We start from the raw sequence: 115,343 nt of genomic DNA on the forward strand, positions 1-115,343 counted from the left end.
TTAATCGAACAACCCCCAGAACACAGGCTGCATTATTAGAGGCAATGTCTGAAAGCGCAGTGACGATAGATGGGAAGACGTATCCATTATCTGCTAATTTTTTTGTTATGGCTACACAAAATCCTATAGACTACGAGGGAACGTATCCTTTACCAGAGGCACAGTTAGACCGCTTCTTGTTTAAACTGAACATTGGCTATCCTTCTGCTGCTGATGAGCTAAAACTCATGCAAAGTGAGCCACAAACCACACAAATGATTCATCAGGTGATTGATTCTCGTGAATTAGAAGTATTAAAGCGTCAAGTAGAGGAGGTCTATATTGATGAGGCAGTTGCAAAATATGCATTGGATTTGGTTCGTACAAGTCGTATGCATGAAAGTGTTGCATTAGGAGTCAGTCCTAGGGGTAGCATTGCTTTTATAAGAGGTGCAAAAGCATTTGCTATGACCGAAGGGCGCTTATTTGTAACTCCTAGGGATTTACAAATAATTTTTCCTGCCGTATTTTCTCATCGCATACAAATGAAAGCCGCTAGAGCAACCACTGCCCAAGTGACGACTATCCTAAACGAAATTTTAGATGAAGTCCCTGTTCCTGTGAGGAGGTAGCGAGGATGAAAAGAACAACGATGATTGGGCGTTTTTTTCTGCTTGTATTTACTTATCTTGGTGTATTTTTTTATGCACTCGCTTTTACCAATAAAACAGGATGGGCAGTTCTTCTTTTTGTTTCACTCATTCTTCTAATGGAAATTCTTTCTTTAATCAGTCCGCTTCGAGGAGTACAGATAAGCACATCCGAAACGCTTATTGCCCATTTAGGTGAGCCAATTACACCACTTGTCACCATAAAAAGGGCAGTCAGACTTCCTCTTTTTTTCTCCAGATTGTCTATTCATCTTCCATTTGAAAAAAAGAAGCAAACGATTCGCCATTACCATGGGCAAACAATAGCTCTCTCTCTTAGCTGGTCTCCTAAAAAAAGAGGTTGGATAACCAAACAGCCGATAGAACGAATCGGCAGTGACCTATTTGGTTGGTTCGAGAAGACACGGGTAGAAACACTTTCTGTTAATTGGGTGGTATTACCAGCAATACACCCTTATGCAGCTGCAGGTCTTTCTTTCATAGAGTACGTCACGAAGAGAGATTACTTTGGGGACAGCTCCTATACCATTAAAACCTATCGGGACTATCAAAAAGGGGATCCGTTAAAGCAGATTGACTGGAAGACCTCGAGCAGGAAACAGAGCCTTATTCTTCGTGAGTATGAAAAATATGAACCTGTTAAATGGACCTTCATTTTTTATGGATTAGAAAGTGAGTACTTTGAAGAGTTGTTAAGCCTGTTTTACTCTATTTCAAAAATGTATCCACAGCAGGCGGAGTTTTTATTAATAGGAGAAAATATCTCAAGTAATGAACAAAATGAGCTGGAAAACTATGCGCTGATTCAGCCGTTAAAGACTCTGGTGGAGATACCAGAAAGAAATCACCGCAACATTTGTTTATTTTTACCTGAATGGACCGAAGAGGTGGAGAAAATTCTACCTGAGCAAAAAAAGAAGCAGTTTTCTACTGTCGTCTATAGTCAATTTGCTCGTGAATGGGAGGGAGCCTATGAAAAAGAGAATACAAACTAAGCTTGTATTAACCTGTACCGCTTACCTTGCATTTCTGCTCGCTTTTACTCAATTTTTATCTGTCTATTCTGTAGATAATCAATTGGGTAAATATTTCAGCATCGGCTTTATTAGTTTGACGGTTTTGATTATTCCCTCAAAAATTTTTCGTTTCTTTTTTTATCTGCTTAGTTTTTTTCTAAGTCTTCTTTTCTTTTATCCATTTACTGATGGAGAGTTTACGGTATGGGTTCAACGTCTAATGAGTCAAGTGGGTCAAATTCCACAGCTCTTTATAAATCGAGGCGTGGGTGGACAATACACAATGACAGTAATCTTTATCTTACTAATTGTGACTATCTTGCTGATGGAGCTGTTGGTTGAGTATGAGCGCATTGGGCTAAGTATGGGAATGCTGGTTCTCTATCTGCTAATGCTTGCGGTGTATAATAATCAGGATTTTTTTGTTCCAGTTATATGTATTATTGGTATTGGGATTTTTCAAAACTATTATGTAAATAGGTGGCAAGAAGCAGCGAAGCTTAAAACTAAAGGCGCTTTGCAAATTATCTTTCTTATTTCAGCGACAACCTTACTTTCGATTTATCTGCCTACGAGCTTTTTGAGCGGTCTCTTTACGGAACAAAGTACCTCGTTTAGAAATTTTTTAAATGAAAAGGGCTTGTACAGCTACATTCAGCAAAGTGGGCTTCAGCTAGCCAGGACAGGATTTAGCGAGAACGATGAAACTTTGGGCGGTCCTATCTTGGAAGATACTAAAATTGTTTTTGAAGCATTTCAGGAAACGGCGCATTATTGGCGAATTGACAGCAAAGATTTTTATACAGGTGTAGGCTGGAGAGAAAGTCCAGAAAAACAAAATACTCCGTTAGTAGATGTCCCTTCTGCTACGGAGATGCTTGTTACTTTTCCAGGGTTTAGGGGCGCATTTGACTCTGAGGAGAAAATATCGCTTGCGTTTGAACAAGTCGACGCTTATATTCCTCTGCCATACGGAGAAACGAAGATAAGTATTCAAAGTGGAGGGAATGGCTTTGAATATAATCCGGAATCTGGACGATTGAATATAAAAAATTACTCTAACGCGTCTGACTACCAAATGATTTGGAAAAATCCAACATATACGGTAGAAGAGCTTCGTGCTGTTGGGGATGATTTACCAGATGATGCTTCCGCCTATTTACAAGTGCCATCAGATTTACCGCAAAGAGTGGTTAGTTTGGCAAGTAAGCTTGCAGAAGGAAAAACAAGTCGTGTAGATAAGGTGACCGCCATTGAAACTTACTTGAAGGAGTCTGGAAAGTATCGCTATTCTAAAATTGATGCAGTATTTACAAAAGAAGGACAGGATTATGTGGATCAATTCTTATTTGATTCTAAAGTAGGCTATTGTGATAATTTTTCTACAGCGATGGCTGTCATGCTTCGCTCACTGGGTGTTCCTGCAAGGTGGGTGAAAGGCTATGCGCCAGGAGAACAATCCCTAGTGAATGAGCAACGAAAGTATACGATTCGAAATAATGATGCGCATTCTTGGGTAGAGGTTTACTTTGAAGGGTATGGCTGGCTGCCGTTTGAACCGACCCCTTCTTTTACACAGCCCCTTCGAGTAATGCCAGAGAAGGTAAATTCAGACACAAGTTCCTCACATCCACAAGAATCAACGGTACAAGAATCGGAACGTGAGACCAAAACGACAAGTACCACTTCATCCGTGGCCAAAACGCCAACTGAACCTAGTAAAGAAACACCAACAACAGATAGTGACGCTATATCGGTTAACTGGCTGTTTTTAGGCTTGTTTTTACTGGTTGTCACCGGTGGATTTTTGCTCTACAGATGGTCTATTTATCTAACTGTATTATTGATGTGCTTCTTTACCTCAGACCCAATAAAACATGTTTATCCTTATCTGTTGAAAAAGGTAAACGTCGTGCTGAACCGTTCTGACAGCCGTCCATTGCAGGAATATGCAGCGGAGGTTGAGAAAAAAATTCCTGCATTTCATCAGACGTTTAGTCAGCTCACACAGGAATATGAATCTTATTTGTATAGTAATCAAAAAGAAAAAACTGGTCATCAGATACTGTTGATGAAAAACGCAGCAAAAAACATCTGTCGCTGGCGGTTTAAGCAGTTATTTTCTATAAGTAAAAAGTAAAGCTTACAGAGTAAGACTTCATTGTAGCATCCCATAAAACAGGCTAATTTTTAACAGAAACAAGCCCAAGGCAAATGAGAGCTGTCTTGGGCTTGTTTCTGTTTAATAAAAGTCGAAAACAAAAGCAGTTTCGTTTTCAAAATATTTCTAAGGTACTTATTTTTTTATCTCTGAAGAAAACCCCATGGGCTTTCTCCCAAGATTATGTCGCTTTTTAAAGGAACGTGGTAATAAGAGCAGCAGAAAATCATAGGGCAGACTGAATAGGAACAAGGCGACAGAACGACTAAGGGCTTGTTCTTTGTAAAGCCACTTCAAAAGAAAATGAAGTACAGTCAAACCAATGAGTAATGTGGCGAGTAGAAACCATTGAAGATCGTTAAATACGAACTGGTGAAGAAGCATGGTAGTTAATGGATAAAGGTAGAAAAATCCACCGACTAAAAATACCCGCCATGTTTTTGCCAAGTCTCCTATCTGCAACAGGAAGAACAGTAGCGAAAGAGCAAGTGCGAATGGTGGAAACAGACTCACCAGAAAACTATAGAGCACCCCCCAGAGAATCATCAGAGGTCCCTTGATAATGGCACTAAAGCCAACAAAAACAAGAAGAATTAAAAGCTGTTGTATAGGAGAGGCGACGGTTAAACATGCAAACAAAAATAAAGCGCCCCAATGCCAGATAGTATTTTGTTGATCAGGTTTTGATTGACGGCGATAGTTGCTTAACAGACTGGCGGTGTTTGGGTATTCCTTTTGCAGCCTCTTCATCAAATCACTCCTTTCATTATAAGTGAAGTATACTGGGAAATGGATGATTTTCCCTCAGCCTCAAGGATGATTTCTTTAGAAATGAGAAGGAAACGTTTTCTTTGTAATTTAAATGGAAAACAGGTAAATCAACAGGTATACTAGCATGTATAAACAGAGGAAGGTTGGAGGTTATGGAAAATAAATTAAAAAAAGAAATTAATTTATTTGGCGCATTGTCAACAGTTATGGGGACAGTGATTGGTGCAGGAGTATTTTTTAAAACAGCCTCCGTTGTTTCGCATACGCAATCGCCAAGTTTAACACTATTTGCTTGGTTATTAGGTGGGATTTTGACAATTTGTGCAGGATTAACCGTGGCAGAACTTGCGACTGCTATACCAGAAACAGGTGGCGCAGTAAAATATATTGAAGTAGCTTATGGAAAATTGCCAAGTTTTTTATTAGGCTGGGCACAAAGCCTCATTTATTTTCCTGCAAATATTGCAGCGTTATCGATTATTTTTGGTACACAGTTTGTGAACTTATTTCATCTATCAACGACTTATTTACTGCCTGTAGCGATTATCGCAGCTATATCAGTAACAGGATTAAACCTATTGGGGACAAAAGTCGCTTCCACCGTTCAATCCGCCACACTTGTAATTAAATTAATTCCTATTGCAGTGATTGTATTAATGGGTCTTTTTACTACAGGAGAGGTCAGTTTTTCTCTCTTTCCAATTGAAGCTGGAAAAGAGGTTTCTTTTTTTGAAGGCTTGAGTGGTGCACTACTAGCTACTTTATTTGCCTATGATGGCTGGCTCGGTGTGGGCGCAATGGCTGGAGAAATGAAACGACCCGAAAAGGATTTACCTAAAGCAATTATTTTAGGGTTGAGCTTTGTGACACTGATTTACACGCTGGTTAATTTTGTTTTTCTTAAGAGCTTGCCTGTCGAAGTTATTTCTGGGAATTTAAATGCAGCTTCGGAAGCCTCAACGGTGATTTTTGGCTCAGGTGGCGGGAAAATTGTTACATTAGGGATTTTGATATCAGTCTACGGTGCCTTGAATGGCTATACATTGACGGGCATCCGTGTGCCTTACGCAATGGCACTTGAAAATGAGTTGCCGTTTAGCAAACAGTTTAGAAAAGTTTCAAAAAAATATGTGGCGCCTTACGTTGCAGCGATTGTTCAGTTAGTTATTGCGCTGGTTATGATGCAGTTAGGGACGTTTGATTTACTGACAGATATGCTTGTTTTTGTGATGTGGCTATTTAGTGTATTGATTTTTGTAGCAGTCTTTATTTTGAGAAAACGAGAACCGGATATGATTCGTCCATACAAAGTTCCTCTCTATCCTTTTGTTCCTCTAGTAGGCATTGCGGGGGCACTCTTTATCTTAATTGCGACCATTTTGACGCAGACTCTTCTGGCGCTTATTGGTATCGGCGTTACGCTGCTAGGGATTCCTGTTTACTACTATCAACAAAAAACAAAGAGTTAAATTTTTATAAATAGGACTTTCTAAAATGAGGGGACTCAAGTATAGTTAGAGTATTGTTGTAATAGGGAAAGATACAATTGAGTGGAAACAAACTATTTTGCCTTGAGAACAAAAGCTGTTATCAAAAGCTCTCATTTCTAGCGAGTGATGAGAAAAAATATAGTTGGAGAAATCCATTTCTTACTAGCCTTTATTAAGATTTAAAGAGTCCAAAAGATAACTTTTTGAGTTATGCCCTAGACTCTACTGATCTTCACAAAAACAAATGTTTAAGGAGACCATTATGGAGAAACAAAAAACTGAGAGTGTTTTATCACGATTTATTAAAGGAGTTATCATTGCATTAGGCTTTATTTTGCCAGGAGTATCTGGTGGGGTGCTTGCAGCAATTCTAGGAATCTATGAGCGGATGTTGAGCTTTATGGCTCATTTAACAAAGAACTTTAAACAGAACTTTCTTTTCTTTTTACCAGTTGGAATTGGTGGAATTGTCGGGATTGGCGTTTTATCCAAGCCACTGGAATGGCTGTTAGCAAATTATCAAATTATTGTGCTTTGGGGATTTGCCGGAGCGATTATTGGGACGCTTCCTGCTTTATTAAAGGAATCCACCAGCAAGCGAGAAAGACGGCCCATTGACGCTATTTGGTTTGTTGCGACATTGGTTATCGGCTTCTTCTTCTTGTACTTCATGGATGATTTTTTAGGAACGCTTCCAGCAAATTTCTTTGGTTTTGTAATCGCTGGCGGGTTAATTGCTTTGGGTGTATTGGTTCCAGGTCTTAGCCCATCCAATTTATTACTGGTTTTAGGACTGTATGATCCTATGCTGAAGGGCTTTAAATCATTTGATATTGTCGGTGTATTTGTCCCAATCGCTATAGGTGGAATCGTTGTTATGTTATTATTCTCAAAACTTATGGAGTGGTTGTTAGCGAAGTTTCACTCTCAGGTGTACCACTTTATTATTGGGATTGTTTCTGCATCTACACTTTTAATCGTGATTCCTCCTGTTGCAGATTATTCAGGAGCAAACGGTGTAACGCTCATCATGAGTATTATCTTATTTGCGCTAGGTGCATGGCTAGGGCTGTGGATGAGTAAGTTAGAAGATAAATATAAATAAAATGAGCGGTCAGGACAGAAGTGTTCGGCTTGTTAGCGAAGTTTTCAACTCAAGCACGTTTCACGCGTAGAAGTTGTTGAGAGGAAAACGAAGTGGAGACCTTCAATTCTCAATCTTTATTAAGATTTTACGAGAGAAGGTGGGACATAACTAATTAAGTTATTCCACACCTTTGTAAACTCTTAATAAACGGCGGGAACAGAAGCAACTCCTTCGAAAATAAGCTGAAATTCCCAAAGATTTGAGGAACAATCTTCGTGAATTCCTTCTTATTTCTCGGAGCTGAACACTTCTGTCCCGACCTCTCTCTTTTTGTCATAATTCTACACAAAATTAATCACTTCATATTTATTTCAGGTTCATTTTCAATACAAATAGCTTTGATGAGATTGGATGTAAAAGAATAGGCAGAAGTAGGGGGACATGAGATAGTGGATTTTTTCAGTGTATAGAGTGAAAGAGGGGGTTATCCGTATCCGAAAATAATGTATTGAGTAATCTCCTGTGTTATTCCAGTTCTAATACTCGGATTCATATCTGTGCAAAAAATAACCACTTAGCGATGTTTAATCAGTACACACTCCTTTCAAAAGAAGAATTGAGCGCATGGTGGAACTATTTTATCGACTAGCTTATATGAAAAACAGAAGAAAGAGGGCGAAACTGGATTAAGACTGTCTATTGTGAATCAGCGAGTACATCGAAATGAGTAATCCTATACCTTTGAAGAGAGCCTAAACAAGGATGAGAAGGTGTTCATATTCTATTTTGTGAGCTATTTCTCTGGAAAATTCAATGAATAGAATAACGAAAAAATAAAAAAATGAAGCAAGACTATTGACAAATGAATCAATTCCCTATATTCTTCATTGTAAGCTTTAAAACTTTTTAGCGCAGTAGGAAATAGATTCTATGTTCAGAAAGTCGATGGTTGCTGAGAATCGATCAGATCTATTTAACGAAGTACACTAAAATTTTATGAACAACTAAATAATATGTGAAAGAAAAACAAGAAATTGTTTTTAAATTAAGGTGGTACCGTGGAGAAATTCGCCCTTAGCTTATAAAAGCTAGGGCGAATTTTTTTCGTTAACCAAGAGAGGACGAGCAGCATGAACTGTGGGGGAATTATCCGATATCGTTCCAACAATCAACGAAGGAAGTTACGAAATATGAATTGATTGTGAGGAATTGAAAAATGAAAAAAGTAAAACAGCCTAGCCTATTGGAAGCTAGTATTATGTTAATTATCGTGGTAGCAACGATTGCCATTGGAGTTATTGGATTTAAAATATCACCGAATATCTCTATCTTGCTTGCTATAGGAATCGTGATGAGCTACATGGCAATTAGACGTATGCCCTTTGACATGATTCATGAGGGAATTATTGAAGGGATTAAACCGGGAATCATTCCAATCTTTATTTTTATCTTAGTTGGTTCATTAATTGCTGTCTGGATTCAAGCAGGAATCATCCCTACACTAATGGTTGTCGGATTTAAAATTATCAGTGTGAAATGGTTTGTCCCCTCTGTATTTGTTGTTTGTGCGATTGTCGGAAGTGCGGTTGGAAGTGCCTTTACTGTAATGTCTACAATTGGTATTGCGTTTTTTGGGATTGGAACAACGCTAGGGTTAAATCCCGCACTAGTCGTGGGAGCCATTGTATCTGGTGCGGTGTTTGGAGATAAAATGTCTCCATTGTCTGAATCAACCAATTTATCTGCGGCCATTGTTGAAGCTGATTTATTCAGACATATCAAGAATTTGATGTGGTCTACTATTCCAGCATTTGTTGTATCACTGGGCTTGTTTGCTTTATTAGGAGTGAATAATCAGGTAGTTAGCTTATCGAAAATTGATGAAGTCATCCAAGTGCTTGAAGCTAATTTTTCTATCTCAATTTGGTCGTTTATCCCGATTGCTTTAATGTTCATCTGTGCATGGAGAAAAATTCCTGCCATTTTGACAATCTTATTGAATATTGGGGTTGCCGTTGTGATGATTTTTATCCAGAATCCGGGAACGAAAATTACAAGCTTAGGTGCGGTGATTGAATCTGGATTTGTTTCTACTACGGGAAATCAAGAAATAGATTTACTTCTTTCACGTGGAGGAATTGAAAGTATGATGCCAACGGTTTCCTTAATTATCTTAACCTTATCACTTGGCGGGTTATTAATGGAAACAGGCTTGGTCTCTACGGTGATGGAGGTTGTGGCAAAAAAATTAACTTCTCCAGCACGGTTAATTTCAACCACTTTATTCACTAGTATCGGTGTAAATATATTTATTGGCGAACAATTTTTATCCGTGATTCTTCCAGGAAATGCGTTTAAAGAGGTGTACAAAAAAGCCAATCTTGATCCAGTGGTATTAGGAAGAACGCTGGAAGATGGGGGAACAGTTATCAACTACCTAATTCCATGGGGAATTGCTGGAAGTTTTGTTGCCAGCACCTTTGGCATCCCTACGTTAACGTACCTGCCATTTGTATTCTTCAGCCTCTTATCTCCTGTATTTTCACTAGTAAGTGCCTTTACTGGCATTGGGGTAAAGAAACTCGATCCAGACCCTATCCAACCTGAACCAAAAATAGAAATGTAAAGTAGTTTATAGGAAGAGGACGGGACAGAAGTGTTCAGATCCAAGAAATAAGAAGGAATTCACGAAGATTGTTCCTCAAATCTTTGGGAATTTCAGCTTATTTTCGAAGGAGTTACTTCTGTTCCCGCCGTTTATTAAGATTTTACGAGAGTGAGATATAACTTAAATAGTTATGTCTCACTCTCTTTTTTTATTAAAACCCGAACGTTTTTCTTTTTTTGAAATAACGTTCGGGTTTTATCCGTTTTCATTTATTTGATAGAAAAATGAGAAAAAACTTATTTTCTCATTCTAAATATAACATTATGAAAGAAATGGATAAGAATTACTTGATTTCAATGGATAATCAGATAAACACGAACATTAAAACTTATTTTTACCTATATTGTTTTCTTTTTGATTAAAGGTTATAATTCGAATTGTTAGAAATTAATTTTGATAATAGATAAAAAAGGAATGATTTTGTTCGGTTTTAAGAAAATGTTCCTTATTTTCTGTTCATTGCGTTTATTAGGAGGAGTTTATTTGTTGGAAGAAGAACGAGCTATGGGGAAAACGGGTGTATTTGAAAAAATATTTCACTTAAAAGAATCAGGAACGACGATTCGTACAGAGTTTCTTGCGGGATTAACGACATTTATTTCTATGTCATATATTTTATTTGTCAATCCAGATATTTTAGGTGCTGCAGGGATGGACAAAGGTGCGGTATTCACTGCGACCGCTCTTTCTGCCATTATTGGTTGTCTTCTGATGGCCTTTCTGGCGAACTACCCAATTGCAATCGCACCGGGACTTGGTGATAATGCCTTCTTTACATATTCCGTGGTCATTGCTATGGGAGTACCTTGGGAAACAGCGATGGCAGGTGTAATGGTTGCATCGATTCTTTTTATCATTATTTCATTTATGAAAATACGTGAGATTGTTATTGACGCTATTCCACATGATTTAAAGCTTGCGATGTCAGCTGGGATTGGGATTTTTATTGCTTTTGTAGGATTACAAGGCGGAGGACTCATCGTAAAAGACGATTCTACATTGGTTACGATTGGCTCATTTGCTAGCGGAGAAACTTGGTTAACTATTTTTGGCTTTTTTGTGATTATTCTACTAATTGCAAAAAAAGTACCAGGTGCTATTTTTATCGGATTGGTGGCAAGCACAATTCTTGGGTTGGTCACTCAAATTATTCCATTGCCAACACAAATCGTGTCTTCTGTTCCAAGTTTAAAGCCGACGTTTGGTATGGGCTTAAAACATTTGGGAGAAATCAATAATTTTCAAATGTGGGCAGTGGTGTTGCTTTTCTTATTAGTTGCATTTTTCAATACAGCAGGAACCCTAATTGGCTTAGCAGAGCAGGCAGGTTTTATGAAAGATAATAAAATGCCTCGAGTGGGTCGAGCACTTGCCGCAGATTCAGGTTCAATGCTTGCAGGTTCAGTGATGGGGACAACACCAACAGCCGCTTATGTAGAATCTTCAGCAGGAATTGCGTTAGGCGGACGAACAGGATTAACAGCGTTGGTTGTGGCAGGATTTTTCTTCTTAAGCATGTTTTTCTCACCACTACTTGCAGTGGTAACTTCACACGTAACCGCCCCTGTCTTGATTGTTGTGGGCATTTTAATGGCTGAGCCGTTAAAAGGGATTAATTGGCAAAAATTTGAAATTGCCGTTCCAGCCTTTTTAATCGTTGTCGGTATGCCGTTGACTTATAACATTTCTTATGGGATTGCATTTGGCTTTTTGACTTATCCACTCTTAATGGTCGCTTCAGGAAAAGCTAAAAAAGTTCATCCCGTGATGTACGCACTATTCTTTGTATTTGTTCTACTACTTTATATCTTAAATACAGTAAATTAACGAAAAGGAGCACATAAAATGAAAATGACAGCAGAGTTATTAAAAGAGTATATTAAAGCCGGAGGTGCAAAAATTCCTTCTGATACAATTATCAAAAATGGACAGCTGGTAAATGTGATGACAAATGAAGTTTATCCAGCAGATGTTGCTATTTATAAAGGGAAAATTGTAACGGTTGGCAATGTAGAAGGTTATGGCGGAGAAGAAACAACCATTGTTGATGCCCAAGGGAAATATCTAGTTCCTGGTTTAATTGACGGACATATCCATGTTGAATGCAGCAAAATGAGTATGACAAGTTTTTCAAAAGCAGTGACACCTTACGGAACAACCAGTGTCATCTCAGGATTAGATGAGTATATCTCAGTCGTTGGTATGGATGGATTAAAAGAAGTCTTTAAAGAAATCGAAAATCTGCCATTAAGAGTGTATTGGGGCGCACCGTATAAAACTCCTTATACGATTCCTCAATCAACTATTGCATACAACATTACACCAGAAGTTCAAAAAGAAGTACAATCTTGGCCAGAGTGTTTTGGTGTGTGGGAAACAGTTCGTGAAGCTGTTCAAACACTTGATGAAGATACAATGGAGACATTAGCTATTGCTCACAATAACCATTTACCAATTTTTGGCTGTGCTCCTATGGCTCGTGGAAAACACTTGAATGAGTATTTATCAGCAGGTATCCGCTTGGATCACGAGAGCTATGACCATGAAGAAATTGTTGAAAAAGCACGTAATGGGATGCATATTTTGATTCGTGAATCTTCTGTTACGCATTTCTTAAAAGAAAATATCCGTGCGGTTACCGAAGTAAATTCGGCAATTGCACGCCGCACAAGTTTTTGTACGGACGATGTTCATGCGACAGATATTTTAACACATGGTCATGTGGACAACGTGGTTCGTTTGGCAATTGAAGCTGGTGTTGCGCCAATGACAGCTATCCAAATGGCAACAATCAATAGTGCAGAAGCCTACCGTATTGATGACCAAGTTGGGTCAATTGCACCTGGTAGATTTGCAGACATTTTATTTGTTGATTCATTAGAAGAATTCAACATTGATACAGTTATTAGTAAAGGCGAAGTAGTAGCCAAGAATAACAAAATGGTCGTGGACTTACCAGCCGTTGAACGCACACCTCTTCTTGCTTCAAAACTAAAATGCGAGATGACTACTCCTGAAACTTTTGAATATAAAGTTGGAATTCAAAACGGAACAGCAAAAATTCGTGCGATTGAAAGTCACGGGGCCTTTGTCCGTAAAGAAAAATTTGTAACGCTTGATGTGAAGGATGGAAAAGTTGTTTTAGATGTTGAAAAAGATGTGGCAATGGTTTCTGTATTAGAACGTTTTGGAAAAAATGGCAACAAGGCGCTTGGGTTTGTTGCTGGCTGGGGAATGAAACGCGGAGCGATGGCGTCTTCTTCTGCACCAGATGATAATAATCTGATTGTAATGGGTACAAACTCAGAAGATATGTCACTAGCCATCAACACATTAATTGAATGTGGCGGCGGACAAGTGATTGTGGCGGACGGTAAAGTGACAAGCTTATTGAAATTACCAATTGGCGGGATTGTAACAGACGAAGATCCTGAAGTGTTGGTTGCAGCCGAAGCTCAGATGCATAAAGAAATTGCTGTGTTAGGTAGCAGTGTTCCTGATCCAATGTTTTATATGAGCTTCCTGCCAATCACCGCAATTCCAGATTTAGCGATTACAGATGTTGGAAATGTAGACTGTGTTACTTTAGAAATTTTTGATCCAATTACTGAATTAATTGAAGACTAAATTTATAGAGGAGCTGTGACAAAGAAAATGAATAAACAAGACTTAACGAAGCTTATTGATGTAGCTGCTGGAAGAAAACCTGCAGACCTTGTGCTGAAAAACGGCGTCATTATTGATGTGTATCAAGGAACGACTATGCAGGGCGATGTGGCCATTGTAGATGGAAAAATTGCTGGTATCGGTGATGAATATGAAGGAAAAGAAATTCGTGATTTAAAAGGCAAATATATTGCTCCTGGATTCATTGATCCACATATTCATGTGGAGTCGTCATATGTCACACCTGAAGAATTTGGTCGTCTCCTAGTTCCTCATGGGACAACGACTGTAATGGCTGATCCGCATGAAATCGTAAATGTTGCGGGATTAAAAGGATTGGATTATATGATTGAAGCAGCCAAGCATACTGCATTGGATATTCAATATATGCTCCCTTCTTGTGTACCTGCAACGAATATGGAAAACGCAGGAGCTATTTTAACTGCAGCAGATATGGAAGCTCCTTTAAAAGAGGGAAAAGCAGAGGGTCTTGCTGAATTCATGGATTTCCCCGGGGTGATTCATGCACAAGAATCAGTAATTGATAAGCTGTTAGTAGCAAAAAACTTGAATAAACGAATTGATGGTCACAGCCCGATGGTTTATGGGAAAGAATTGAATGCCTATGTTGCAGCTGGCGTGGAAAATGACCATGAATGTTCAACTGTGGAAGAATTACAGGATCGCCTCTCTCGCGGGATGTATGTCTTTTTACGAGAAGGCTCTGTGACTCAAAATTTACGTGCACTTTTAAAAGGAGTGACAACGCAAAACGCACGACGTTGTGTGTTATGTGGCGATGATGTTCAAGCAAAAACCATTTTAGAAAAAGGGCACTTGGATAATAGTGTGCGAATTTGTATTGAAGAAGGCGTTGATCCGATTCAAGCTATCCAGATGGGGACAATCTTTACCGCAGAATGTTGTCAGCTATTTGACCGTGGCGCAGTTGCCCCAGGATTAAAAGCGGATTTAATCATCTTCTCTGATTTATCAAATTTTGTCGTAGAGGATACCTACATCGATGGAAATCTCGTTGCAGAAAATGGAAAGTATACGGTACCGTTTACGAGAGCTGCAATGGATTCAGTTCAATCAAGTGTGCACATTGGTGATTTTTCTGTAGACAAGTTAGTTTTACCACTTACATCTGATAAAGCACGCGCTATTGGGGTTATTCAAACAGAAGCCTTAACAAATGAAGCCATTGTCGATGTCACAAGAGATGAAAAAGGAAACTATCTCTATGATGAAACACAACCAGTTGCAAAAGTGGCGGTCGTGGAACGTCATCACAATACGGGAAATGTCTTTGTAGGACTGTTAAAAGATTATGGCATCAAAAAAGGAGCAATTGGTATTTCTATTGCCCATGATTCTCACAATCTCATTGTTACAGGAACAAACGATGCTGATATGGCATTTGCCATTGAACAGCTTAAAGAGCAAGATGGTGGGGTAGTTCTAGTAGCAGATGGAAAAGTGTTGGGCAGTATGGCGCTACCTGTTGGCGGACTGATGAGCGATTTAACAGGAGAAGAAGTGGTGGCACAACAAGAAGCAGTCAATGACATTGCCCATAATGTATTAGGCATCGCCCTTGATGTTGATCCAATCATGACGCTTGGCTTTATGTCTTTAGCGGTTATTCCTAATTTGAAAATAACAGATTTAGGCTTAGTCGATGTAACAAAATTTGAATTTGTCCCTGTATCAGTGGAAGGGTAAAAGAATACCAATAAACCTTTTGCAAATGTTAGTGCAAAAGGTTTTTTTCATTATTCGAAACATAAAAGAAGTTTCTATTTTACTTGTTTTACTGCGTGGGGAAACAAACATTTCTATACACAAAATCGTAATATACCGATAACCCAGATAAAAGGTTCAGACCGTTGTCTAGGTTATTTGGTCTGCACTTAAAACCTACGAGAAGGATACCTGACACAACAGACTAAACAATAGCAGAAAAATGAGTTCACAAGAGGGGGATAGATAACAAATAGTGGCTGATTAAATTATTTTTTGTAAGCGATTTTACAAAAGTTGCTATCAAATGGATTTGAATTGTAGTAAGTTCAACTTTACTATTTACTTAGGAGTTGAGGACATGATTGATGAAAGAAGTATTACGATTCTTCATGATTTAGTTTTCAGAAAAGAAAGAGATATTTGTAGAATTAGAGAAAAATACAATCTTAGCTATCGACAGTTTTCCTATTCAATACAGAAGATAAATAATTATGTATTAAATCAGGCACAAACGGAGATTGTCTTAGATGATAAGGAGGTCTTAATTAATAAAAAAGATGAACGCTTTCTTCAAGAGTATCTAATCAGTTTAGAAAAAAGACGAGATAGTTACTTAGATAAATCTGGTAGAAAATTATTCATCTTGTTGAAACTTGTTTGTTCATTTGATTACTTGTCCTTAGATGAATTTGTATACATGGTTCGTGCGAGTAAATCAACGGTTTTAAATGATGTCAAAGAGCTTAGAAAAGAATGTGGCACAAAAAAATTTCAAATCCGTTACTCTCGGGAAAAAGGGTATTACGTTACAGGAAATGAGTTAGCTATCCGATCACAACTTATGCAGAGCGTCATCCACTGTCTGTATGAGGATAATGGAGAAATGCTTATTCAAGAGTATATTCAGTGGGAAACGAAGCAGACATTGGCTGAATCAGAGAAAATAATTGCAGATGGAATCAGTAATTTTGCGATTCAGTTTGTTGAAAATAAACGAAAAGAGTTTATCTATTGTTTTCACTTGCTATCTGAACGATTCTTAAAAATGTCAATTAATAATGGAAAACAGATGGAAACGATTGATTATGAGTCAAAGGAATATCTATTTAGTTGCTATTTGTCCGAGCAGAAAGGCATCAAAAATAAAAAGAATATAACGTATATTTACACATGGATGTTGGGATTATCTACAGGAAATGCGGATGAAAATACTCGTGATCAGCCAATGATTAACCAATTGGTTCATCGATTAATTCACCGTTTTGAATCTTTAGCGGGCGTTAAATTTATGGAACGGCAAACAATTGCAAAAAGACTGTATGAGCATTTACGACCTGCTTATTATCGTTTGCTATACCAGCTCCCTATCATTAATCCGCTAAAAGACAAGATTAAGGAAGAATATGCCAAAATGTATTCTTTGGTAGAAGAGGCATTACAGCCACTACATTCAGTTTTTACCCATGAGATACCAGAAGATGAGATTGCCTATCTAACCGTCCATTTTGCAGCATCAATGTATAAACAAAAAGAGCAGCGAGTGTGCAGAAAAAAAGGATTAATTATTTGTCCAAGTGGGGTTGGAACATCAATTATCGTAAAAAGGGAACTAGAAGAATTATTTCCAGATATGGAGTTTTTATTGCAGGATTACCAAAAAAATATTTGTACGAAAGATATTCAGATTGTTTTTTCAACCTCTGTCTCATCAAGATTGCTGACACTGAACAAACCATTTTTGATTTTAAGTCCAATTATGAATGCAAAGGAAAAGTATCAAGTTATTTCAAAAGTATATGATTTGTTAAATGAGGAGGAGTTAGCTGATCCAACACTAAAAAAAGTAATGCTAACCGTAAAAAAACATGTTACTTCAAATCAATATAGATTGATAAAAAATGAATTGTATCAAAAAGAAAAACATCTTTCTAAAATTGTCGGAGAGGAAGGAATGAGCTATCCATTGTTAAGTGAAATAACTTCTGAATCATTAATTAAACTAAATATTGAAGCGGTGAACTGGGAGGACGCCGTAAGAAAGGCTACTCAGCCGTTAGTAGATCATGATAAAGTTAGTCCTCACTATATTGATGACATGATTAAAACTGCAAAAGAAAGTGGGCCTTACATTGTGATAACAAGGCATGTTGCTTTGCCTCATGCAAGACCTGAAGCAGGTGCAAAAGAAATAGCAATAAGTATTTCCACGTTGAAGACACCCATTACATTTGGAAATAAAGAAAACGATCCTGTTATGTATATATTTGGTTTGAGCGCACTTGACAATCAAACACATATTACTGCGATGGCAGAACTAGCGGAGTTATTGGATCAGCCAACATTTTATAAAACATTGAAACAAGCTAGGCATCCAAGAGAAATTATTGACTATATAAAAAAATATGAAAGGGAGTGTTATAAAGGATGAAGCAAGCATTAATTGCGTGTAGAACAGGAATGGGTTCAAGTATGATGTTAAAAATCAAAGTAAATCAGGTTGTGCGAGCCAATAAATTTCCCTTGGATATACAGCACAGCACCTTGGATGATGTAAAGAGTTTCAAGGGCGATTTAGTCATTACAATGGCGGATGTAGCAGATGAAATTCGTGGTCAGGTTCCCTATGTTATTGGTATAAAAAATTTGATGGACAAACAGGAGATTGAGGAGAAATTAAAACAGTTTTTTGCTGAGTACAACGAGGAGTAAGGAGTGAAACAATGGAAATTTTAAAAATTATCGTGTTTGACTTATTAGCATCTGCGCCTATATTAGTGGGCGTCATTGCATTAACAGGGCTCATATTGCAAAAAGAATCAGTGGATAAAATTATATCGGGCACCTTGAAGACGATTGTTGGATTTTTAGTTTTTGGTGTAGGATCAGCTGCTGCGGTAACCGCACTGGATAGCTTTCAAAAATTATTTGCAGATGGTTTTGGTTTAAAGGGCGTTCTCCCGCTGGCAGAGGCAGTAACTGCGTTGGCGCAACAACAATTTGGGACAACCGTTTCTTTAGTTATGCTAATTGGATTTGTTTGTAATTTATTAGTAGCTAAGTTTACACCTTTAAAGTATATCTTTTTAACAGGACAGCATAACTTGTATTTAGCTGCACTTTTGACAATTATGTTTAAAGCATTAGGACTAAGTAATACAATAATAATTATTTTTGGCGGTATTATTCTAGGCTTTTGTGCCGCACTATTTCCTGCTATTGCACAGCCGTATATGAGAAAAGTAACGGGTGATGATGAACTTGCGATGGGTCATTATGTAACGATTGGCTATGCGTTGTCAGGTTGGATTGGTTCAAAAGTTGGCACTCCGGAAAATAGTACGGAAAATTTGAAATTACCTAAATGGCTAACGATGTTTAAGGACTATGTAGTAGGCGTATCAATCACAATGATCATCTTTTTTTACATCGCTGCCATTGCTGCTGGAAAAACATCAGTAGAAACTTTATCTGGAGGTGTGAACTGGCTAGTCTATCCATTATTTCAAGGGTTAAGTTTTGCTGCCGCATTATATGTAATTATTACAGGAGTTCGACTTTTCCTTGGAGAAATTGTGAACGCTTTCGTTGGAATATCAGAAAAATTAATTCCTAATGCAAAACCAGCGTTAGATTGTCCAGTGGTGTTTCCTTTTGCACCGACTGCTACTGTTATTGGATTTTTATCTGCCTATATAGGTGGATTAGTTTGCATGGTAATTATGGGAATGCTTGGTAGTATAGTCATTATTCCTGTCGCCGTTCCTTACTTTTTCATTGGCGCGACAGCCGGTGTATTTGGAAATGCTACAGGTGGATGGAAAGGGTGTATCGCAGGTTCATTTGTTGTTGGGATTTTAATTGCGGTAGGTCCGGCTCTTATTTACCCAATCATGGAGAATATTGGTTTGACAGGGACCTCATTTCCTGAAACAGATTTTAATGTTGTGGGCTTACTTATTTACTATGTTGGAGAATTTATAAAAGGACTATTTTAATTACAAAAAATGGAGGAATTTAAATGAAGGAAACAAGCAGCTCAGTAGCAGCTATTCGTAGTTTAGTTGTTGATAGTGTAGAAAATGCAAATCATGGGCATATGGGGATGCCTTTAGGTGCAGCACCTATGGGGTATGAATTATTTAGAAATCAGATGAAACATAACCCAAAAAATCCTAAATGGTTTAATCGAGATAGATTTGTATTAACCTCAGGTCACGGGTCAATCTTGTTATATATATTACTCCATTTAAGTGGATACGACGTAACAATGGAAGATTTAAAAGCGTTTAGAAAACACGATAGTCGCACACCTGGACATCCTGAGGTTTTTCATACCCCAGGAGTAGAAGCGACTACGGGTCCTTTAGGGCAAGGGTTTTCTATGACTGTAGGACTAGCAATAGCTGAAGCCCATTTGCGTGCTCGTTTTAATAAACAGGACTATCCAGTAGTGGATCATTATACGTATACAATTTGTGGTGATGGGGATTTAGAAGAAGGAGTGGCTTTAGAATCAGCCGCAATTGCCGGAAATTTAGGGTTAGGAAAACTGATTGTTCTTTATGATTCAAATGATGTTACATCAGACGGGCCATTAACCCTTTCGTCAAGAGAAAATATACAAGAAAAATTTCAAGCAATGGGCTGGCAGACACTTTATGTAAAAGATGGCAATGATTTACAAGAAATTGCTCAGGCAATTGAGCAAGCAAAGCAAGAGAAAACGCAACCTACGTTAATTGAAGTGAAAAATATTATTGGATTTGGTTCTCATTTACAAGGAACAGAAAAAATTCACAGCAATCCTGTCGGTAAGACTGAAGCGGCGTATATTAAAGAAACAATAGGCTGGTCTCATGATGAATTTTTTGTTCCAGAAGAGGTCGTAGAGGATTTTTCAGAAGTGCTTCGTAAAGGTGAAGTAGACGAAGAAAATTGGCAGTTACTTATTGAACGCTATGCAAAAGAATATCCTGCCTTGTATGAAGAATTTAAAAAGATGATTGATGAAAAGTGTATTCTTTCTGAGACAGCATTAACTCCTTTCACAGAAGAAACGATGGCTACAAGAACAGCCTCTGGGAAAATGCTTAATCGAATCTATGAAGAATTACCTATTTTAGTAGGCGGATCAGCGGACTTGGCATCATCAAATAAAACAACGATAAACGGGCAGCCTTTTATGGAGAATGGGAATTACAAGGGACCAAATATCCACTTTGGTGTACGTGAATTTGCGATGGCTTCAATTGAAAATGGACTGACCTTACACGGCGGATTAAAAGGGTATTGCGGAACATTTCTAGTATTTTCTGACTATATGCGTTCAGCAATCCGCCATGCGGCTTTAATGGGCGTTCCTGTTACATTTGTCATGACTCACGATAGTATACAAGTGGGTCAAGATGGACCAACACATCAACCTATTGAGCATTTAATTTCTTTACGAGCGATGCCTAATTTAGTTGTATATCGTCCAGCAGATGCGAATGAAACAATCATTGGCTGGAAGTTAGCAATGGAGTCAAAAAACCAACCCTATCTTTTGGCGTTAGGAAGACACGAGGTTCCTGTTTTAAAAGAGGTGGATAAAGAAGGTGCTCAAAGAGGAGGATACATTCTTTCAGAAGACAGTCCAATTCCAGATATTCTGTTAATTGCGACAGGTTCGGAAGTTTCTATGGCAGTAGAAGCAAAAAAAGAATTATCTAAACAATTTAAAGTGAATGTCGTTTCTTTGCCAAGTTGGGAATTGTTCGACCAGCAGAATGAAGAATATAAAGAAAAGGTTCTACCTAGTGAGTGTCCAAATAGATTGTCAATAGAATTGGGCTCTACAATTGGTTGGAGCAAATATGTCGGAAATTTTGGAGAATCTCTAGGGATAGATAGCTATGGAAAATCTTCTCCAGCAAGTGAATTACTTGAAGAGTTTCAGTTTACCGTCAACCATATCGTGAAAGCCGCAAAATCTATGTATGAGAAAAATAAATAAAACGTAAATTTCCTCCGTATGCATCAATGAGGGAGGAAAAAGAAGAGTTCCTTTTCTTCCCAACCTTTATCAAAATTTCATGAAGGCGAGGTATAACATAATTAATTATGTATTACTCACCTCAAAAAAACAGTTAGTACAGGTTACTAGCTGTTTTTTTGCATGGACAAACCGCTATATGGATCAGCAAAAATAAAAAAGGAGCATATGCAAGGCTAAGAATTAAATGAAGACAAAGCAAGATAGAAAGCCGAGTTTCTTGATTTTTAGTAGTAAGAAGTAATCCTAGAGAAATGACAGAATGTGTAAAAAAAGTGACAGGATATGAAGAAAGCGCTAAAGAAAAATTAACGGGTGCTATAATACGAATATGCAAAAAGGGCGCTTTCATAAAGATGAGCTATGAAAGAAAAACCTTAGAAGCATCGTTTATTCTGCAGATAAACAACAGTCTATTGGTAGTTTTTGAAAGCGTTATTTCTTTTTTCTGATAAATAGAAGAAAGGAAGAAAACACAAAAAATAATCTTCCGTAGTGTTAGTAAAACGGGTAAAATTATTTTGGAAGGAATGTGGATATGAAAAAGTATAGAGGTTTATTGATTGGAGCAATTATTGTTCTTATTATCGCAGGTGGAGGATATTTTGGTTTAAATAAATTAAGTCAAGATGGCGTCTTAAACATGGATGACGTGTATGCAACCATTCAAAAAGTGTTGCCTTACTTTATTCCGTTTGCAATTTTATTGGTAATCGTTATTGGTATATTAGTGTTTGTACGTAAAAAAGACAAAAAAATTCGATTTTTAGCAAAGTTTGAGTCAATCATTGCATTGCTGGTTGCTCTTACATTGACGATAAATGTTATTTTATTTGGGCCAATGGCAAATATTTTTAACTTAAAATATGCAGATGCAACTTCTGTAAGTAAGAAAACTTTAGATAAATCAACCGAATTAGTTGAAAAAATTGCAGATGAAGGAACAGTCCTATTAAAAAATACGGATGGAATTTTACCTTTAGCAGCAAAAGAAAACAAACTAAATGTCTTTGGTTGGGCATCAACGAATCCTTTATATGGCGGAACAGGGTCAGGAAATGTTGATACGTCAAGCAGTGTTGATTTATTAACTGGACTAGAAAATGCTGGTTTTGAAGTGAACGCAGACCTAGTTGATTTCTACAAAGAATATAGTACCGTACGTCCAGAGGTTGGTATGTGGGCACAAGATTGGACATTACCAGAACCAACTGTAGATAAATATGATAGTAAATTAATGGATGGCGCAAAGGATTTTTCTGATGTAGCAATGGTAGTTATTTCTCGTCTTGGTGGTGAGGGAGCTGATTTACCAACAGACATGTCAAAAGTTACCTATGATGGAAATAAAGGTGATTTTGATGAGGGAGACCATTATTTATCTTTATCAAAAACAGAAAAAGATATGGTTAAAATGGTGACAGAAAACTTTGATAACGTAATTGTTGTTGTAAACACAGCAAACCCAATGGAATTAGGCTGGCTTGATGAAAATGACTCAATTAAAGCGGCAATCTGGATGGCTGGACCTGGACAAACTGGATTTAACTCTTTAGGAAAAATTTTAAATGGTTCCGTGAATCCATCAGGAAAAACAGTAGACACGTATGTGTACGATTTGAAAACAACACCAACCTGGAACAACTTTGGTGATTTCAAATACAAGAATGAAAAAGATTATACTTTCGTAAATTACAGTGAAAGTATTTATGTAGGCTATCGCTTCTATGAAACCTACTATTTAGAAGACGAAAAAGGGTACCAAGAAGCAGTTCAATATCCATTTGGTCATGGGTTAAGTTATACCACCTTTGAACAAAAGATGGGTGCAATTAAAAAAGGTGACGATGGCGGCATTAGTTTTGATGTAACTGTTAAGAACACTGGAGATGTAGCCGGAAAAGATGTCGTGGAAGTTTACTATTCTGCCCCTTATACAAATGGCGGGATTGAAAAATCAGCAGTTGATTTAGTTTCATTTGATAAGACTGACATCATTGAGCCTGGCGAATCTGAAACAGTGACAATCGCCTTTAATGAAGAAGACATGGCGTCTTATGATACAGCAGTTTCTGGTTCATATATCTTAGAAAAAGGCGATTATGAAATCAAAATTATGGCTGATTCACATACGACATTAGATAAAAAGACATATACAGTAGATGATACAGTAGTTTATGATGAAGGCAATAAGCGAGCAACAGATAAGGTAACAGCAACAAACCAATTTGCTGACTTTACTGAAGGAGACGTCACTTACCTAAGCCGTAAAGACAAGTTTGCAAACTATGAAGAAGCAACAGCAAAACCAACGAATTTCGATATCAGTGAAGAATATGCAAGTCAAATATCAAACGATAAGACGTATAAAATTTCTGAAGACAAAGACGCAAAAATGCCAACAACTGGTGCAAATAATGGCGTGAAACTAAATGAATTAGCAGGAAAAGAATATGATGATCCTATGTGGGATAAACTGTTAGATCAATTAACTCCAAAAGAAATGAATAAATTGATTGCTTATGGCGGTTACCAAACGGTTCCTTTACGTTCAATCGATAAATTGATTACCTATGATTCAGATGGACCAGCAGGATTCAGCAGTTTCTTTACACCAGAACGACATGGTGCAGCGTTCCCTGGTGCAGTAATGATTGCTGCTACTTGGAATGATGAACTAGCGTTGGAACGTGGTCAAGCAATTGGTGATGAAGCTTCTGAGTTAGGAATTGCTGGGTGGTACGGACCAGCAATGAATATTCATCGAAATGCTTTTGCTGGACGAAACTTTGAATACTATTCTGAAGATGGCGTATTATCAGGTGTGATGGCAGCTAACGAAATTAGCGGAGCTGCTGAAAAGGGTGTATACAGCTACATGAAACACTTTGCGTTAAATGATCAAGAAGTAAACCGAACAGAGTTGCTTTTAACTTGGTCAACAGAACAAGCGATGCGTCAAATCTACTTGAAACCATTTGAAATGGCAGTAAAAGATGGTGGAGCAACTGCAGTGATGTCTTCATTTAACTATATTGGCACGAAATGGTCTGGTGGTTCTGAAGAGTTATTAAACAATGTGTTACGTGATGAATGGGGATTTCGTGGAATGGTCTTAACAGACTACTTCGGCGGATATGGCTATATGGATGCTGATAAAGCCATTCGTTCTGGAAATGACATCATGCTTTCAACAACTGGTGAAAGTGGTGCTTCATTAGATGACATGACGAGTGCTACAGCAGTTTCAAGTATGCGTACTGCATCACACAATATTTTATATACGGTTGCAAACAGCAATGCGTATTATGATTATGAACCAGGATGGCATTTACTTGGCTGGATGAAGCTTGTACTTTCAGTTGACGTAGCTGTGGCTATTGTCTTAATTGGCTTACAAGTAGTAGCGATTGTTTTATACAGAAGAAAAGCAAAAGTATGACATCTAAACAAATAAGTTGTGAATAGAAAACAACTGTTTTACTATGGGGCTGTGGGTGCAAGGAAATTGCACCTGCAGTCTTTTTAGTCAAAAAATGAAAAAATTCTTTTTTTAGACAAACTTTCTTTGAAATGCTGTAGACTAGCAAAATAGATACAAAAAATTGAGGGAGGCAGTATACAATGAAAATTGCTCTTGTAGAGGATAGTCATCAAGATCGCTCTAAACTTAGACGAATGATTGAAACCCAAGCGAAAAAAGATCATCTATTAATTGAGATTGACGAATTTTCAGATGGTATTGAATTAATTGAACACTACAATAAAGGATATGACATTGTATACTTGGATATTGAAATGGCAATTATGGATGGCATGACTGCTGCTGAAAAACTACGTAAGCAAGATCAAGATGTACTGATTGTCTTTATTACCAACTTTGTGCAGCATGCGATTCGAGGCTATTCTGTGAGTGCTTCTGATTTTTTGTTGAAACCGTTAACGGTCTTTAACTTTCAAGAACATTTTAAACGGATACTAAAAAAGCTGGAGGGAAAAGAAGAAATCTTCCTTTCTGTAAAAAGCAGCAATGAGATGCGTCGAGTAAACATTGATAACATCTACTATATTGAAAGTCAGGGACATTATCTGTACTTGAATTTGAAGGATGAGGTTGTCATTACAATTGATACCATGAAAAATATGGAACAAAAACTAGAAAATCAAGGGTTTTTCCGTAGTAATAATGGCTACATTGTTAATTTAAAGTATGTTCGCGGGGTAGAAAAAAATGTGGTAGATGTAGGAGGACACAAGCTGCAAATCAGTCGCCCAAGAAGAAAAGCGTTTATGGAAGCATTAACGGATTACATAGGAGATGAATTAACATGATTGGCGAGTTTCCAAATATTCCTCGAATCTATACAGCACTGGCTGAATGGCTTGCATGCTTAGTAATTATTTTTCCAAGTTTAACCAAACCAATCCCTGTTAAAAAATATGGGTTGATGCTTTTTGCAGGAGTGGGACAGATTGCACTGCAATATATCGCAGGTATGCTCCCGCTTTTTTTCTGGGTGTTCGGTATGGGAATCAATATTCTCTGGATGTATGGGACTGTCTGGTTTCTTATGGAGAAACACCCAAAGGATTCTCTGTTTTTGACTTGTAAAGCAGTAATTATTGCTGAATTTTCCGCTGCGATTGGGTGGCAAATCTATTGTCAATTTTTCTGGGTGGCTCAAAAACGAAGCGGTGTGATTGAAGCAATCTGTATGGGGATTACCTTCTTACTAATCTATGCCTTTTTCTTTGTCTTAGAAAAGAAAACGAGCAATCAAGGAGCTGATTTTCGGTTTCGAAATAAAGAAATTTGGCTGGCGATATTCACTGCGCTGATTATTTTTACCATTAGCAATATTGGATTTTTACTTTCTAATACCTCTATAAATATTGGCGATTCGATTGCTATTTTTTCTATTCGAACTTTTGTTAACCTATCAGGTATCTGTATTTTATATCTGCAGCAAATTCAGACAAATGAAGAATACTTAAAGCGTGAGCTGTTAGCCATCAATAACATGTTTAATAGTCAGTATGAACAGTATGTTGCCTATAAAGAGAATAGTGATATTATCAATCGGAAATGTCACGATTTAAAGCATCAAATTGATGTGATTCGATCGGAAAGTGATGAGGAGAAGCGAGAGATGTATCTTGCGGAGATGGAGCTTGCGGTGAATAATTTTAATTCCACCGTTGAAACAGGTCACCCAGTGCTGGATACTATTTTAACAAGAAAAAATCTCTACTGCCTGGACCATGGAATAACCCTCTCCTGTTTGGTGGATGGTCGATTGTTGTCTTATATGAATGTAATGGATATTTGTAGTTTATTTGGCAATGCGCTAGATAATGCGATTGAATCAGTTGAGGAAATTGTGGATAAGGAAAAAAGACTAGTCAATCTGCGGGTCAATGAAAAAGGACGCTTTATTTTAATTCGATTAGATAACTACTCTCAAGGAGAAAGAAATTTTGTTGACGGTATTCCAGAAACGACAAAAGTTGATAAGGATTCTCACGGTTATGGGATTAAAAGTATTTCTCAAGTAGCCACACAATATGAGGGAACAATGACGCTCTCTCATGATGCTCATTGGTTTACGCTAAAGGTTTTATTACCAAAAAAATAAGTGCAGTTTGAGAATTGACTAGTTTTAGGGAAATAGCTGGTAGGGAGCAGTTCTTCGCTTAAGTTGATTTATTGATGGTCCGTAAAATAAAAAAGAAGAAAGCGAGGATAGACGCAGCGTCTATCCTTTCGTAAGATTTGAGGAGTCCAAGACGTAGCTAAAATAGCGTTATGTCTCAGACTCTTCATTTTTTATTTAAAGGTTTTTTTTATAAATCAGGAGTGGAGCATTCAGCTTTCAAGGAAAATATGCTAAAGTAGGAGAGAACTCATGAAAGAGGAGACGAAATCAATGATTTTTGATACACATACACATTTAAACGCAGAACAATTTAATGATGATATTCCAGAAACCATTCAACGAGCAGCTGAATTAGGTGTAACCGAGATGGCGGTAGTCGGTTTTGATACACCAACCATTGATAAAGCATTGTTGCTGAGCCAAGACTATGAACACATCTACAGTATTATCGGCTGGCATCCAACTGAGGCTGGAAGTTATACGAAAGAAATTGAAACACGGCTACAGCAACAGTTAACCTTACCAAAAGTAGTAGCTCTAGGAGAAATTGGGTTGGATTATCATTGGATGGAAGACCCTAAAGAGGTTCAAGATCGCGTGTTTCGCAGACAGATGGCGATTGCCAGAGAAATGAAGCTTCCTATCAGTATTCACACACGAGAGGCGTTAGAAGATACGTATAAAATTTTAAAAGAAGAAAATGTCCATGAAATCGGTGGGATTATGCATAGCTTTAGCGGAGATGGAGAATGGGCAAAGCGCTTTTTAGATTTAGGGATGCATGTTTCCTTTAGCGGAGTGGTTACATTTAAAAAGGCGTTAGATGTTCAAGAAGCTGCAGCACAAGTACCTTTGGATAAGCTTTTGGTAGAGACGGATGCGCCATATCTTGCACCTGTTCCTTATCGAGGAAAACGAAATGAGCCTGGCTATACACGCTATACAGTAGAAAAAATTGCAGAGCTAAGAAATATGCCCTTTGAAGAATTGGCAAAAATCACCACGGAAAATGCTCACAGACTTTTCCGATTGGAGCAGCTATGAGTAAGATGACCATTGAAGAAGTGATTGTAGTTGAAGGAAAAGATGATACGAGACGCTTGCAAGAGGTGGTTAATGCCGATACGATTGAAACGATTGGTTCAGCAATCAATGAGGAAATATTAATGCAAATTGAGCATGCACAAGAAACACGCGGAGTGATTATTTTCACGGACCCTGATTTTTCTGGAGAGAAGATTCGTAAAACTATTATGGAAGTGATCCCTGATGCCAAGCATGCGTTTCTTCCAAGAAAAGAAGCGGCACCAAAAAAAAGAGGAAATAGCTTGGGTGTGGAGCATGCAAGTGATGCAGCAATCATCGAGGCATTGCAAAAGGTAGTTACTCCGGTCATACATCAGGAGACAGCCCCCCTCATCACACGTGAAGATTTAATCGATTATGGATTAATTGCAGGCGAGAAAGCTAAAGAGCGCAGAGAGCGATTAGGTGATGAGCTGAGAATAGGGTATACCAATGGCAAGCAGCTGGAGAAACGATTGAAAATGTTTCGGATTACGCCTGCTGAACTTTCAGCAGCAATGAAAAAAGTGGAGGAATCAATTTGACAGACTATAAAGAAATCGCAACCCCTTCAAGAACAAAAGAAATATTGAAAACACATGGTTTTCAATTTAAAAAAAGTTTAGGTCAAAATTTCCTAACTGAGCCCAATATTTTGCGTAAAATTGTTGAAACAGCACAAATTGACAAGCAGACAAATGTAATTGAAGTAGGCCCTGGGATTGGGGCATTGACAGAACAGCTTGCGTTACACGCCAATAAAGTGCTGGCATATGAGATTGATGATCGATTGATTCCCGTTTTGGAAGATACGCTACAACGTTATCCAAATGTAAACGTGATTCATCAAGATGTGTTAAAAGCAAATTTAATAGAAACAACGCAAGAAAACTTCCCGGAAGAGTTTCCGATAAAAGTAGTTGCGAATCTGCCTTACTATATTACTACCCCAATTATGATGCACTTTCTTGAATCTGAGTTAAATGTATCTGAAATGGTAGTTATGATGCAAAAAGAAGTAGCTGACCGTATCTCTGCTAAACCGGGAACAAAAGCGTATGGCTCATTAACAATAGCTGTTCAGTATTTTATGGAAGCATCTATCGCATTTATCGTACCGAAAACAGTTTTTATCCCACAGCCAAATGTGGATTCAGCGATTTTGAAGTTGACGAAAAGAGATAAACCCGCTGTTGAAGTAACGGATGAAAAAGAATTCTTTAAACTAACAAAGGCTTCATTCCAGTCCCGAAGAAAAACTTTATGGAATAATCTTCAACAAACATATGGAAAAACAGAGGAAGTAAAAGCTTGGTTAGCAAAAAGCTTGGAAATCGCTGGAATAGACCCCGGTCGTAGAGGAGAAACACTGTCGTTAGCTGAGTTTGCTGCATTAAGTAATGCGATGGAAGAAAATAAATAAGTCAGTGAGGGAGAGGTCGGAACAGAAGTGTTCAGCTCCGAGAACAGGTACTGCGCATCATCGGAAATGAAACTTCGTGGATTTGCAGCCCCAAGTAGGTACTGTGAATCATCGAAAGTGAAACTTCCGTGAGTTCCAGCAATAAGAAGGCATTCACGAAGATTGCTCCTCAAATCTTTGGGACTAGGTACGTTTTCTACATCTATTTCAGCTTATTTTGAAGCCTTCAACTCTCGCATGTCCCATCTTTGCTCTTCTGATAAACTTAAAAATGTCTTGGATGACTGTGAAAGCCTATTTCATTTATCCAAGGCATTTTTTTATTTCTATGTTATAATGGAAGCAGTTACTAGGGGAGTCTTTTTTTGACTGAGATGTTCATACGAACGGACCCTTTGAACCTGTAAGTTGAGACTTGCGTAGGGAAGTAGTCTAAAAATCATTCATGAATTCGTAGACACTTCATGCAGGGATGCCCTGTTTGTGGTGTTTTTTTGATTAGAAGCTTCTTTCCAAAAAAATTGAGGAGGAGACTATGTTTACAGAAAGAATTAGAAAAAAGGCAGAACCAATTTGGCAAAAGAGTATGGCGCATCCGTTCATAGAAGGATTGCAAAAGGGGACGTTATCAAAAGAAAGCTTTCGTTTTTATTTAATTCAAGATTATTTTTATTTAAAAGCATTTGGTGAGATTCACCAAATTGCGAGTCAAAATACCAATGATCCAGAAATAAAAGAATTATTTATGAAAAACATTGCAGGGATAGAAAGCTCTGAGATTTCTGTAAGAGAGACATTTTTTAAAGAACTAGCAATTACAGAAGAAGAAATTCGTCAAACGGAAATCGCACCTAATACGTACCATTACATTACTCATATGTATAAAGAAGCCTATTCAAAAAGTGTGGGACGAACGGTTGCCGCGTTGCTGCCCTGTTACTGGCTCTATCAAGAAATAGGAGAGGCATTAATTTTAAAAGGCTCACCAGATTCTTTGTATCAGCGATGGATTGAAACCTATGACAGTTCAGGATATAAGGCAACTGTAGATAGGCAAAAGAAGGTGACAAACAAGTTAGCAAGTGTAGCATCAGAAACTGAACGTAAGCAAATGGAACAGGCGTTTCTCATCAGTAGTTATGAAGAGCTGTATTTCTGGGAAATGGGCTATCAAAAAGAAGAATGGAGCGATAAGTATGTATCCCTATAAATTAGTTGATGAAGTAAGAGAAAAAAATCCATTAGTGCACAATATCACCAATATCGTGGTGGCTAATGATTCTGCAAATGGTCTTTTGGCTATTGGTGCCTCTCCATTTATGTCAAGTGCGGTTGAAGAAATGGAGGAAGTGGCATCTATTGCTAACGTAGTCGTTTTAAATATGGGTACGCTAAGCAAAGAACAGATAGAAGCTATGGAAATCGCTGGGAAAACAGCAAAAAAATTAGGTAAGCCTGTGGTATTTGATCCAGTAGGAATTGGCGCAACTACCTTTAGAAAACAAGAAGGCATTCGATTAATTCAGGAAATTAAGCCGACACTGATTCGAGGCAATGCTGGGGAAATTGCAACACTTGCTGAAGTTGAGTGGGCAGCTAAAGGAGTCGATGCAGGTTCTGGTGAAGCAGATGTCGTTGAAATGGCAAAAAAAGTAGCAAAAAATTATCAAACTTTTGTTGCGGTAAGTGGTGTAGAAGATGTGATTACAGATGGCGAAAAAACTTATTTAGTAAAGAACGGTACGGAATATTTTCCTTATATGACAGGTGCAGGCTGTCTTCATTCGTGTGTATGTGGGGCGTACCTTACACTAACAGAGCATCCTGAGATTGAACAAGTGGTGATTGCTAGTACGATGTATGCATTAGCTGGCGAATTGGTTGCTGACTTGTTGCCGATTTTGGCGGTAGGTACCTTTAGAACGAATTTACTAGATCAGTTGAGCCAGATTAGTAGTATAACAGTAGAAGAAAATGCACGAATTGAAAGGATTGAATAAGATGAATGGAACAACACAAGCATTAACGATTGCAGGATTTGATGGCGGTGGCGGGGCAGGGATGCAGGCGGATCTGAAAACATTTCAAGAGCGCTTTGTTTTTGGCACCTCTGTACTAACCGCTTTACCGATTCAAAATACTAAAGGGGTCACGAATGTCTTTGACTTGCCGATGGATGCAATTGAAGAGCAGCTGGTGAGCATTAAAGATGACTTTCGCATATCGGCGGTAAAAACAGGCATGCTGTTTACTGCCGAAATTACCGCACTAGTTGCTGAGTTTTTAAGAACAGCTGATTTCGGTCCGTTAGTCGTTGATCCAGTAATGATTGCAAAAAGCGGACATGCTTTATTAAAGGATTCCGCTGTTCAGGCGGTCAAAGAAGAATTGCTGCCGTTAGCATATGTGGTAACACCTAACGTTCCAGAAGCGGAAGTGTTAACTGGGCGAACAATTACAACTAAAGAAGAAATGATCAAAGCAGGAAGAGAAATTCAGCAAATGGGTGCAAAAAATGTCGTTGTTAAGGGTGGGCACCATCTTGAGGGCATAAATTCAGAGGATATGCTTTTATTGGAAAACGGACAAGTTGAATGGCTTTTCGGAAAGCGGATTGATACGAAAAATACACATGGAACAGGCTGTACATTTTCAGCTTGTATCACAGCAGAATTAGCAAAGGGGTATAGTGTCTTTGAGGCTGTTACTACCGCTAAAGCCTATATTCAAGCGGCTATTGAAGATGGGCTTTCTGTAGGGAACGGGAATGGACCAACTAATCACTGGGCGTATCGAAAGGTTGAAAACAATGAGTAAAGTAGAAGAGATGCTGGCAGTTTATTTTATTTCCGGGACACAAGATATTGTTAAAGGGAGTTTATTTTCTGTTTTAGAAGAAGCATTGAAGGCGGGGATTACATGCTTTCAATATCGTGAGAAAGGAAAAGGGAGTCTAAGTAATCCCGTTGAAATTGAGGAAACAGCAAGAACCTGCCAATTGCTTTGTCAAAAATATAAAGTTCCTTTTTTAATCAATGATGATGTGGAGCTAGCACTAAAAATTGGTGCGGATGGTGTTCATGTTGGACAAGGAGATCAAGCAATTGAAGAAGTACTTGAACTGTTTCATGGGAAAATTGTTGGTTTATCTTGCGAAACACAAGAACATGTAGAAATTGCGAACCAGCTTTCTGAAATCAGTTATTATGGGATTGGACCTGTTTTTGGCACGATTTCTAAAGCGGATGCTGTTCAGCCAATTGGACTTGATAAATTGGATAGATATGCGAAGCTTGCTGAAAAACCAGTGGTAGCCATTGGTGGAATTAGTATGAAAAATGGGCAAGAAGTGCTAAATACTGCGGTGGCGGGAGTCTCTGTCATCTCTGCGATTACACGAGCAGAGTCAATTAGTGAAGCTGTTCATGCATTCAAACGAAATAAATAAACTATTTTTCACAGCTAGTGTTGATGAGGAGCGGCTTAGAAAAAGGAGCTGTTTTCTACTTCTGATATTTATTCAGAGCCTATGAGAGTTGGCGTAACTATTGTAGTTATGTTCAGCTCTTTTTGTTTCCATTGCCTTATGAATGTTTTACACACCATTTCTTAGACAATTAGCAAATCGCGTTCCTTGCTTGGAGAGAAAATTTTTTTTACTCATAGTATGTGTCTTGACACATTTTCGATGGTGGCGTAGAATGGATTTTAATTAGGTGTCTTGACACCTATAAGATAAAGGTAGGGAGTTTTATAGATGAAAAAGAATTCAGTTCGACAGCTTACGATTACAGCATTACTAATCGCAATGGGAATTATCATTCCTATGGTGATGCCTAAAATTATGATTCCACCCGCTTCATTTACATTAGCAAGTCACGTGCCATTATTTATTGCGATGTTTTTTGCTCCTGGAGTTGCGATAGCCGTTGCTTTAGGCACCGCATTTGGTTTCTTTTTATCCTCGCCTGTGATTATTGCATTACGCGCGCTATCACATATTGTTTTTGCATTGATTGGTGCATGGTATCTGAAAAAAAGACCAGAGATTGTTTTGGTCAATGGAAAATTTTCATTTGCGAATCTTCGGTTTCAAAGTTTCAATCTGATAATTGGTCTGATTCATTCAGCGGTGGAAATGTTGGTTGTTAGTATATTTTTCTTTATGGGGAATATGCCGGATACTTATTATGCAGATGGATACTTTTATACAGTATTTGTATTAATGGGTATTGGCGGTTTGATTCACAGCTTTGTTGATTATAATATTGCTTATTTTGTTGCCGGAACTTTAAGTAAACATTTTGATATTCCAATCTTTACGATGGCAAAAAAGAAAAGAAACGATTCAGTGATTCCTTTCCCAAATAAAGTGAACCCTTCCCGCTGATAGGATAAACGAATGAAAGAAGTTTCCTAAAAAAATAGAGGAGTAAAAAACCGATCAAATTTCTTTGATCGGTTTTTTAGGTGTACATTCGTGATAGAGAAATTGCTATTTAGTCATTCCGCTTCTCTTTTTCCAAGTCAAGTAAGTAACGTTTTCGTTCAATTCCGCCCCCATAGCCACCTAGCTCTCCATTTGTATTGATGACGCGATGGCAAGGGATGAGTAGGGCAATTTTATTGGCTCCATTAGCATTTCCAACTGCACGGACTGCATTTGGATTATTTAGCTGTTGAGCAATTTTTTGATAGGTAGAGGTTTTTCCAATTGGAATCGAATTAAGTGCCTGCCAGACCCTTTTTTGAAAAGGAGAGCCATCAAGAAACAAGGGAATCGAAAAATGAGTTCTCCGCTTGGTAAAATATTCCTCTAGCTGGGTAGAGAGCTGCTGATTGATGTCTGTTTTACCGGGAAGAATCCGTGCGTTTCGTTTTTTTCTCAACTGTTCAATTTCACGTTCTAATCCTCGTCTATCCATGAATTCTAGTAAGTAGAGAAAATGCTCGTCTGACAAGCTGAACATCCGCCCCAAGGGTGTAGGAATAATGGAGGCGTATAGAATCGTTATTTCTGCTTTCTTTGGTGGATTTCCCATAATTTTTGTAAAGGCATCGTTAAACCCGCTTGCAGAATCGTAGCCTGTAGACAGCTGTTGGTCAATTACTTTTGCCCCTGATGAAAGCTCTTTAAACGCAATACCCATCCGACGTGAGCGTGCGTATTGAACAAAAGTCATACCATATATTTCTTTGAATTTTCTTCGTGCAGTGGCTGAATGTATTCCTAACTTTTGAAAGTCGCACTCTTGCCATCTTTTTTCAGGATTCTTTTCTACTTCTAAAACTAACTGTTTGATTTCATCTGGAATTTCCTTTGGATAAGATAAGGGATGACAAATTTTACAGGGACGAAAGCCTGCTAACAAAGCTTCTTCTGCAGTGTCGAAAAACGAGCAGTTTTCAATTTTTGGTTTTCTAGCAGTGCAGGTAGCGTGACAAAAGATACCGGTCGTTTTGATTCCTGCAAAAAAAATACCATCATAGTTTGGATTTTTTTCAACTAAGGCATGATAATATTCATTTATTTTTTCTGTTGAGGTAATCATGGTTGATGTCTCCCTTCATTTATAAAACTAGTATAAAGGAAGATACCGAAAAAAACTTCCGAAAAATGAACAACTATTTTTCTTAACAGTAGTATAGCTAAAATAAAGAGAAAAGGAGGATCTCAAGAGAAAAGACCGAACCATAAAAAATAGACCCCGCTGTTGTGAAACAGCAAGGCCTAGAAAAGGGGGACCGTGGGTTAAGGTAACTTGATCACATCTTCAGAATCTTTATCGAAGAAGTGAGCTTTACTAATGTTGAATGCTAAGTCAACAACTTCGCCTGGACGGTGGAAGTCACGTGCATCAACTTTTGAAATGAATTCAGTGTCGCCTAATTTTGTATAAAGCATAGTTTCTGCTCCAAGTAATTCAGAAACGACAACTTCTGAGCGAACAACGGCTTCAGGAGTAGCATCTAAGACAACCTGTTCACTATGAATATCTTCAGGACGAATACCAAAGATTACTTCTTTGCCATCGTAGCCTTTTTCAACTAAAATTTTATTTTTTCCTTCTGGAATGCGTAATTCTAAACCATGTCCATCAGAAATCACACCATTTTTCAATGTAACATTAAAGAAGTTCATTGCAGGTGAACCAATAAAGCCGGCAACGAAAACGTTAACAGGTGTATCATATACTTCTTTTGGAGAACCAATTTGTTGGATGAATCCGTCTTTCATGATAACGATACGGTCAGCCATGGTCATCGCTTCAGTTTGGTCATGGGTAACGTAGATAGTTGTTGTTTCTAAACGTTGATGTAGTTTTGCAATTTCAGCACGCATTGCTACACGCAATTTAGCATCCAAGTTTGATAAAGGTTCATCCATCAAGAACACTTTTGCATCACGAACGATTGCACGTCCTAAGGCTACACGCTGACGTTGTCCACCAGATAATGCAGCTGGTTTACGTTTTAAATATTCTGTTAAGCCTAAGATTTCCGCCGCGTTATCTACACGTTTTTGAATATCTGCTTTGTCATATTTGCGTAGTTTTAGCCCGAATGCCATATTGTCAAATACAGTCATATGTGGATATAAAGCGTAGTTCTGGAAAACCATTGCGATGTCACGATCTTTAGGTGCTACATCGTTCATCACTTTTCCACCAATTTCTAATTCGCCTTCTGTAATATCTTCAAGTCCTGCAATCATACGTAAAGTTGTTGATTTCCCACAACCTGAAGGGCCTACGAATACGATAAATTCGCGATCTGCGATATCTAAATTAAAGTCAGTTACAGAATAGTTTTCTGCGTTGTCGTATTTTTTATAAACGTGTTTCAATGCCATTTCTACCATATTGAATTCACTCTTTCTGTTTATTGATTTTTTATTATATTGAAAGTATAGCTGAAAGCGTTATCTATATTCAATGGTAACGTGCACAAGAAAATAGATTATTTTTCGTCAGATTGACAAAGAAAAAAAAGTTTTTGGGCAAAGTGCCTACCGCTTTGGTAAAATAGATAAAGAAGAGATGAAGGAGGAGTACTTATGAAAATTGCATTAATTGCTCATGATAGAAAAAAAGACTTAATGGTAAAAATGACAACTGCCTACAAGCATATTTTAGAAAATCACGAATTATTTGCAACGGGGACAACTGGACTGCGTATTGAAGAAGCGACAGGTCTACCTGTTCATCGATTTAAATCAGGACCACTTGGCGGAGATCAGCAAATTGGAGCGATGATTTCTGAGGATAATCTGGATATGGTCATCTTTTTACGTGATCCATTAGCTGCACAGCCTCATGAACCAGATGTAACGGCATTAATTCGCTTGAGTGATGTTTATGAAATTCCATTAGCGACAAATATTGGCTCAGCAGAGATTTTAATTCGCGGATTAGACGCAGGCTTCGCAGACTTTAGAGAAATTATCCACGAAAATGACAATCGGCCTATTTCTATATAAATGTTTACTATATAAGTAGAAATACATTCAATAAACGGATTACCGAACAATCTAGCAGTAAAGTGATTCTTTAGAGCCTATTTTATTGCGTGTGAGAGAAGGACTATGCTATATTCTTTGTAGGCTTAGGCCTAAATAAAATTCAGAGTAGAAAACGAAGCGTTAAGTGCTAAAAGGATGGGATGTTGCCTTTTGGACGAAGAATGGATTCATTCGCGGTTTTGTTTTCGCATTCGCTGCATGTTTATTGTGTAGCAACTCTTAGAGGAGATGCTAGAAATGAAAAAGAAGATTGATGGTCGTATGATCTCAGTTATGGGACTACTGATTGCAATGATGGTTGTCCTTTCACAAATTTTAGGATTTGAAGTCCAATTTCTAAAAATCACGTTTACCTTTGTTCCAGAACTGATTATGGGTTTATTATTTGGCCCATTGTGGACAGGAATTGGGGCTGCGATTGCAGATGTGATTGGAATGATGCTGTTTCCTAAAGCTGCATTTTTTATTGGCTTCACAATCAATGCCTTTATCGGTGGATTGGTGTACGGGTTCTTTTTTTACAAGAAGGAAGTTACCTTACTTAGAGCTTTTTTATGTACGTTGACCAACACCATTATTATCTCACTGATACTGACCCCCCTATGGTTATCCATTATGTACAATGTTCCACTTAACAGTTGGGCTATTTGGGCACCGCGTCTTATGAAGATTTCGGTTATGCTTCCACTAGAAACTGTTATGTTGTATCTTGTAGGAATTGCGTTGCCGTACAGAAGTTGGATTAAGCGATTCGCATAAAATAGATGATTCGTCAAACATCCCAAGACGAAGAGACACCGGCAACATTCAGTAAGCGCTGAATGTTGCCGGTGTTCTTTTTATTAAACCCTATTTATTCGATAGACTGTGCCGTAAATTGGGCTTCGTATAGGCGCTTATAGTAGCCGTCTTGACGCAATAATTCTTCATGACTGCCAATTTCAACGATTTGACCATTATCAATGACAAGAATTTTATCTGCACTACGAATAGTTGATAGACGGTGAGCAATCACAAAGCTTGTTCTTCCTTGCATCATTTGTAAAAAAGCATCTTGAATCTTTACTTCCGTTAAAGTATCTACTGAACTAGTCGCTTCATCTAAAATAAGCATAGGCGGGTTACTAATCATCGTTCGGGCAATGGTCAGCAGTTGACGTTGACCTTCTGAAATTTTTAATCCTTGTCCTCCAATGACAGTGTCCAGTTTGTCTGGTAGTCTCATTACAAAATCATACATGTAGGCTTTCTTTAATGCCTGATAGATTTCTTCATCTGTTGCTGTATCGTTTCCATACTGTAAATTTTTACGAATGGTGCTTTCAAACAGCCAAGTGTCTTGAAGAACCATACCAAAGTTTCTCCTCAGATCCTCACGTATAAGTTTTCGAATATCTGTTCCATCAATTTTAATCACTCCTTGATCGACGTCGTAAAAACGCATCAGTAAGTTAACTAAAGTTGATTTTCCTGCCCCCGTTTTACCTACGATGGCAATTGTTTGACCAGGAAAGGCAGTAAACGTAAAGTCTTCAATTAAAGGTCTTTTCGCATCATAAGAAAAGTAAACATGCTCGAATTGTATTTCGCCTTTTACTTCTGTTAATGAAGAGGCATCAGAGCAGTCGGGCGTTTCAATTGGCTGATTTAAAATGTCAAACGTCCGTTCAATACCGGCAAAAGCTGTCTGAATTTGTGTGGTAATTCCAGATAACTCAATAAAGGGTTTTGAAAATTGGGTAGAATAGATAGTAAAGCTGGAAATAACACCTACCGTGACAAAATCGTTTCCTGAAAGAACAATCAGTCCACCTACAAATCCAATCGCAACATAGGCAAGATGATCTACAAATCGAGACATCGGATTCGTCAGAGAAGAGGAGAATTGCGCTTTTTGTCCTCGAATATAGAGTTCTTGATTTAATGACTCAAATGTTTCCTGAGTATGACTTTCCTGTTGAAATGCTTTTACAATTTTTTGATTGCCAATCATTTCATTAATGTAACCCGAAATCGTTCCGACCACTTGTTGCTGTGCAGAAAAATTTGCTTGTGAGGCCTTTGCAATCAGCCAGTTTACAAGAAAAATAATCGGTGTTGAAATCAGCACAACAAAGGTTAGCAGCGGACTTAATCGTATCATAAAGAAAAACGCAACAAGAACAGTGGCAAAGCCTGAAAATATTTGGTTAAAGACAGCCGAGCAAGCAATAGAGATATTGTCCATATCATTGGTAAAACGGCTGACAATATTTCCATGAGAAGTTTGATCGTAATATTTTAAAGGTAATTGATTTAAATGGGCAAATGCGTCTTTTCTTAAATCAGCTACTGCAAGATAGGACACGCGATTTCCTAGACGTTGTATCAGCCACTGACTAACAACAGTGAGAAGAACAATTCCGGAAAAAAGAAGAAGAATCTTTGAGAGTAACTGAAAATTGACTTGTCCGATACCAATCATTTGATCAACAGATTTTCCAATTTCATAGGTCATAAGAACAGAGGTGATTCCGCTGATTATCCCTAATAAGGCAGCCACAATGATTTCTTTCGGATATGCCCAAAGATAAGGAACAAACTGAGAAAAAGCTTCGAAATTCAATTTTTTAGGATTCATGCTGTTTGTCCTCCTCTTGTGACTGAACGATTTCTTGGTAGGCGACTGATGTTTGTAAAAGCTCTTCATGAGTTCCTTTACCGACAAGCTTTCCACTGTCCATCACAAGTATTTGGTGTGCCTGCTGAATAGAACGTATCCTCTGAGAAATAATAATCACGGTCGTGTGTAAATCTTTTTGAAGGGCATTTCGCAAATCTAAGTCTGTTTGATAATCTAATGCGCTAAGAGAATCGTCTAAAATAAGTAATTCAGGTTTTGCGATAAGCGCACGAGCAATTGTTAGTCGCTGCTTTTGTCCACCAGAAAAATTCTTTCCGTTTTCTAAAATCATTGTATCTAACTGATCGGGAAGTGATGTGACAAATTCCTTACACTGGGCGGTTTCAAGTGCAGTCCAACATTCTTCATCTGTTGCATCCTGTTTGCCCCATTGAAGGTTTTCTCGAATAGTACCGCTAAACAAGACAGCTGTTTGTGGGACCATTGAAATTTTGCTACGCAGCTCTTTAATAGACCAATCTCGAACGTCTAAATGATTAAAAGAAACAATTCCGTCAGATACATCATAAAAACGAGGAATTAATTGAGCAATTGTTGTTTTTCCGCTACCTGTAGGTCCGGTGATTCCTAAAATTGTTTTCTTTCGTAACTGAAAAGTAATATCCTCAAGGGATAGTCCAGACTCCTCTGTATAGCGAAAGTCTACATGAGAAAAATCAACGAGAACAGGTACCTGTGATGAGGTCTGTCTAGGGCTTTTAGGCTCATTGAGAAGGGTCTGGGTATCAAATACTTCGTTTACCCGACTAGCCGAAGCTGCTGCACGAGTGAAGATAACTACTAGATTTGAAACAATAATTAAAGCAAGGAGCATTTGATTCATATAATTAATTAAAGCGAGCACTTCTCCTTGCTGTAATCCGCCTACATTAATTTTGATTCCTCCAATATACAGTAAAAGAATAATTCCGGCATTCATAATCAAAGTAGTTAAAGGACTTAGTAAAGCAGAGATATTTGTCACGCGGACATAGACATCTGACAGCTCATCTGTTGTCGCATCAAACTGTTTTGTTTCTGTCTTTGTTCGAGCAAAGGCGCGGATTACACGAACCCCGCTCAAGTTTTGATTAACAAGTTCATTTAAGCTATCAAGTTTTTTCTGAACCGTTTTATATAAGGGAACCGTTTTTTTGATGATGAAGTATAAAATAATACAGAAAAGCGGGAGCAGTATCAAAAAGAGTAGACCGATTTGCCAGTTAATATAAAAGGCCATAATCACTGATCCTATACTAAGAAAAGGTGCGCGAATGACCAGACGTATCAGCATAGCTAAGGCTAGCTGAAGTTGATTAATATCATTTGTCATTCGTGTAATTAAAGTGTCCGTTCCAAACTGATTCAACTCAGAATGAGAAAAGGTATTGATTTTTTTCATTAGTTGATTTCTTAGCTCAGTTCCAAAGCCCTGAGAAGCAACAGAAGCATAATATTGGCAGATAATCGCAAAAATTAGTCCCAAGACGGACATGACAACCATCCATAAACTAATTTTAATCACTGTTGCTCGATCTCCTAACTGAATTCCATTATCCACTAATCGTGCCATTAAGAGAGGCAAGACAAGCTCAAAAACAGCTTCTAAAAATTTGAATACCGGACCCAAAATAATCTGTTTTCGGTAATTTTTGGCAAAACGAAGTAACTTAATCATCTAATTCCTCCATAACAGTTTTCTCGTATTTCTCATAAGTCATCTAGTAATACGAGCTGTAATTCTATTAAAAAAGTGTTTTATCACAATAAAAAGAAATGTATCCAGCTAACAATCACTGAAAAGAACAATTCTCTCTTTTTCAAGAATCATTTCTTTTATTGTATCCCAATCGATTCTTCAGATAAAGTAAAGGAGTATTTTTTTTATTATTAGTAGGGATTTTTTTTGTTCTTTGATACAATGAATTTTAGGAAAGGAGCATTTTATGCAAGAATTTATTAAAGTAGTACTATTATTTTTTCTTTATTCCTTTGTGGGGTGGCTATGGGAAACCGTTTATTGTTCTCTAAAAGCGAAACATTTTGTTTATCGTGGCTTTTTAGTGGGACCAATTACCCCTATTTATGGTTTTGGAATTTTGGGGGTCCTCTATTTTATTGAGCCATTTCAAAAAAATTTGATATTGTTATATGTCTTATCTATCATCTTAGTGACTGTTCTGGAATATCTGACGAGTTATGTTCTAGAAAAACTATTTCATGCTACATGGTGGGACTATCATGATGTTCCTCTCAATTTGAATGGGCGGGTGGCCTTACCAGTTTCTTTGTTTTGGGGTGTGGGCTGTGTATTGATTGTACGAGTGATCCATCCTAAAATGTTAGGCTTAGAACAATTTTTATCTGATAAATTTAGTTTTTACTTGCCTGTACTGCTGCTTGTTATAACAGCGATTGACTTCACCTATACAGTAATGAATATGACTGCTTTTAAGAAGGCAACCCAACAGTTAGGAGAAGCCATTGAACTACGCAAATCTGAGCTTCAGGAAAGCTTTGATGAAACAAAAGGGGAATTTACGCAAAAACTTGAAGCTGCAAAAGAAAACGCAGCAACACACTTTGATAATTTAGCAAGTGAAGTGACAAGCCGAACAGAAAAACCAACCACTTGGCTACGTTCTTTCCAAGAAAATCCTAAATTAAAAGCAAATTTACCTAAATTAAACTTTACACAACGTCGATTACTAAAAAGCTTCCCAAAATTAAAATTAACGGATGTAAAAAGTACAGAAGAAATTCGTCAGTTAGTAGAGCTGTTGAAGAAAAGAAAATGAATCTTGCCCCTTCTTTTTGAAAGACCTTCACTGATTCCTTCCAATTCTTCCTATATGCGTATACACGGACGCGAAGTCCTTGAGGTCTTGTTCAACCTAACTATACTTTCTAATTATACTTTGTAAAAAAACGAGGGTGGGGTGTAACTAATTAGTTATACCCCATCATTAATAAAGGTTGGGAAGAAAAGCGCCTCATCTCCCCTGCGTTTGTCTCTCAACAACTTTTACGCATGAGATATGCTAGAGTTGAAGGCTTACAAAATAAGCTGAAATTCCCAAAGATTTGAGGAACAATCTTCGTGAATTCCCTCTTATTACTGTGCATCATGGAATTTTCACTCCCGATGATGCACAGTACCTGTTTTTGGAGCTGAATACTTCTATCCCGCCTTCTAATCTTAGTATATTTTTTTGCAAGAAAAAGAACGTTCTTTTTAGTTGTACTAGAAAAATGTAGTGTCGGATGAGAATTTTTTATTTAAGTGAAGGAAAAGATGGGTTACAAGAAAATTACGCCAAAAAATTCTCAAAATAAGTAAAAGACCTCTTTTTTTGCTCTCATTTTTCCGTAATATATAAAACAAAAATTAAAATATTGTTACATAAATTGTGTATAAAATAGAAACTGTAACAAAATGTAATCTTTATGAAACATTTCTAAGAGGATTCATTTGTATAATAGGGAAGGTGGAAATCATAGGAAAGGTGTTGGATTCAGTGAAAGCAAAAAAAATTAAGGCAATAGTCACCTTGTTGGTTACAACAAATTTGCTATTCCCTATGTTTGCTAGTGCAGAATCGCTCGATACTTTAAATGAAAAAGAGAGCGCAGCAATGCGCCAAGGGGAAGAAATCAGCCTACAGGTCCAAGCGACATTAGATGATGTCAATGCGAAGTATGCTGAGGTAGAGCAGCTGAAACAAAAGATTTCTGAAAACGAGAACTCTTTAAAAGAAGCGCAGAGCGAAATTAAAGTAACGGAAGAAAATATTGAGAGACGTAAAGATGCGATGGCAGAACGTTTGCAAGATATTCAGTTAAACGGCGGGGCAGAAAGAAATTTCCAAGCTCTGTTGGAAGCTGAGAACTTCAGCGATTTTTTCAATCGTGCATATGGCATGTCTGTTATGCAAAATGCTGAAAAAGAAAAAGTATCTAGCTTAAATGACGAGAAAACAAAGTTGGAAGATTTGCAGGAAGAAGTAAAAGAGACGCAAGCAACACTTGAAGAAAATCAGGCGAGTCTTGAATCGGAGATGGATGTGTTGGGCGATAAAGTAAGTAGCCTAAAACAACAGCTAGCGGATAATCAAGAAGTTCTTTCACAAATTGCCGAAAGTAAAGTAGTCGAAGAAGCTAGAATCCAAGCAGAAGCAGAACGCAAAGCTCGTGAAGCGGAGGAAGCGAAATTAGCTCAAGAAAAAGCGGATAAAGAAGCAAAAGAAGCAAGTAAACAAACAAATCCAACAAATAATTCGGAAAAGGCACCTGAAAGTAGCTCTTCAAATTCTGAGAATACCACACCTCCAGCAGAATCTAACGAAAATGCAGGAAGCAATGAGAATTCTGGAAATAACGAAGGAACAGGTAACACAGGTGGAAAAACGATGATGATGGAATCAACTGCTTACTCTTATTCAGAAGCAGGTTCAAGTTTCTTTACTGCAACAGGTTTAGACCTTCGTCAAAATCCAATGGCCATAGCAGTTGATCCAAGTGTTATACCATTAGGATCAATTGTTGAAGTACAAGGATACGGAGTGGCGATTGCAGCCGATACAGGAGGCGCAATCAAAGGGAATATCATTGATGTCCACTTTAAAACAGTAGATGAATGTCGCTTGTGGGGACGTCGACAAGTACAAGTAACAGTGATGTAAATTAAAATAGTAAGAGGTAGTGATGGAAAGCTCTGAGGAACAATAGGGAGTTGCGTCTTTCATAACTTTCATTAAGATTTTAGGAGATCTGGAAATGGCGATTATCGTTATGTTTCAGATCTTTTTTTCTTGAAAAGTGCAGTAGGAAAAGTGTATAGATAGTGTAATAGCAAATTCCTTTCAATAAAAGATAGGGGTATCATCCCAGTCTTTCATTGAAAGGAATTTTTTGTTTAGCAATGACTATATATATGCTCCTTGACTGCAGTACTATCGGTTTAAATCAGAATATACTTGTGAATAGGAGGTAGATGACAGTCGCAAGCTAGTATAGAGAAATGAATATGCAGGGGTTAATTTGGGAAGTAAATCAATGGAAAGAGAGGAAGAATAGTCAGTATATTAAAAGCCTATTTAGCAGTATTGGAGTGCTTCTTATCGGAGGAAATCAAGCTAAAAAAGATCTACTTCTACCTTTTATATATCATAATGTGTCACTTTAAACGAGTAAATTAAGAATCGCTTTGAGGAACCATTGTATGAAACAAGCTGTAACAACAATGAAAATGAAAGTATGTTAGTGGATGAGTTTCTGAAAATCTATTTTTTATAAAAAAATGGTACATTTAGATTTACTTTATCTCAAGTAAATAATGTAGAATAAAAATTTATAGGTATTACTATACAGTATAGTATAACAAGTCATAGAGATCTTATACTGAATAAGAATCCTCAGTAATTAATAGAAGAAAGAAGATTATCGTAGAACTTTTATAATTATATAAGCAATTCAATGAATCCAATATTTTTTTTGTTGGATAAATATGATAAACTATCTAAAGGGTTCTAAATTCAAGAAGCATAACTATGAAAAAAATCAATAATTCATGTGAAAAAATACATTTGTAGAGATAGCAATAGCTATTTTTGAGCACTAGGTGAAAAGCAGATGTACGTTTTGTTGTGGAAAAATTGGAAACAGATGTTATTCAAAGATTGTTGGACTATCTACGTAGTGTGGATAACTTATTCATATGAGAGTAAACCAAAGATAGCCCGAACTTAAATAGTTACTAGCTTAATTAGAAATTAAAAGATGCTAGAAAAAGGTTGTTTTCAAGTGAAAGGGAGAGTAGTTTGAAGGATAGTCATGTGAAGTCTAATGAAATAAGCTCTGAAGTATCCAATCCAATGGTTAAATGTACTAAAAAAAATATTGTAGTGGATAAATCTTTAGTTGCAACTAGAAAAACCTATTATTTTTTCAAACGATTGATGGATATATTAGGAAGTATAGTTGGACTAATTGTATTAAGTCCTATTTTCTTAATTGTATCTGTATTAATGAAACTAGAAGAACCAAGAGGTCCAATCTTTTTTAGTCAAGAAAGAATTGGACAACATGAAAAAAAGTTTAAGATGTATAAAATACGTTCTATGTGTGTTGATGCGGAGGAAAAACTAGATGCATTATTACAGCATAATGAGGTCGAAGGTGCGATGTTTAAAATGAAAGAAGATCCTCGTGTGACACGTGTAGGAAAGGTAATAAGAAAAACAAGCATTGATGAGTTACCACAATTGATAAATGTTTTGAAAGGTGATATGAGTTTAGTTGGTCCAAGACCACCATTGAAAAGAGAAGTTGATGAGTATAGTGCATACGATAAGCAGCGACTACTTGTTAAACCAGGATGTACAGGATTGTGGCAAGTTAGTGGTCGGAATTCTGTAGGGTTTGATGATATGGTAAGCTTGGATATTCAATACATTCAAAAACAAAGCTTAGGCTATGATATTAAAATCATGATTAAAACAGTTGTAGTAATGGCAAGACCAAATAGTGCGTATTAGATGGTAGGGAGATTTAATAAATTGAGTAAAACACACGTTTATATTATCGGTAGCAAAGGGATACCTGCAAAGTATGGTGGATTTGAAACCTTTGTTGAAAAATTAACAGAGTACCAAAAAGATAAAAACATCCAGTATCATGTTGCTTGTATGGAAGAAAATTCTCAGAAATCAGAAATTATAGAGGATGAGTTTATTTATAATGGTGCAGAATGCTTTAATGTTTCCGTTCCAAAAATTGGTCCTGCCCGTGCAATCTACTATGATGTAAAGGCATTAAAATATGCAATCAATAAAGCAAAAAAGAATAAAGATAGTAAACCAGTGTTTTATGTTTTAGCATGTCGTATTGGCCCTTTCATTGGAAGTCTAAAAAAAGAAATTGATGCTGTTGGGGGCAAATTATATGTTAATCCTGATGGCCATGAATGGCTTAGAGAAAAATGGAGTAAACCGGTGCGTAGGTATTGGAAAGTTTCAGAGAAGATGATGGTAAAATATGCGGATTTATTGATATGTGATAGCAAAAACATAGAGCATTATATTAAAGAAGAGTATAAAGAGTATTCACCTGAAACAACATACATTGCTTATGGAACAGATTTAGAAAACTCCAAGTATACAAGAGATACATCTGAGGTCAAAAAATGGTTTGCTGCTAAAGAAATTAGTGAACAAAATTACTATCTAGTTGTTGGACGATTTGTACCAGAGAATAACTATGAAACAATGATTAGGGAGTTTATGAAATCTAGTTCAACTAAAGATTTCGTTCTTATAACAAACGTTGAGCATAATAAATTTTATGAGAAATTGAAAAAAGAAACAAACTTTGACAAGGACTCTAGAATTAAATTTGTAGGAACGGTATACAATCAAGAACTATTAAAATATATTCGAGAACAAGCTTTTGCATATATACACGGTCATGAAGTTGGAGGCACTAATCCATCGCTATTAGAGGCACTAGCAACAACCCCAATGAATCTGTTACTGGATGTTGGCTTTAATAGGGAAGTAGCAGAGCAGAATGCATTATATTGGAATAAAAATAATTTAACTGATGTGATTGAATTATTGGAAAAAAATGATAAGCAAATCTTTATAGATTTTTATCAAATAGCGAAAGAACATGTTAGATTAAGATTTTCTTGGGAACTAATTGTTAAACAATATGAATGTTTGTTTGATGAGTATAAAGTAGGCAATGATTATATAAAAAAAAATCTTTAGGGAGGATTTAAAATGGAGAAACTATTATTTATTCCATATCATGATAATGCTGACTATAGAAGCACGGGAATCATGACTAGAGAGTATGCTATATTAAATTTATTAATGGATATTTATCCTTTTGAGTTATATACAGTGGGAAAGCCACGAACTATATTGGATGATAAAAAAAAAGTAGTAACGATTAAATTGCCGGAAAAATCCATTGAATATCAGATAATGAAATATCTTGATAATAGTATAGAATTTCATAAAAAGAGTTTCTTTGATATACAGTTAATTACACAAAAAAGAGGTTGGTGGGTTAAGGGGTATAAAATGATATATAAAAATATAGGTGATATTATAGATGATAAGACTATAGTATATTCTAATAATCCTTTTGCAGTAGAGTTATTAAAAAAAAGTAAAGAAAAGAAAGCTACTATTATTTTTGATATGATGGATAACTTTGCTATTCACCCTTCTTTGATGGAAATTGAAAAAAAAATAGCATTACAATCGTATAAAGAAATTGCAAAAATTGCAGACTTTTACTCATGTAATGCAATTGAAACTCAACAATTTTGCCAGCAAAAAATTGGAAAAACACCAGTCTTAATAAAAAATGGTGTTTTTCCAATAATTGATTTAAAAAATGAAGATAAAAAATTTGAACATGAAAAAAAAATAATAGAAAAATATAAAAAAAAAGTTGGATATATTGGAAAGCTAGGGCAACGTATAGATGCTGAATTAGTAGAGTTTATCGCTAAAAAAAATTCAGATGTACTATTCACCTATATAGGACCATACTTAAAAGATCAAAAAAACAAAAGATTATCTGAAACATTTAGAAATCATAATAATATAAGACATGTTGAAGCTGTTTCGTCAGCAATGATATATATGTATCTAGATTTATTTGATATTCTAATAATTCCACATGCGGTTGGCGAAAATGAAAATGGTGGGGATCCACTGAAATTGTATCAATATTTGAATACGGGTAAAAAAATAATAACAACTTCTATTCATGGTGTAGAAGAATTCAAAGATGAAATCACTATTACAGATGATTATAATACTTGGGTGTCGGAGATAAAAAAAATGACCAATAGTAATCAGAAATTAGATGTTCCTAAAAAAATATTATGGGAAAACAGAGCTAAAACAATGTTGGATTTTGTAAAACAAAAAATTAATTGAAAAATATTTGTAGCTAGTGAAGGGATGCAAAACAGTGAAATTTAGCTTTGTAATTTTAAATTATAATACAAGTAAAGAAACTGATAAATGTATTGAAAGCATAAAAAAATTAAATTGTTTAGAAGATGAAATATCAATAATTATTGTTGATAATCAATCTACAGATGAAAGTTTCTATTCATTAAGTAGAAACTACAAGAATGAAGAATCAATACGGGTAATTTCTGTCGAATATAATGTAGGTTTTTCAAAGGGAAATAATATAGGGTATACGGTTGCAAAACATGCAGATAAATCTGATTTTATTGTAGTTTTAAATAGCGATGTGTATATTCAAACAAAAAATTTTATAGAGTTGCTAAAATCAAAATATACTCTAGATAGATACGATGTATTAGGACCCAAAATATTAAATTTAAATAATGAAAATCAAAACCCTGTACCTTATATCCATGATACAAAAAACAAAATCAGATTAACTTTGATTAAAAATGCAATTAGATATATTGTTTATTCTTTACCCATTAAAATAAAAAAAACAAAAAAAATAGCAGTCGATGAGCAAAGTTACACAGAAAAAACGAATTGTCCATTACATGGATCATGCGTAGTTTTTTCTAAAAAGTATATTGATACTCATGAGTTTGCATTTTATCCAAATACATTCTTATATGGAGAGGAAGATTTTTTATATTACATTGCAAAAAAAGAACAATTAAAACTCATATATTTTCCTGAGCTTGTAGTTATACATGCTGAGGATGCAGCAAGTAATTCAATCAATAGTAGCTTTAGGAAGCAAAAAAAATTCGTAATCAAAAACTCTGGGAAATCATTAATCGAGCTTTATAAATTTATGAGAAAGTAGGTTGTTAATTAAAATGAATATTTATGAGAAGATAGTCAATGGAGATGAATCCCTAGCACTTATTGGATTAGGATATGTAGGAATGCCAATCGCAATTGAATTTGCAAAAAAAGTAGATGTTATAGGGTTCGATATAGATGAAAAAAAAATAGGACTATATAAAAAGGGGATTGATCCAACTCTAGAAGTTGGCGATGAAGCAATAAAAAATACGACTGTAAAATTTACTAGTGACCCTGTTGATCTAAAAAAAGCCAAATTCCATATAGTTGCCGTTCCGACTCCGATAAATCAAGATAAAACTCCTAATTTAAAACCAGTAGAAAGTGCAAGCAAGTTAGTAGGCGAAAACTTATTGCCTGGTTCAATAGTTGTATATGAGTCAACGGTATACCCTGGCGCTACTGAAGATATTTGTATTCCCATATTGGAAGAGTACTCTGGACTAAAATGTGGAATAGATTTCAGTGTTGGTTATTCACCAGAAAGAATTAATCCAGGTGATAAAGTTCATACACTAGATAAGATTGTAAAAATTGTATCAGGGATTGACAATCAAACAAGAGATGAAATTGCAGAAGTTTACAAATTGGTTATCAATGCAGGTGTACATTTGGCAAGCTCAATAAAAGTTGCTGAAGCTGCCAAAGTTGTAGAGAATAGTCAAAGAGATATAAATATTGCTTTCATGAACGAATTAGCCATTGTCTTTGATAAAATGGGAATAGATTCGATGGATGTAGTTGAAGCTATGAATACAAAATGGAATTCTCTTGGGTTTTATCCAGGGCTTGTTGGAGGTCACTGTATTGGAGTCGATCCATATTATTTTATATCTGAGGCGGAAAAATTAGGTTATCATAGTCAAATAATTTCATCTGGAAGAAAGATAAACGACTCTATGGGTGAGTTTGTTGCTCAAGCAGTTATTAAAGAACTTATTAAAGCAAATAAAAATTTAAAAAAATCTAGAATAGTTATTTTAGGATTTACATTTAAAGAAAATTGTCCAGACATTAGAAATACAAAAGTAACTGATATTTATAAAACTTTAAATGAATATGAATTGAATGTAGAAATTACAGATCCGTATGCAGATCCAGAAGAGGTATTTCAAGAATACGGAATAAATTTAATACCTGAAAGTTCTATAAAAGATGCTGACTGCTTAATTCTTGCCGTAGGTCATGATAAATATAAAAATAAAGAATTCTCATACTTTGATCAATTGTTCAATGATGAGAAAAATAATGTTATGATTGATGTAAAAAGTATATTAGACAAAACTGATTTTTTAAAAAATAATTATAAATATTGGAGTCTTTAAATGAAAGGAATAATTTTAGCTGGAGGAAGTGGAACTAGATTGTATCCACTCACCAAATCAGTCTCTAAGCAGCTAATGCCAGTGTATGATAAACCGATGATTTACTATCCACTATCAACATTGATGTTAGCAGGAATAAAAGAAGTTTTAATAATATCTACACCTGCTGATACTCCTAGATTTCGCGAATTATTAGGGGATGGCAGTAATTTAGGCATCTCAATCGAATACGCAGCACAAGAAAAGCCAGATGGTCTAGCACAAGCCTTTATAATAGGAGAGCAATTTATTGGAAATGATTCAGTGTGTTTAATTTTAGGTGACAATATTTACTATGGTGGTGGGTTATCTAGAATGTTGCAAAAAGCCGCCAGTATAGAAACTGGTGCAACTATTTTTGGTTATCATGTAGTGGATCCTGAACGTTTTGGGGTTGTCGAATTTGATGAAAATATGAAAGTAAAGTCCATTGAAGAGAAACCCGATGTTCCAAAATCTAATTATGCTATAACAGGACTGTATTTTTATGACAATAGAGTAGTAGAAATTGCCAAAAATATAAAGCCATCTTTTCGTGGCGAACTTGAAATTACAGATGTGAATAAAGTTTATTTAGAATTGAATAATTTAAATGTTGAATTATTAGGAAGAGGGTTTGCATGGCTAGATACTGGTACACATGAATCGCTTCTCGAGGCGTCAACATTTATAGAAACAATTGAAAAAAGGCAAAATCTAAAAGTGGCTTGTTTGGAAGAAATTGCTTTCCGTATGGGATATATTAATAAACAACAGTTACTCAAATTAGCACAACCACTCAAAAAGAATCAATATGGTCAGTACTTGTATAGATTAGCAGATGAGGTGCAGTTATATGAATAAAATTAAAGTGAAAAATACAAAACTAATAGATGTAAAAATTATTGAACCAACTATTTATGGAGATTCTAGAGGTTTTTTTTCTGAAAGCTACTCAAAAAAGGAATTTGAAGAAGTTGGAATCACCTGTGAATTTGTTCAGGATAATCATTCTTTATCTGCCGAAGCAGGGGTATTACGCGGCTTGCACTTTCAAAAAGGAGAATCTGCTCAAACCAAGTTAATTCGTGTAGTAACTGGGGCTGTTTTAGATGTAATAGTAGACATTAGAAAAGGAAGCCCAACATATGCGCAATGGGAAGGATATATTTTATCGGAATATAATCAGAGACAATTACTGGTTCCAAAAGGATTTGCCCATGGATTTTTGACACTAACTCCCAATGTAAACTTTTTATATAAATGTGATAATTATTATGATTCTGAAGCTGATGCGGGAATTAGATTTGATGACCCCGACTTAAATATTAACTGGCCAACGGATACAAACAATGTAATATTGTCAGATAAGGATAAAAACCATCCAACGTTAAAAGAGTATGAAGTAGAAAATGATTTTTTTTGGTTACCTATAAACAATGAGTAGATTTAAGAATGTAATAAAAAATATTTCTTATACTGTTACTTCTAATTTAATATCATTATTTGTATCGACTATAGTAACGCTGTTTTTACCTAGGGTGTTAGGTGTTTCAGACTACGGATACTATCAATTATATCTTTTTTATGTTTCTTACGTAGGCTTTCTACATTTAGGATGGTGTGACGGAATCTATCTCAGGTATGGTGGGGAGGAATATGGTAAACTAGATAAACCAAAACTTAAAGGTCAATTTTATTCACTACTTTTCATGCAAGTAATAATATCTCTTGTTTTTTTAATGATTATTTTTTTCCAAAATACGTCAGATCATAATAAGTATTTAGTAATGTATGCTGTCATATCTAATATTGTGATATTAAATATGAGAAATTTTATTTTATTGATTTTACAAACAACAAATAGGCTAAAGGAATATTCGTTTATTACTATTTTAGATAGGTTATTTTTTGTGAGTACAGTAATCCTTTTATTGATTTTTGGAGTGAAAGATTTTCAATTTTTTATATGTGCTGACATATTAGGAAAACTGGTTTCTTTCATCTATTCATTCTTAAAAGTACGGCAAATAACATTTTTTCATAATCCTAATCCAAACTTTGACTTGAAAGAGTCAATAATAAATATTAAGGTTGGAATTAATCTTATGCTTGCTAATATTGCAAGTTCCTTAATTATTGGTATAGTGAGGTTTGGTGTTCAATATAAATGGGATGTAGCCACGTTCGGAAAAATCTCCTTAACACTTAGTATCTCTAATTTATTAATGGTATTTATAAATGCTGTAAGCTTATCAATTTTTCCACTTTTAAAAAAAATTGATAGATCTAAATATAAAACGACATACCCTTTAATTAGAAATGGACTAATGCCAGTAATTTTTATTGTATTATTATCGTATTATCCAATATCTATTGTATTAAGTAAATGGTTACCACAGTATGAAATGTCACTAAGATTTATGGCAATTGCATTTCCAATTGTTGTATTTGATAGTAAAGTTGGACTTTTAACAAATACCTTTCTGAAAGCTATGAGGAAGGAAAAAGAGATATTCAAGATAAACTTAATTACTGCACTATTAAGCTTATGCATAACTTATCTTGCCATAATAGTTTTGGATAGCATTATTTTTACAGTATTAAGCATTGTTATACTAGTAGCTGTTAGAAGTACATTAGCCGAGATTATATTGAATAGAGAGCTGTCTATGAATATCTATAGAGATATTATTATGGAGTACATGTTAGTGATGTTATTTATAATTTCTGGTTGGTATTTCTATGGATTAATTGGAATGCTGATGTATATTTTGGGCTTACTATTATATTTATATTTAAAGAAATCTGACTTAAAGGATTTATTCAAACAATTAACGGGAAAAGGTTAGGTGAAGTATGAACATTATTCTTGTAACTGGTGGAGCTGGTTTTATAGGTAGTAATTTTATCCATTATATTTTAGAAAATCATCCAGATGATCATGTTATAAATTATGATTTATTAACATATGCTGGAAATATTCATAATCTTGATGATGTAAAAGAAAATCCACATTATCATTTTGTTCAAGGAAATATAACTAATCGTGAATTAGTAAAGCATGTAATTAAATCATACAATATTGACACTGTTGTAAACTTTGCTGCAGAATCTCATGTTGATAGGAGTATTCTACATCCTGAAACCTTTGTAGAAACGAATATACAAGGAACATTAGCTCTTTTAGATGTCGCCAAGGAAATGAAGATAAAAAAATATTTACAAGTATCCACTGATGAAGTCTATGGTTCACTTGGACCAGGTGGGTATTTTACGGAGGAATCATTGATAGCTCCCAATAGTCCATACTCTGCTAGTAAAGCAGGTGCTGATTTACTAGTTCAATCATATTTTGAAACTTATGGGATGAATGTAAATATTACTCGTTGCTCAAATAACTATGGACCCTATCATTTTCCTGAAAAACTCATTCCTTTGATGATTACCAATGGGGTGGAAAAGAAGGACCTACCAATTTATGGAGATGGAGAAAACATTCGAGACTGGCTGCACGTTAAAGATCACTGCCAAGCGATTGATTTGGTTCTGAGAAAAGGTAAAAAAGGTGAGGTATATAATATTGGTGGTCACAATGAGCGAACAAATAATCAGATTGTTGACTTAATTGTCGAAAAATTAGGACTTTCAAGAGAATTAATTAAGTATGTTGAAGATCGGTTAGGTCATGACCGTCGATATGCAATTGATCCAACTAAATTAGAAATGGAACTTGGTTGGAGACCAGAATATACATTTGATACAGGGATTATTGAAACAATCGACTGGTATCTCGCCAATGAATCATGGTGGAAACCTTTAAAAGAACGAGCAAACTTAAGTTAAGGGAAGCCTCCAAGCTTTCCTTTTCTTTTTAAGGAGATAAAGTATGACAAAAATTTTGATTACAGGTAGTAATGGTCAGTTAGGCACAGAGCTTTCAAAGCTATTAGAAAATAAACGTAATTTAAATGACGAAATTATTAAAACTGACTCTAAAGATTTAGATATTACAAATAGAGACTTAGTATTGAAATTAATCAATGAAATGCATCCAGAGGTAATTTATCATTGTGCTGCATATACAGCAGTTGATTTAGCTGAAGATGAAGGAAAGACAACAAATTGGAGTGTAAATGTAGATGGAACAAAAAATGTTGCTTTGGCTGCAGAAAAAGTCGGAGCAACACTTATATATATAAGTACAGATTATGTATTTGAAGGTTCTAATTCAAAGCCGCGTAAAGTAGACGACTTAGTAAATCCAAAAAATGAATATGGACGGGCAAAATTAGCAGGTGAAAAAGCAGTCCAAGAGATTTGTTCTAAATACTACATTATTCGTACTTCTTGGGTATTTGGTAAGTACGGCAAGAACTTTGTGTTCACAATGCAAAATCTTGCAAAGAAACACGATACATTAACGGTTGTAAATGATCAAATAGGTAGGCCAACATGGACAAAAAGTTTAGCTGAATTTATGCTGTTTATTGTAAAACAGAGAGCTGATTATGGTATCTATCATTTTTCTAATGAGGGTATTTGTTCATGGCACGAATTTGCATCTGAAATTTTAAGGGATAGCGAAGTGATAGTTAAGCCAATTAGTTCATCTGAATTCTCCCAAAAAGCCAAACGTCCGTCCTATTCAATTTTAGATTTGGATAAAACAAAAAAATTAGGGTTTGATATAATTCCGTGGAAGGAAGCTCTCGCTGAAATGATGCAAGAATTAGATTAGTTGTATCATAAAATTTAACGGGTGAATTATTCCATATGCAAATATATTTCAAGGTTAAATTGGTTTTTAGAACTGAATATGCTTTAATAGTCTTATACACAAATTATTATAATGAATTTAAAGGAGCTTACCGTCATGAAAAAAGTTCGTAAAGCAGTGATTCCTGCTGCTGGTTTGGGCACTCGTTTTTTACCTGCAACTAAGGCTATTGCCAAGGAAATGTTGCCGATTGTTGACAAGCCAACCATTCAATTTATTGTTGAGGAGGCAATTGCTTCTGGCATCGAAGATATTTTAGTGATTACAGGCAAAGGGAAACGCCCGATTGAAGATCATTTTGATGCGAATATGGAGTTAGAGCAGAATCTTTCTTCAAAAGGGAAATTAGAGTTGTTGCAACTAGTGGAGGAAACAACGGACATTAATCTTCACTTTGTTCGTCAAAAGCGTCCATTAGGCTTAGGACATGCTGTTTTACAAGCGAAAGCGTTTGTTGGGAATGAGCCTTTTGTGGTTATGTTAGGTGATGATTTAATGGAGGATGAAATTCCATTAACGCAACAACTTATCAATAATTTTGAAAAAACTGGTTCCTCAACACTTGCTGTCATGGATGTTCCTCATGAAGAAACGTCACGTTATGGCATTATTAATCCTGAGTCTGAGATTTCAAAAGGCTTGTATAATGTATCTGATTTTGTTGAAAAACCGAATCCAGAAGAGGCACCCAGCGATTTAGCGATTATTGGTCGTTATCTATTAAAGCCAGAAATTTTTGAGATTTTAGAAAACCAAGAACCTGGTACAGGTGGAGAAATTCAGTTAACAGATGCCATTAATACGTTAAATAATACACAACGGGTATTTGCTCATCAGTTTACTGGAAAACGTTATGATGTAGGAGATAAATTGGGATTTGTGAAAACAAATATCGAGTTTGGCTTGAAGCACCCTGAGATTTCTGGAGAGCTAAAGGATTATCTAAAAGATTTAGCAAAAGATTTATAGAATAATTTTTTATGAGTTTACTTACATTTGGTTTAAATGTAAGAGAACACGATAGGTAAAAGTGAGTGAGATGCAAGTTTCACTCACTTTTTTTGAATGTCCAACTATGTGGATTGCAAGAATTTAATTCTCATAAACCTAACTCTTATAAATCAAGTCTAGGTTCACAGGGGAATGCTGTAAGGAATTACCATTCATGTAGTTTTCTAAAAGAATTGTAAACTATATGAATGTTTTTTTTTGCAATATTTTTGAATCTTTCCCTTTCTTTGCAAACTTTGATACAATGACTGGATGAAAAAAGTAATGTCATTTATTCTCCTTGCTAAACATAGACAGTGAGAGGGTTTCTTTCACGAGCTGAATAATGAAATCCTTTACCATTTTCAAGTTGGGGCATAAGAAAGTTAGTTTTAATTGAATGGGATTAGTGATGAGGGCTCTGGATTGACAAATAGGGTTACTGAGAACTAGAATTCCGGTCAAGAAATAGTCCCTACATCCTTAGACCGATTTTTTAGTACAGATATTGTAAGAGTTCTATCTATCTATTATAATTAAATCAATCACAAGTGATGCTTCTACCTTTGGTGGGAGTCCTTTTTTTATCTTGTGCGAAGGAGGAGAGAGTATGCTTTTAGATTTTATAGGGTTAACGTTGTATTTTGGAATGGGTCTGCTTGTTGCAAATGGTGTGAGTTTACTTGCGACAAAAGGAAAAAAATTGAAAAGTACAATTGGTTTATTAGTTTTTGAATTAATTTTATTAGGTATCTTTTTATATGTTGCGTTGCCAAGCAAGACACTGTCAACAGTGTTGTGGATTAACTTAGTTGGTGCAGCAGTTGCTGGTGGGCTCCTTGTGGCAAGAAGTTCAGTGAGTGAAGCCGCAACAAAAGCATTAGGTAAAAAGCGAAAAGAAGTTGGTCCTGCGCAGAAGAATGATTGGTCAGGTCGTGTACTTGGTTTAAGTATTCTTGGAATGATTCTATTGTTTGCAATAAGCGCAGTTACACAGCTGACATCAATAGATGAAGTATATAACACTATTCCGTTGAAGACAGAGGAAAAGGCTGAAGTGTTGACTTCTACAAAGGAAACGCCAATTGCGATTGCTCCAGAGACTGCGAAACGAAAAATGCTTCAAAAATTCTCTGTCATTCCAAACTCTAATATGTTTACTTTAGATGGAATTACTGCACAAGTGGTAAATGGAGAGTATGTGTATGTTGCTACCGTGGAATTTAATGGTTTCTTTAAATGGATGAAGCTTGGTGAAGTGCCAGGTTATTTCATCATTAGTGCAACGGATATTAATGCTCAGCCGGAATTTGTTGAAAAACCGCTTGTTTATACACCATCTGCCTACTTTGGAAAGGACGCTGCACGTAAAATTTATGCTGCATTTCCAGGATATGCGGCGACTGGAAAAATTAATTTAGAGATAGATGAAGAGGGAAATCCGCATTATGTTCAAACCTTGTATAAAGAATATGGTGTTTCCGGTCGAATGAACTATGATGAATTTAAGACCGCTGTCTTAAATGCAACAACAGGGGAAGTAAAAGTTTACGATAGCAAAGAAGTGCCAAGCTTTGTTGATGCGCCGATTACAAGTGCAGCAGCAAATAGCATCAATGAATACTTTGGTCGCTACAGTCAAGGCTGGTGGAACCAGACGATGTTTGGTGCCAAAAAAGATGTGAAGGTACCAACTGAAAATGGCATTTATGCTTCTGGTCAAATCACCCCGATGATGGATACAGAGGGACAGCAGTTGTTGTATTTTACAGACTTTACAAGTGGAGATGAAGATCAAGATTCAGCTTTGGGCTACTCGTTAATTAATGCACGGACTGGACAGGTCACTTACTATCGAGATTCAAAAGTAGGAATCATGGACAGTGATGGGGCAATTTCTATCGCTTCAAAAATCTATCCTGAAAAAAAATGGAAGGCGAGTATGCCTGTTCTTTATAACATTGACGGTGTACCGACTTGGATTGTTTCTTTAATGGATAGTAAAGGAATATTCAAAAAATACGTATATATTAATGCAGTAGACAATGATATTGTTGTTGATGCGGATGCTGCGCAGAGTGCGCTAGATGCTTATCGGATTGAACTTGCTACAAAAGGAAGTAATAATACAAGTACAGATGCTTCAAATCTTCAAACAATTAAAGGAACAGTCTCTCGTGTAACAATTGTCGCAGGAGAAGCTCAAACAGTGGTTTCCTTCTTATTGGAAGAAGATAAGACAATCTACAGCGTGACAACAAATAATAGTCCAATGGCTCTTTTCCTAAAAGAAGGAGATAAAGTAGATTTTCAAGCAGTTGTAACCGCGGAAGCTAAAGCAGCAAGCATTGAAAACTTAGTAATCGAAGGACTAGAATAACATATAAAAAAGATATTTAGTCAATGTTAGCCATTGGGTTTTTGGCGTTCTTCTATCTTTAAAGCTTAATAAAAATTGTGATGTATTCGAGTTTAGGAGATGTTTTTTGGTATAATAAAAATCTTTATTGTTTCGAAAATCAGATTAGTGTGTAGCAATAGAAATCATAAAAATTTTTGGAATTATTGGTCTCTACTCAAAAAATAGAATCAAAAAGTATTTTTTATCTTTTAAATCTGATGATATCTAGATACTCTTTTCTTAATTGGGGTTCATCTATTTTTAGTTAAAAAAACAGATGTAGATATTTTTATCAACATCAAAAATAGCTCTATAATATTTGGTGTTGTTACTCAAAATGAGTAGGAGCACTAAATTTTTTATGACAAAAAGCATTTGGTTACTTATTACAACAATGAACAAATGAAAAAGAAGATGAATTGGAAAAGTCTTTTACAGTTTCAAAAAACAATCTAATAATTAATTAAAAAAAGAATAGATTTCTCTACTTCAAAATGTAGTGCATCCATAAAAATGGACCATTTAGGGCTAAGCAATCTTGCTTAGCTTTTTTTGGATATTTGTCAAATGGTATTGTTTTAGTGGCTCTTTGTCAATAAGGACTGATGGGCTGAGTTAAAGGAAATCCAGAATGAAGAGAGTCTTCTTTTTATTATGGATTTTTGTTATTTTATCTCAATCAACCGATTCATCAAAAAGATTCTAATTTTCATGTTCTCAAATGATTTAAATCCATAGGATACGCGTTTCAATGTTTTTATATGTGTATTCTTTGCTTCAATCTTCCCATTGGAATAGGAATAAAGAAGTGCATTTTGTATACCTTCCTTGTAAGAAGGAAGGTTCTGAAGGTTTCTTCGAAACTCGTCATCTAATGTTTCAGGAAGTCTTTCTAGAAGAGAAATAAATACCTCTGACTCTTTTTCTCTAAAGTAATCTGTTAAATCATGGAAGTAGTGGTACGCTTGCTTTAATGATTCTGAATAGTCTAACAGACGGTTAACGACCATGGTTTCTAGTTAAGTAAGGGTATTTAGGAGTGGGGAATCTCAGCCACGTTTTGTACTCTGTATGATTAATGGTTTGCCGATTCTTTGTTAGCATACGCCAATTGGCCTTTAGTTTTTGGTAGCCCTCTCGTTGATGACTACCTATAAGTCGTTTCATTTCACGAACACGAAAGTCTTGAAGGGCTTTATTTAAATGCTTGATAATATGAAACCAGTCAATCACTAACTTTGCTTGTGGGAATACGCTCTTAGTTAGTTGGAAATAAGCCGTATTCATATCTGTCACAAGAAATGCCACTTCTGAGGGATTAGAGAACTTCTGAAAATGCGCAGTTAAAGTGGATAATTTTCTTGAGGGCAAAAAATTCACTAATTTCCCTGTTTCCCCATCTGCACAAATAAAACTCATTTTATCTTCTGTTGAAGTATGGGAATGAAACTTATCCACCATTAATACTTTGGGCAAAGTATTTTTCGATGTAGCAGGCAAATCCACCCCAACTCCTTTAGGGTACGAATAATGGTAGTCAGTGAAACGTGGCAATACTTCGCGATAAAAGTGAGCGACATTTTTTTAGAAAGCCAGTCGATTATTTTGAAGGTCACATGAGTGGCGATTGAATGGTTTGGTAGTACAAAATAACTTTGAGCTATCCAGTGGGTTTGACAATTTTTACAGGTGTAACGTGCTTTGCCAAACGCATAACCATAGGCATATGATTAAAGGGATCAAATCGAACCAGTACTCTTTTCTTTCCGCTTTTGACAATAATAGGCTTTCCGTGTGCATCTTTTGCAGAAGAATTACAGGTTGTGCAAACGTAAGGGCTTGGCGAAAGAGAGGCTTCAATAACTAAATGGCGTTGATTTTGAATAGTTTCGTGAGAAACGCCGGTCACCTCTAAATTTTTGTCTGTTAATCGAAGCCTTTTTTGATAGAATTTTTCATAGAGCATATCGTCCTCTCAATTTTTTATTTTGTGGTGATTTAATCATACTAGAGAACGATATGTTTTTTAATACCTAAAATGAAAAAAGGGGACTGAAGAATCATTTCTGATTCATCAGTCCCATAGATTATAGAGCTGTTATAGTTAAATCGCGAAAGGGAAGTGTTTCGGCACTTCCCTTTTTTGTGTTATTAAATAATTTCGCAGAGCCTTTGTTTGACCATCACTTGTATGCGAAGATGGCGGAAGGTTCTAAAACCAAAAGTAATTGATTTATGACTTTGATTCGATTGTTCTTTCCTTCTAACTGGTCATTGGAGTACGAAAATTTAAGGGAATTGATGATTATTTTTCTATATTTCCTTAAATAGAGAATCGATTTTTTAAAAGCTGAGTCTATTGAAAAAGGCAGCGTATCAATCATTTGATAAAAATCGTCAAAATCTTTGGCATCAAAGATATCTAACAAGTCTTGATAGATTACATAGCTTTGACGCAGCTGTTCATTGGTCGCCAATAAATGATCGAGTACTTCTGACTCAGTCAGATATTTCTTTTTGAATAATGGGTATTGTTTTAATGAAGCATAATTAATTTTAGCGTGTTTTATTTAGAATCGTTCACCAATATTTCTTTAGTTTTCGACAGTCCTTCATTTTTTGAGAATTACTCTTTTTCAGATTATTCATGGCTCGAATTCGTTGTTTATTAAGAGCTTTAGTCAGTTGTTGGATGATATAAAAACAATCAATGGAGACTTTTGCTTTTGGAAAGCCCTTTTTAGTAACTGATGTAACAACAACAAATATCGTAGATCCCTTTTTTGTTATAACGATATTCTTCTGGAGAAAGCCAATTTAATTTCTTTTTTATTCGTTTCTGGTTGTAGAAAATAATCCAGTCATTAATATTTCTTGTTTAAGTAAGCCAAAAAAGTTATCCACTACAGAATTATCGTAACAGTTTCCTTTACGACTCATAGATTGAAAAATGTGATTTTTTTGCATGTATCTATATACTGATACATTTGATAACATCCATCCTTGATCAGAATGAATGGTGCGACGATAAAGGACAGCGTAAAATATTGTGTATAAATAAAAATTTAGAATAGAAAAAAAGAAAGTCCATTCTGTAAAATTAAAGTTACCACACAGAAATTTTATAGGAGGATTTTCGCATGAATAATTTTACTACAGAAATTATGGAAACACTAATCAATAAAGGCGATTTGGATGATTTGTTTCGCCGTCATCTAGAGTTAGCTATTCACTCATTATTAAAAGCTGAACTGACAGCGTTTCTTGACTACGAAAAATATGATAGAGCCGGATTTAATTCAGGTAATTCCCGTAATGGGAATTACTCATGTTTGGTTTAAGTGGTATTGACGATAGTATTCTTAGTATTTATCCAAATGCTCAATTTCAACAATGCTGTGTTCATGTCTCTAGAAACATCGCTCATAAAGTTCGTGTTAAGGATAGAAAAGAGAAATCTGTAGTGATTTTAAAACTGTCTATCAAGCGACTTCAAAAGAGAAAGCAATTGAACAAGTAACTTTTATGACAGAAAAATGGAAAAAGCAGTATCCAAGAATTGTTAAATTACTCTTGAATCCTGCTATATTAACTTTCTATAACTTCCCACCATCAATCAGAAGAACCATCTACTCAACTAACTTGATTGAAGGATTTAATAAACAGTTAAAAAAATATACAAAGAGAAAAGAACAATTTCCTAATGAAGAATCTCTGGAGAGATTCCTTGTTTCTCAGTTCAATGAATATAACCAAAAGTTTTTAGGTAGAGTACATAAAGGATTTAAGGAAATTCAAGATACATTAGAATCAATGTTTTAATTTAAAATAATGAAATGGATTTTCCATTTACACATAATCCTTGACGCAATCCAATAAAGACAATTTGAACTTTTACTAATTACTTCCTTAATGCATTAATAATCGCTCGTGCATGTGTTTTTTTAGTAAGACTGTAAGAGATAACTTACCAATTGAACAAATTAAGAAAAGGATTCAGATATGTTTTTTTTACTACACCCTCTTCATAATATTTAAATTCTGTGGTGTCTATTATCATTTTTGGATGTAAAACAGAGATCTCAAACCTTCTTTTTACAAGACTTTGAGCCACTTTTCCTACAGTTCCTTTATATGAATTATATTTGGGGGATTGATGATAGTTCGTCATAAGTAGTTGAAGCTTTCTCATCACTCTAAGTCTCGTTTTTCATTAATAATTCCCCCTCCCTTTATCAAAATAGCAGTCATCCAGCGATAGCTATAATTATTAGGATGACTCTGACGAATCATTATTAGTTGATTTACTCACTCTTCATCTTTTGTTTCAGAAGTGGGAGGGATGTAGAGAAATAGCTAGATTTAGAGGTACAGAACTTTTAGTCGTTCTGTTAATAGGTATTGATTCCGGGGACTACGAATTATTTCGATTTTTATTTATTCGTTTTTTCTTTCGTAGTCTTTCAAACAATCAATTTCAATTCGGGCTTGTCAGAGTTGTATTTCTAATTCTTGTACACGTTGATTGTCTTTCTTTTTTGATGGCTCTGTGCTTATAAAAGTGTCATCCCCTTGAGACTTTCTATTATTTTTAAAGGCATTTGTCCCTATCGCAGTATATTTGTGTCCCCATATTGCGAGCAGAGAAGGATTATCTCTTCCGAGTTGATTCGCAACCTCACGATAAGACAGTTTGTCATGTTCTGTAATATTGTACCGCTTTTTCCTTGAATTTAGTTGTATAAGAACGTTTTTTTCTTTTGATTTCTAGCTTTTCAAAACCGTAATGTTCATAGACATTTAACTAATTTAAAATAACTCCTTTACTTGCTAACTTATATTTCTTAGCGATTTTCTATGACTACCAAAGCCTTCTAGATAAACTTGAACAACTTGTTTCTTTCATTCGTATAAATATTTGATTATATAAAACACCCCATAACTTGGATATCAGTCCATGTTATGGAGGTAATACAAAAAAGTTTTCAATTCTGTGACGTTTTTTTAAACAATACCATTTGACAAAGAACTCAAAAATATACTGGACAATTACGTTAAACAGTGAAAGAGACTCTTTTTGATTAGTTAATAGTCAGGATATCGGACTTAAAAATAGTTGAAATGGTCATTTAAGGACTTTAATTAATATGTATAACCATATTTTGATCTTCTTTAAAGTTAAATAACAAATGAGCAATTAAGAAAGCTAGCATGACTAAGACAACAGGCCAAGCTTCAAAGAAAATAAATTCAAAATTAATGGTCATGAAACACAAGAAAGATAAATTTACAGTCCAATGTCTATTTTTTTTACTATAAAATTTATAGATGATGTAAAGTATCAAGCTAATATAAAATAACAAACCAATAATTCCGAATTCATAAAATAATGTTAGATAGTGATTATCTGGTGTGGAGAAATTATCTATTAAAATAGGATTATTTAGCATAAATAAACTAACAGTTCCCCCTCCAAATCCCAAGAATATACGAATCAGATTTTGACTAAACATGTGATTAAGTATTAAATTCATAGTAGATAGGCGTTGAAGATTTGACCCACTTGTAGAATTTAGACTTAACGAGTCACCAAATCTTTTTATCACCGAAGCTACAACTGATTCTCCAAATAAAAATATGAAAGCAATGAATAAGAGTAGCAATGAAAATCTAATAATATGAAGTGACAGAGGCACATTAAGTTTAAATAAATTTTTTAATATATCTTTTTTATTAATAGTGATGTATAGTACACAAACAAATATAAAGGCTAACCAAGAACTTCTAGATTGAGAAGTATATATATTCAATATTGCTAGAGATTGTAAAATGATCATAATAGACTTTTTTTTGATTGTGTAAAAATTAATGAAAAATAAAAAAATGAAAAATAAACCACTAATTATCGGATGATTGAATACGGACATGGTTCTAAAACTAGATTCACCAAAATGATAGTAAAAACCTGTTTCTATTAAATCCATATAATCTTTTAGAAGTGGAACTTTGAAAATTGTTTGATACAGATTTGCAACGGAAAATATATTTAGCATAATTGAAAGGCTGTAGTAAGTTTTTTCTGCAAAAAAATAGTCTAATTGTACAAATTTAATTAGACAATAAATCAAAACCAGATAGAATATCATATACCTTTTTAAGACATAATCTATTTCTGATGTAGAAATTACTATCGTATAACACGCAATAAAAGAAGCTAAAATAATCAAATATATATTTTTTTTTTTAGTTTCAATTTTTTTTAAAATGATAGTAGTAAGTATACTAAGAATCAAAAAAAACATATAGAAGTAGACAATGCTAGATGTAATAGTATAACGTATTAATATAGTAGATAATAGTCCAAGTATCACCATATTAAACTTGGGTTTTTTTAAATTAATATTTCTCAAGGTGCTTCCTCCTAATTATTTCTATCTATAATTATATAGTATTAGTGGAGATTTAGGTTAAATATTTTATATTTTATTATGTAATTTTGATTAGTTTCGATAATAAATTGTAAATATTACTGAAATCAAAGCAGCAAGCATTGAAAACTTAGTGATTGAAGGACTAGAATAACCTAAAAAGTTTTATGATGAAACTACACAAAAGAAATGTGTTCTAAAAAACAGCTCTTCTTGAAGAAAGACCATCTTTCTCAGGAAGGCTGTTTTTTTAGTTCCCCAAGGGTGTTCGACAAATGCCCATGGGGATACCTGTTGTTTTTGTAAGCTGATCTTTTAGATAGACGACGGGACTCACTGTGGCTAGTTTGTCTATTTCTTGGAGTAAGGATTTAAAGTCAGTTTGTTTTATAAAAGTTTCTGGATAAAGCATTTGAGTGAACCAGTCACGTGTTTCTAGTGGATAAAGATTGCCAGCAATGCTGGAAAGGCGATTAAATCCTACTGCTATTTTGTCTGATAATTCCTGTTCACCACCAGCATAGATGAAGAAGTCTTTTGATGCGACTTTTTTTATCTCAAGAAGACGAGAGCGGTCTCCAGCTTCTTTGATTCCAATGATTTTTGGCTGTTTTATTAATTCAGAAAAAGCAGAAATAGATAAATTAAAGCCAGTTCTTCTAGGATTATTGTACAAAAGAACTGGTTTTGTAGTTTCTTTCAAAATTGATTGAACATACTGAATTGCTTCTTCCTGTGTAGGTAAGATATAGGGAGGGAAGCCGAGAAGAATACCGGAAACTGTGGCACTTTTTTCAATCTCTTTTGTCAGATGGACTGCTTCTTTTTGTCGAATACTGGAAACACCAAAAATCAGCTCAAACGGCAAGGTCAGTTGAGACTCCTTGTTTACAGCTTCTAACAGTTGCAATTTTTCATCCAGAGTCAGACTGTGTTGTTCGCCCATAGAGCCACAGAGTAAGACAGTGCCTATCCCCATTGCCTTTAATGAGAGAATATGTTGAATCGTAGCTTCTGTATTAAGTGATTCGTCTGGGTAAAAAGCAGTGGGGACAGAAACGTGATAAACTTCGGTTAAAGTCATAATTAATTCTCCTTTTACGAAAGACTGGATAAATAACGATACATGCTTGGTTCAGGGATGTTTAGAAGTTTAGATGCTTCAGAAACTCCTCCTTTTGTATGGAAAACACCGCGTTTTTTTAATTCTGAAATGATAGCTAATTTTTGCTTTTTATTATACTTTCGATGCCCCTCTAGTTGAAGAGTTAGCAAGACTTCTTGAATGATTTCTGAAATAAGTTTTGCAGGTTCATCAGCAGCAGAGGTTAGAGTAGTTGGTTTTTCTTCAAGAAGATGCTGTAAATTCACGAGAGAGAGAATGGTTGCGGCTGCTTCTTGATAGGCTGAAACATCTTGAATGATACTTAATAAACCGATAAGTTTTTCCTCTTCACGAATCAATAAGGTGGAGGCTTTTTTTGTTGGTGTTAATGATGTATCAACATACAGTTGGTCTTTAGGAATTTGTTGTTTAGTTTCTATGAGTTTAGCTGAAAAAAAGGGCAAGGGCGCCCCTTCTTGATAAGTGGGTTTGTCATTAGACCAAACATTAAGGATGGCTGCATTTGAGTCAACTGTTTGAAGTAAAATTTCGCATTTCGTCGGATTTATATGAATAATGAATTGAGCGATTTGTGCCCAATAGTGAATTTGTTTTTTGTTCATTGTTATTCTCCTGCTGATTTTTATAAAAAAATCCCACACTCATACTTCCTATAAAGAATGAGTGAAGGAATCTACGCAGCTCTATTATGATAGTGACTACGTTTCTGTACAGTCGGTGTCTTTTCTAATGCACTTACTTGTTTTCGTTTGTTGTAGTTTACTCGGACAGTTGTATAAAGTCCAAACAACAATATGTAGCTGAAGAATAAAAATCCTTGAGCCGCAACAAAAAAGTAGCCCACTTTTTGAGAAAAAGATGGATCAAAAAAAGTGGAAGCTATAAATTGAATGGCAAATAAAATTAGTGAAAGACCACACATTGATTTAAATAATTTCAAGATTCTACCTCCAACATCGACTAGCTCTAATTTATCACTTTCTTAAGAAAAATGCTACCTTTTTCTCTGGAAATTGGGAGGAAACGTTTGAAATAGTGGCTCATGCATAAAAGAATTGGGAAACGCTTCCTATTTCTGCTCTTACTCTCTCCATTTTTATCATTCATGAAGCGATTCTTTTTGAGAAATTTCTTGATAGCGTTTTGTGAAAGCCCATTTCTTTATCGTATAGTCTGTTTGTGCCAGTTTCTTGAAAATTTTTGAAGTGATGGGTGTCATCCGGACATTTAGATAATCTGCCAAATAGACGTTTTCAAGACGTTTTTCTGGATAAAGGAATTCTTGCCGAATAATTCCCCAAATGATAAACGACCGAGCCATGGAACTTTGCAGACTTCTTCTTTGGATAGGGCTTTGAATGCAGAATTTATTTGAAAGAGTTAGAAGAGTATCCAGTTCAGTAGAAGAGATAGATGAAATTTGCGCTGGATTTATCCAAATAGTGGATTGAGCATGATCAGGAGCTTCCATGGGTAATAGTACATAATCTTTTGTTGCAACAGGTATTTTATAAATATTGTTTGGGAAAAACTGCGCGATGGTTTTGCAATAAGTTATATAGTTAAGAAAATGAATCTGTTTTAATAACATATGAACACATTCCAATGGGCTATGATCGATAAGACTTAGCCGATTTTTATAGATAATGAGGGTTTGTGGATGAGTGAAATTATTTTCTATGGGAAGTAAGGCATAGATTTCTTCAAAAAAGTTATCTGAAAAATGTAGCGTTAAGCGATTGGCAAATTGACTACAGCTATGAATGGAGTGAATAGACTGTGCATGAATAAATTTCTGAAAGGTCGTGTTTGTATGACAAGCTGAATGAGTGACTTGATTTTTTCTAAATCTATAATGTTTATGCATAAGTAATCCCCCTCTAAACTTTTTTCAGAGATAGTGTACCATGAATAGTTATAGAAATTTCTGCAATTTTCCTCCTCTGACTGTTATTTTCCCATTTGTTTTTAGACTACATTCCCTTTATGATTTTCCTACCGGCCGGAGTTTGATAGGGGATGTGTATCATGAATGAAAGAGAATTTGAAGATTTACTAATAAGTTATGAAGGACTATTTAGAGTTGTGTTATTTAAATGTCATATATACAAAAATAATTCCTCATATGAGGATTATTTACAGCGGATAAAACTTTTATTTTTTGAGTTGACAAACCAGCACCATTCTATTGATGAATTTAAAAAAAGTTATCCACTAGGCTATCTTTTTCAGCGATTATCATGGAAAGTGAAGGATCTTCAACGAATAGAAAAAAGACAGATAGACATACGCCAACGAATAATCCTCTATTATCAGGAGCCAGCTGCGCATTCAATAGAAGCAAAAGTTGAAGAAATGAATCTATTTGAAACAGCTTGGCATGGGGCAACGATCGAAGAAAAAGAATTTTTATTAGCGTTACTGCAAGAAACGGATATTGAGTTGTTAGCTAGAAAGTACAACGTAAGCTCACAGACAATACGAAATAAAAAAAGCCGACTGCTAAAAAAATATTTTTTGAGAAAATAGATATTTTCTTTTAATTTCTCGATGAAGAATCGTTACTAATGATGTAGGTCGTGCACAACTTACAAAAATTGAGGAGGTTAGACAAATGAAAACATTAGATAGTACGAAACTAACGGTGGTATTAAAAGAACCTGGAGTGGAGAAGACAAAAAAACAAAACTTAGCAAATATCACACCCAATCCTGAGGAAGCTCAAATTTTTGATCTAGGCGATATTTTAGCTAGTTTTGCTCCGGATGCAACGATTTGCGAGTCGGTCATTAAAACAGAACAAGTAAGTTATAGAAAATAGGAGGAAACAAAATGAAAGAATTACACTTATCTTTTTTAAATGCAGTAGGCGGGAAACATACATTTAAACCAAGCTTGACAAAGGAAGATTGGACTGCAGAAGAAGTTCGTGAAAAAATGGAGGCATTTAAAAAATTAACGATTTTTGAAAAAGAAGGCGTCGCATTATTTCGAGAAGTAAGTGGCGCAAAGTACGTTGAAACGATTGAAACAGAGTTGTTTTAACGAAAACCAATCATTCTAAAATAAGAGTTACTTCTTTTCAAAACCTTTATTAAAATCTTACGAGGGTGGGGTATAACTAAATTAGTTATGTCCTACCTTCTCTTTTTTTACCAAAGAAAAGCTATAACGACGTTAGATAAAAGAAACCAAAATAAAAAAGAGAGACAACAATTGTCTCTCCCCATACACGCTGACGAAAGAGCTTTCCCCAAAACTCTTTACGCCATTATTATAATACAATCGTTATCGTTTGTGCAACTTTCTCGTTTTCTCAAAAAAGAAGTCTGCTTATTTTAAATAGACTAGGGATAATTAAGACTAGTCAACCAAAATAGTTATTCAATGCTAGTTTTGATTTTTTGTTTGTTCAAGTGAGTCTGAATCTGACTATGTAATTGCTCATTTTGGTTAATCGCAGATAGAGCTTCTGCAATTAAGTAATTTTCCTGGGGTGTATATACCCCTCTTAACTGGCCATTTTCTTGATTTTTTCCACGCTCAAAATATAGTCCTTCAAGCATGTGTGTAGAATGATTTTTTTCAGTAAGTAAAATCCCCATAGTACATAGTTCGTAGGCACGGGAATAATTATTTTGGGTTGAGTAAAACTTTGCACTTGTATAATAGATATCGGCGCATTCAATACACTCAGCAGGCACATGCTGCTCCATTAACATTAACGCTTTTTCGTAATAAGTTTTTGCACGTTTATGTTCTCCAGAGAAAGAAAAACAGGCAGCCATCCCATTAATAGATAGTATTGTATATAAATGTTGGAATTCTCCTAATGTGATTGCTCGTTTGAAGTAAATAAAGGCCTGGTCTTTCTCGTTTTTTCCAAGAAGGGTTGTAATACCCAAGTAATAAAGTGCCCGGGAAAGAAGCTGAAAGTCATCAATGGATTCTAAATCCAAATGTTTTTCCATCAAAGTTAAAGCCGATTCGTAACGTGTCTTGGCACAAAGCTTGCCAACAATGTTCAGCAAGGAAAAAGTTTCCCGTAGCTGAGCGTTTTCCAATACATCTGAAATCGTTAAATCTAACCGATAGCAAATCGCCGACAATGAATCTAAACTTTCACATGTGTTTTCCTTTTCAACCGTTATAAGGACTTCTGTTGGACAAATCCCTTTTGTTAACTGTGTCTGAGACAATTGTTTTGCTCGGCGAATTGTTCGTATAAATGTACCATTAACCTCCACATCATACCTCCTATTCAGTAATCCCCATTAAGAAAAGTATAGTATGAAAAGAATAAAATAACAAGTTTATTACTAACGAGAAATGTCATGTTTTGCTTTGGAAAAAGAGAACCTTTACCAAGAGGAAAATAGTCTTGATGAAGGTCCGCGTATTTAAATTCTATGGACAGACTGTCCTTCGATTAAACTGTAGCCTAAGCTAATCTTTTTGATAAGTGCAGGATTAGCAATTTTATCTAAGAGTAATTGAACAGCTCTGTTACCAATACTCATCTGGTCTTGCTGAATATGTGTAAAGGTAAATGCGTTTATATCAAAAATATTAATCGGCGGATGGTCAAAGCACACAATAGAAAAGTCATTTGGAATAGATTTTTCCAATAGCTCGACTGCACTTTTGGCTAAAAGAGCAATATTGTATTCGGTGGATAGGATGGCAGTCATGTCCTTATTTCTTTGAATGAATTCAGAGATCGCCTGAATGTCTTCTGAAATATCACGGGTTGAGTTAGGGACAACAGAGTCTATAGTTGATAGAATCTGTGTTTGATTTACAACAATCCCTTCATCAATATGTGATGATAAAAAGCCATTAACTCGCTCGTCTATAGTTGTGACTTGACTATCGGAAGTGACAAGTCCGATTTTTTTATGCCCTTTTTTAAAAAGATATTTTGTTAGTTCTTTGGTCGCATTGAAATTGTCTGTTTGAACACTACAAATAGGAAGATTTGCCATTTGACGATTGAGCAATTGTCCTATGGAGATGAAAGAAACGCGTGCTTGCATATATTTTATACAGCATGAGACTTAAAAGAAAAACTAGATGAAAGCCGTTTGGATACTTAGAAATCCTGTTATCGAAATAAAAGCTGGTATTTCTTTCAAATTTAGGTTAAAAAATAAAACGCTATTATGAAAAAACAACATTGAAAATAAGTTTTTCTTTCATTATAAAATAGAAGGACTACTTAGTAGAAAAAGAATGGAGCGTTCGTTTAAAATAACATGAAAATAAAAAAATGGAGAATACATTCAAATATGTTCAATTATTTGAATGTATTTGAACGTTTTTCTATATAGTTCATTTTGGTGTATTTAAGCAATCTTGTGAATAAAATAATCATATATCTATAATTTGTTATTGAAATGTGAATGATAAGGAAAATGGATTAGAAAGTTAAAATAACGGTGTATATTAGTGGAGATGCGAAGGAATAGTCCATATACTTGGGGGAAATAAAGGAGGACTTTATGAATGAAAAATAAAAAAGTTGAAAAACTAGTATACAGCTTTATGACACTGATTGTATTCATGCAGTCATTTGTTCCAATTCTAGCAGTAGCTGAAACAAAAGATGAAGGAACAGCACCAGTTATAATAAAGACTGCGGAGTTGTCAAAAAATGATGATGCGTCAGTAAATCTTAAATTAGCGGGGGAAATAACAAATAATGGGGAGACTACGATTGAAGACTCGCTTTCAATTGTTGAAGGGACAAGCTTTGTAGCAAAAGATCCTCAGTCTTTGGGAGTTGGAGAGTCAACTTATACTACCTCTTCAGATAAATTGACTTTTCATGTGAGTGCTAAAAGCAGTGGAACATTCTCAATTACTGCATCTATAGCAGCTGAAACATTGGGTCAGACAATGACGATAAAACTAGATGACCAGACAATACCCGTAACGATTCCGTCTGAAGTGACAGAATCTAGTGTTTCTGAAAGTACCAATGAAACGCAAAGTACCGACCAAACACAGAGTTCGACAGCAGAAGCAACAACAGAAAGCCAGACAGATAATACTGAAACATCGCAGTCAAGCGAGCAGACAGAGTCTTCAAGTCAAAAGACAAATGAAACCACTGATAAAATAAAAGAACAGCAGCCAAAAGCTGCAACGGGCACAGATATCCGCACGTATTTTCCAAATGGTCAAGGAACGATTATTGATAGTGCAGATGTGACTTACTATGATAAAAATGGCAATCAACTGCAGCAGCCTGTACCGGCGGATGCTGAAGTCCGCGTTCACTATGACTGGTCTATCCCAGAAGAAGTTCGTCAACAAATTCAGCCGGGGGATCAATTCACCTTTATGTTACCAACAGGTGTAAAACCCATAGCGGGTCAAACAGGCGAGTTAAAGGATGCTAATGGTGAAGTGTATGGAACCTACGAGATGGACGTAAATGGTCAAGTAGTGATGACATTTAATGATAATGTGACAAAGGAAACAGATATAAAAGGAACGTTTGATTTTAGTACAAAATTTGATGAAGTTCATATTGATGGACCTGGAGATCATCAAATCACGTTTCCAACAGAGGATAAGATTCCACCAGTTGAAGTAACGGTTAAGCCTGCTACCGATACTTCGATTGCCAAAAGTGGTCATTTTGACAGAACGCCAAACCCAACAGAAGTCACATGGGCAGTTGATTTTAACCAGGCAATGAATGAATTAGAAAATCCAACAATTACAGAAAAATGGCCTGCAGGTTTAAGCTATCAATCAGTAAAAGTTTATAAACTTGAGATGAACCTAGATGGAACGATTGAAAAAGTTGGGCAAGAATTATCGCCAAGTGACTATACAGTTGACGCAAACGGGAACGTTACGATTAAAGGAAAAACCTCAGATGCTTATCGTGTAGAATATGTAACGAGTATTGATGAGGATGCAATTCCAGATCAGGGAGGAAAAGTAACGTTTGTTAATACAGCTACGTTGACAGATGATACAAATCCAGATGGTTTGGATGCAAAAGCAAGTGTTACCAATACTTTTGGGAAAATGGTTGAAAAAAATCAAGTGGGGTATGACCCAGATAAACAAGAATTCTCATGGGAAATTAACTATAACTATGGGGAAAAAACAATCGCTCAAAAAGATGCAGTCATTACAGACACTATGAGTAGTAATATGACGTTATCTGGAGACCCTGTCATTTATCCTGTCACTTATGGTCCTAAAGGAGAAGAAATCAAAGGAAGTACACCATTAGTAGAAGGAACGGATTACAAATTAGTTAAAAATCCTAATGGAGATGGCTTTGTTATTGAATTTTTACAAGACGTTACGAGTGCCTATAAAATCGAATACAAATCAAAGGTTGAAGGGATTATTACTGATCCTACAGCAATTGATAATAAAGTAGAAGTGGGCACTGGAGAAACAGGAAACGGTTCAGGAACGGCAGAACAACAAAATGTCATTAAATATTTAGATAAAAACAGTATTGACTATCAAAATAAGACGATTGATTGGATTATTCAAGTAAACAGAAACCATTATGATATGTATGACTTGGTATTAACCGACACCTTTTCACCTGTTCCGGGTTTAGAGCTAGTAAAAACACCTGATTTATCAGGCTATGAATTAACGGTAACCAGCTCTTCAGGGAAAACGTTGCAACAAGGAGTCGATTACAGTATTGTACCTACTCTAAATAGTCAAAATCAGCAGACTGGTTATGAGTTGAAGTTTTTAGGGAGTTACAATCCAACCAATGAAGCCTTTACAATAAAATATACGACGAGCTTTAATTCAGTATTAATTGATCCAAATGATCCCTCACTCGATCATTTTACAAATGATATCAGTGCAGACTGGTTATCAGCTAATGAAGATAAACATCACTCTGAAGATAAAGGCGAGTTTAAACCAGATTCATCTTTTTCACTAAATGCTCAAAAAAGTGGTGCTTACAATGCACAGACAAAAATTATTACATGGTCGATTGCAGTAAATTTAAGTGGAAATATATTAAATAATGCGTTTTTAACGGATAAAATTTTAGATAATCAAAAATATGTTGCAGGTTCTTTAAATGTTTATGAAGCCCATACGAATTCGAATGGAACAGTAGTAAAAGATGACAATACACCTGATAATCATTTAATGAAATCAGTTACTGAACCTACAGCAGCAAATGGGCATACGTTTGATATTCGGTTTCCTGATCAAAGTCAGCACACCTATATTGTTGAATTTGAAACATCTTTAGTTGGACAGGTGATTGATGAATCAAAGGAATACGATAACCATGCAACGTATTCAAATGATGGACGAGATAGAGATGTTCTAGGAAAAGTTACTGTCAATAATGGGGGCGCTCATGTACAAAAATCAGGAGAACAAGATAAGAACCATCCTGATTATGTCAACTGGCATGTTACTATCAATCCTGCTCAGTCAGTATTAAAAAATGTAGTGGTTACCGATAAGCCATCGAATAATCAGATTGTAGACGAACAATCGATTCAACTTTATGAAACAACGGTTGCTGTGGATGGAACGATTACTCCGGATAAATCCAAACCTTTAATACAGGGAGTAGACTATTCCTTGAGTATGACAACTGATAATGTCACAGGAGATCAAGTCATTGAAGTGAGATTCCTCCATGAAATTTCAACCGCATATTATATGGAGTACCGTGCATTAATTAATTCATCTTCGACTGGAAGCAAGGATAAATTAACTAACGAAGCGACGGTTACCGGTGATGGAGAAAAAACGGTCACAGATAATAGTGGAAAAGATATCACTGTAGAAGTGGATCATAGTGGTGGAACTGCTTCAGGGAAAAAGGGCAGTATTACCCTTCAAAAGACAAATGAAGATCAATCAGTTTTCTTAGCAGGGGCTCACTTCCAGTTGTGGGATACAACAAAATCACAAATTCTTCGCGAGGGAGATGTGGACGTTACAGGGAAAATTACATTCGGAAATCTGCAGCTAGGCGAATATTTACTTGTTGAAACAACTGCTCCAGCAGGATACACGATTCCAGATGACTTAGTTCGTGGACGACGAATTTCGATAACAGCAGGTACCTCATCAGAAACAGCAAAACCGACAGCGATCGTCAATGAACCAAATAAAGTAATTTTAACGAAAACTGGTGAACAAGGGGAAAAATTAGCGAATGCGGAATTTCGACTAGAAAAACAACAAGGACTACTATGGATTGATGTGACTCCCGGTCCTTTAGTCACGAATGCACAAGGGGTACTGGAAATTGACAGTTTGCCTTTAGGACATTATCGCCTAACCGAAATCAAAGCACCCGCAGGCTACCTTGTGAATACGACTCCTATTGAATTTACGGTGGCAAAAACAGATCAAAATCAAATTCCAACAGTTGAGCTTTCTATGATTGATTATCAGGGTTCAGCTGTGTTGACAAAATTTACAAGCGATGAGTATACGCTAGCAGGTGCGACATTTAAAGTGATAGATGCTAAGGGAAATACAATCAAGGATAATTTAGTGTCTGATGCAAACGGAAAGGTTTATGTAGATGGACTTGCGCCGGGAGATTATTTCTTTGTGGAAACCAAAGCACCCGCAGGATATGTTTTAAATACAAAAAAATATCCATTTACAATTACCAATCAAGCAGCAGCTAAACCAGCAGAGGTTAATGCAGGACAAGCATTTAATTACAAAGGCTCAGCGGAGTTAATCAAAGAAGATGAGTCAGGAAAAGTGTTAGCAGGTGCGATCTTTAAAGTGGTAGATGCTAAGGGAAATACAATCAAGGATAATTTAGCTTCTGATGTAAATGGGAAAATTTCCATAGATGAGTTAGCCCCAGGGGATTATTCATTTGTAGAAACCAAAGCGCCAACTGGCTATATACTGAATACGAAAAAAATTGATTTTACTATTTCTGCTGCAAGTGATGGAAAACCAGAAGTAGTAAAAGCGGGGACTATCACCAATTATCAAGGATCAATTACCCTTCATAAAGTGAATACAGCAGATGAATTCTTAGAAGGTGCTGAGTTTACTCTTTATGATGATCAAATGAAGGAGCTAGATAAAGTGACTTCTGGAAAAGACGGCTTAATTCAATTTGACCATCTTGCCCCAGGAACCTATTATTTGGTAGAAACTAAAGCACCAAAATTGGCAGATGGCACAGATTATGTAATCAATCCCTATCCCGTAAAAGTTACGATTCCTGATAAAACGGACAATCAACCAGTGATAGTAGACAAAGGAGAATTCCAAAACTTCAAAGGAAAAGCAGAAATTCAGAAAACTGGGAAACATGGCTCAATTGCAGGAGCTGAATTTGCCCTCTATGTTATTGAAAATGGACAAGAGAAATTTGAAAAAACGATTGTAGTTCCTGCAACGGGAATCTTACCCATTGATAATTTGGGCGCTGGACAATATAAGCTAGTGGAAACAAAAGCAGCACCTGGCTACATTATTAATAACCAGCCAATTTATTTTGTAGTGGATCCAAGTATTGAAGGAACAGTCGATCACTTTGACTTTGAAAACTATGAATCAGAAATAATTGGTCAAAAAATAGATGGGGACAAGCTAACTTCAGAAGGCTTAACAGGCGCTGAATTCCAAATCTATGAGCAAAATCCAGATGGTTCAAAAGGAAATGGTCCTATTTCTGTGAGAGATGCTACAGGACAACAAACCGATACGATTACGACAGATAGTAAAGGTGAACTTTATGCTGCGGGTCTGTCTATCGGAAACTATCTATTAGTGGAGACCAAAGCACCAGCAGGTTACGTACTTGATACCACTGAGCATGCATTTGAAATTAAAGAACAAGCAGGAAAACCGGATGCCGTTGATTTGGGCAGTATTGCGAACTATCGTGGAAAGATTGATATTACAAAAACAAATGAAAGTCAAACGCTTCTAGAAGGCGGTACATTTGTCTTAGCAACTGATAAAGCAGGAAAGCAACCTGTCACAGTCATTGGAATGGACGGAAAAGAAACAACAGAGTTACATGCAATCAAAGGTCATATTCAAGCACAGGGACTTGCACCGGGAACGTATTACTTGGTGGAAACGAAAGCTCCGGATGGTTATATTGTGAATACAGAACCGATTGAAGTAGTCATTTCCGAAAAAGCACAGGGACTTGAAGGACTGGAAGTTGAAGGGAATTTAGTCAATTATCAAGGTTCTGTTCTTTTGACAAAAGAAAATGAACAGGGCGTTGGATTACAGAATGCTGAGTTCAAGATTATTGATGCAAATGGGAAAACCGTTCAAACAGGAATAACCTCTGATACAAATGGGGGAGTAAAAGCAGAGGGACTTGCGCCTGGAAATTATCAATTTATCGAAACGAAGGCGCCAAATGGGTATCTATTGAATACAGCGCCTATCGATTTTACGATTAATGACCAGGCAGAAGGAAAACCTGAAACAGTAACTATCAAAGATTCCTTCATTAATTACAAAGGTTCAGTTCTTATGACAAAAGTTGATGAGACAGATAAAGTGTTGGCAGGAGCTGAATTTAACATTGTCGATACAACAGGAAAAACCGTTCAAACAGGAATAACCTCTGATACGAATGGGGAAGTAAAAGCGGAGGGACTTGCACCTGGCGATTATCAATTTATCGAGACAAAAGCGCCAAGTGGGTATCTATTGAATACAACACCAACGGACTTTACAATTAAGGATCAGGCAAAAGGGAAACCCGAAGTGGTGACTATTGATAAACATTTTATCAATTATAAAGGCTCAGTCATTATGACAAAAGTAGATGAGAAGGATAAGGCTCTAGCAGGGGCTGAATTTAAACTTGTAGACAGCAAAGGGAAAACCGTTCAAGACAAACTGATTTCAGATGCAAATGGGGTTATCAAAGCACAAGGAATCGCACCGGGAAGCTATCAGTTAATTGAAACCAAAGCGCCGGATACGTATATTTTGAATACGAAGGCAATCGACTTTGTTATTAAGGATAACGATGCGGGAAAACCTGAAGTGGTGAATATCTCAGAACACTTTATTAATTACCGAGGCATCGCTGAGCTAACGAAAGTAAATGAACAAAATGAACCATTACAAGGGGCTGAATTCAAGGTAGTGGATCGTGATGGAAAAACAGTGAAATCAAACCTCATTTCTGACAAAAAAGGAAAAGTCTCGGTAAAAAATCTAGCCCCAGGAACGTATCAATTCGTTGAAGTTAAAGCGCCAACTGGCTATAAGATTAGCGAAAAGACGGTCACCTTTACGATTGATAAAACTGCTGAAAATGAACCGGCTATTCAAAATGGCGGAGATTTCTTGAACAAGAAGATATCAAAACCTGTTGCACCAAAGCCAACAACGCCAAAACCAATGAATAAGTCAAAAAATCATTTGCCTCAAACGAATGATCAACGAAATACTTCATTTGTAATTATAGGCATCGTGGTATTAGCAGCAGTCGGAATTGGCTATTTTTGGAGAAAGAAAAAATAAAGTAATCTAGTGATAGCATTGAAGAAGTTCGGGACAGAAGTATGAATTAATGTGTTGCTTTTGTTCTCGCCAGTTACTAAGATTTTACGAGGGTGAGATATAACTTAGATAGTTATGTCTCACCCTCACTCTTTTTGACTAATGCAGGGAGCAATGTATGTTGTTAAATCCTAGGTGTATGAAAAAGGAATAGAATTTGAGCAACGTCACATTTTCATCAATAAAACTTTTTTATATGTATAGTTTGCTGGAAAAGTTTGAGATAGCGATGAATTTTTTTGAAAGTTTACGAATGGTTATTCATTTAGTCGAATAGATAGAAAGCAAAAGGGAAAATCCCTCGCAAATAGTAGTATATTTTGCAAAATAAAGAGGAACAACTTATGATAAGAGTAGAAATTTTCTTTTTCTCATCGAGTTACCATGTTTCAAACGAAGAAATCGTGGTATAATTTGGAGTGGTTTTTGAGTTTTTATGCAAAAAGCAATTATTTTTGGATATAGCAGGAGGTAAATGAATGGAAGAAAAAGTGGGAAATATGAAGCCGAAAAAGGATTTCACAAAAATGCGAACACCGCATACATATGTTATTATTTTTGGGGTAGTGATAGCCGCATGGATTTTAACGTTTTTAGTACCGGCAGGTAAATTTAGTACACAAGAAATTGAGTATAAGGATGCCAATGGAGAAACAAGTACGAGAACTGTTTTACGTCAAGACTCGTTTCGTTATGACTATCCATTAGATAAATCATTTGTCTTTGATCAGCTAGAAGAGCTTGCTCAAAATCCAAGTGAGATGGAAAAGTTAGATGTTCCAGAAGAGGGACTAGCGGCTGTTTTGTCGGAGGGAGAAAAAAATCTTACACAAGAAAAGTTGGATGAGCTTTCTTTAACCGATGATGTTTTATATGATGAATATGGAAATAAGATGTATGACACCTCTAAAAAGCTTCATAAAACAGCCAAAATTTGGGGAACTGATGATTTTAATGGGTTTGGGTTTCTGAATTTTGTTTTTGAAGGGCTTGTGTCTGGCGATAAATATGGCTCGGCGGTAGGGATTGCAGCTCTTATTCTAGTGGTTGGTGGTTCCTTTGGGATTATTATGAAAACAGGCGCTATTGATGCTGGAATTTTTGCATTTATTAGTCGAACAAAAGGGTTGGAACGCTTAGCACTACCATTACTTTTCTTTGCCTTTTCATTCGGCGGAGCAACTTTTGGAATGGCAGAAGAAGTGATTCCATTTTCTATGGTGATGGTTCCTTTTGTTATTGCATTGGGCTATGATTCGATTGTCGCCGTCACCGTCACCTATGTGGCTTCTCAGATAGGAAATGCAACTTCCTGGATGAGTCCATTTAGTGTGGCTGTTGCACAAGGGATTGCTGGAATTCCCGTCTTATCTGGCGCGACATTCCGCTTAATTATGTGGGTTGTTGTTACAGGACTATCTGCAGCATATATGATGTTTTATGCAGAAAAAGTTAGAAAAAATCCAGAAGCGTCACTAACACACAAGACCGATCAATATTTCAGAGATCACATTAAGAAGACGGCAGATGAAAAAGTAGCATTTACACTTGGACATAAATTGATTTTAGTCGAAATGTTAGTAGTTTTAATTTGGATTGTTTGGGGAGTTACACAAAAAGGCTATTATATTCCGGAAATTGCTTCTCAATTCTTTGTTATGGGGCTTGCTGCAGGAATCATTGCAGTGATATTCAAACTAAATGATATGAGAATCAATGATATTGCTTCTTCATTTCAATCTGGTGCAGCTGACTTAGCTGGAACGGCGATTGTTGTGGGGATGGCTAAAGGAATCCTATTAGTTCTTGGAGGCTCAGATGCCAATGTACCTTCTGCACTGAATACTATCTTGCATAGTATTGGTAGTCTATTGACAGGTGTACCTGCGATGGTTGGTGCATGGGTGATGTATATCTTCCAAAGTTTATTCAATCTAGTTGTTACATCAAACTCTGGTCAAGCAGCTTTAACGATGCCGATTATGGCTCCATTGTCTGATTTAATTGGTGTTCCTAGACAGGTAGCTGTTTTAGCTTATCAATTAGGAGCAGGCTTTGTTGATGCATTTACTCCTGTTTCTGCTAGTTTGATTGGGGTACTGGGTGTTGCACGTATTGAATGGATTAAATGGGCAAAATTCCAAATTAAGATGCAAGCTTTTCTATTTGCATTAGGAACAATCTTTATTATGATTGCAATTGCTATCGGATTACAGTAATTAAATAGAGCCTTATCCATAAAACAAGAGACTGTTTCTTATGTTTAATGGGTAAGGTTTTTGAGTCCCTAGAAAAAAGGCAGACAAAGGTATTTTTATTGGTTATTTAAGAGTGGATGATTCGCTTTATCATAATTATGATAAAGCGAAACGTTCGCAGTTATTTCTGTAAAGTGAAAAAACATGAATTTATCTGACTGTGTGGCAAGATGACTATGGGAATATTTCAAGAAATGGAAATTGGATGAATATAAGGAGAAAATCGCTGTTTTATAGCATGAAAAAATAGTGGAAAAGAACATTTTTGTTTTACTTATTTTTTATATAGTGGTTTAATCTAAATAGCTAAATTGGCTTAGAAGGAGGGATGCTTTATGGTATGGTTAGAGGCAAACGAACGGATAGAGTTGGAATTATTGGAACGAATTGATTGTCAGCTGACCCCTTATACTATTGAAGGGATTACCAAGGACACAGAGCATTCCAGAAATACAGTTCGCAAATATTTAGAGATGCTGGAAACGAGAATTGATACTCATTTTAAACCAGAAGAGATTTTACTTAAAGTAAACAATCAAAAGATTGATTATTTCCGTAACCGTCATTTCAGTATTCAAAAAGTGTATTTATCTATCATGGAAGAAAATATCACACTTAATTTAATTGAACAATTTTTTTACAAAGAATTTTTTTCATTGGAACAGTTTTGTAAAGAATATTATGTTAGTAACTCTTCCATGCGTCGGAAACTGAAAAAAGTAAATGAATTATTAAAACCAAAACAGTTAAGAATTTCGCTAATTGAACGTGCTCTTATAGGAAAGGAAGAAGATGTCCGCCATTTTTATTTTCAATTGTACTGGACGATTTTTCGTGGAGCAAAATGGCCATTTCATCAGATAAAACGTGAGAAAGTTTTAGCGGTAGTTAAGAAGATAGAGGAACATCTAGACATGTCATTTAGTCCAAGTGCCCGAGAAAAATTTGCTTATTTCTATGCAATTAGCGGGATAAGACGTGAGCAAGGGTACCGAGTAAAACTAGAGGAAGCTATCTGTAAGTTTATGGAAAAGACCACTTTCTATCAACCATTGAAAGAAATTATTCCTCACGTTTATTTAGGAGCTGGCATCTCAACAGATGAATCAGAGTTTACCGCCATTCTCATTGCACTAGAAATTATCCCTGGCATTAAAAATGAAAAACGTCCGTGGAACAGTGTACTTTTACAACATCAAAAGCAAAATACTTCTATGTATCGAGTGAGTCAATTTTGGATTACATCTTTTGAAAAATACTTCAAATTAACGTTTCCAGAAGAAGCAAAAGAAGATATGCTTCAAAAATTAATTCGCTGTCACTCCCGAACCTATCTTTTGAGACATGATTTTCAGTTTGTTTCTCACTATCAATATACAGATGAACTAAAGGAAACACTCCCAATTTTTAATAGCCAACTAGAAGATTTTTTCACTATTTTGCAAAAGTCGGATTATAAGGAAACATTTATCAATAAAGATTATTTATTCCCGAGGTATGCTTTGATTGCATTAAAATATTTAAATCTAGTAGAAAAAGAAAAACAGATTATTGTCGCTATTGAAACGGACTCAGCTATTTTATTTGAGGAACTAATTCAAGACAAACTGATTGCATCCTTTGGAAGAATGTATGATTTGAAATTTGTTTCAATTAGAGAAGCATACGATATTGTTATAACAAACTTTCCATTAGAGGATACAGAAGCAGAAAAAACTATTTTTATTCGTTCGCAGTTAAATACAAGAGATTGGCTGATTTTACAACAAGAATTTGATGATATAATTAAAGCAAAACAAAAGAAACAGCTGAAAAAGAGAAAATGAAATGAGGGTGGAGATCGGGAGAGAAGAGTTCAGCACCGAGAACCAAGTAGGTACTGTAAATCACGAAGTTTTACTTTCAATGACGCGCAGTACTACTTGATTTTCAAAGCTAACTGATTCCGTTTCACCACCATTTATTTACTACAAAAAGCCAATCATTTATATTGACGGATTTCAGGTGCTTCGTAGTCCTCAATAAATTGATGGATTTCATCAAGATCTGTAGAAAATAGAAGTTTTTCTCGATCTTTTTTTGTGAGAAAACCGTTATGAACCATCTGTGTATAGAAATCCGAAATTAGCTGATAGTAATGGTTTGTATCAAAGAAAACTGCTGGCTTTTGATGCTCGCCAACTCGTCCCCAAGAAATGACTTCAGTAATTTCCTCCAATGTTCCAGGACCTCCAGGTAATGCGATAAAGCATTCCGCTAAGTCCATCATTTTCTTTTTTCGGGTATGCATATTATCTACTGTGTAAAGAGAGGTTAGGCCTTGATGGGCAATTTCTCTTTCTACAAGAAATTCTGGAATTACGCCAATCACTTCTCCGCCATTTTCTAAGACAGAATCTGCTAAAATACCCATCAGACCTGCATTTCCACCACCATAGACTAACGTATGCTGATTTTTTCCAATCCACGTTCCTAGTCGTAGTGCGTCTTCTTTGAACTCTTTTTTATTTCCAATACTAGCTCCGCAAAAAACTGCAATTTTCATCTTATCCCCTCCGCCAAAATAGTATATCATAGAGAAGACACAAAAAGGAGCGAACAAATAATGAATATGAAAGCCTATCAAACATGGGTGAGTGAGTTTTACAAAAAGCGTGGATGGTATCAGTTAGATCCATTTATTCGAATGAATTTTTTATTTGAAGAAACTGGAGAAGTAGCACAAGTTATTCGCAGTATAGAGATTGGTCGTGACCGTCCAGATGAGAAACCACAGCAAACAGAAGAGCTTTTAGCGCATCTCACAGAAGAATTAGGGGACGTTTTAGACAATCTTTTTATTTTAGCGGACAAGTATGATATTTCACTAGAACAAATTGTAGAAACCCATAAAGAAAAACTAGAAAAACGATTTTCAGATAAGTAAAAGAAAAAGAGGTCGGAACAGAAGTGTTCAGCTCCGAGAAATAAGAAGGAATTCACGAAGATTGTTCCTCAAATCTTTGGGAATTTCAGCTTATTTTCGAAGCCTTCAACTCTAGCATGTTCCATGCGTAGAAGTTGTTGAGAGCGAAACGCAGTGGAGATGAGTTGCTTCTGTTCCCGCCGTTTATTAAGATTTTACAAAGGTGTGGAATAACTTAATTAGTTATGTCCGACCTTCTTTTTTTGATGAAATTGGTAAATGATTTAGTAAAATGTGGTAAACTATACCTAAATTGAATAGAGGTGGAAAATTTGAAAATTAGTCAACGATCTTTTGGAGAAAAAGCAACTTTATTTATTTTAGAAAATGATAACGGATACAAATTGGAAGTGACAGATTTTGGTGCTAGAGTGGTAAACTTTATGGTTCCAACTCAATCTGGTGACAAAAATATTGTTTTAGGTTTTGATTCAGCAGAAGAATATTTGGAAAAAGATACTTATATTGGTGCGACTATTGGCCGTGTGGCAGGTCGAATTACAAAAGGACAATTTGAGATTGACGCAACAGCTTATCAAGTGGTTACACAGCCAGAGCATGGAAATACGCTTCATGGGGGACCAAACAGCTTTGAGGAAGTTTATTGGGCTGCAAAACCATTTGAAGATGAACGTGGGGTACATGTAACATTCACTTATACAAGTCCAGATGGAGAAAATGGGTTTCCGGGCAATTTAGACGCGCAAGTGACTTACACATTAACGAATAAAAATGAGTGGCAGCTAAATTATGAAGCGAAAACAGACAAAGCAACATTATATAACCCGACAAATCATGTGTATTTCAATTTAACTGGAGACGTTACGAAACCAACAGATACACATAAACTTCAAGTGGCAGCCGATAAGTTTGTGGTGGTAGGCGATGATACAACAGCGACAGGTGAAATTCGCTCCGTGGAAAATACGCCATTTGACTTTCAAACAGCACAGCTAATGACGCAAGCGTATGAAGCAGACTACGAGCAAAACGTGTTGGTGGATGGATTAGACCATCCGTTTGTTTTTTCAAAAGAAGCTTCAAAACCACAAGCAACTATTGTGGCTCCTGATGAAAGTATTCGTGTAGAAATGACGACCACTGAACCATCCGTTGTCATTTTTACTGCACAGTTTGGTGAAGATGCACCGGTTATGCGTGGACAACAGCTAGCACAGCACGGCGGAATTACTTTAGAAACTCAAGTACTGCCGGGAGCTGTAGAATTTGAAGGATTTGGAAATATCATTCTTCGACCTTCAGAAGTATTTAAATCAGAAACGGTGTATAAAGTGATTGCTGATTAAGCAAAAAAAGCATGTATTCATATATATGTAGGGCTGACAAAAGAGACGTTTCAAGGTCAAGAACCTTTGAAGCGTCTTTTTTGTCTACTATTTAATCAGGAAAAGCGAAATAGTTGTTGCCAAAATGAAAACATGCTATCTTTAACTTATTAAAAGTAAGTAAAATGAGGTGTAGGGAATGGAATATTTATTTGAAAAAGGAACTGGGAAGCATTTACTGTTGTTACATGGCACTGGCGGAGATGAAACGTCATTAGTGGATATTGCCCGGTTTTTAGATGATAAGAGTACAGTCTTGTCTTTTAGAGGGATGATTCAAGAGCAGGGAATGAACCGCTTCTTTAAACGAAATGGGCTGAATCAATTTGATTATGAAAGTCTTGAAGAAGAGAGTGATAAGCTGTTGGCTGAAATTACCCGTGTGAGTGAAGAACAGGGGATTGCTTTGGAAGATTGGGTGATTGTCGGCTATTCAAACGGCGCAAACATTGCTGCTCATTTTATTTTAGAAAGAGAAACAAAACTAAATAAAGGCATCTTCTTTCACCCAATGTCGTTAGGGGTTGTCAATAAGAAGGTTGATTTATCTGAAAAACAATTTTGGTTATCGTTTGGTGCGGGAGACCCAATTGTGGAAAAGTCTGTGTTTGATGAGTTAGAGAATAATTTAAAGACACAGGGGGCAGAGGTTACGGTTGAATTAACTCAAACTGGACACCAGCTAACAATGCCAGAATTAACTGCTGCAAAAAAATGGTTAGACGAAATCTAAGGATATTTATTTTGTTTATCAGTGTGTCTAAAATTAAAAATGCTTTATTTTTGTTTGCTTGAATAAATCGTGCTATGCTTACTTTATCAAGTAAAAGGAGGCATTTTTGAAATGGCAGATTTAGAAAAAAGAGCAAATGATGCAAAAGACAAAGTTGTTGGTGAAGCAAAAGAAGCTTATGGGAAAGCCGCCGATGATAAAAGCAAAGAGTTAGAAGGAAAAGCTCAATCCTTTGGTGCAGATGTAAAAGAAAAAGCACGTGATTTAGGCGATGATATCAAAGAAGGCTTTGAACACGTGAAAGAAAAATTTACAAAAGAAGATAAATAAAACCAAATAGTGCCCCTACCTAGAGATAGGTAAGGAAACTTGCTGAACATGAAGTAGTGAAAGAAGAGTCTTTCTTTCGCTGCTTTTTTTTGCTACAATGAAAGCGAATTCTATTATAGAAAGGGGAAATGTCAGATGAAAAATACAAACCGTTTTACCATTATAATGGAGGTTTCTCCTATCTAGAAGATGGCCTCCAAATTTTAGGAGGAAATACATGACACAAACGCTACAAGCAAGAGTCACATTTCAAACAAGGAATTTATACTTTGTTGTAACAAAAGAGCAAAAACAATTGACAGGAACAGTCAGTGGTCATTTCCAACAGCAGGCATATACACCCTCAGATTTTCCGGTGATTGGAGATTGGGTTGAAGGAACGCTGTATGATTCTGACAAATTACTGATTACAGCAATCTGTCCAAGAAAGTCATTGATGACAAGAAAAATGGCAGGTCTTACCTCGGATAATCAACCGATTGCTGCAAATGTGGATACAGTGTTTATCTGTATGAGCGCGAACCATGATTTTAATCTTACTCGCTTAGAACGTTATCTTTATATTGCGTGGGAAAGTGGCGCAAATCCGGTTATTTTATTAACGAAAACAGACTTAGTTACCGAAGAACAAGCGATAGAAATGTCAAATAACATACAAGAGGCAACAGCGGGTATCCCTGTTATTTCTGTAAATCAGTTGATGGATATGAGACAAGCGCTTGATTCGTATCTTGCGCCAAAGGCAACAATTGTCTTTGTAGGAAGCTCAGGGGTTGGCAAATCAACCCTAACCAATCAGCTAGTGGAAAATGCCCATCAGAAAACAAAAGAAGTTAGAAAAGAGGATTCTAAAGGACGTCACACAACCACCAATCGCTCCCTATTCTTTTTGAAAAACGGCTGCAGTATCATTGATACACCTGGAATGAGAGAAATAGGAATTGCTTCGGGTTTTGCGGAAAATAGTTCGTCATTTGAGACACTCGAATCACTGGCGCAAACCTGTAAATTTACAAATTGTCAGCATGAGACAGAGCCGGGGTGCGCTGTACAAGCAGCAATCTACAGAGGAGAATTGAGTGAGGAACGTCTAAAGAATTATCGGAAGCTAGAAGCTGAGAAAAAGTATAATGAACGCCGTCAACAATTTAAAGAAAAGCAACAAAATAAGAAAGCAAAAAGAAGAGAGAAGAATTATGAAGAGTAACTGGAAGGACCGATTCCAGCACCGAGAACTAAGTAAATACTGCACTTCATAAAAAACGTAAATTTAGTGGCTGACAGCACTATTAAAGAAAATGACTAAATAAAAAAGGACGTCTCCTCACATTTTTGGTGAAGGGTGCGTCCTTTTTATCTGCTGTTTTATTGTACGTCTATTTTAATTGAAAAACTTTATTTTTCAGTTCATATACAAAGTCACAAGCTTTAGCAACTTCTTGTTCATGCGTAACAATGATGATGCAACGGTTTTTTTCATGCGCGATTTCTTGAAACAGTTTGACGATTTCTTTAGATGTTTGTTCATCTAAGTTTCCCGTTGGCTCATCTGCGACTATCAGTTGGTGATCACAACAAAGCGCTCGAACAATAGCAACACGTTGCTGTTGTCCACCCGATAACTGGGTGATTTTTTGTTGGGCAAGCGCCTCAGGTATGCCAACACGTGCTAAGTTATCTAGTGCATATTGGCGAAGATTATCATGCTGACTGTTGGCAATCTCCATTGCAGTTAAAACATTGTCTAAAGCAGATAAATAAGGAAGTAAATTATAAGCCTGAAAAATAATAGAGACGTCTTTTCGACGATAGTTGCGTAAGCCAATGTTATTGATAGCTTGATCGTTGTAGTAAATTTCACCTGATTTAGGTGTATCTAATCCTGAAATCAACGATAGAAACGTTGTTTTTCCGGAACCACTGGCACCTAGAATGGCGTACATTTTTCCAGCTTCAAAAGAGAGTGTAACGTCTGTATATAAAGGATCGTTTTCTGTTTGGTACCAGTAACTAATATTTTCGGTGCGTAGCATAAGACATCTTCCTAACTGATTAATATTTTTTTTGGATTCATTTTTAAGATACCAATTGAGGCAAAAAAGACAGAGAATAGGCTAATTAAAAAAGCAAAAACAGCTAACAGTCCAAATTCTTTTGGATGGACTTGAATATCTAACTCTGAAATTTCGTCTGACACTTCAAAAGGATTTCCTTGTTGACCACCAAAGCCCCCTCGTTCCATTGAAGAAGGACCTCCTTCTCCTTGATTAAGCTGATCTGGCTGGGTGTCATTTTGAGCTGTTATTGTTTGCTGATCAATTAACTGCTGTCCGACCAAATTTGCTACCAGATTGCCACTAACACCAGCAATACCTAAAGCAAAAATCATACAGATAGCCATTTCTGTGAAAAATTGAAGAATTACTTTTGTCCTTGCTTCACCAAGAGATAACAGAACACCAATTTCAAAACGGCGTTCTCGAATGGTCATCATTACAATAAGGGTTAAGATAATCACACCGGCAACGGTAACCAAGAGAACAATATTTTTAGAGAAATCGGCAACATTATTTAATGGTTGCAGCATTTGCTGATAGGCCTGATCGTTTGAGCTGATGGTAAAGCTTTCTGTGTCGATTAATTTTTCGGCTTCTGAAACGAAGGAATCCATTTCCTGAGGATCATTTAATGTATAGACTGCAGAGTCAATGGTATTTTCAGAATCAGCGCCATTCATTGTGTTTGCTAGTGTATAGGCAGCATAAATTGTGTTAGAAGGGTTTAAAAAATTAAAACGCATACCCATACTGTTTCCGGAATCTGTTGTTTGATAGATGCCTTTCACAGTGACATTATAGCTAGTATCTTCATCATCAGGATTCGTAAGTGTGAAGGAATCACCAACTGCTAACTCATTAGCTTGTGCCAAACTTGTTTCAATCACGACGTTGTTTGTCTCCAAATCCTCTTCAGTTATCCCTTGACCATCAATAATAGTAGAGGTTCCTTCACTGAAGCTACTTTCTTGGGCAGTCGCACTTACTCCACTAATTTGAAAGTCGCTTTGTGTCATGCCGCCACCCATCATTTCACCGCCACCCGGAAACCCCTGTACTTCTTCTGGTGAATCCTCTTTTGAGTTGGGTTCATCGGAAGTTGATGTGTCCTCAGTATTTTCTGTTGAATTAGAGCTGATTGGCGTGATATTGCTTCCAGCCATAGCAGAAGCAGAAGATTCAAAAGAGTAAGTTTTTACGCCAGATAAGGCAGCAATTTTTTGTGCGTCCTCTAAGGACACAGGAGTTAAACTAAAACTTCCAGGGTCTGGTCGCTCTGATTCAGATGAATTCTTTTGTTGTTTAAAAGCCGCTTCCCTATTTGCGCTTAACGTAACTGTTGCGCCAACGCTTTTTTTCGCTTCATTCGTTGCAGAAAGAGCGGCACTCCGAATGGTCAGACCTGCAAAAACAAAAATAAGGATGGCGGAGAACACAGCTAATAATAAAATGGTTCGTCCTTTTTTACTCCAAGTACTTTTTAGTGCACGTTTGATAAAATTCATATGAAACCTCCTAATAAGTTCGTACAAGAAGACTCTAAGGGTATCAGCTTAAATGAAACTTAAAAGAAATCGAACTTTTTGTGAAAAAGAAATGGATAAAATATGATTCGTTATTAAAAAGAAAGAGAAAAAGCTGTTTGCCTTTTTTGGCAAACAGCTTTACGTGTGTTAGGTGAACTAGTTAGTCAAGTTATACAAGGCGCTCAAAAGGATCGCTACTAATTCCTTCTTCAAGCACTTTTTTTGCATATTCCTGTGCGGAGAACAACGAATGGTCTCGATAATTTCCACATTCTTTGGCAGAAACGGCAGGGACAAAGTCAGTTCCTACCACATGCTCTTTTAAGACTTTTTTCAAGGCATCACGAATTTCTTCAGGAGAATGTTCTCCCCAAACGATTAGGTAAAATCCTGTACGACAGCCCATTGGTGAAAGATCGATGATGCCTTTTACCTCATCTCTAAGATTCACTGCTAACAGGTGTTCTAGCGTGTGGATTGCAGCAGTTGGAAGTGCATCTTGATTGGGCTGTAAAAAACGTAAATCATATTTCTGTATCAAAACGCCTTGATTGGATTCACTTCCTGCCAGACGAACATAAGGTGCCTTTACTTTTTCGTGGTCTAATTCAAAACTTTCTACGCGTGCCATATTTTTTCCTCCTAAGAATTCATTCATGAAAACTATAGCAAAAATAAAAGAGTCTTTCAATGCATGAAAAAAAAGTAACAGAGTCTATAGTAATCATGGGAATTGTGGTAAAATGAGAAAAGCATGTTTTTATGAAAAAATGAAGAGGGTGTAATAATGGAGAATGGATACCATGTTGCGGTGGTAGGTGCAACAGGCGCGGTTGGAACAAAAATGATTCAGATGCTTGAGCAGACAACGTTACCTATAAAAAAAGTGAAGTTGTTAGCCTCTAAGCGTTCTGCTGGCAAACAGCTATCATTTAAAGGGCAGTTAGTAACAATTGAGGAGCTCGTTGCCGACTCTTTTGAAGGCGTAGATATTGCGTTGTTTAGTGCAGGAGGCAGTATTTCAAAAACTTTTGCACCAGAGGCAGTCAAACGCGGAGCAGTGGTTGTTGATAATACCAGTCACTTCCGAATGAATCCAGAGGTTCCGTTGGTTGTTCCTGAGGTAAATAAAGAAGCCCTTAAGGCACACAAGGGAATCATTGCCAACCCGAATTGTTCGACTATCCAGATGATGGTCGCTTTAGAACCGATTCGTCAAGCAGTAGGGTTAGATCGAATTCTTGTATCCACCTATCAGGCCGTTTCAGGAGCAGGAGCAAGTGCGATTGAAGAGTTGCAAACACAAGCAAAAGACTATCTTTCAGGTAAGCCAGCTGACGAGCTGAAGGCGGAGATTTTGCCTGCTGGAGGAGATAAGAAACATTACCCAATTGCATTTAACGCATTACCTCAGATTGATGTTTTTGGTGAGCAGGACTACACAAATGAAGAGTGGAAAATGATTCACGAAACAAAAAAAATCATGTCTGATGATTCGCTAAAGGTGGTTGCTACTTGTGTGCGGATTCCTGTAGTGATGGGGCATTCAGAATCGGTTTATATCGAAACAAAGGATGCGACAACTGCGGATGCACTGAAAGAACTGATGAAAAAGGCACCAGGTGTTGTTTTACAAGATGATCCAAGTCAGCAGATTTATCCACAGGCTTTAACAAGCATGGGGAAAAAAGAAACGTTCGTTGGACGGATTCGTCAAGACATAGATGTAGAAAATGGCTTCCATCTATGGATCGTATCAGACAATCTATTAAAAGGTGCAGCATGGAACTCTGTTCAAATTGCTGAGACCTTACACGAAATGAATTTGGTCAGAGTGTAAATGTTTTTGGGAGGGAATAAGTATGAAATTGACAAACGCATCAATTATCACGGCGATGGTTACGCCGTTTGATGAACACGGGGAAATTGATTTTTCACAGCTGCCAACACTAGTAGAGCATTTGCTAGGCAGCCACACAGATGGAATTATATTAGCAGGAACAACGGGAGAGTCACCAACACTCACCCATGATGAAGAAATCACATTGTTTGAAGAGGTGATTCGAATTGTGGACAAGCGTGTGCCAATTATTTGTGGTGTTGGAACGAACGATACACGAGATTCAGTTAATTTTGTAAAAGAAATCGCTGAAATGGAAGGAATCGATGCCGGTCTTGCTGTTGTTCCTTATTATAATAAACCGAATCAGGAAGGATTATACAGACATTTTGAAGCAATCGCCAAAGCGAGTGATTTACCTATTTTGTTGTATAATGTACCTGGGAGAACCGTTGCAAGTTTAGATGTAGAAACGACGCTTCGATTAGCTGAAATTGATACGATTATTGGAGTTAAAGAATGCTCTGGAATGGATGCTATCACTGAGTTGGTAGAAAAAGCGCCAAAAGATTTTCTTGTTTATACAGGAGAAGATGGTTTGGCCTTTGCAACAAAAGCAATTGGCGGACAGGGTGTTATCTCTGTTGCCAGCCATATCTATGGGAATGATATCTATCGTATGTTTCAATTATTAGCTGATGGAAAGTTGTCGGCTGCTGCAGAAATTCAGCGAGAATACCTGCCGAAAGTTCATGCTTTATTTTCTGTGCCTTCACCAGCACCAGTAAAATTAGCATTAAATGAGTTAGGGATTCATGTTGGCGGTCTGCGCCTACCTCTTGTTGCTTGTACGGAGAAAGAAAAAGAGCAAATATTAAGTATTTTAAATTTATAAAAAACGAGAGGTGAACGTGTTTGAGTACCATCAAACTAATTCCTCTTGGTGGCGTACGAGAAAATGGTAAAAATATGTACGTGGCTGAGGTAGGAGAAGACATTTTCGTTCTTGATTGCGGATTGAAATATCCAGAGAACGAATTACTAGGAATTGACATTGTCATTCCAGATTTTACGTATTTGGAGGAGAATGCTGATCGTGTGGCAGGCGTCTTTTTAACGCATGGGCACGCAGATGCTATTGGGGCTTTGCCTTATTTTCTTTCAAAATTAAATGTTCCTGTATTTGGAACAGAGCTTACGATTGAGCTTGCGAAGTTAAGTGTAAGTCGAAATGAAGAAACAAAGAACTTTAAAGAATTTCATGTGGTGGATGAGCATACAGAAATCGATTTTGGTGAAACAAGTGTCAGCTTTTTCCGCACGACACATACAATCCCCGATTCTGTTGGAATTAGTCTAAAAACCAAAGAAGGAAGCATCGTTTATACTGGTGATTTCAAATTTGATCAAACAGCAATTCCTATGTATCAAACTGACTACAGCCGTTTAGCTGAAATTGGAAAAGAAGGGGTTCTGGCGCTTTTAAGTGATTCATCAAATGCCGAAAATCCTGCACCGGTAGCTTCTGAGCTGCAAATTACAGATGAAGTTTTAGAAACAATCCGTTATTGGGAAGGTCGTATTATTGTCGCTTGTGTTGCAAGTAATTTACAACGTGTTCAACAAATATTGGATGCAGCGTATAAATCTGAGCGGAAAGTAGTATTAACCGGACAGGACTTCGAACGAATTATTCGTACAGCAATGCGCTTGGAAAAATTACAATTGCCGAGTGAAGACTTGTTTGTCACACTAAAAGAAATGAAGAACTATTCGCCTGAACAACTGTTGATTTTAGAAACAGGACGCATGGGTGAGCCAATTAAATCGTTACAAAAAATGGCGAATGGCACGCATCGTTCTTTACGAATTGAAAAAGGCGATTTAGTCTATATTACAACAACACCGACAACAGCGATGGAAACAACTGTAGCAAAAACAGAAGACATGATTTACCGTTCAGGTGGCGATGTCAAACAAATTTCTGATAACTTGCGTGTTTCAGGTCATGCAAATCCAAACGATTTACAATTGATGATGAACTTCATGAAGCCAAAATACTTTATTCCTATTCAAGGTGAATATCGTCAGCTGGCAGCCCATGCAGATTTAGCTCATGAAATTGGTATGGCTTATAAAGATATTTTCATCACAGGTCGTGGAGATATCTTAGAGTATAAAAATGGCCGTATGAGTATGGCTGGCACGACACCTGCTGAAAATGTGATGATTGATGGATTAGGTGTTGGAGATATCGGAAATATTGTTCTACGAGATAGAAAAATTCTTTCTGAGGATGGAATATTTGTTGCTGTAGTAACAATTAATCGCCGCGAAAAGAAAATTGTTTCAGCACCTCAAATTACTTCAAGAGGATTTGTCTATGTTAAGACAAGTAAAGATTTGTTAAAAGAAAGCTCGACAATGATTACTGAAATCGTTGAAAAGCATCTTCAAAATGACGATTTTGAATGGAGTAAACTAAAACAAGATATACGAGACCAGCTTAGCCGCTATTTATTTGAACAAACAAAACGCCGTCCAGTTATTTTGCCAGTCATCATGGAAGCAACACAAAGAAGACGTTCAAAAAACTAAATTAAAATGAAACGTGTTTCCTTCAGACGAGAGCCTACGTGCTTTTGTCTGGAGGAAGCACGTTTTTGTTTTATAGAAGAAAACTGATTGAGAAAAAAAGTGAGTAGCTTCAAATGTATTTCGCATTGTTTAAGAGAAATCAATTTTTTGACCACTTGTTTATAATAGGAATTTGGACTAGTTGATAAACAAAGTGATATTTCTGAAATTTTGTTATTTAATAATATCTCTACATATTGTGTTAGAAAGAATTATTTTATAAAGATAAATTATTTTACAATAAATGTTGCTATCCGAAACGTTTCGGATTATAATAAAAGTGAAATTAAAACGCTTTCAAAAACAGGAGGGGCAAAAATGTCAAAATTATTTAAACGTGTTAGTGTTTCTTTGTTAAGTGTAGGAGTGTTATTTAGTTTGGCAGCTTGTGGAAATGGTAAAGATGACAAGACAAAAGGTAGCGGGGAAGATGCAGGAAAAAGTGATGTAACATTAACCGTAGGATTTTGGAAAGGTGATTCTACAAGTGAAGATTCAGCTAGGAAAAAAGCTTTTGAGGGGTTTACCAAAAAAACAGGTATCAAGGTTCAGGAAAAAGTGTACAACGATTACGATACACAATTAATGACTGATTTAGTAGGTGGAACTGCACCAGATGTCTTTTATGTAGACGTTTCAAATGTACCAAGTTTGACTAGCCAAGGGGTCTTGGAACCATTAGATGACTATATCAGCAAGCAAACTGATTTTAATCAAGCTGATTTTTATGAACCAATTTTTAATGGGTTTAAAGCAGAAGATGGGAAACAATATGGCGTGCCAAAGGATTATTCTACTTTAGGCTTTTACTATAACGAAGATTTGTTGAAAAAAGCTGGGCTTACAGCAAAAGATTTACCCAAAGACTATGATGAGCTGGAAAGTTTTTTAACAACACTTAAGGAAAAACTCCCAGATGTTCAGCCTATGGTATTCTCCGCGTTATTAGCTCGGCAGATGTATATTGCAGAATCTGATGGAGGAAAAATCACAAAAGAGGATGGTACAGCAAATTTAGATGACCCTAAAGTGGTTGAAGCATTGGTACCATTACAAAAGCTATATGAAAAAGGATTAATTCGAACACCAGAAGATTTAGGTGATGGCTGGGCTGGAGATACCTTTGGCCGAGGTGGTGCAGTTATTTCTGATGAAGGTGCGTGGATGGTTTCTCACTTAAATACAAACTTTCCAGATTTAAATTGGGGTGTGCAAGAACTGCCGATTTTGAATGGTGAAAAACGAAACATGGTATTTACAGTAAGCTACTCGATGAATGCTGCAACGAAGAATAAAGAAGAGTCGTGGGAATTAATCAATTATCTAACTAATGATGCAATGAAAGACTATGCCCAAGAAGCCTCTGTATTGCCATCAAGAAAATCAGTGGCAGAGGAATTAAAGATTGATACAGATGAAACGATGTCTGCTTTTGCAAAAGCTGCAGATTACGCGACTCCTTGGCAAGACGGTCCGTATTTGAGCATTATTACATCACGCTACGAAAACATGATTCCGTCTGCGCTAAAAGGGGAAATGACGCTAGAAAAGGCGATGAAAGAAGCGACAACCTCTGCAAACCAAGATATTGAAAACCAAGTGAAATAGGGATAAATAGAGTCTGGGAAGTCCGTTGTGCTGTGAATTCAAAAGAGTTGTTCGTAAATCATACAACTTTTGCAGATCACTTCATTATGTCCCAGACTCAACTTCTTTAAACCACACAAAATGAGGAGAACGCAAACAGCAGTTTTAAAAAAGAAGCGGCTGGCGTTCTAACATTACGTTTAAAAGAGAGGTGTGTCATATGAAAAAAAATCATCGTGAGAAGCTTCAAGGAATTATGTTCTCACTTCCAGCGGTTATTATTTTAGGTGTTTTTACCTTATTGCCAGTGATTTATTCTTTTTATCTATCCTTTAATAAAGTTTCTTTAATTGGAGAGGTTTCTTATGACTTTGTAGGATTGAGAAATTATATTAGTGCATTAAAAGATCCTCGTGTCATGATTGCTTTACAAAATACAGCAAAGTATGTTGCGATTGTTGTTCCGGCACAAACATTGCTTGCTTTGTTGCTAGCATCAGTTTTAAATTCAGGGATTCGTTTCCAAAATGGCTTTCGGACACTCTTGTTCTTACCCACTCTTACCTCTAGTTCAGCGCTAACTATGATTTTTATGTTTTTATTTAGCGTCAATGGACCGGTTAATAAATTGTTGTTGCAAGTGGGTCTTTTGGATAGTCCAATAGGTTTTTTGAATGAAACGTCAACGGTTCTTTATGCCATTATTATTATGAATGTTTGGTCAACAGTGCCTATGTTTATGACTATCTATCTAGCCGGGCTGCAGGATATTCCAAAAACGATGTATGAAGCTGCAGAGATTGATGGAGCAAATGCATTTCAGCGTTTAACAAGAATTACGATTCCACAACTTGTACCTGTAACAAATTATATTGTTATGGTTGGTCTAGCTTCAACCTTTCAATTGTTTGATCAAACGTATATTGTTTCAGGCGGCTCAGGCGGGCCCAATAATGCTACATTAACTTTATCTCTAATTATCTATCAGTATGCGTTTAAAACGTTTGGAACGATGGGGTATGCGTCAGCGATTGCTGTTTTACTTACTTTATTTATTTTTGTTATTTCTATGATTCTACGCAAATTTACCAATGAAGATGTGACAGGAGAGGGAGGAGTGTAATGATGAAGAAACGTTCTGCTTCAAAAATTTTTTTATATCTACTATTGATTGTCTACACAGTCATTACGGTGTATCCCTTTGTCTGGGCACTATTTGCTTCGATTAAGCCCTACAGTGAAATTGTCGGAAGCGGGTTGAAGCTTCTTCCAAAAAATCCAACAATCGCAAACTTTACTTATATATTTACCGAGGATCCGCTGTTTCCTCTATGGGTAAGAAACTCGATTATTATTTCTGTTTTAGGTACAGTGATTAATGTCATCTTCAACAGTATGTGCGGATATGCTTTAGCAAGATTAAGATTTCCGGGAAGAAAGGCTCTATTTCTGATTATTATGGTTTGTATCATGATTCCTGCACAAATCTTATTGATTCCAAATTATCTTATCATGAAACAAATCGGGCTTTTAGATAGCTATTCTGCACTAATTATTCCCTCCGCGATTAACTTTTCGTATATCTTTATGATGCGACAGTTCTTTATCTCGTTTCCAAAAGAAATTGAGGAAGCTGCGCAGCTAGATGGGCTAAGCAGACCGAAAATTTTCTTTAAGATTGTCATGCCAATGGCAAGAGCATCTGTAGGGACACAAGCAATTTTTGTTTTCTTGGCCTTTTGGAATGATTTTATGAAACCGTTACTTTACATTACTTCACAGGACAAATATACATTAACCTTGGGCTTGCAGTCTTTCCAATCACAACATGCGACACAATGGAATTACATTATGGCAGCAGCAGTAGTCACTATTGCACCCATTGTCGTTCTCTATATCTTGTTGAATAAATACTTTATGAAGGGAATGAAGATAGGTGGGGATAAATAAACCGAGCGTAATAAAGATGACAAAAGAGGAAATAATTCTACCCTTCCGATCTTCTGTCGAAACTGACGCACAAGTCTATGAATTAGATTTTTCTTCACAAGAAAATGAAGAATACATTTCCGGGACTGTTCAGTTTCCAATTCTTGGCTTTTCCCATTTCTGGCACCCAGCGAGTGAGTACGACTATGCCTTGCCTACCGCTTGGTCAGAACCGATCGTAACAAAAGTGAATGATTCGATGCCGATTTTTACTTTTTTTGATGAATCTAATCGAAACAGACGAACGCTTGTCTTTTCTGATAGTATTCATAAAATTAAAACCGTAGTGGGTGTTCATGAAGAAACGGCCACCATCACTTGCTCTTTTCAAATGAAAAGAGAAGATTTAGGAGAGCAGGGCTTGCAGCTCTACGTACTGGATGAACCGCTGAGTTTTTCACAAGCAGTTATCAAAGCAAGAAATTGGCTTTATGTAAAAGAAGGTATTCAATCATTTTCTGTTCCCAATGCAGCCAAAAAAAATGTTTATTCAACATGGTACAGCTATCACCAGTTGATTTCTTCTGAACAATTAGCTTACGAAGCGAAAAAATTTTCTGAATATAACTTGCAGACAGTCATTGTGGATGATGGTTGGCAGACAGACGATGCTTCAAGAAGGTATAGCTATGCAGGAGATTGGGAAATTTCAAAGAAAAAATTTCCCGAAATGAAGAAAAGTATTGAAGCGTTACAAAAAGATAAGCTGAACTATCTGTTATGGATAAGCTTGCCTTATGTTGGAATGAAATCCAAACACTGGGCAGAATTTAAAGAGAAATTCTTGTATATTGACACTTTTCAAAAAGCAGGAATTCTTGATCCGCGCTTTCCTGAGGTAAGAGAGTATCTTGTGAATAAGACCGTTCAGCTAGTGAGAGAATTAAACTTAAACGGAGTAAAGATTGATTTTCTAGATGTGTTTAAAGAAGTGGAAGAAAAAACGTCTGTTGATGGGTGGGACATAGACCGATTAGAGGGGGCCATACAGCAATTTTTAATTGAATTAAGCGAAGGACTTAAGAAACAAAACTCAGAAATACTGATTGAGTTTCGAGAAGATTATTTTGGGCCGTTTATGAATCAAGTAGGAAATATTTTTCGAGTGAAGGACTGCCCGAATAACTATACAAGAAACCGCATGGGGATTGCTAAGTTGCGCTTACTTTGTCCAGCTGCTGCGATTCACTCAGACATGATTATGTGGCATCCCAAAGAAGATACCGCATTTGCCGCTAAGCAAGTGTTAAATTGTTTGTTCAGCATACCGCAAGTCTCAATGAAACTTCATGAGCTAGCGCCAGAACATCAGGAGATGCTCGAATTTTGGTTAACATATATTCAGTTCAATCAAGAGGTCTTATTGGGAAGTTCCTTTGAAGCGTGCTATCCGCAAAACCAGTTTAGCCAAATTTGGTCGAAAAACGAGAAGAAAACAATTGTAGGTATTTATCAGATGAATCAAGTGATTGATTTTGATGAAGTATTGACGCCTGAAAGTGACCTTGTGAATGCTTCAGATGCTGAGTTGGTTTTATTACAGGTGGAAAAAAAGCGACGTATGGAGGCAGTCGTAAGAGACTGTCGAGGGAAGGTAGTTGAGCATAGAATGTATGAATTTGAGCCAGGAGTTACGGAGATACGGATTCCGGTTTCTGGACTGATTCAGTTGAAGGAGAAGCGTACATGAAAAAAGTAATTCACTATCCAAACGAGTGGGTGATGGAAGAAGCGAGTTTTGATTCTCGCTATATTCAGAAATTTGAATCTACCATGGCACAAGGAAACGGCTATCTTGAAGCAAGAAATACCTTGGAAGAACGATACAAAAAGTCAAAACCGGGGTTATTTGTTTCAGGTATGTTTAATCAATTTTCTTCTCATGAAGTAACAGAGCTTGTAAACTTTCCGGATGTTTTTCTGACAGAAATTTCTTTGAATAAGGAATTAGTGAATTTAGAGTCAGGAAAAATTCTTTCCTATTCTAGACAAATGAATTTCAAGAATGGTGAGTCTGTGCGTTCTGTAGTCTGGAAAAGTGCACAGGGAATCGAACTAAAGCTGATGTTTAGACGATTTGTTTCTATGCATGATAAACATGTGATTGTTCAGCAAGTTAGAATTGACTCTTGTGAATCAGGAGAATTAGAAATTTTATCAGGAATTGACGCTCAGATAACGAATAGTGGCTCTCAGCATTTTGAGGAGGGAGAAAAACGATATTTTGATAAAAAGTATCTTCAGCTATTCACACAAACTACGCAAACCCATCTTCCAGTGAGTGTCACGTGTGGGCAGACGATGAATCACTTGTTTGACAGAAAAGCAATCATGAAAAGAAGACAGATTTTTGAAAAATTTTCTGGTACTATACAGGCAAATGAACCCATTATTTTTGAAAAATATATATCAATCTATACAGGAAGAGACCAAGAATTTGATTCAAAAAAAGAAGAATGGTATTTACGCAAGCAACCGATTTTGGAAGTCCAAAAGAATGTGGATATGGGATATGAGCAGTTAATGGCGGCTTCTGAAGATAGCTGGAATCAGATTTGGCAGAAGGCACCTATTGAAATCAAAACACCGGCAATAAAAGATAAATTGTTGTTAAATTTTGCTAGGTATCATATTCATGCAATGGCGCCTGTGCAGGATAATCGGATGAATATTGGCGCAAAAGGAATGACAGGTGAAGGATATAAGGGACATACATTTTGGGATACAGAGATTTTCCTATTACCCTATTTCTCCTATAATTATCCTGAAAGTGCCAAGCATTTGATTGAATTTCGTCTAAATTCACTTCAAGCCGCAGAGCAAAATGCAAAAAGCAATGGTTATGACGGGGCACAATATCCGTGGGAGGCTGCTTGGCTTACAGATGGAGAGGTTACTCCGGAATTTGGCGAAATTGATATTGTAACCGGTGAACCTACGCCAATTCTTACGGGAAAGCTAGAACACCATGTGACAGGAGATGTTGTATTTGGCGTTAGTCAGTATATAACAATCTCACAGGATAGTGAATTTGAAAAAATGATTTTTCCAATGGTCTGGTCGTGTGCCAAGTTTTGGTGTACACGGGTAGAGTGGAATGACCATAAGAACAGATATGACATTCTTGATGTCATTGGGCCAGATGAGTATAAGGAGCATGTAAACAATAATGCCTATACGAACTATTTAGCAAAATATACGATTGATAGAAGTATTGCACTTTACGCAAAATACAAGGAGTCTTTATCTGAGGAGGAACAGGGGTGGCTGGAAAAAATGCAGCAGGTTTCTCAAGCACTCTACTTACCAGTGCCAGACGAGCAATCGATTTTACCTCAGGATGATGACTATTTGACAAAAACAATCATTGATTTGGCTCCTTATCATCAGGCGAAGCAAGTAGGAACAATTTTCCACGATTACAATTTGGAGGAAGTAAATAAGATTCAAGTGTCTAAACAGGCAGATGTACTGCTATTGATGCTTTTATTTTCGAATCGGTTCACTAAACAAGAGTTAATGAACAATTGGGACTATTATTACCCTAAAACACTCCATGATTCTTCTTTATCCATGTGTGTCCACTGCAACTATGCTTTATTACTTGATAAAACAGTGCTTGCTTATGAACTTTTTAAGAAAACATTTGAGATAGATTTAGGGGATACGAATATGTTTTCTTCTGATGAGGGGATTCATTCTGCTTCTATGGGAGGAATTTGGCAAAATGTTGTTCTGGGGTTTGGCGGATTAGCCATTACAACAAAAGGTATATCCATCTCACCGAAGCTGCCAAAAGAGTGGGAGGAGCTGTCCTATACATTTTCTTATGGAGGTAAAAAAATAAAAGTTCACGTATTTTCTGAACAGATTGTTCTGGAAAAAAATGAAGATTCCGAAATTCCACTTTTCGTGAATGGAAAAAAGGTTATACTTAAAGAAAACGTGACAATTGCGTATTGATTATAAAGGGATGGTAGGAAATGGTAAGTATAAAAGATATAGCAAAGCTAACGGGTTTCTCAGTGACCACAGTGTCTCGAGCGTTGAATAATCATAGTGATGTAAATGAGCAGACAAAAGCCATCATTCAAAAGGCAGCAAGGGAAAATGACTATGCCCCAAATATTTTAGCCAAAAGCTTGGTAAATAAAAATTCCAAGACCTTTGGATTTATCACATCTAATTTTTCTGCGACGACTTTGATGGACAGCTTTTCGTTTAAACTTTTTATGAACTGTGTGAATCGAGCGAATGAATTAGGCTATGAAATTGTTCTTATTCACTACAAAGCAAGTATTCACAACATGAAGAGCTTCGCTCAAATTATCTCGGAACGAAACCTGGAAGGGGCAATTATTCAAGGGTTTGATGAATCTGATCCCTTTTGTAAAGAAGCAGCTGAATCGTCTATACCTACCGTTTTCATTGATATTGAGCGTAATACTGAAAATACAACCTATGTCAGCTCAGACGTAAAAAAAGCGGTAGAAATTGGTTTTTCATATCTTCTTTCAAAAGGTCATACATCTTTTTGCTTTATTCATGGGACGCCTGAATCCTGGATCACGCAAAAATGGCTCTTAGAGGTAGAAGCATTTCGACAAAAGCATACAGCGGCAATTGAGGATTTTTATTTGCTGGATGGTTCGTATGCACTCGAACCGACAAGACAAGTGGTGAAAGAATTTTATGAGAAAAAAGAAAACAAACAGGTAACAGCAATTTTTGCAACAAGTGATGTAATGGGGATTGGGGCGATGAAGGGTGTGGCAGATTGCGGCTTATCCGTTCCTGAAGATATCTCTATACTAGGCTATGACAATATTGTTTTAGCAGAATATGTGACACCTGCTTTGACAACGATTAGCCAAAATTTAGAAGGCGTGGGAAGTCGAGCAGTGGAATATTTATTAGAGCTCACTAAAGGACAAGTAGTGAAGCCGGGAATTCTAGATGTGACGCTTGTAAAACGTGAGTCAGTAGGTGTAAAGCATGATTGATTTATTAGCGAACGCAGCAAGATTTGATTTTTTATCTGTTAAAAAGTCGCCTAAGCAAAAGATTTCTTCCTCCATGCTGATGCTCATTTTCCTAACGATTTTGTCAATTAGCCTTATTTTTGTCTTTCAGCTATCCAAGCTAGATACACCCAGAGCACTTCAGGTGCTCCAAAAAGAATCGTATCAAATTAAAAAAGAGGGGATTTCTCTTTCTGACACAGAGATTCAGCAGTTAAATCAAAAATTGAGTGAGACTGGCTATAGCCTATCGAGAGAAGCCATCTACATGGGAAAAAATAAATTTCTCTCGTTTTCTCAATTGTTAGCGCTTTATCAAGCGGAGAAGATAGACAGTGTACAAATAAATTCCACTATTGATGAAGAGAAAACTTTTATTGAATATTTTGTGTGGTTTTATCTCTATATAAAGGAAAGTGTTACGCTTATTTGGGTGATTTTACTTGGAATTTTTCTTGCACGCATTACACAAAAATATGTAAAACAGACAAAACTTTATACGTATCAGCGTATCTTTGGCTGGATCGTAGCATTGATGATTGATCCGATACTTGTTTATACAGTAATGGGACTCCTTGAAGTGAAATGGTCGTACCGGATATTTATTTTTACATTGCTTTATGTCATGATTGATTTTATTTTTTCTAGATATTTAGTTACCCATGTGACAATAGAAGGAGAAGAAAGGAGCACGCTATGAAGTGGTGGCAAGATAAAGTCATCTATCAAATCTATCCTCGAAGCTTCAATGACAGCAACGGAGATGGGATAGGTGATTTAAAGGGAATCATTGAAAAAATCGATTACTTATCTGAATTAGGTGTAGGGGCCATTTGGTTATGTCCGGTCTATCAATCACCGAACAAAGATAATGGTTACGACATCAGTGATTATCAGGAGATTCAATCCTTGTTTGGGACGATGGAGGATTTGGAGCTGTTGATTGAAAAAGCTAGAGAAAAAAATATTTATTTATTAATGGATCTAGTAGTGAACCATACATCCGATCAACATCCTTGGTTTATTGAAGCGAGGAAAAATAAAGAAAACGATTATCGAGCGTTTTATATATGGAGAGACGGAGACGAGGGAGAAGTGCCAAATACTCTTTCCTCTGTATTTAGTGGCTCTGCCTGGACCTATGACTCTCCTTCTTCTCAATACTATCTGCATCTTTTTACAAAAGAGCAGCCAGACTTAAATTGGAAACATAAGGAGATGCGAGAAAAAATTTATCAAATGATGAATTTTTGGGCTGAAAAAGGAATTGGCGGATTTCGTTTGGATGTGATTGATTTAATTGGAAAAGAACCCGATTTGGAAATAACTGCAAATGGACCCCTTCTTCATGATTATGTGCATGAAATGAATCAAAACGTTTTTAGTAAGTATGAAGATATGCTTACCGTTGGGGAAACATGGGGAGCGACACCTGAAATTGGAAAACAGTTCTCAGATCCAGCGCGTGAAGAGTTGTCCATGATTTTTCAGTTTGAACACATGATGCTTGATCAACAAGAAGGAAAAGATAGCTCCAACAAATGGGCGTTGAAGCCTCTGGAAATTTCTCAGTTAAAAGCAGTTATGAGTAAGTGGCAGACAGCACTTGGAAATATTGGCTGGAATAGTCTTTTTTGGAATAACCATGATTTACCACGCATCGTTTCTCGCTGGGGGGATGATCAGACCTACTGGATGGAAAGTGCAAAGCTGTTTGCTATCTTACTTCATTTCATGAAAGGGACACCGTTTGTATATCAAGGGGAAGAAATTGGAATGACAAATATTGTAGTCTCCAATATCGATCAAGTAGATGATATTGAGAGTCGCAACATGTATTTTGATCGTATCAATAAAGGGTATTCAAAAGAGCAGCTTCTGCATGCGATTAATGTAAAAGGACGGGATAATGCACGTACACCGATGCAGTGGAATGGATCTGTTCACGCAGGATTTTCTTCAGGTCAGCCTTGGCTTTGCGTCAATGATAATTATGAAACAATTAATGTAGAAAATCAGCTACATGATCCCGCATCTATTTTGTCCACGTATCGACAGTTAATTCATTATCGAAAGAATAATGAGCTGATTGTTTTTGGCGAATATGAACTACTGTACACAGAAGAAGAAGTATTTTCTTATCTTCGATATAATGATACAGAAGCAATTTTGGTTGTGACTAATCTATCAGAAAAAGCGCACAGATTTGTCTATCCAAAAAATTTGGTGTTAAAAGAACAGATTATCTCAAACTATCCCAATCAGGAGATTTATGCAGAGCAAATTGAATTAAAACCTTATATGGCGTACGCTGTAAAGGTAGCGATTCAGAAGAAGTGCTGAAGCTAAGTAAAGCGACTCGCTTGCTTCTTAGAAGAATAAAAATTTTATAAACTTGTTGAAAAATCAGCTAGCGCTTCAAGAAGAGTTCGGCACAAAAGTGTTCAGCTCTGAAAAATAAGAAGGAATTCACGAAGATTGTTCCTCAAATCTTTGGGACCAAGTAGGTACGTTTCTCCATCTATTTCTTTCAGAAATAGTGTGCCAGCGCAAGTTCAGCTTATTTTTGAAGCCTTCAACTCAGCATGTTCCATGCGTAGAAGATGATGAGAGCGAAACGAAGTCCCCACTCAACACGTAGTGTAGATGAGCTGCTTCTCTTTCCAACCTTTATTAAGAACGAGGGTGGGGTATAACTGGCTCTTTGTCAATAAGGACTGATGAGTTATACAAAATCAAATCTGGGTCAGAATGAACCTCATTCTGGCTCAGATTTTTTGTTATCTTACTTTGATTAATTGATTGATCAAAAAGATTCTAATTCTCATGTTCTCAAATGATTTAAATCCGTAGGATACTCGTTTCATTGTCTTTATGTGTGTGTTCTTTGCTTCTATTTTTCCATTGGAGTAAGGGTAGATCATTGCGTTGGTGATGCCTTCTTCATAATTCAGAAGGTTTTGAAGCTTCTTCCGAAAACCGTCATCTAGTATTTCGGGAAGTTCTGCCAATAAGGAGAAAAATAAGTCAGGGTCTTTGTCTCGAAAGGCTTCAACTAATTCATGAAAAAAGGGATACGCCTCCTTCAGGGGCGCAGAAAAGCCAAGCAATCGATCAATCATCATTGCTTCAGTAAGAAACGGGTATTTTGGCGCTCGGAAACTTTTCCATGTTTTGTATTCATAATGGTTGATGTTTGCACGATTTTTTAGCAGAAAGCGCCAGTTCTTTCTCAGCTTTTCTGCCAGACTTTTCTGTCCTACTTTACGAAGCTCATTCATTTCACGGATACGTAACTCATTGAACGCCTGATTCATGTGTTTGACAATATGAAACCGATCAATCACTACTTTCGCATTTGGCAAAACACGCTTGGTGAGCTGGAAGTAGGCGGCGTTCATGTCTGTAACCAAGAATTCTACTTCTTCTGGATTGGTACAGCCTAAGAAATAGCTTGTTAATCGAGGTAACTTACGCGTAGGCAAGACATCAATTAATTTTCCTGTTTCGCCATCTGCGCAAATAAAGCTCATTTTATCTTCTATGGAAGCGTGCGAACGAAATTCATCAACCATCAATACTCTGGGGAGAATCTTCTTAGATTGCTTTGGTAAATAGCTTTTAAACTCTTTCAATGTACGAATAACGGTGGTCAAAGATACCTGACAGCTTTTCGCAATAAAAGATAAAGATACTTTTTCAGTCAGTAAAGAAGCAATTTTATATCTGACATGATTTGCGATTGAATGTCTAGGTTGGACAAAAGAACTTTGAGCAGTCCAATGAGTTCGACAATTTTTACAGGTATAGCGCTGCTTTTTTAAGCGCATAACCAAAGGCATATGATTGTATTGTTCAAAGCGGACAATCGTTTCCTTCTTCCCGTTTTTCACTACAATTGCTTTCCCATTTCCATCTACCACAGTAGAACCACAACTTCTACACGCACGAGGAGCAGGCGAGAGAACAGCATCGACGATCAACGTCTTTTCCTTCTGAAAGGTCTCGTAAGAGACCTCTGTAATCATCAAATCTTTCTCTATTATTCTCAGCATTTTTTTGATAGAATCATTCATATAGCATATCGTCCTCTCAGTTGTTTATTTTGTGGTGATTTAATCATACTAGAGAACGATATGTTTTTTAATACCTAAAGTGAAAATGGGACTGAAGAATCAATTATGATTCATCAGTCCCATAAATTATAGAGCCGTATAACTTAATTAGTTATGTCTCTCCCCTCTTTTTTTTGCCTTTTTTTCTCCTAAAAATGAGTAGTTATTTTTTTAAAGTGTCGTTATAATAGAGGACGGAACATAGAAGAGAGGAAGTTACACATGAAAACATATCAAGAAGATCCAAACGTACAAAAAAATCGATGGTGGATACTTATCTCGGTGGCGATGTTTACGTTTATGTCTACACTGGACTCCAGCATTGTAAATATAGCGTTACCGACCATCTCAAAGGATATGAATGTACCAATGAATCAGTCAGAATGGGTAGTGTCTATCTATTTGATGGTCGTCTGCGCCTGTCTGCTGCTCTTTGGGAAAATTGGTGATAGCTGGGGAAAAATTAAAGTCTATCGAATCGGAACGGTGATTTTTGTTTTTGGTTCACTCCTTTGCGGGTTTAATCATTCATTAGGATTTTTACTTTTTGGCCGGATTGTTCAAGCACTTGGTGCAAGCATGACGATGGCAAGTAATTCAGGGATTATTACAGAGGTTTTTCCTTTAAAAGAACGAGGAAGAGCATTGGGCTCAATTGGCGCATTTGTGTCACTGGGTTCTATCGCCGGACCAGGAATTGGCGGACTTATTTTATCAAACTTATCATGGTCTTATATTTTCTGGATTAATATTCCTGTAGGGATTGTTACTATGCTGATTGGGGAAAAATTCTTACCTAAAGATATTACAAAATCACAAGAAAAAATTGACTATTCAGGGTTTGCCACTTTTGCTGTTACAATTATGACCTTTTTTGGCGGAATTTTTATGGGACAAGAATTTGGCTTTGCTTCTACACAAACGATTGTGCTGGTTGCCATCGCGATTGTCTCATTTATCTTATTCTTAGTAATCGAAAAGAAGAAGGAGAATCCGTTAATTCATTTTGCTATTTTTAAAAATAAAATATTTACGATGAGTTTAATCACAGCTGTATTAATTTTTTCATCTAATTTCTTTGTGAATGTAGTCATTCCATTTTATTTGCAGGATGCACGTCATCTAAGTGCAAGTTATGCAGGAATGCTGATGATGGTATTTCCATTATTGATGGTGGTCGGCTCACCTCTTAGCGGGTATCTAACAGATAAAATTGGCCCCTCCATTTTAATTGTTCTAGGCTTAGCGATGTTGGCTGTAACTCAGTTAATGTATATGTTTATGACAGAAACAACACCCATTTGGTATTATGTTGTGGCAACAGGCATCATGGGATTAGGAAATGCATTGTTCCAATCGCCGAATAACACAATGGTGATGAGTAGTGTAACAAAAGATAGCTTAGGTGTCGCAGGTAGTATGAATTCATTTGCCAGAAATCTCGGAATGGTAATAGGGATTGCATTAGCAACAACGATTCTATATGATGCCATGAGTGCTGAATATGGACAACGTGTGACAACTTTTATTGCTGATCGTCCAGATATCTTTATCACAGGAATGCGTATTACGTTTCTAGGTTCATTCCTCATCTGTGCTGTAGCATTCATTCTTACGATTATTCGCTTACGAAAAAAGAATAAGTAAAAAAAAATAGAGAAAATTTATTGAGAAATAGTGTGCATCTTTCTCAATAAATTACCATACTTACCAGTGAAGTATCTGTTTGAAAGAGTATTATTCGCTAATTTTTTAAGGGAGAGACAGGAGTTGCTTCTGTTCCCAACCTTGATTAAGATTTTAGAAGGGTGGAGTATAACTAATCAAGTTATACTTCACCCTCCTCTTTTTTCTCTAAACAAGAAAGATACTTCTACCAGATTATTAAAAATAAAAAAAGAATGTTGAATAAAAAATAAGGACTGTTAGTAAAGGGGCTTTACTTATCAATGAAACAACCAGATGAAAAAAAGCTAGAAATCTATTTTTTATTTGAAGGAAATGAAAAAAAGTAGGAGATAGTAATTGGTGATTCGTGTACTCTCTGTTACAATAGATGAGTAGAACTGTACTATATTTTTGATACAGTATAAGAGAATCTAAATGAATTGAGTAGATTCATTTAAAAAAATTAATAGATGTAGACTGGTTGAAAAACAGTTTTCTAAAGAAGTTTTTTATTAAAAAAAGTCATAGGAGTGGGGAGAATGAAACTAATTTATCATGGGCATTCATGTATTGAAATTCAATTAGCGAGTGGTCAAACGATTTTCTTTGATCCGTTTATTACGGGCAATCCTCTAACTGATTTAATTACAGAGGAAGTGAAGGCAAATTGGTTGTTGATTACTCATGGACATGCGGATCATGTAGGAGATATGCTGCCAATTGCTAAACAAAATGATGCGACGATTGTGAGTATGGTTGAAGTAGCAAACTATGCACAACGTAAAGGCGCTAAGAGTCATGGAATGAATGTAGGCGGTTCTCATACATTTGACTTTGGGAAAGTAAAGTTTGTTCGAGCAGATCATAGTTCAAGCCTTGAAATAGATGGGGTAGATCAATACATGGGCCTAGCAAGCGGAATTATTTTTCAAGCAGAAGGAAAAACAATCTATCATGCTGGAGACACAGCTTTGTTTAGCGAAATGAAGACAATTGGGGAACAATTTTCTATCGATGTTGCATTTCTTCCAATTGGCGATAATTTTACAATGGGACCTGAGGATGCTGTTTATGCGGCGAGATTACTGCAAGCAAAAAAAGTCATTCCCATTCACTACAACACCTTCCCATTAATTAAACAAGACCCAAATGCATTCGTGAAAAATTTGCCTAACGATAGTGGCATTGTTTTAGCTGTCGGTGAGAGCATTGAACTGTAAAGGAGAAACCTATGGCAACAAAACATGATTTAATACTTGCACATATCGAAAGTTTACCGGTGGGGCATCGAATCTCTGTACGAAGTATTGCAAAAGATTTGGGTGTCAGCGAAGGAACAGCTTACCGTGCAATTAAAGATGCTGAAAACATTGGATTGGTTTCAACGATTCAACGAGTAGGCACGATTCGTATCGAGCGTAAGTTAAAGAAACACATTGAGCGTTTAACATTTGGAGAAGTTGTCCGAATCATTGAAGGAGACGTTCTAGGTGGTGAAGCAGGTTTAGACAAGGTATTAAACAAATTTGTCATTGGTGCGATGACAAAAGCTGCCATGCAAAGATACATTACACCAGGATCTTTAATGATTGTCGGAAACCGATTTGAAGTACAGAAGCTTGCACTAGAGGATGGAGCTGCCGTCTTAATCACCGGTGGGTTTGATACTTCGCCTGAGATTTCTAAGCTAGCAGATGCGCTTGAAATGCCAGTTTTACGAACAACTTATGATACATTTACCGTTGCCACTATGATTAACCGAGCATTAAGTGATCAGCTGATAAAAAAAGATATTATGCTTGTGAGTGATATTTATATGTCACTGGAAAAAACGCAGTATCTTTCTGTCACGGACACGGTATTAGATTATAAAAAATTATCTGAGAAAACAGGACACTCACGGTTTCCAATAGTAAACAAAAGTATGCGCTTGGTTGGAATTGTGACGGCAAAAGACATTGTTGGAAAAGTGGATACACAGTTGATAGAACGCGTGATGACCAAAGAGCCCATTGTTGTCAAAAAAGGAATGAGTGTGGCTTCTGTTAGTCATCAAATGATTTGGGATGGGCTGGAAGTGATGCCGGTCGTCGCAGATGATCTTTCTTTGGTGGGGTTAGTTACTCGTCAAGATGTGATGAAGGCGATGCAGCTTGTTCAAAGACAGCCGCAAATCTCAGATACATTGTCTGATCAGATTTCTGGTGAAGTGATTACCATTGAAGAAGATACAGAAGGACAAAAATTGAGCCAACCACAATTTCATTTTGTAGTTTCTCCGCAGATGGTGAACAGTGTAGGAACGATTTCTTTTGGGGTATTAAGTGAAGTCCTATCAAATGTTGCACAAAAAACAATGATGATGAATCAAAAGAGAAATATTGTCATTGAACAAATGAATCTACACTATTTACGGTTAATTCAGCTGGAAAGCGAGCTTGATGTTCGACCGAAGATTCTTGAAATGGGCAGACGTTCAGCAAAATTAGATATTGAAGTTTACATTGAAAACACGATTGTGGCAAAAGCAATTGTTGTTTGTCAAATGATGGAACGATCATAAGTAAGAGGAGTGCTAGAAAAGCTATGGAAGTACAAGAACAAATTCTAGAAACAATTAAACAATATGACCGAATTATTATTCACCGCCACCAACGACCTGATCCTGACGCATTGGGTTCTCAAGTAGGATTAGCCGAGATTTTACGCGCGAGTTTTCCCAAAAAAGAAATTTATCAAGTAGGGGGACCAGTAGAAGGCTTGAACTTTCTAGCTGAAATGCAGCCAGTAGAAGATGCACTCTATGAACATGCATTGGTAATTGTCACCGATACAGCTAATTCGCCTCGCGTCAGTGATGCGCGTTATGCAACGGGAGATAAATTAATTAAAATTGATCATCACCCAAATGATGAACCTTATGGTGATCTCGTATGGGTGAATACAAAAGCAAGTAGCTGTAGTGAAATTATTGCAGATTTTTGTTTCCAATTTCCAGAAGAGTTAACTATGAATAAAGAAGCTGCACGCTTGTTGTATGGCGGAATTGTTGGCGATACAGGTCGATTTTTATACCCAGCGACAACTCCTCATACAATGCAGACAGCTGCAAAATTAATGAGTTTTGGATTTGATGTGACGAAATTAAATCGTGATTTGGACCAAAAACCTATGTCTGTGGCAAAATTATCAGGCTATGTGTATCAAAATATTCAGGTAGATGAAAATGGTGCAGGAAAAGTAATGCTGCCACAAGAGGTATTAAGTGAATACCATGTGGTGGACTCTGAAACAGCTGCAGTGGTTTCTTTACCTGGTTCCATTGACGAGGTGCTTGCTTGGGCAATTTTTGTCCAACAGCCGGAAGGATATTATCGCGTGAGATTACGTTCAAAAGGTCCAGTGATTAATGAGCTGGCAAAACGCCATCACGGAGGCGGACATCCTCTAGCCAGTGGTGCGAATGCAAAGGATTTAGCAGAGGTTGAAGAAATTTATCAAGAAATCCAACAACTATGTAAAGCCTATGTTGGTTAAATAAATGAAAAACGATAGAATCGAACAGTTGGTGCGAGGCCAAAGCGATGCTATCGTTTTTTTTATTCACACAAACTTGATTTTAAGAATCTGCAATAAGAAGTTTACAATTTCCTTTGGAGATTCTTTTTGACCTGTATCCGTCCAGGTTTGTAGGCAACCAATGATTGCGTGACTCATAAAGACAGCGAGATATTTGTCAGTCATTTCTGATTTGTTCGCTAAATCAATGTGGGGAATGATATTTTGTCTCGCATTTTCTTCGAGTATAAGTCTTATTTTCTCACGGATTTCAGGAGAACCATTCTTTGATATTAACAGCGAAAGAATTTTCCCATCATGCTTCAAAAAGTTGAGTGAATCCTCGAGTTGCTCTTCTTGATTATTTTTTGGCAGATGCACAAATGAATTCACCCGTTTATCCAGTAATTCTTTTTGATAAGATTCCACTAAATCATATTTATCTAAGTAGTGAAGGTAAAATCCACTTCGACTAATTTCAGCACGTTCACAAATATCTTTAATGGTGATTTTTTCAAAGTTTTTTTCCTCTAATAATGAAATCATTGCAGCTAGTATCGTTTGTTTTGTTTTCTTGAATCGAAGATCATTTTTCCTTTTTTCCACGGTTACTCCTCCGGTAGTCATTTTTTTCATAATGTTCATTAACGTAAATTTCCTATTGTGTAAAATAAAAATACTTCTATACTGGTAACTGTACAGGATAGTAAACAATGTGTCCATTAAAAATGGGGAGGAAAATGAAATGACAAAAGTAGCGAGTATCACTCATGCCTATAAATCTTTTGAAAAGCGTGAAGTGTTGAAAGATGTAAGTATTGAATTACATTCAGGAAGTATTGTGGGCTTGATAGGTCCTAGTGGGGCAGGGAAAACCACAACGATTCGATGTTTGATGGGGATGGAGAAATTAGATAAAGGGGTGGCTGAAATTTTCAATATAGCGATGCCTAACCGAAAAATATTGGGGAAAGTTGGTTACATGGGACAAAGTGATGCGCTGTATGAAGAGCTGAGTGCAAGAGAAAATCTTACTTTTTTTGGTCAATTAATGGGCGTTGAGGAAGAAACACTACATCGTGCGATAGAGACTTACATGGAGCTGGTCAACCTAAACGCATTTATCGATCAGGCTGTTTCTACCTATTCAGGGGGAATGAAAAGACGTCTTTCTTTAGCGATTACACTCTTGTCAAATCCAGACTTATTAATTTTAGACGAACCAACAGTAGGAATCGATCCAAGTTTACGTGTGGATATATGGAATCAGCTAAGAAGTCTGGCAGAAAACCAGAAAGCTATAGTAGTGACCACACACGTGATGGATGAAGCAGAAAAATGTGATTTAGTAGGGTTAATTATTGAAGGAAGACTATTAGCTATGGGAACACCCAGTGAGTTGAAACGTAGATTTCAGGCGGCTTCTATTGAAGAAGTCTTTTTGAAAGCAGAGGTGGCAGCCAAATGATTCGATTTAAAGCGATTGTTGTTCGAGTAGTCAAAGAGTTACTTCGTGATAAGAGAACACTTGCACTGATGTTAGTTGCACCGATTCTTATATTAACCATGCTGTATTTTGTGTTTGATTCTAACACGGATACGCATCTAACTATTGGTGTGGACGAAACCGTTCCTTCCTCAATTATCGAATCCTTTCCAGAAAAAAGTGTGAAGATAAAGAAATATACAGAAAGTCGCAATAAAGAAGAAATAATCAAGGAGGAGGGATTGGATGCGTTTGTCACATTAACCGACGCAACATTTTTAGTGACCTATAAAAATGAGGATCCGGGTGTGACTGCTCAAACAAGAATTTTATTTGGGAATGCGTTGACGGGAAGTAAGCTGCATGAGCTGGTAGAAGAAGTACAAAAATTCGCACAGCAGACAGGGACAACCATTCAACAGGAGTCGTTTAAAGTGAAAAGTGAGTATGTCTATGGTACAAAAAATAGTACATTTTTTGACAAAATATTGCCAATCCTAGTAGGTTTCTTTGTTTTCTTCTTTGTCTTTTTAATCTCAGGAATTGCCCTGTTGAGAGAGCGAACCACCGGCACTTTGGAACGACTCTTGGCAACCCCAGTGAAACGAAGTGAGATTGTTTTTGGCTATCTTGTGGGCTACGGTATTTTTGCGGTCATACAAACCTTAATTATTGTATTTTACTCCATTTATTTATTGAACTTGCACATTGAAGGGAGCATTTGGTGGGTGCTTGTCACGAACATTTCTATTGCACTCGTTGCATTGGTTATGGGGATCTTTGTTTCTACATTTGCTAACTCGGAATTTCAAATGGTTCAATTTATTCCACTAGTAGTTTTGCCTCAAATATTTTTCTCAGGAATTATAGCAATTGATTCGATGGCAGGCTGGGTACAAAAATTAGGTTATCTGTTTCCTCTAAGCTATGGGGGGACCATCCTCACAGATGTAATGATTAAAGGACAAGGGTTTGAGGCGATATGGAAGAACTTAGGAATGCTGGGCATCTTCGTTATTTTATTTACTTTCTTGAATATTAAGGGCTTGAAACGTTATCGAAAAGTATAAGTTTATTAGATAGCCTAGCAAGTATATATCCAATGAACATACATCTTTTTAGAGAGAAGAGATATATCAATCTGGTTGATTTGGCAGCGGGTGTC

The 115,343-nt window shown here is 36.4% G+C and carries 86 protein-coding genes, 4 pseudogenes and 2 riboswitches (1 of these 92 running past the window's edge); of the genes and pseudogenes, 69 read left to right on the forward strand and 21 right to left on the reverse strand.

Going from position 1 to position 115,343, the window contains the following annotated elements:
• The 3 genes in view from I589_RS13500 to I589_RS13510 are tightly spaced (at most 5 nt apart) and all read left to right on the forward strand, a layout consistent with a single transcriptional unit that may run on beyond the window.
• A protein-coding gene (locus I589_RS13500; protein ID WP_010768330.1) for an AAA family ATPase crosses the window boundary here: on the forward strand, nt 1–611 show its 3' portion. The gene continues 325 nt to the left of window position 1, outside the view; 611 of the gene's 936 nt are visible here — the last part of the coding sequence; its start codon lies off the left edge, out of view; the stop codon is at nt 609–611.
• Nucleotides 612–616: 5 nt separating this feature from the next.
• A complete protein-coding gene (locus tag I589_RS13505) occupies nt 617–1,645 on the forward strand; it encodes a DUF58 domain-containing protein (protein WP_010768331.1) in 1,029 nt (342 codons plus the stop codon).
• Nucleotides 1,623–3,806: a transglutaminase-like domain-containing protein gene (locus I589_RS13510; RefSeq protein ID WP_010768332.1), complete on the forward strand. Its 2,184-nt coding sequence runs from the start codon at nt 1,623–1,625 to the stop codon at nt 3,804–3,806. Before I589_RS13505 ends, I589_RS13510 begins: the two co-directional genes overlap by 23 nt.
• Nucleotides 3,807–3,962: 156 nt before the next feature.
• Here I589_RS13510 and I589_RS13515 read toward each other — a convergent pair whose 3' ends face one another.
• Nucleotides 3,963–4,577: a hypothetical protein gene (locus tag I589_RS13515; RefSeq protein ID WP_010768333.1), complete on the reverse strand. Its 615-nt coding sequence runs from the start codon at nt 4,575–4,577 to the stop codon at nt 3,963–3,965.
• A gap of 173 nt (nt 4,578–4,750) precedes the next feature.
• Between I589_RS13515 and I589_RS13520 the strand changes: the two genes are divergently transcribed.
• The 21 genes from I589_RS13520 to I589_RS13625 all read left to right on the forward strand — a co-directional run bounded on the left by I589_RS13520 (nt 4,751) and on the right by I589_RS13625 (nt 33,827).
• Nucleotides 4,751–6,067, forward strand: a complete 1,317-nt coding sequence (locus I589_RS13520; RefSeq protein ID WP_010768334.1) for an APC family permease — start codon at nt 4,751–4,753, stop codon at nt 6,065–6,067.
• Nucleotides 6,068–6,350: 283 nt separating this feature from the next.
• The gene (locus tag I589_RS13525; RefSeq protein ID WP_010768335.1) at nt 6,351–7,193 is read left to right on the forward strand and encodes a DUF368 domain-containing protein; all 843 of its coding nucleotides are present in this window, start codon (nt 6,351–6,353) and stop codon (nt 7,191–7,193) included.
• Nucleotides 7,194–8,391: 1,198 nt separating this feature from the next.
• Entirely contained in the window at nt 8,392–9,801 is a 1,410-nt protein-coding gene (gene nhaC, locus I589_RS13530; protein WP_010768336.1) for a Na+/H+ antiporter NhaC, read from the forward strand.
• 546 nt (nt 9,802–10,347) lie between these two features.
• Entirely contained in the window at nt 10,348–11,670 is a 1,323-nt protein-coding gene (locus tag I589_RS13535; protein WP_034685380.1) for an NCS2 family permease, read from the forward strand.
• A gap of 18 nt (nt 11,671–11,688) precedes the next feature.
• A complete protein-coding gene (locus I589_RS13540) occupies nt 11,689–13,470 on the forward strand; it encodes an adenine deaminase (protein ID WP_010768338.1) in 1,782 nt (593 codons plus the stop codon).
• Nucleotides 13,471–13,497: 27 nt separating this feature from the next.
• The gene (gene ade / locus I589_RS13545; protein ID WP_010768339.1) at nt 13,498–15,237 is read left to right on the forward strand and encodes an adenine deaminase; all 1,740 of its coding nucleotides are present in this window, start codon (nt 13,498–13,500) and stop codon (nt 15,235–15,237) included.
• A 379-nt stretch (nt 15,238–15,616) separates the two neighbouring features.
• Complete coding sequence (locus tag I589_RS13550) at nt 15,617–17,686, forward strand: BglG family transcription antiterminator (RefSeq protein ID WP_010768340.1); 2,070 nt, start codon at nt 15,617–15,619, stop codon at nt 17,684–17,686.
• Nucleotides 17,683–17,967: a PTS sugar transporter subunit IIB gene (locus tag I589_RS13555; RefSeq protein ID WP_010768341.1), complete on the forward strand. Its 285-nt coding sequence runs from the start codon at nt 17,683–17,685 to the stop codon at nt 17,965–17,967. Before I589_RS13550 ends, I589_RS13555 begins: the two co-directional genes overlap by 4 nt.
• 11 nt (nt 17,968–17,978) lie before the next feature.
• Nucleotides 17,979–19,253, forward strand: a complete 1,275-nt coding sequence (gene ulaA / locus I589_RS13560; protein WP_010768342.1) for a PTS ascorbate transporter subunit IIC — start codon at nt 17,979–17,981, stop codon at nt 19,251–19,253.
• Nucleotides 19,254–19,276: 23 nt separating this feature from the next.
• On the forward strand, nt 19,277–21,253 hold the full coding sequence (gene tkt / locus I589_RS13565; protein ID WP_010768343.1) for a transketolase: 1,977 nt from the start codon (nt 19,277–19,279) through the stop codon (nt 21,251–21,253).
• A gap of 577 nt (nt 21,254–21,830) precedes the next feature.
• A complete protein-coding gene (locus I589_RS13575; RefSeq protein ID WP_010768344.1) occupies nt 21,831–24,734 on the forward strand; it encodes a glycoside hydrolase family 3 protein in 2,904 nt (967 codons plus the stop codon).
• A 182-nt stretch (nt 24,735–24,916) separates the two neighbouring features.
• Nucleotides 24,917–25,624, forward strand: a complete 708-nt coding sequence (locus I589_RS13580) for a LytR/AlgR family response regulator transcription factor (RefSeq protein WP_010768345.1) — start codon at nt 24,917–24,919, stop codon at nt 25,622–25,624.
• Nucleotides 25,621–26,928, forward strand: coding sequence for an ATP-binding protein (locus tag I589_RS13585; RefSeq protein WP_010768346.1), 1,308 nt, complete (start codon nt 25,621–25,623; stop codon nt 26,926–26,928). Before I589_RS13580 ends, I589_RS13585 begins: the two co-directional genes overlap by 4 nt.
• 291 nt (nt 26,929–27,219) lie before the next feature.
• Complete coding sequence (locus tag I589_RS13590) at nt 27,220–27,993, forward strand: TatD family hydrolase (RefSeq protein ID WP_034685381.1); 774 nt, start codon at nt 27,220–27,222, stop codon at nt 27,991–27,993.
• Nucleotides 27,990–28,559, forward strand: a complete 570-nt coding sequence (gene rnmV, locus I589_RS13595; RefSeq protein ID WP_010768348.1) for a ribonuclease M5 — start codon at nt 27,990–27,992, stop codon at nt 28,557–28,559. Before I589_RS13590 ends, rnmV begins: the two co-directional genes overlap by 4 nt.
• On the forward strand, nt 28,556–29,437 hold the full coding sequence (gene rsmA, locus I589_RS13600) for a 16S rRNA (adenine(1518)-N(6)/adenine(1519)-N(6))-dimethyltransferase RsmA (RefSeq protein ID WP_010768349.1): 882 nt from the start codon (nt 28,556–28,558) through the stop codon (nt 29,435–29,437). The genes rnmV and rsmA overlap by 4 nt, the downstream gene beginning before the upstream one ends.
• A gap of 341 nt (nt 29,438–29,778) precedes the next feature.
• Nucleotides 29,779–29,880, forward strand: a riboswitch (TPP riboswitch).
• A gap of 92 nt (nt 29,881–29,972) precedes the next feature.
• Complete coding sequence (tenA, locus tag I589_RS13605; RefSeq protein ID WP_010768350.1) at nt 29,973–30,647, forward strand: thiaminase II; 675 nt, start codon at nt 29,973–29,975, stop codon at nt 30,645–30,647.
• Nucleotides 30,634–31,437, forward strand: coding sequence for a hydroxyethylthiazole kinase (gene thiM, locus I589_RS13610; protein ID WP_010768351.1), 804 nt, complete (start codon nt 30,634–30,636; stop codon nt 31,435–31,437). The genes tenA and thiM overlap by 14 nt, the downstream gene beginning before the upstream one ends.
• A 1-nt stretch (nt 31,438) precedes the next feature.
• Complete coding sequence (gene thiD / locus I589_RS13615) at nt 31,439–32,254, forward strand: bifunctional hydroxymethylpyrimidine kinase/phosphomethylpyrimidine kinase (RefSeq protein ID WP_010768352.1); 816 nt, start codon at nt 31,439–31,441, stop codon at nt 32,252–32,254.
• Nucleotides 32,205–32,885 carry a thiamine phosphate synthase gene (thiE, locus tag I589_RS13620; RefSeq protein WP_010768353.1) on the forward strand — a complete coding sequence of 227 codons (681 nt, stop codon included), beginning with the start codon at nt 32,205–32,207 and terminating at the stop codon, nt 32,883–32,885. Before thiD ends, thiE begins: the two co-directional genes overlap by 50 nt.
• Before the next feature lie 309 nt (nt 32,886–33,194).
• Entirely contained in the window at nt 33,195–33,827 is a 633-nt protein-coding gene (locus I589_RS13625; protein WP_010768354.1) for a hypothetical protein, read from the forward strand.
• Nucleotides 33,828–33,936: 109 nt separating this feature from the next.
• Here I589_RS13625 and I589_RS13630 read toward each other — a convergent pair whose 3' ends face one another.
• Both I589_RS13630 and I589_RS13635 read right to left on the reverse strand, forming a co-directional pair.
• The gene (locus tag I589_RS13630; protein WP_010768355.1) at nt 33,937–34,989 is read right to left on the reverse strand and encodes a bifunctional transcriptional activator/DNA repair enzyme AdaA; all 1,053 of its coding nucleotides are present in this window, start codon (nt 34,987–34,989) and stop codon (nt 33,937–33,939) included.
• Between the two features lie 200 nt (nt 34,990–35,189).
• On the reverse strand, nt 35,190–36,299 hold the full coding sequence (locus tag I589_RS13635; protein WP_010768356.1) for an ABC transporter ATP-binding protein: 1,110 nt from the start codon (nt 36,297–36,299) through the stop codon (nt 35,190–35,192).
• 195 nt (nt 36,300–36,494) lie between these two features.
• Here I589_RS13635 and mgsA point away from each other — a divergent pair, with 195 nt between their 5' ends.
• The gene (gene mgsA, locus I589_RS13640; RefSeq protein ID WP_010768357.1) at nt 36,495–36,917 is read left to right on the forward strand and encodes a methylglyoxal synthase; all 423 of its coding nucleotides are present in this window, start codon (nt 36,495–36,497) and stop codon (nt 36,915–36,917) included.
• Nucleotides 36,918–37,058: 141 nt separating this feature from the next.
• A riboswitch (THF riboswitch) is annotated at nt 37,059–37,158 on the forward strand.
• Nucleotides 37,159–37,196: 38 nt separating this feature from the next.
• A complete protein-coding gene (locus I589_RS13645; RefSeq protein WP_010768358.1) occupies nt 37,197–37,718 on the forward strand; it encodes a folate family ECF transporter S component in 522 nt (173 codons plus the stop codon).
• Nucleotides 37,719–37,812: 94 nt separating this feature from the next.
• On the opposite strand, the gene I589_RS13650 is transcribed toward I589_RS13645, so the two are convergent.
• Together I589_RS13650 and I589_RS13655 are read right to left on the reverse strand one after the other, a co-directional pair.
• Nucleotides 37,813–39,579, reverse strand: a complete 1,767-nt coding sequence (locus I589_RS13650; protein WP_010768359.1) for an ABC transporter ATP-binding protein — start codon at nt 39,577–39,579, stop codon at nt 37,813–37,815.
• The gene (locus I589_RS13655) at nt 39,569–41,299 is read right to left on the reverse strand and encodes an ABC transporter ATP-binding protein (protein WP_010768360.1); all 1,731 of its coding nucleotides are present in this window, start codon (nt 41,297–41,299) and stop codon (nt 39,569–39,571) included. Before I589_RS13655 ends, I589_RS13650 begins: the two co-directional genes overlap by 11 nt.
• Before the next feature lie 268 nt (nt 41,300–41,567).
• Between I589_RS13655 and I589_RS13660 the strand changes: the two genes are divergently transcribed.
• The 14 genes from I589_RS13660 to I589_RS13725 all read left to right on the forward strand — a co-directional run bounded on the left by I589_RS13660 (nt 41,568) and on the right by I589_RS13725 (nt 58,941).
• On the forward strand, nt 41,568–42,419 hold the full coding sequence (locus tag I589_RS13660) for a putative ABC transporter permease (protein ID WP_010768361.1): 852 nt from the start codon (nt 41,568–41,570) through the stop codon (nt 42,417–42,419).
• A 720-nt stretch (nt 42,420–43,139) separates the two neighbouring features.
• Entirely contained in the window at nt 43,140–44,303 is a 1,164-nt protein-coding gene (locus I589_RS13665; RefSeq protein ID WP_034685383.1) for a 3D domain-containing protein, read from the forward strand.
• 1,191 nt (nt 44,304–45,494) lie between these two features.
• On the forward strand, nt 45,495–46,157 hold the full coding sequence (locus tag I589_RS13670; protein ID WP_034685385.1) for a sugar transferase: 663 nt from the start codon (nt 45,495–45,497) through the stop codon (nt 46,155–46,157).
• On the forward strand, nt 46,158–47,390 hold the full coding sequence (gene cps2T, locus I589_RS13675) for a beta 1-4 rhamnosyltransferase Cps2T (protein ID WP_051100897.1): 1,233 nt from the start codon (nt 46,158–46,160) through the stop codon (nt 47,388–47,390). It abuts the gene before it with no gap.
• 12 nt (nt 47,391–47,402) lie between these two features.
• Nucleotides 47,403–48,578 (forward strand): glycosyltransferase family protein, encoded by a 1,176-nt coding sequence (locus I589_RS13680; RefSeq protein ID WP_010768365.1) that lies wholly within the window; start codon nt 47,403–47,405, stop codon nt 48,576–48,578.
• Between the two features lie 34 nt (nt 48,579–48,612).
• Nucleotides 48,613–49,446: a glycosyltransferase family 2 protein gene (locus I589_RS13685; RefSeq protein WP_010768366.1), complete on the forward strand. Its 834-nt coding sequence runs from the start codon at nt 48,613–48,615 to the stop codon at nt 49,444–49,446.
• Between the two features lie 13 nt (nt 49,447–49,459).
• Nucleotides 49,460–50,773 (forward strand): nucleotide sugar dehydrogenase, encoded by a 1,314-nt coding sequence (locus tag I589_RS13690; protein WP_010768367.1) that lies wholly within the window; start codon nt 49,460–49,462, stop codon nt 50,771–50,773.
• Nucleotides 50,774–51,655: a glucose-1-phosphate thymidylyltransferase RfbA gene (gene rfbA / locus I589_RS13695; RefSeq protein WP_010768368.1), complete on the forward strand. Its 882-nt coding sequence runs from the start codon at nt 50,774–50,776 to the stop codon at nt 51,653–51,655.
• 1 nt (nt 51,656) lies between these two features.
• On the forward strand, nt 51,657–52,238 hold the full coding sequence (rfbC, locus tag I589_RS13700; protein WP_034685387.1) for a dTDP-4-dehydrorhamnose 3,5-epimerase: 582 nt from the start codon (nt 51,657–51,659) through the stop codon (nt 52,236–52,238).
• Nucleotides 52,231–53,643, forward strand: a complete 1,413-nt coding sequence (locus I589_RS13705) for an MATE family efflux transporter (protein WP_010768370.1) — start codon at nt 52,231–52,233, stop codon at nt 53,641–53,643. The genes rfbC and I589_RS13705 overlap by 8 nt, the downstream gene beginning before the upstream one ends.
• A gap of 7 nt (nt 53,644–53,650) precedes the next feature.
• Entirely contained in the window at nt 53,651–54,637 is a 987-nt protein-coding gene (gene rfbB, locus I589_RS13710; protein ID WP_010768371.1) for a dTDP-glucose 4,6-dehydratase, read from the forward strand.
• Between the two features lie 43 nt (nt 54,638–54,680).
• Nucleotides 54,681–55,532, forward strand: a complete 852-nt coding sequence (gene rfbD, locus I589_RS13715) for a dTDP-4-dehydrorhamnose reductase (RefSeq protein WP_010768372.1) — start codon at nt 54,681–54,683, stop codon at nt 55,530–55,532.
• A gap of 135 nt (nt 55,533–55,667) precedes the next feature.
• Nucleotides 55,668–56,540 carry a UTP--glucose-1-phosphate uridylyltransferase GalU gene (gene galU, locus I589_RS13720; protein WP_010768373.1) on the forward strand — a complete coding sequence of 291 codons (873 nt, stop codon included), beginning with the start codon at nt 55,668–55,670 and terminating at the stop codon, nt 56,538–56,540.
• A 631-nt stretch (nt 56,541–57,171) separates the two neighbouring features.
• Nucleotides 57,172–58,941, forward strand: coding sequence for a hypothetical protein (locus I589_RS13725; protein ID WP_010768374.1), 1,770 nt, complete (start codon nt 57,172–57,174; stop codon nt 58,939–58,941).
• A gap of 686 nt (nt 58,942–59,627) precedes the next feature.
• Here I589_RS13725 and I589_RS13730 read toward each other — a convergent pair.
• From I589_RS13730 to I589_RS18635, 3 pseudogenes are all read right to left on the reverse strand, one after another.
• Nucleotides 59,628–60,921: pseudogene (locus tag I589_RS13730) on the reverse strand (ISL3 family transposase).
• Nucleotides 60,922–61,113: 192 nt separating this feature from the next.
• Nucleotides 61,114–61,713: pseudogene (locus I589_RS18815) on the reverse strand (transposase); the annotation flags it as partial.
• Nucleotides 61,703–61,992, reverse strand: a pseudogene (locus I589_RS18635) (hypothetical protein); the annotation flags it as partial. The pseudogenes I589_RS18815 and I589_RS18635, both read right to left, overlap by 11 nt.
• 110 nt (nt 61,993–62,102) lie before the next feature.
• Between I589_RS18635 and I589_RS13745 the strand changes: the two are divergent.
• Nucleotides 62,103–62,784 (forward strand): annotated as a pseudogene (locus I589_RS13745) (transposase).
• A 1,316-nt stretch (nt 62,785–64,100) separates the two neighbouring features.
• Here I589_RS13745 and I589_RS13755 read toward each other — a convergent pair.
• The 5 genes from I589_RS13755 to I589_RS13775 all read right to left on the reverse strand — a co-directional run bounded on the left by I589_RS13755 (nt 64,101) and on the right by I589_RS13775 (nt 68,383).
• The gene (locus I589_RS13755; RefSeq protein ID WP_010768379.1) at nt 64,101–65,372 is read right to left on the reverse strand and encodes an O-antigen ligase family protein; all 1,272 of its coding nucleotides are present in this window, start codon (nt 65,370–65,372) and stop codon (nt 64,101–64,103) included.
• A gap of 268 nt (nt 65,373–65,640) precedes the next feature.
• A complete protein-coding gene (locus I589_RS13760; protein ID WP_010768380.1) occupies nt 65,641–66,474 on the reverse strand; it encodes a dihydrodipicolinate synthase family protein in 834 nt (277 codons plus the stop codon).
• Between the two features lie 14 nt (nt 66,475–66,488).
• On the reverse strand, nt 66,489–67,118 hold the full coding sequence (locus tag I589_RS13765) for a helix-turn-helix domain-containing protein (RefSeq protein ID WP_010768381.1): 630 nt from the start codon (nt 67,116–67,118) through the stop codon (nt 66,489–66,491).
• A gap of 71 nt (nt 67,119–67,189) precedes the next feature.
• A complete protein-coding gene (locus tag I589_RS13770; protein ID WP_010768382.1) occupies nt 67,190–67,456 on the reverse strand; it encodes a hypothetical protein in 267 nt (88 codons plus the stop codon).
• Between the two features lie 159 nt (nt 67,457–67,615).
• The gene (locus I589_RS13775) at nt 67,616–68,383 is read right to left on the reverse strand and encodes a hypothetical protein (RefSeq protein WP_010768383.1); all 768 of its coding nucleotides are present in this window, start codon (nt 68,381–68,383) and stop codon (nt 67,616–67,618) included.
• A 161-nt stretch (nt 68,384–68,544) separates the two neighbouring features.
• Here I589_RS13775 and I589_RS13780 point away from each other — a divergent pair, with 161 nt between their 5' ends.
• The 3 genes from I589_RS13780 to I589_RS13790 all read left to right on the forward strand — a co-directional run bounded on the left by I589_RS13780 (nt 68,545) and on the right by I589_RS13790 (nt 69,561).
• On the forward strand, nt 68,545–69,045 hold the full coding sequence (locus tag I589_RS13780) for a hypothetical protein (RefSeq protein ID WP_034685252.1): 501 nt from the start codon (nt 68,545–68,547) through the stop codon (nt 69,043–69,045).
• Nucleotides 69,046–69,130: 85 nt separating this feature from the next.
• Nucleotides 69,131–69,337 carry a DUF1659 domain-containing protein gene (locus tag I589_RS13785; protein ID WP_010768385.1) on the forward strand — a complete coding sequence of 69 codons (207 nt, stop codon included), beginning with the start codon at nt 69,131–69,133 and terminating at the stop codon, nt 69,335–69,337.
• 11 nt (nt 69,338–69,348) lie between these two features.
• Nucleotides 69,349–69,561, forward strand: coding sequence for a DUF2922 domain-containing protein (locus I589_RS13790; protein ID WP_010768386.1), 213 nt, complete (start codon nt 69,349–69,351; stop codon nt 69,559–69,561).
• Between the two features lie 335 nt (nt 69,562–69,896).
• Here the strand turns inward: I589_RS13790 and I589_RS13795 are convergent, their stop codons facing one another.
• Entirely contained in the window at nt 69,897–70,763 is an 867-nt protein-coding gene (locus tag I589_RS13795; protein WP_010768387.1) for a tetratricopeptide repeat protein, read from the reverse strand.
• Nucleotides 70,764–70,916: 153 nt separating this feature from the next.
• Nucleotides 70,917–71,552: a substrate-binding domain-containing protein gene (locus I589_RS13800; RefSeq protein ID WP_010768388.1), complete on the reverse strand. Its 636-nt coding sequence runs from the start codon at nt 71,550–71,552 to the stop codon at nt 70,917–70,919.
• 469 nt (nt 71,553–72,021) lie between these two features.
• On the opposite strand from I589_RS13800, the gene I589_RS13805 reads away from it, so the two are divergent.
• From I589_RS13805 to I589_RS13815, 3 genes are all read left to right on the forward strand, one after another.
• Nucleotides 72,022–79,023, forward strand: coding sequence for a SpaA isopeptide-forming pilin-related protein (locus I589_RS13805; RefSeq protein ID WP_010768389.1), 7,002 nt, complete (start codon nt 72,022–72,024; stop codon nt 79,021–79,023).
• Nucleotides 79,024–79,541: 518 nt separating this feature from the next.
• The gene (yfcC, locus tag I589_RS13810; protein ID WP_010768390.1) at nt 79,542–81,281 is read left to right on the forward strand and encodes a putative basic amino acid antiporter YfcC; all 1,740 of its coding nucleotides are present in this window, start codon (nt 79,542–79,544) and stop codon (nt 81,279–81,281) included.
• Nucleotides 81,282–81,655: 374 nt separating this feature from the next.
• Complete coding sequence (locus tag I589_RS13815; RefSeq protein ID WP_010768391.1) at nt 81,656–83,146, forward strand: AcpB/EbpR/MafR family transcriptional regulator; 1,491 nt, start codon at nt 81,656–81,658, stop codon at nt 83,144–83,146.
• Nucleotides 83,147–83,301: 155 nt separating this feature from the next.
• Here I589_RS13815 and I589_RS13820 read toward each other — a convergent pair whose 3' ends face one another.
• On the reverse strand, nt 83,302–83,865 hold the full coding sequence (locus tag I589_RS13820; protein WP_010768392.1) for an LOG family protein: 564 nt from the start codon (nt 83,863–83,865) through the stop codon (nt 83,302–83,304).
• 60 nt (nt 83,866–83,925) lie between these two features.
• Here I589_RS13820 and I589_RS13825 point away from each other — a divergent pair, with 60 nt between their 5' ends.
• From I589_RS13825 to rsgA, 5 genes are all read left to right on the forward strand, one after another.
• On the forward strand, nt 83,926–84,246 hold the full coding sequence (locus I589_RS13825; RefSeq protein WP_010768393.1) for a MazG nucleotide pyrophosphohydrolase domain-containing protein: 321 nt from the start codon (nt 83,926–83,928) through the stop codon (nt 84,244–84,246).
• Between the two features lie 311 nt (nt 84,247–84,557).
• Nucleotides 84,558–85,592: an aldose epimerase family protein gene (locus I589_RS13830; protein WP_010768394.1), complete on the forward strand. Its 1,035-nt coding sequence runs from the start codon at nt 84,558–84,560 to the stop codon at nt 85,590–85,592.
• Between the two features lie 178 nt (nt 85,593–85,770).
• Nucleotides 85,771–86,364: an alpha/beta hydrolase gene (locus I589_RS13835; RefSeq protein ID WP_010768395.1), complete on the forward strand. Its 594-nt coding sequence runs from the start codon at nt 85,771–85,773 to the stop codon at nt 86,362–86,364.
• Between the two features lie 111 nt (nt 86,365–86,475).
• On the forward strand, nt 86,476–86,694 hold the full coding sequence (locus I589_RS13840) for a CsbD family protein (protein WP_010768396.1): 219 nt from the start codon (nt 86,476–86,478) through the stop codon (nt 86,692–86,694).
• 217 nt (nt 86,695–86,911) lie between these two features.
• Entirely contained in the window at nt 86,912–87,901 is a 990-nt protein-coding gene (gene rsgA / locus I589_RS13845) for a ribosome small subunit-dependent GTPase A (protein ID WP_010768397.1), read from the forward strand.
• A 169-nt stretch (nt 87,902–88,070) separates the two neighbouring features.
• On the opposite strand, the gene I589_RS13850 is transcribed toward rsgA, so the two are convergent.
• The 3 genes from I589_RS13850 to I589_RS13860 all read right to left on the reverse strand — a co-directional run bounded on the left by I589_RS13850 (nt 88,071) and on the right by I589_RS13860 (nt 90,908).
• Nucleotides 88,071–88,727 (reverse strand): ABC transporter ATP-binding protein, encoded by a 657-nt coding sequence (locus I589_RS13850; RefSeq protein WP_010768398.1) that lies wholly within the window; start codon nt 88,725–88,727, stop codon nt 88,071–88,073.
• Nucleotides 88,728–88,738: 11 nt separating this feature from the next.
• Nucleotides 88,739–90,256, reverse strand: coding sequence for an ABC transporter permease (locus tag I589_RS13855; RefSeq protein WP_010768399.1), 1,518 nt, complete (start codon nt 90,254–90,256; stop codon nt 88,739–88,741).
• A 190-nt stretch (nt 90,257–90,446) separates the two neighbouring features.
• Nucleotides 90,447–90,908, reverse strand: a complete 462-nt coding sequence (locus tag I589_RS13860) for an S-ribosylhomocysteine lyase (protein WP_010768400.1) — start codon at nt 90,906–90,908, stop codon at nt 90,447–90,449.
• A 156-nt stretch (nt 90,909–91,064) separates the two neighbouring features.
• Between I589_RS13860 and I589_RS13865 the strand changes: the two genes are divergently transcribed.
• From I589_RS13865 to I589_RS13915, 11 genes are all read left to right on the forward strand, one after another.
• A complete protein-coding gene (locus I589_RS13865) occupies nt 91,065–92,117 on the forward strand; it encodes an aspartate-semialdehyde dehydrogenase (RefSeq protein ID WP_010768401.1) in 1,053 nt (350 codons plus the stop codon).
• Nucleotides 92,118–92,139: 22 nt separating this feature from the next.
• Nucleotides 92,140–93,012 carry a 4-hydroxy-tetrahydrodipicolinate synthase gene (dapA, locus tag I589_RS13870; protein ID WP_010768402.1) on the forward strand — a complete coding sequence of 291 codons (873 nt, stop codon included), beginning with the start codon at nt 92,140–92,142 and terminating at the stop codon, nt 93,010–93,012.
• Between the two features lie 20 nt (nt 93,013–93,032).
• Nucleotides 93,033–94,715, forward strand: coding sequence for a ribonuclease J (locus I589_RS13875; protein WP_010768403.1), 1,683 nt, complete (start codon nt 93,033–93,035; stop codon nt 94,713–94,715).
• Between the two features lie 357 nt (nt 94,716–95,072).
• Nucleotides 95,073–96,362: a sugar ABC transporter substrate-binding protein gene (locus I589_RS13880; protein ID WP_010768404.1), complete on the forward strand. Its 1,290-nt coding sequence runs from the start codon at nt 95,073–95,075 to the stop codon at nt 96,360–96,362.
• 199 nt (nt 96,363–96,561) lie between these two features.
• Nucleotides 96,562–97,464: a carbohydrate ABC transporter permease gene (locus I589_RS13885; protein WP_010768405.1), complete on the forward strand. Its 903-nt coding sequence runs from the start codon at nt 96,562–96,564 to the stop codon at nt 97,462–97,464.
• On the forward strand, nt 97,464–98,291 hold the full coding sequence (locus tag I589_RS13890; protein ID WP_010768406.1) for a carbohydrate ABC transporter permease: 828 nt from the start codon (nt 97,464–97,466) through the stop codon (nt 98,289–98,291). Before I589_RS13885 ends, I589_RS13890 begins: the two co-directional genes overlap by 1 nt.
• Before the next feature lie 16 nt (nt 98,292–98,307).
• Nucleotides 98,308–100,020 carry a glycoside hydrolase family 36 protein gene (locus I589_RS13895; RefSeq protein ID WP_010768407.1) on the forward strand — a complete coding sequence of 571 codons (1,713 nt, stop codon included), beginning with the start codon at nt 98,308–98,310 and terminating at the stop codon, nt 100,018–100,020.
• Nucleotides 100,017–102,293, forward strand: a complete 2,277-nt coding sequence (locus I589_RS13900; RefSeq protein ID WP_010768408.1) for a glycosyl hydrolase family 65 domain-containing protein — start codon at nt 100,017–100,019, stop codon at nt 102,291–102,293. Before I589_RS13895 ends, I589_RS13900 begins: the two co-directional genes overlap by 4 nt.
• 20 nt (nt 102,294–102,313) lie before the next feature.
• Nucleotides 102,314–103,333 (forward strand): LacI family DNA-binding transcriptional regulator, encoded by a 1,020-nt coding sequence (locus I589_RS13905; RefSeq protein WP_010768409.1) that lies wholly within the window; start codon nt 102,314–102,316, stop codon nt 103,331–103,333.
• A complete protein-coding gene (locus I589_RS13910) occupies nt 103,326–104,051 on the forward strand; it encodes a hypothetical protein (RefSeq protein WP_010768410.1) in 726 nt (241 codons plus the stop codon). The genes I589_RS13905 and I589_RS13910 overlap by 8 nt, the downstream gene beginning before the upstream one ends.
• Entirely contained in the window at nt 104,048–105,694 is a 1,647-nt protein-coding gene (locus tag I589_RS13915; protein ID WP_010768411.1) for an alpha-glucosidase, read from the forward strand. The genes I589_RS13910 and I589_RS13915 overlap by 4 nt, the downstream gene beginning before the upstream one ends.
• A gap of 437 nt (nt 105,695–106,131) precedes the next feature.
• Here I589_RS13915 and I589_RS13920 read toward each other — a convergent pair whose 3' ends face one another.
• Complete coding sequence (locus I589_RS13920; RefSeq protein ID WP_010768412.1) at nt 106,132–107,427, reverse strand: ISL3 family transposase; 1,296 nt, start codon at nt 107,425–107,427, stop codon at nt 106,132–106,134.
• Between the two features lie 261 nt (nt 107,428–107,688).
• Here I589_RS13920 and I589_RS13925 point away from each other — a divergent pair, with 261 nt between their 5' ends.
• The 4 genes from I589_RS13925 to I589_RS13940 all read left to right on the forward strand — a co-directional run bounded on the left by I589_RS13925 (nt 107,689) and on the right by I589_RS13940 (nt 112,671).
• On the forward strand, nt 107,689–109,113 hold the full coding sequence (locus I589_RS13925) for an MFS transporter (RefSeq protein WP_010768413.1): 1,425 nt from the start codon (nt 107,689–107,691) through the stop codon (nt 109,111–109,113).
• A 560-nt stretch (nt 109,114–109,673) separates the two neighbouring features.
• The gene (locus I589_RS13930) at nt 109,674–110,354 is read left to right on the forward strand and encodes a metal-dependent hydrolase (protein ID WP_010768414.1); all 681 of its coding nucleotides are present in this window, start codon (nt 109,674–109,676) and stop codon (nt 110,352–110,354) included.
• A gap of 11 nt (nt 110,355–110,365) precedes the next feature.
• Nucleotides 110,366–111,697 carry a DRTGG domain-containing protein gene (locus I589_RS13935; protein ID WP_010768415.1) on the forward strand — a complete coding sequence of 444 codons (1,332 nt, stop codon included), beginning with the start codon at nt 110,366–110,368 and terminating at the stop codon, nt 111,695–111,697.
• Between the two features lie 23 nt (nt 111,698–111,720).
• Nucleotides 111,721–112,671, forward strand: coding sequence for a DHH family phosphoesterase (locus I589_RS13940; protein WP_010768416.1), 951 nt, complete (start codon nt 111,721–111,723; stop codon nt 112,669–112,671).
• 66 nt (nt 112,672–112,737) lie between these two features.
• Here I589_RS13940 and I589_RS13945 read toward each other — a convergent pair whose 3' ends face one another.
• On the reverse strand, nt 112,738–113,298 hold the full coding sequence (locus tag I589_RS13945; protein WP_034685392.1) for a TetR/AcrR family transcriptional regulator: 561 nt from the start codon (nt 113,296–113,298) through the stop codon (nt 112,738–112,740).
• 139 nt (nt 113,299–113,437) lie between these two features.
• On the opposite strand from I589_RS13945, the gene I589_RS13950 reads away from it, so the two are divergent.
• The gene (locus I589_RS13950; RefSeq protein WP_010768418.1) at nt 113,438–114,160 is read left to right on the forward strand and encodes an ABC transporter ATP-binding protein; all 723 of its coding nucleotides are present in this window, start codon (nt 113,438–113,440) and stop codon (nt 114,158–114,160) included.
• Nucleotides 114,157–115,248: an ABC transporter permease gene (locus I589_RS13955; protein ID WP_010768419.1), complete on the forward strand. Its 1,092-nt coding sequence runs from the start codon at nt 114,157–114,159 to the stop codon at nt 115,246–115,248. Before I589_RS13950 ends, I589_RS13955 begins: the two co-directional genes overlap by 4 nt.
• Nucleotides 115,249–115,343: the final 95 nt, after the last annotated feature.

Source organism: Enterococcus phoeniculicola ATCC BAA-412 (genome assembly GCF_000407505.1).
Taxonomy (GTDB): Bacteria; Bacillota; Bacilli; order Lactobacillales; family Enterococcaceae; genus Enterococcus_K; species Enterococcus_K phoeniculicola.

Coding starts and splice junctions, on each gene's coding strand:
- I589_RS13835 (WP_010768395.1), top strand. CDS start 85,771: ATGGAATATTTATTTGAAAAAGGAACTGGGAAGCATTTACTGTTGTTA.
- I589_RS13550 (WP_010768340.1), top strand. CDS start 15,617: ATGATTGATGAAAGAAGTATTACGATTCTTCATGATTTAGTTTTCAGA.
- thiM (WP_010768351.1), top strand. CDS start 30,634: ATGTATCCCTATAAATTAGTTGATGAAGTAAGAGAAAAAAATCCATTA.
- thiE (WP_010768353.1), top strand. CDS start 32,205: ATGGACCAACTAATCACTGGGCGTATCGAAAGGTTGAAAACAATGAGT.
- I589_RS13520 (WP_010768334.1), top strand. CDS start 4,751: ATGGAAAATAAATTAAAAAAAGAAATTAATTTATTTGGCGCATTGTCA.
- I589_RS13860 (WP_010768400.1), bottom strand. CDS start 90,908: ATGGCACGCGTAGAAAGTTTTGAATTAGACCACGAAAAAGTAAAGGCA.
- I589_RS13760 (WP_010768380.1), bottom strand. CDS start 66,474: ATGACTTTAACCGAAGTTTATCACGTTTCTGTCCCCACTGCTTTTTAC.
- I589_RS13950 (WP_010768418.1), top strand. CDS start 113,438: ATGACAAAAGTAGCGAGTATCACTCATGCCTATAAATCTTTTGAAAAG.
- I589_RS13850 (WP_010768398.1), bottom strand. CDS start 88,727: ATGCTACGCACCGAAAATATTAGTTACTGGTACCAAACAGAAAACGAT.
- I589_RS13790 (WP_010768386.1), top strand. CDS start 69,349: ATGAAAGAATTACACTTATCTTTTTTAAATGCAGTAGGCGGGAAACAT.
- thiD (WP_010768352.1), top strand. CDS start 31,439: ATGAATGGAACAACACAAGCATTAACGATTGCAGGATTTGATGGCGGT.
- ade (WP_010768339.1), top strand. CDS start 13,498: ATGAATAAACAAGACTTAACGAAGCTTATTGATGTAGCTGCTGGAAGA.
- ulaA (WP_010768342.1), top strand. CDS start 17,979: ATGGAAATTTTAAAAATTATCGTGTTTGACTTATTAGCATCTGCGCCT.
- I589_RS13525 (WP_010768335.1), top strand. CDS start 6,351: ATGGAGAAACAAAAAACTGAGAGTGTTTTATCACGATTTATTAAAGGA.
- I589_RS13785 (WP_010768385.1), top strand. CDS start 69,131: ATGAAAACATTAGATAGTACGAAACTAACGGTGGTATTAAAAGAACCT.
- I589_RS13890 (WP_010768406.1), top strand. CDS start 97,464: ATGATGAAGAAACGTTCTGCTTCAAAAATTTTTTTATATCTACTATTG.
- I589_RS13820 (WP_010768392.1), bottom strand. CDS start 83,865: ATGAAAATTGCAGTTTTTTGCGGAGCTAGTATTGGAAATAAAAAAGAG.
- I589_RS13540 (WP_010768338.1), top strand. CDS start 11,689: ATGAAAATGACAGCAGAGTTATTAAAAGAGTATATTAAAGCCGGAGGT.
- I589_RS13725 (WP_010768374.1), top strand. CDS start 57,172: ATGCTTTTAGATTTTATAGGGTTAACGTTGTATTTTGGAATGGGTCTG.
- I589_RS13955 (WP_010768419.1), top strand. CDS start 114,157: ATGATTCGATTTAAAGCGATTGTTGTTCGAGTAGTCAAAGAGTTACTT.
- I589_RS13690 (WP_010768367.1), top strand. CDS start 49,460: ATGAATATTTATGAGAAGATAGTCAATGGAGATGAATCCCTAGCACTT.
- I589_RS13915 (WP_010768411.1), top strand. CDS start 104,048: ATGAAGTGGTGGCAAGATAAAGTCATCTATCAAATCTATCCTCGAAGC.
- I589_RS13590 (WP_034685381.1), top strand. CDS start 27,220: ATGATTTTTGATACACATACACATTTAAACGCAGAACAATTTAATGAT.
- I589_RS13630 (WP_010768355.1), bottom strand. CDS start 34,989: ATGATTACCTCAACAGAAAAAATAAATGAATATTATCATGCCTTAGTT.
- I589_RS13705 (WP_010768370.1), top strand. CDS start 52,231: ATGAGTAGATTTAAGAATGTAATAAAAAATATTTCTTATACTGTTACT.
- I589_RS13680 (WP_010768365.1), top strand. CDS start 47,403: ATGGAGAAACTATTATTTATTCCATATCATGATAATGCTGACTATAGA.
- I589_RS13635 (WP_010768356.1), bottom strand. CDS start 36,299: ATGGTAGAAATGGCATTGAAACACGTTTATAAAAAATACGACAACGCA.
- I589_RS13910 (WP_010768410.1), top strand. CDS start 103,326: ATGATTGATTTATTAGCGAACGCAGCAAGATTTGATTTTTTATCTGTT.
- I589_RS13780 (WP_034685252.1), top strand. CDS start 68,545: ATGAATGAAAGAGAATTTGAAGATTTACTAATAAGTTATGAAGGACTA.
- I589_RS13825 (WP_010768393.1), top strand. CDS start 83,926: ATGAATATGAAAGCCTATCAAACATGGGTGAGTGAGTTTTACAAAAAG.
- I589_RS13880 (WP_010768404.1), top strand. CDS start 95,073: ATGTCAAAATTATTTAAACGTGTTAGTGTTTCTTTGTTAAGTGTAGGA.
- I589_RS13940 (WP_010768416.1), top strand. CDS start 111,721: ATGGAAGTACAAGAACAAATTCTAGAAACAATTAAACAATATGACCGA.
- galU (WP_010768373.1), top strand. CDS start 55,668: ATGAAAAAAGTTCGTAAAGCAGTGATTCCTGCTGCTGGTTTGGGCACT.
- I589_RS13505 (WP_010768331.1), top strand. CDS start 617: ATGAAAAGAACAACGATGATTGGGCGTTTTTTTCTGCTTGTATTTACT.
- I589_RS13510 (WP_010768332.1), top strand. CDS start 1,623: ATGAAAAAGAGAATACAAACTAAGCTTGTATTAACCTGTACCGCTTAC.
- I589_RS13645 (WP_010768358.1), top strand. CDS start 37,197: ATGAAAAAGAAGATTGATGGTCGTATGATCTCAGTTATGGGACTACTG.
- I589_RS13815 (WP_010768391.1), top strand. CDS start 81,656: ATGGTATGGTTAGAGGCAAACGAACGGATAGAGTTGGAATTATTGGAA.
- cps2T (WP_051100897.1), top strand. CDS start 46,158: ATGGTAGGGAGATTTAATAAATTGAGTAAAACACACGTTTATATTATC.
- I589_RS13800 (WP_010768388.1), bottom strand. CDS start 71,552: ATGCAAGCACGCGTTTCTTTCATCTCCATAGGACAATTGCTCAATCGT.
- I589_RS13670 (WP_034685385.1), top strand. CDS start 45,495: ATGGTTAAATGTACTAAAAAAAATATTGTAGTGGATAAATCTTTAGTT.
- I589_RS13580 (WP_010768345.1), top strand. CDS start 24,917: ATGAAAATTGCTCTTGTAGAGGATAGTCATCAAGATCGCTCTAAACTT.
- I589_RS13840 (WP_010768396.1), top strand. CDS start 86,476: ATGGCAGATTTAGAAAAAAGAGCAAATGATGCAAAAGACAAAGTTGTT.
- I589_RS13900 (WP_010768408.1), top strand. CDS start 100,017: ATGAAAAAAGTAATTCACTATCCAAACGAGTGGGTGATGGAAGAAGCG.
- I589_RS13765 (WP_010768381.1), bottom strand. CDS start 67,118: ATGAACAAAAAACAAATTCACTATTGGGCACAAATCGCTCAATTCATT.
- I589_RS13515 (WP_010768333.1), bottom strand. CDS start 4,577: ATGAAGAGGCTGCAAAAGGAATACCCAAACACCGCCAGTCTGTTAAGC.
- rfbB (WP_010768371.1), top strand. CDS start 53,651: ATGAACATTATTCTTGTAACTGGTGGAGCTGGTTTTATAGGTAGTAAT.
- dapA (WP_010768402.1), top strand. CDS start 92,140: ATGAAATTGACAAACGCATCAATTATCACGGCGATGGTTACGCCGTTT.
- I589_RS13920 (WP_010768412.1), bottom strand. CDS start 107,427: ATGAATGATTCTATCAAAAAAATGCTGAGAATAATAGAGAAAGATTTG.
- nhaC (WP_010768336.1), top strand. CDS start 8,392: ATGAAAAAAGTAAAACAGCCTAGCCTATTGGAAGCTAGTATTATGTTA.
- rfbA (WP_010768368.1), top strand. CDS start 50,774: ATGAAAGGAATAATTTTAGCTGGAGGAAGTGGAACTAGATTGTATCCA.
- I589_RS13930 (WP_010768414.1), top strand. CDS start 109,674: ATGAAACTAATTTATCATGGGCATTCATGTATTGAAATTCAATTAGCG.
- rfbD (WP_010768372.1), top strand. CDS start 54,681: ATGACAAAAATTTTGATTACAGGTAGTAATGGTCAGTTAGGCACAGAG.
- I589_RS13775 (WP_010768383.1), bottom strand. CDS start 68,383: ATGCATAAACATTATAGATTTAGAAAAAATCAAGTCACTCATTCAGCT.
- yfcC (WP_010768390.1), top strand. CDS start 79,542: ATGGAAGAAAAAGTGGGAAATATGAAGCCGAAAAAGGATTTCACAAAA.
- I589_RS13585 (WP_010768346.1), top strand. CDS start 25,621: ATGATTGGCGAGTTTCCAAATATTCCTCGAATCTATACAGCACTGGCT.
- I589_RS13895 (WP_010768407.1), top strand. CDS start 98,308: ATGACAAAAGAGGAAATAATTCTACCCTTCCGATCTTCTGTCGAAACT.
- I589_RS13935 (WP_010768415.1), top strand. CDS start 110,366: ATGGCAACAAAACATGATTTAATACTTGCACATATCGAAAGTTTACCG.
- I589_RS13555 (WP_010768341.1), top strand. CDS start 17,683: ATGAAGCAAGCATTAATTGCGTGTAGAACAGGAATGGGTTCAAGTATG.
- tkt (WP_010768343.1), top strand. CDS start 19,277: ATGAAGGAAACAAGCAGCTCAGTAGCAGCTATTCGTAGTTTAGTTGTT.
- I589_RS13925 (WP_010768413.1), top strand. CDS start 107,689: ATGAAAACATATCAAGAAGATCCAAACGTACAAAAAAATCGATGGTGG.
- I589_RS13805 (WP_010768389.1), top strand. CDS start 72,022: ATGAAAAATAAAAAAGTTGAAAAACTAGTATACAGCTTTATGACACTG.
- rsgA (WP_010768397.1), top strand. CDS start 86,912: ATGACACAAACGCTACAAGCAAGAGTCACATTTCAAACAAGGAATTTA.
- I589_RS13660 (WP_010768361.1), top strand. CDS start 41,568: ATGCAAGAATTTATTAAAGTAGTACTATTATTTTTTCTTTATTCCTTT.
- I589_RS13885 (WP_010768405.1), top strand. CDS start 96,562: ATGAAAAAAAATCATCGTGAGAAGCTTCAAGGAATTATGTTCTCACTT.
- I589_RS13865 (WP_010768401.1), top strand. CDS start 91,065: ATGGAGAATGGATACCATGTTGCGGTGGTAGGTGCAACAGGCGCGGTT.
- I589_RS13650 (WP_010768359.1), bottom strand. CDS start 39,579: ATGAATCCTAAAAAATTGAATTTCGAAGCTTTTTCTCAGTTTGTTCCT.
- I589_RS13655 (WP_010768360.1), bottom strand. CDS start 41,299: ATGATTAAGTTACTTCGTTTTGCCAAAAATTACCGAAAACAGATTATT.
- I589_RS13575 (WP_010768344.1), top strand. CDS start 21,831: ATGAAAAAGTATAGAGGTTTATTGATTGGAGCAATTATTGTTCTTATT.
- mgsA (WP_010768357.1), top strand. CDS start 36,495: ATGAAAATTGCATTAATTGCTCATGATAGAAAAAAAGACTTAATGGTA.
- rnmV (WP_010768348.1), top strand. CDS start 27,990: ATGAGTAAGATGACCATTGAAGAAGTGATTGTAGTTGAAGGAAAAGAT.
- I589_RS13535 (WP_034685380.1), top strand. CDS start 10,348: ATGGGGAAAACGGGTGTATTTGAAAAAATATTTCACTTAAAAGAATCA.
- tenA (WP_010768350.1), top strand. CDS start 29,973: ATGTTTACAGAAAGAATTAGAAAAAAGGCAGAACCAATTTGGCAAAAG.
- I589_RS13625 (WP_010768354.1), top strand. CDS start 33,195: ATGAAAAAGAATTCAGTTCGACAGCTTACGATTACAGCATTACTAATC.
- I589_RS13855 (WP_010768399.1), bottom strand. CDS start 90,256: ATGAATTTTATCAAACGTGCACTAAAAAGTACTTGGAGTAAAAAAGGA.
- I589_RS13905 (WP_010768409.1), top strand. CDS start 102,314: ATGGTAAGTATAAAAGATATAGCAAAGCTAACGGGTTTCTCAGTGACC.